A 115343-nucleotide genomic window follows, 5' to 3' on the forward strand; every position below is an offset into this window, starting at 1 on the left:
ACGCCCCCCCCCCCCCCCCCCCCGCCGCCGACCGCGCTCAGCAGTTGCGCAGCTCGGGGGACTGGTTGAGCAGTTGGCCCCGCGTGGACACGAAGCGGCGGTAGCGCTCCCCGTCGACGGCCTCGGGGCGGAACGCGGCGACGCGGTGGCAGTTCTGGAAGGCCAGCCGGACCCCGAAGTGCCGCTCCAGGCCGCCGCGGATCGCGTCGCTGGCCAGTGCGCGGAGCAGCTGTCCCCGGTCGGCGTCGGTCGGCGGGGGGACGACGTTGTCGGCCAGGTCGGCGTCGCCGGCCTCCAGGTCGGCCACCACACGGCTGACGGTGGCCCAGGCGTACGGCAGTGAGTCGCGGACGCAGGCGATGAAGGCGTCGTCGTCGACGGGGCCGCGTTCGGCGGCGTCGAGCAGGGCTGGCGGGACGGTGAGCGACATGGTTCTCCTCCGCTTCCAGGTAATGAATACCGTTGTCATTAACGGTGCGGAGTGAGCACACCACGTCCTTCCAGCGACGTCAACGACGTCCGGGCGCGCCGCGCCGCAACACGCGCGATCGATGGCCGGCGGTCACGCCCGGCGAGGATGGCCCTTGAGGTGGCGGCCCAGCTCGCGGGCGATCTCCCGGTTGGCGTCCCGCTCGGCCAGCGTCTGCCGCTTGTCGTACGTGCGCTTGCCCTTGGCCAGCGCCAGCTCGATCTTGGCCCAGCCGTTGTCGAAGTACATCGACAGCGGCACCAGCGTCACCCCGCCCTCGCGGACCTTCTCCAGGATCCGGTCGATCTCGGCGCGGCGCAGCAGCAGCTTCCGGTTGCGCCGGGGAGCGTGGTTGGTCCACGTGCCGTACGCGTACTCGGCGATGTGCAGGCCGTACAGCATGATCTCGCCGTCGCGCTCGTGGGCGTACGCGTCCACCAGCGATGCCCGCCCCTCGCGCAGCGACTTCACCTCGGTGCCGACCAGCACGATGCCCGCCTCGTACGTGCGCAGCACGGTGTAGTCGTGTCGGGCCTTCTTGTTCGAGGCGATCAGTCGGCGTTCGGGCTGCCTGGACGGGGTCACCCGGCGACGATATCCGGCCGCCGGCTCAGCCGGCCCGCCGCCGGTCCGCGCGCAGCCGCCGTGCCAGGTCCCGCTCGGTTGCCGTGAACGCCTCATCCGACTCGCACGGCAAGTGCGCCACGATCGGCGGCGGCACACTGTCGTACGGAGCCGGCACCACGTCGCGCGGGTCGGTCAACCGGCGGTCCACCGTCGCCTCCGGCCCGGTCGACGTCTCGCGGTCCCCCGGCCGGTGCGGGGCGAAGATCCAGCCGCCGATCGGGTCGGTGTCGCGCCACAGGTTCGTCCACCGCCAGCCGACCCGCTCGCCGATCTCCCGCAGCACCCGGTCATCGACGTACGCGGGGAACAGCCGCGCGTACAACCGCTTCAGCGGCGACCCGTAGGTCAGCAGGGCCACCCGGTCGGTGATGCGTGACGGCAGTTGCAGGACCGTGGCCGCGAGCAGCACCGACCCGTGGCTGTGCCCGGCCAGCAGCACCGACTCGCCCTGCTCGACCAGGTAGGTGATCCGCCGGGTCAGCTCCGGCACAGCCCGCTCGGCGTAGCAGGGCGGGGCGAAGGGATGCGCGGACCGGGGCCAGAAGGTGCCCAGGTCCCACAGCACGCCCACGTACCGGCGGAACTGCGCCGTCCGGTAGGCGAAGATGCCGCCGATCACCAGCCCGAGGATGATCACGGCGATGGCGTAGCTACCCATCCCGATCAGGAAGTTGACCATGTCGGCGGGTATCCCGACGTAGCGCTGGATGACGTCGCCGGGGTAGAGCTGGAGCAGGCCGAGCACGCTGGCGGCCAGGCCGAACGCGGCCAGTACGGCGTAGACGACGGCGAGCGGCTCCAGCCGTTCGGTGAACCGGGCGCGGGCCACCGCACCTTCGACCTGGCGGAGCCGGTCCGACGCCTCCGGCGGCGCGTGCGGGAAGTCGGACGCCACGACCGCCGCCGCGGCGCGCCACCGCCTCCGCCGGGTCAGCACCGTGACCACGCCCCCGACCAGCACCGCGGCCAGCACCGCGATGAAGAACCCGAAGATCGCCCACTTGTATGCCAGGGGCGGGCTGGTCACCAGTCGGTCCGCGGTCGCCCCGTCCCGGTCCAGCAGGTCCGCCACCCGGTAGTCCAGCTCGGCCGAGAACGCCACGGCGAGCCCCGCGGCCACCGTGACGAACACGGGCGCGCCCAGCGCCCGCAGCGGCGAACTGCCCGGCACCCCACCGCGCCGCCAGATCACCACCGCGACGAGGACGGCCAGCAGCGCGGTCTGGCTGGCGAACAGCCAGGCCACGGTCGCCCCGTACCCGGGCAACTCCCTGTCCTGCGGCCAGGGTTTCGGGCTCCTGATGGTGTGCACCACCACCAGGATGGTCAGACCGCAGGCGAGCGTGCGGAGCCTCCGCGTCACGCGGTCCACCCGCGTGTCCCGGCCGGGCCGGTCGAGGGCACGCACCGTGGCGAGCAGGACGAGGCAGGTGAGCAGCACCGCCGCGGTGGCCGCCAGGAGCAGCACCATCTCCCACGAGGGGCCCTGGCTGGCCCGGGCGGCGAGCAGGCTGCCGTCCAGTGTCGCGAACGCGGCAGCGACGTGCACCGAGCGCAGCCGGCCCACCAGCGGCGCGGCGTCCCACTGGGCGACCGCGCTCAACCGGTGCTCCGAGGTCTCCGGCGCCGACGTCCGGAACATCTCGAACGAGCGGCTCGGACGCGCCCCCAGCCACCACACGATGCCGACGGCACCGACGGGCACCAGCGACATCACACCCAGACGCAGGCCCGGCGAGCGCCCGCCGAGCCAGGACAACCAGCTCCGCTCCGCCATGCAGGACGGGTAGCCCATGCACCGCCACGCGATCAGGTCCAGCGCCACCCCGACGATGGAGAGCACGTAGAGCATGGTGAGGGTGAGCGCGAGCACCCGGCACAGCGCGACGATGCTGTGTTTCGAGGCGCGGCTCGCCGGGCGCATCCAGATCGCCACGTTGCAGAGCATGAACGGCAACAGGAACACCAGCGACAGCGTCCGTACGGCCGTTCCGGACGGCAGATCACTCCAGCGGTACGCCTCCAGCGTCACCCCGTCGGTCCCCGTGACGCCCGGGTAGCCCGGCCGCGTGCGGTAGAAACCGCCGTTCTGGTCCCCGGCGACCTGTTGGACGTGCGGCCGGTCCAGCACCTGGTCGGCGCCCGCCCCGGAGACGCCGTGCACCCGCAGCTCCACGACCCGGTCCGACGACGTCGGTCCGGTCGGCGACGCGTCCGCCATGGGCCCCCCGGAGGTGTGCGCGGCAGCCGGCGGTGTCGGTGTGCGGCTGTCCCGCGCGGCGACCCGGCTTACCCACCCCGCGCCCCACCAACCGCGCTTCGGCGCCCGAGCCGTCCCCGCGCGGTGCGGCGCACCCTCGCCAGGTGGTTTCATGGGCGCCATGGCGAACCCGGTGATCCTGACCGTCGACGACGACCCGGTGGTGTCCCGGGCGGTGGCCCGGGACATCCGACGCCGCTACGGCGACCGCTACCGGGTGCTGCGGGCCGCCTCGGGACCGGAGGCGCTCGATGCGCTGCGGGAGGTCAAGCTGCGCGGAGAGCAGGTGGCGCTGCTGCTGGCCGACCACCGGATGCCGGAGATGACCGGCGTCGAGTTCCTGGAAGCCGCGATGGACATCTTCCCGGCCGCCCGCCGGGTGCTGCTCACCGCATACGCGGACACGGACGCCGCGATCGAGGCGATCAACGTGGTCGACCTGGACCACTACCTTCTCAAGCCGTGGCACCCGCCGGAGGAGAAGTTGTATCCGGTGGTGGACGGCCTGCTGGAGGCGTGGGCGGTCACCCCGGACGCGGCGAGCAGCGAGATCCGGGTCGTGGGTCACCGCTGGTCGGCGCCGTCGTTCAAGGTGCGCGACTTCCTGGCCCGCAACCTGGTGCCGTACCGCTGGCTGCTCGCCGACGACCCGGAGGGCGCCCGGCTCCTCGACGCGGCGGGGGCCACCGAGGCGGACGTCCCGCTGGTGGTGACCGCCGAGGGCAAGGCACTGATCGCGCCGAACGAGGCCGAGCTTGCCGGGTTGGCCGGGTTGACGGTGGTGCCGGCGTCCGACTTCTACGACCTGGTGGTGATCGGCGGCGGCCCCGCCGGTCTCGGTTCGGCCGTGTACGGCGCGTCGGAGGGGCTGCGCACCGTGCTGGTCGAGCGGCGGGCGACCGGCGGGCAGGCCGGGCAGAGCAGCCGGATCGAGAACTACCTCGGCTTCCCGGACGGCGTCTCCGGCGCCCAGCTGACCGACCGGGCCCGGCGGCAGGCGGTGAAGTTCGGTGCCGAGCTGCTGAGCGCACGAGAGGTGATCGGCCTGAGCGAGGCAGGCTCTGCCCGGCTGCTGCGCTTCGGTGACGGCACCGAGATCGCCGCGCACACCGTGGTGCTGGCCACCGGGGTCTCCTACCGGGTGCTCGACGCCCCCGGTCTGGCCGAGTTCACCGGCCGGGGAGTGTTCTACGGCTCCACCGCCACCGAGGCGCCCAGTTGCGTCGAGCAGGACGTCTACATCGTCGGCGGGGCCAACTCGGCCGGCCAGGCCGCCGTGCACTTCTCCCGGTACGCCTCCCGGGTGCACCTGCTGATCCGGGGCGCGGACCTGACCAGCTCGATGTCGAGGTACCTGATCGACCAGCTGGAACGCATCGACCGGATCACGGTGCACCCGCACACGGCCGTGGTCGGCGGCGCCGGCCAGGACCACCTGCAACGACTCACCCTCTGCGACACCCGCACCGGGGAGACCCGCTCGGTGGACACCTCCTGGTTGTTCATCTTCATCGGCGCCGAGCCCCGGACCGACTGGCTGGACGGGGTGCTGGTCCGCGACGGGCGCGGCTTCATCGTCACCGGTCCGGACCTGATGACCGGCGGGCGGCGTCCGGCCGGTTGGTCGCTGTCGCGCGACCCGTACCACCTCGAGACCAGCCTGCCCGGGGTGTTCGCCGCCGGGGACGTACGGGCCGAGTCGGTCAAGCGTGTCGCCTCCGCCGTCGGCGAGGGCGCCATGGCCGTGTCGCTCGTGCACCGCTACCTGGAGGCCCAATGAGCACCGAGAACGATCGACTGACGCCCGCGCAGCTGCGCACCCTGTTCCTGTTCGAGGCCCTCGACGACGGGCAGCTCGACTGGCTGGCCGAGCACGGCCGCGTCGAGCAGCGCGCCGGCGGCACCGTCGTGTACGCCGAGGGCGAGGACGCGACCTGCTTCTTCGTGCTGCTGCACGGCGCGGTGGCGTTGAGCCGGCAGGTACGCGGCGACGACGTCGAGATCAGCCGGACCGACCAGCGGGGGGTGTACGGCGGGGCCACCCAGGCGTACCTGGACGACCGTGTGGGGGAGACCTACCGCAACACCCTGCGGGCGCTGACCGACGCGGAGTTCTTCGTGCTGCCGGCGGAGGACTTCGCGCACGCCGTCCGGTCCTGGTTCCCGATGGCCATGCACCTGCTCGAAGGTCTCGTCATCGGCATGCGCAACAGCCAGACCATCGTCGGCGAACGGGAGCGGCTGCTGGCCCTGGGCTCGCTCTCGGCGGGCCTCACCCATGAGCTGAACAACCCGGCCGCGGCGGCGGTGCGGGCCACCTCGGTGCTGCGCGACCGGGTCGCCGGGATGCGGCACAAGCTCGCGATGATCGCCGACGGGCGGCTGGACGGCCGGGCGCTGCACGGGCTGGTCGAGTTGCAGGAGGAGGCGGTGGCCCGGGTCGCCACCGCGCCGAAGCTGACCCCGATGGCCACCGCCGACGCCGAGGACACCCTCACCGACTGGCTGGAGGAGCACGACGTCAGCGGTGCCTGGGACCTGGCGCCCATCCTGGTCGGTGGTGGACTCGACGACGCCTGGCTGGCCCGGGTGAAGGAGGCGGTCGGCCCGGCGGATCTGGAGGCGGCGGTGCGCTGGCTCACCTACACCGTCGACACCGAGCTGCTCATGCGCGAGATCGGCGACGCCGTGACCCGGATCTCGGGGCTGGTCGGCGCCGCCAAGCAGTACTCCCAGCTGGACCGCGCGCCGCACCAGGTGGTGGACGTGCACGACCTGCTCGACGCCACGCTGGTGATGTTCAAGGCGAAGATCCCCGCACAGGTCAAGCTGGTCCGCGAGTACGACCGCAGCCTCCCGGCGGTCCCGGCGTACGCCGCCGAACTGAACCAGGTGTGGACCAACCTGATCGACAACGCGCTGGGCGCGATGGGCGAGGAGGGCGTGCTGACCGTCCGCACCGGGCGCGTCGGTGACCTGCTGGCGGTGGAGATCACCGACACCGGCCCCGGCATCCCGCCCGCGGTGCGTCCCCGCATCTTCGAGCCCTTCTTCACCACCAAGCCGGTGGGTGCGGGCACCGGGCTGGGCCTGGACATCTCGTACCGGATCGTGGTGCACAAGCACCACGGCGACATCCGGGTGGAGACCGAGCCCGGGCGGACCACCTTCCGGGTGCTGCTGCCGGTCACCGACGACCCGCCACCGACTCCCTGACCCGCCCACCGGCGACGCGCCGATTACCTAGAGACATCGACCGGTAGCGCCAAGTAGTCTCGGGCGGCATCCTGACCCCGTCCGGAGGAGGGTCCGTGGAGTCGATGGCCCGCCAGCGCACCGCTCCCGAGACCGACGACCAGCCCGGCGATCCGCCCGCCGGCACCATGCTGCCGGAGCTGGAGGACCGCGACTGGCTGCACCACGCGCAGGAGTTCGCCCACACCAGCTTCCGGGCGGTGGCCCGCCGACTGCCCCGGCTGGTCCGGGAGGCCGTCGGGCTGGCCTGGGCCACCAACCGCCGGGACACCGTCGCCTCCATCGGGCTGAACATCGCCGCCGGGGTGATGACCACGTTCGGCCTGCTCGCCACGACCAGCGTGCTGCGCGAGCTGTTCGCCGCCGGTCCCACCCCGGACCGGGTCCGCTCGGCCCTGCCGGCGCTGATCGTGGCCGCGACGGCGGTGTCGGCGCGCGGCGGCCTCACCATCGCGGCCGGCTGGGCGCAGGCCCGACTGACTCCGCAGATCAACTATCAGGTGGAGCTGCGGCTGTTCGAGGCCACCACGGCGGTGGACCTGGCGGCGTTCGACGACGCCGGCTTCGCCGAGGAGATGGACCGGGCGCGGGACCGGGGGATGGCGGAGGCGGCGTACATCGTCGACCACACCGTCAACCTGGTCACCGGCGTGGTGGGGATGCTCGCCACCGCCGTGGCGGTCACCGTCATCCAACCGCTGCTGCTGCCCTGCCTGCTGCTCGCGGCGATACCCCAGGCGATCACGGCGGTGCGGATGGCCCGCCGGGAGTACCTGGCGATGCTCGCCCGCATCACCCGGCGGCGTCGGATGTGGATGCTCGCCCACCTGATGGCCAACCGGCGCACCGCCGCCGAGGTGCGCGCCTACCAGATGCGCGACTTCCTGCTGGCCGAGTACCGCGGCGTGATGGCCGTCGAGACCCGCGCCCAGTTGCGTCTGGTCCGCTCGCAGACCGGCACCCGCGTCGTGGGCGCCACGGTGGCCGGGGTGGCCACCTTCGGGGTGTACGCGGTCCTCGGCGGCCTGCTGCTGAACGGGATGGTCGCCCTCGCCGCCGCGGCCACCGCCCTGCTCGCCCTGCAGTCCGCGCGGACCAGCCTGGGCGTCGCGGTCATCGCCACCAACTCGCTGTACGAGGACGCCCTCTACTACCAGGACTACCGGGACTTCCTCGAACGCGCCCTGACCCGGGTGCCGCTCGGCGGCGACCAGGTCGTCGAGGGTGTCGACGCGATCGAGGTGGACGAGGTCAGCCTGCGCTACCCGGACACCGACGCGCCGGCGGTGGACGGGGTCAGCCTGACCGTCCGGCGGGGCGAGGTCATCGCGCTGGTCGGGGAGAACGGCTCCGGCAAGACCACGCTGGCCAAGCTCATCGCCGGGCTCTACCGGCCGACCGGCGGGGTGATCCGCTGGGACGGTGTGGACGCCACCGAGCTGGACCCCCGCGCCCTCGGCGCGCAGGTCGCCGTGATGACCCAGGAGTGGTGGAAGTTTCCGTTCACCGCCGGGCAGAACATCCGCGTCGGCCGGCACGACCGCCCGCCGGAGCGACCCGGGCCCAGCGTGCAGGAGGCCGCCCGGGCCGCCGCCGCCCACGACATGATCGTCGGCCTGCCGCACGGCTACGACACCCTGCTGGACCGGGAGTTCAAGGACGGCCACGAGCTGTCCGGCGGGCAGTGGCAGCGCCTCGTCGCCGCCCGCGGCCTCTACCGCGACGCCGCCCTGCTGATCTGCGACGAGCCCTCGGCCGCCCTGGACGCCCGCGCCGAGCACGCGCTGTTCCAGCACCTGCGCCGTCGGCCCGACCGGGCGGTCGTCCTGATCACCCACCGGCTGGCCAACGTCCGGCACGCCGACCGGATCTTCGTCATGGAACGGGGTCGGCTCGTTCAGCACGGCAGCCACGACGAGCTGATGGCGGCCGGTGGCCTCTACCGGGAGTTGTTCGAACTCCAGGCCGCCGGCTACCTCGCCGGCACCGACGACGCCCTGCCCCGCTGACCCCTGCGCGACGCGGCGTGGTGCGGTCAGGCGTGGTGGTCGCGGGTGAGGAAGTCGGCGAGTACCCGGGTGTGGGTCGAGAAGGCCAGCTCGACCGGGTCGGTGAGCACCAGCCACTCGGTGGCCTCCTCGGTCGGCGCCGACGGTGGCAGGTCCTCGACCGGCCGCTCGGGCAGCACCCCGAAGACCATCATCGTGCCGCCCGCCGGGGCGCCGTGCACCGCGAACAGCCGGGCGTCCTCGGCCGCCGCGACGAGCCCTGTCTCCTCCCGTAGCTCACGGACCAGCGCGTCGGACCACTCCTCGCCGTACTCGATGAAGCCGCCGGGCAGCGCGAGCAGCCCGCGGGCGGGCTCGATGTCCCGGCGGACCACCACCACGCCCAGGCCCTCGGCGGTGCGGACCGGCAGCACCGCCACCGCGACGGGCAGCGGATTACGCCAGACCGTCTCGCCGCAGGCCGCGCAGACCCGCGGCCACACGGCGTCCGCCGGGTAGGCGGTGCCGCAGTACGAGCAGTGTGAGTACGCCCCACCGTTCATGCCGCAGCACCTTACCGCCGATCCGGGCGGAAGCGCCGTGATCGGAGATCATCCGGCAGCGATTCTCCCCGGATCGACGCGCCGGGCCCGGCGGTGGCGGGGAGGGGTCAGGCGGCCGGGGTGCCGGTGTAGAAGGCGGTGGTGCGCTCGGCGGCGGCCTTCGCCTCGTCGGCGTCGGTGCCGGCGGCGATGCTCGCCTCGCCCCACAGGTGGCTGCTGCGCTCCATGAACCGACGCCCCTCGTCGGAGGCGCTCCACTCACCGCTCTGCTCCGGCGACACGCCACTGCCGTCGGCGGCCAGGTGCGAGGCGAGACCGAGCAGGCCCAGGTCCCATCCGACGCCGACGGCGCCCGGCCCGAACTGGGCCCACCGGTCCTGGTCGACGTGCGCGATGTGGTCCAGCTCGAAGCGGGTCCGCTCGCTGTCGACGGGGGTGAGTCGCACCTCGATCCAGCTCACCTCGCCGCCGTACTCCCAGGTGGCGGTGAAGCGGTGCGGCGGGTCGCAGCTCTCGACGGTGCCGCCCGCGTTGCCCTCGAGCTGGTACCGGCCGTGCAGCCGCAGGTCGCCGGAGACCGGCAGGAACCAGCGCGGGATGCGCTCGGCGGTGGTGCAGGCATCCCAGAGATCCTCGACCGTCGCGTGGTACGTCTGGCTGAGGGTGGTCACCCGGGCCTCGCCGGCCTCCAGCGTGCGGCTGCCGACGTGGCGCTGGACGGCGTTGATCTGCTCGGTCGCGTCGATCATCGTTCTTACCTCTCCTCGGGTGGGTCGGCGGGCCCGCGCAGCCGACGCTCGCGTCGGCCCCGGGCCAGTTCGGTGGCGAGTGCCGCCAGGGGCGGGGTCCAGAACCGGCGGAAGTGCTCCAGCCAGCCGTCGACCTCGCGCAGCGGGCGCGGGTCGACCGCGTAGAGCCGCCGGGTGCCCTCGGGCCGCACGGTGGCGAAGCCGTTGTCCCGCAGCACCTTCAGGTGCTGGGACACGGCGGGCTGGGAGATGCCGAACTCGTCGCGGATCACCGCGCTGACCGCGCCGGCGGTCTGCTCGCCGTCGGCGAGCAGCTCCAGGATGCGGCGCCGGACCGGATCGCCCAGCACGTCGAAGGCGTGCACGACGACCTTTATATCACCAGCAGCTTATTTAAGCCAACGCTGATAAGCCGAGCAGCTTGTCCAGCCGGATCGGCAGCTCGCGTATCCGTACGCCGGTGGCGTGGTGCACGGCGTTGGCGATCGCCGCGGCGGCGCCCACGATGCCGATCTCACCGATCCCCTTCACGCCGGCCGGGTTCAACTGGGCGTCCTGCTCGTCGATCCAGTGCGCCTCGATCCGCTCCACGTCGGCGCACCCGGTGATGTGGTACGTGGCCAGGTCGTGGTTGACCCAGTCGCCGTACCGCTCGTCGAGGACACCCTCCTCGTGCAGGGCCATCGAGATCCCCATCGTCATGCCGCCGATGAGCTGGCTGCGCGCGGTCGTCGGGTTGACCACCCGCCCGGCGGCGAACACCCCGAGCATCCGGTTCACCCGCACCTCGCCGGTGTCCGCGTCCACGCGGACCTCGACGAACTGCGCCCCGTACGCGTACCGGGGCAGCTCGGCCTGCTCGCGCACCTCGTCGGCGGTGCTCGCCTCGGCGGTCACCTCGCCGTCGGTCGGCACCCCGCCGGGGACGTCCCGCAGCTTCTCGCGCAGAGCCTCACAGACGCGGATCACCGCCCAGCTCCACGAGGCGGTGCCCATCGAGCCGCCCGCCACCCCGGCCGGGGGCAGGTCGCTGTCGCCGATCCGGATCTCCACCCGCTCCGGTGGCACCGCCAGGGCGTCGGCCGCCACCTGCCAGAGGGCTGTCCGCGCGCCGGTGCCGATGTCGGTGGCGTTGATCCGGACCAGGAAGCCACCGTCGCTCCGCGCGGTGGCCGCCGCCGCAGCCGCCCGGGCGCGGGCCGGGTAGCTGGACCCGGCGACCCCGGAGCCGACCAGCCAGCGTCCGTCGCGCCGGCTCCGGGGCGTGGGATCGCGGTCCGCCCAGCCGAACCGCTGGGCGCCCTCCCGCAGGCAGGCCACCAGGTTGCGGCTGCTGAACGGCTGCCCCAGGTCGGGGTCGACCGCCGGGTCGTTGCGGATCCGCAGTTCCACCGGGTCGATGCCGACGGCGGCGGCCAGCTCGTCCATCGCCGACTCCAGGGCGTACGCGCCGGGGCACTCGCCGGGGGCGCGCATCCAGAACGGCGTGGGCACGTCGAGGCGGACCAGCCGGTGGGTGGTGCGCCGGTGCGGTGCGGCGTACATGCTGCGCGTGTAGACGGCCGTCTGCTCGGCGAACTCGTGCAGGGTCGAGGTCTGGCTGATCGCGTCGTGGCAGATCGCGGTGAGCCGCCCGTCGGTGTCGGCGGCGAGCCGGACCCGCTGGATGGTGGGGGTGCGGTAGCCGATCGGGCCGAACAGCTGCTGCCGGGTCAGCGCCAGCCGGACCGGCCGGTCCACCTGCCGGGCCGCCAGCGCGGCCAGCACGACCGCCGCCTTGGCGTACCCCTTGCTGCCGAAGCCACCGCCGACGTGCTCGGTGATCACCCGGACCGCGTCCCGGGGCATCCCGAACAGCTCCGACAGGGTGGCCTGCACCGGCGAGGCGCCCTGGTTGGAGTCGTGCACCACCAGCCGCCCGTCGCGCCACTGGGCGGTCGTGGCGTGCGGCTCCATCGGGTTGTTGTGGTACGCCGGCGTCCGGTACGTGGCGTCCATCCGTACCGGGGCGGCCGCGTACCCGGCGTCGAAGTCGCCCTCGGCGGTGTCCGTCGGGTAGCTGGGGTTGACGTGGTCCGGCCGGTACAGGCCGGGATGATCGGAGGTGAGCACGGTGCTGTGCGGCCCCGCGTCGTAGTCGATCCGGACCAGCCGGGCGCCCTCCCGGGCGGCCTCCACGCTGGTGGCCACGACCACCGCGACGAACTGTCCCCGGTAGTGCACCACGGGCTCCTGCAACAGCCAGAGTTCCCGGTCCGACCCGGGCGCCAGCCGTGCCGCGTTGCCGTGGTGCACCACGGCCAGCACGCCGGGCAGCGCGAGCGCCGGCGCCGCGTCGACCCGGGTGATCCGGCCGCGGACCACCGCGGCCGGCACCGCAAAGCCGTAGCTGACGTCGTCCACCGGGTACTCCACCGCGTACCGGGCCGCGCCGGTGACCTTTTCCCGCCCCTCCAGCCGGGGGTAGGCCCGGCCGACCGCACCGGCGCTCACGACGGCGTCCCCTGGGCCAGTTCGGTGAGCGCCCGCACCGTGATGGCCCGGGTCAGCGGCAGCTTGAAGCCGTTGTGGCGCAACGGGCGTGCCTCGGCCAGCTCGGCGTCGGCGGCCCGGGCCGCCAGCTCCGGGCTGAACGGCCGGCCCCGCAGCTCCTTCTCGGCCCGGTAGGCCCGCCACGGCCGGTGCGCCACCGCCCCGTACGCCAGGCGGACGTCGCGGACCACGTCGCCGTCGAGGTCCAGGACGGCGGCCACCGAGCCGACGGCGAAGGCGAACGAGGCCCGGTCCCGCACCTTGAGGTATGTCGAGCGGCGGGCGGCCGGCAGCGCCGGCAGTCGCACGGCGGTGATCAGCGCGCCCCGCGCCAGGGTGGTCTCCCGCTCCGGATGTTCGCCGGGCGAGCGGTGCAGGGCGGCGAGGGGCACGTCCCGGGCGCCGCCGGCCTCGTGCACCTCCACCACGGCGTCGAGTGCGGCCAGCGCGACGGCGAGGTCCGAGGGGTGGGTGGCCACGCACTGCTCGGACCAGTCCAGTACGGCCAGGTCCCGGTTCTGCCCGTGCCGGGCGGCGCAACCGCTGCCCGGTTCACGCTTGTTGCACGCCTTGCCGGTGTCCTGGAAGTAGACGCAGCGGGTGCGTTGCAGCAGGTTGCCGCCGGTGGTGGCCACGTTGCGCAGCTGTCCGGAGGCGGCGGCGAGCAGGGCGCGCGCCAGCACCGGGTAGTCGCGGCGGACCACCGGGTGGGCGGCGAGGTCGCTGTTGGGGACCGTCGCGCCGATCCGCAGCCCCCCGTCGGGCAGCTCCGCGACGGCGTCCAGCGGCAGCCGGGTCACGTCCACCAGCAGGTCGGGTCGCTGCACCCCGAGCTTCATGAGGTCCACCAGGTTCGTCCCGCCGGCCAGGTACGCCGCCTGCGGCTCGGCGGCCAGCACGGCGACGGCCTCGGCCACGTCGGCCGGCCGGTGGTAGCGGAACGGCCTCACGTCGTCGCCGCCGTCTCGCGTACGGCGGCGACGATGTGCGGGTACGCGGCGCACCGGCACAGGTTGCCCGCCATCCGCTCGCGGATCTCCGCGTCGGTCAGCTCGGCCGGGGTGGTGAGGTCGTCGGTGACCGCACTGGGCCAGCCCTTGGCGACCTCGTCGAGCATGCCGCGGGCGGAGCAGAGCTGGCCGGGGGTGCAGTAGCCGCACTGGAACGCGTCGTGCGCGACGAAGGCGGCCTGGAGGGGTGACAGCTCGTCCGGCCCGGCCAGCCCTTCCACGGTGAGCACGGACCGGCCGTCCAGGGTGACCGCGAAGACGAGGCAGCTCTTCACCCGGCGGCCGTCCAGCAGCACGGTGCAGGAGCCACACTGGCCGTGGTCGCAGCCCTTCTTCGCCCCGATCAGGCCGAGCCGTTCGCGCAGCGTGTCCAGCAGCGTGGTGCGGTTGTCCAGGGTCAGCTCCCGGTGTGTGCCGTTGACCTCGAACGTCACCCGGGACGAGTGTCGCTCGTCGGTGGTCGTCTCGCTCTCCGGTCTGTCCTGCACCGACCCAGAGTAGCTTTACCGGTACAAATACGGGCGAATAACCCATGGAGCTTTGCGCGAGAGGGGACGTCGTGCCTGAGCTGCCGGTCACCGCCGGGCTGCTGCTGGCGGCGGGCGCCGGCCGACGCTACGGCCGGCCCAAGGCGCTGGTCGAGCTGGCCGGGGAGCCGCTGGCGCGGCGCGGGATCCGGCTGCTGCGCGACGGCGGCTGCGCGCCGGTGCACGTGGTGCTCGGCGCTGGCGCGGACGAGCTGCCCGACCTGCCCGGCGCGGTGCCGGTGCGCCACGACGGCTGGCAGGAGGGGCTGGGCTCGTCGTTGCGCCGGGGCCTCGCCTCGCTCCCGGCCGACGTGTCGGCAGCCGTGGTGGCCCTCGTGGACCAGCCGCTGCTCAGCCCGCTCGCGATCCGCCGGGTCCGAGCTGCCCACGCCGGTGGCGCCGTCGTGGCGATCGCGACCTACGCGGGCCGGCCGGGGCATCCGGTGCTGCTGGGCCGCGCGACCTGGCCGCTGCTGGACCGGTACGCCGTCGGCGACCGGGGCGCCCGCGACCTGTTGCGTGCCCGTCCGGATCTGGTGGTGCGGGTGCCGTGCGACGACCTCGGCTCGCCGGTCGACGTGGACACCCCGGCGGACCTGCCGCGGGTCTGAGCGGCCGCGCGGGCGCCGGATCCGGAGGGTCAGCGACCTGCGGCCCGTCGCCGGCGCAGCCCTTCGCTGGTGAACGCGTGGTACATGACCATGACGATGACGCCGATCAGGCCCAGCAGTGGGTTGACGAACCAGCCGAGCAGGCCGCTCAGCCCGTAGAGGACCAGGCCGGTGACCGGCCGCAGCCGCTGCGCCTGCACGTACTCCGGACTGACCCCGCGCCGGAGCAGCACCGGGTGACGGCGCAGGTAGCCGAAGAACACCAACCAGGGGGCCGACATCAGGGCGGCGGCCAGCGCGTACAGGGCGACGGCAGCGCGGCGGTCGGCGGTGTCGCCGTGGGTGAACGCGGACGCCAGCACGGCGGTGGGAAACGGGATGATCACCGCGCCGAAGAGAATGCCGAGGTTGATCCAGCTCAGCGCGAGGGTGGTGCCGCGAATCAGCCGGACCAGCGCGTGGTGGTTGAGCCAGAGCACCCCGATGTAGATGAAGGACACCACGAAGGCCAGGTAGGACGCTCCTTCGTCCAGCAGCCCCGTCAGCAACTCGCCCTCGTGGTACTCCGGCACCCGCAGCTCGATGACCAGCAGCGTGATGACGATGGCGAAGACACCGTCGCTGAACGCGGTCAGCCGGTCGGTGTCGGACATGCGTGGCCCGGTGTCGGGCTGCTCGACCTCGTCGGCTGCTGCGGCCATTGGGGAAGGCTAACCGCCGACGGGACCGGTGGGCGGCGGTTTGTCCCGAATGAGAGGGCGACTGTGGACGGACGTCCGACGGGGCACCCGGGCGCGATAATACTGTGTATTATACCGAGTATGCTAACCCTGGGTGATGGTTCGTGAGCATCCGCCACGCCATGCTGGCGCTGCTCAGCGAGGCACCGAAGTACGGTCTCCAGCTCCGTCAGGAGTTCGAGGCGCGCACCGGTGAGGTCTGGCCACTCAACGTCGGGCAGGTCTACACCACCCTGCAACGCCTGGAGCGCGAGGGACACGTCGAGTCCGACGACGCCGGCCGCGACGGCGCGCAGAAGCGCTACCGGCTCACCGCCGACGGCGAGCGGGAGCTGCACAGCTGGCTGCGTACGCCGCCGCGGGCGGGACCCCCGCCCCGCGACGAGCTGGTGATGAAGGTGCAGGTGGCGATCCGCCTGACACAGGTGGACGTCACCGAGATCCTCCAGGCCCACCGGCGGCGGACCGTCGAGGAGATGCAGCGCTACACCCACCTCAAGGCCGACGCGGCACCGGAGGACATCGGCCTCGGTCTCGTCGTCGACGCCGAGCTGTTCCGGCTGGAGGCGGTCGTCCGCTGGTTGGACGCCGCGGACGCCCGACTGCGCAGTCACCCGACCCGGCCCACGCCCAGCGCACCGGCCGCAGACAGCTCGCCGGCCGCAGACGCCCAGGACGCGCGCCCGACGGGGCGGACCGGGGACCGGGCTGCGGGAGCCCGCCGATGAGCGTCGTGCTGAGCCTGCGGCAGGTGTCCAAGGTGCACGGATCCGGCGCCGCCGCCGTGCACGCCCTGCGCGCGGTCGACCTCGACGTGGTCGCCGGTGAACTGGTGGCGGTGATGGGCCCCAGCGGCTCGGGCAAGAGCACCCTGCTCACCATCGCCGGCACCCTGGAGGAGCCCACCACCGGCCAGGTGACCGTCTGCGGCTCCGACCTCTCCACACTCTCCGCCGACGCCACCGCCCGGCTGCGTCGCCGGTCGCTCGGCTTCGTCTTCCAGGACCTCAACCTGCTGGCCGGCCTCTCCGCCGTCGAGAACGTGGCCCTGCCCCTGGAACTGGACGGCATGTCCGCGCGTCCGGCCCGCGCCGCCGCCCTCCAGGTCCTCGACGAGCTGGGGCTGACCGACCGGGCCGGCCACTACCCCGACGACCTCTCCGGCGGCGAGCGCCAACGGGTCGCCATCGCCCGGGCCGTGGTGGGGGACCGGCAGCTGCTGCTCGCCGACGAGCCCACCGGCGCCCTCGACGCCGCCAACGGCGAAGCCGTCCTGCGGATGCTCCGAGCAGCCTGCAAACGCGGCATCGCCGGAGTGATGGTCACCCACGACGCCCAACTCGCGTCCTGGGCCGATCGGGTGATCTTCATTCGGGACGGGCGGGTCGTCGACCAGACCGCCCCGCCGGCCGGCCCGGACGCCCTGCTCGCCTCGGACCCCACCCCGTGACCCCCGACCCGGACCGCAGCCGGCCCGCCGGCGGCGGCCTCGCAGCCCGCCGCGCCGTGGTCCGCTGGGCCGTACGGCTGTTCCGCCGCGAGTGGCGGCAGCAACTGCTGGCCATCGCGCTGCTCACCGTCGCCGTCAGCGGCGCGACCTTCGGCCTGGCGGCGACCTGGAACCTGGCCGCGTCGAGCGACGCCACCTTCGGCCGCGCCGACCAGCTGCTCCGGATCCCCGGCGACGACCCGGCCGCGCTGGACGGGCGGGTCGCCGCCGCCCGGGCGTGGTTCGGCACGGTCGACGTGATCGGTCACCGGCACGTGTCGGTGCCCGGGCTGTTCGACCCGGTCGACGTCCGTGCGCAGGATCCGGCCGGCGCGTACGGCGGCCCGATGCTCGCCCTGCGGCAGGGCCGCTACCCGACCGGGCCCGCCGAGGTGGCGGTCACCGACGGGGTGGCGCGAGCCCTGCGTGCCGACCTCGGCAGGCCGGTGCGCATCGGCGACACCGACCGCCTGGTCGTCGGCGTGGTGGAGAACCCGGCGGACCTGCACGACGAGTTCGCCCTCACCGACCCGGCGCACGCCGGCCGGCCCCAGTCGGTGACGGTTCTGGTGGCCGGCGACCGCGACAAGATGGAGGCCTTCCGGCAGACGGTCGACGGCCCGCTGGTGCGCGAGGCCCGGCCGACGGCCGAGCGCACCACGCTCACGATCGCCGCGCTGGCGCTGGCCACCGTCGGCCTGCTGCTGGTGTCGCTCGTGGCGGCCGCCGGGTTCGTGGTGCTGGCGCACCGCCGGCTGCGTCAGCTCGGCATGCTGGCGGCCATGGGCGCCACCCGCCGGCACCTGCGGCTGGTGCTGCTGGTCAATGGCGCGGCGGTCGGGGTGGTCGCCGCGCTCGGCGGCACCGCCGTCGGGATCGTCGCCTGGTTGATCACCGCAGGCTTCGTGGAGACCGCCGCCGGGCACCGCATCGGCCGGCTCGACCTGCCCTGGCTCACCATCGGCGCGGGCATGCTGCTGGCCGTGGCCACCGCCACCGCCGCCGCCTGGTGGCCGGCCCGCGCGGTGGCGCGTACCCCGATCGTGAACGCCTTGTCGGCCCGGCCGCCGATTCCGCCGCCGGCGCGGCGGACCGCCGTGGCGGCGGCCGCTCTGCTCGCCGCCGGCCTCACCGCGCTGGTGCTCTCCGACGGATCGAACCCGTTGCTCATCGTCGCGGGCAGTGTCGGCACGGTGCTCGGCGTGCTGCTCGTCAGCCCGCTGACCATCCCGGCGCTGGCGGCGGCCCGGGGTGGCCTGCCGGTGGCCGTCCGGCTCGCCCTGGCCGACCTGGCCCGGTACCGCGTTCGGGCCGGCGCGGCGCTCGCCGCGATCAGTCTGGCTGCCGGCCTCTCGGCGGCGATCGTGGTGGGCTCCTCCGCCGCCGAGTACCGCACGCAGCAGGCGGCCGGTCTGGGCAACCTGGCCGACAGTCAGCTGCTGATCCGGATCGGCCAGCCGGAGCCGGTGATTCCCGAGCGCACGGCGGCCGAACTCGCCGCCCTCCAGGCCCAAACCGACACCATCGCGGCCACCGTCGGCGCGACGACCGTCATCCCGCTGGACATGGCGGTGGTGGCCTCGTACACCGACCTGGGCCGGGAGGGGAGATCGAGCGGCCACCCGGCCGTCGAGATCGGCCCCCCGGCCGCGGCCGGCCGCTCGACGACGTCCCACCCGCTCTACGTGGTCAACCCCGGCCTGCTCCGGCTGAACGGCGCGGCCGGCACGGCGGTCGACGCCGGGACGGACGTCCTCACCACCCGCACCGGTGAGCTGGCGCTGCTGAACATCCCCGCCCGGGGCGTCCGGCCGACCGTGCGCGCCCTGCCCCGCTCCGGCTACACGGGGCTGCCCGACTCGCTCATCACGCCCGCCGCGCTGGACCGGCACGGCTGGCAGCCGGCGCGGGTCGGTTGGTTCCTCGCGGCCGACCACGCCCTCACCGACGCGCAACTGGCCACGGCCCGGGACCTGGCCGCCGCGGCCGGGCTCACCGTCGAGTCGCGCAGGGAGCAGAGTTCGTTGACCGCGCTGCGGACCGGCGCGACCATCGCCGGCGCCCTGCTCGCTCTCGGGGTGTTGGCGACGACCGTCGGCCTCATCCGCGGCGAGGCGGCGGCGGACCTGCGCACGCTGACCGCGACGGGCGCGCCGAGGCGGGTACGTCGGACGCTCACCGCCACCACCGCCGGAGCGCTCGCCCTGCTCGGTGCCGTGCTCGGTGTGGCCGGCGCCTACCTGGCGCTGGCCGGTGCCCTGCACCGGGACCTCGACCCGCTCGGCGCCGTGCCCGTCGCGCACCTCGCCGCGATCACCGCCGGGCTGCCGTTGCTCGCCGCCGGCGCCGGTTGGCTGCTCGCCGGCCGGCCGCCGCCGTCGCTGGCCCGCCGCCTCCTGGACTGAGCACCGGGCGCGGAGTCGGAACTCCCTGGGCGCCGCACGACGCGGCGCCCAGGGTGCCCCGGCCTCGCCGGCCCCCGTTCAGGCCACCGGTGTGGCGGTCCCGGTCGCACCGGCGACGCGCTGGTGGGCGCGGATCAGTTCGGCGTAGCGCAGGCCGCTCGCCTTCACCGTCCGGCGCTGGGTGGCGTAGTCGACGTGCACCAGGCCGAAGCGCTTGTCGTAGCCGTACGCCCACTCGAAGTTGTCCAACAGGGACCAGACGAAGTAGCCGTCCAGCGGCACGCCCCGGGCCACCGCCGACGCGCAGGCCGCCAGGTGCTGCTCCAGGTGGTCGGTGCGCTCCTTGTCCTCGACCGTGCCGTCCGCCGTGACCTCGTCCGGCCAGGCGGAACCGCTCTCCGTGACGATGATCCGGCCCGGCCGGTACTCCTCGTTGACCTCGACGAGCAGCCGCTCCAGTCCCGCCGGGTACATCTCCCAGCCCATGGCCGTCTCCACCGAGCCGGGCACCGGCACCTGTCGGGCGTACGGCGGCGGCCCGGTCGGGTCGTCGGCCACCACCTGGCGGAAGTAGTAGTTCACCCCGAGGAAGTCGGTGGGCGTGGCGATGACCGACAGGTCGTCGCCACGCACCGGCGGCTCGACCCCGTACGTGGCGACCATGTCGGCGGGGTAGCCGCGCCCGTGCACCGGGTCCAGCCACCAGCGGTTGACGTGTCCGTCGGCCCGCCGGGCCGCCGCGACGTCCTCGGGCCGGTCGGTCGCCGGCTCGATCGGGCTGAGGTTGAGCACCAGACCCACCGAGGCCGGTCGGGCGGCGTTGGCGCGGATGGCCTGGGTGGCCAGGCCGTGCCCGAGCAGCACGTGGTGTGAGGCGTGCACCGCGCGGGTCAGGTCCCGCTCGCCCGGGGCCATCCGCCCCTCCAGGTGCCCGATCCAGCACACGCAGAGCGGCTCGTTGACGGTGTTCCAGTCGGCCACCCGGTCGCCGAGGCGGCCGGCGACCACCGCCGCGTAGTCGGCGAACGCCTCGGCGGTGGAGCGCTCCGGCCAGCCGCCCCGGTCCTGCAGCACCTGCGGCAGGTCCCAGTGGTAGAGCGTGACGAACGGTCGGATCCCGTCGGCGAGCAGCGTGTCGACCAGCCGGTCGTAGAAGTCCAACCCGGCGGGGTTGACCCGGCCGACGCCGTCGGGCATCACCCGAGGCCAGGCCACCGAGAACCGGTACGCGTCGACGCCGAGCCGGCGCAGCAGCGCGAAGTCCTCCGGCCACCGGTGGTAGTGGTCGCAGGCCACCGCGCCGGTGTCGCCGTTGTCGACGTTGCCGGGGGTCGCCGAGAAGGTGTCCCAGATGGACGGCGCCCGGCCGTCGACGTCGACGGCCCCCTCGATCTGGTACGCCGCCGTGGCGACACCCCAGAGAAAGTCGGGCGGCAGCTTGGACAGGTCCGGCACGGGTCGGTTCTCCTCTGGGTTCGAATGACTCACTTGACAGCGCCGGCGGTGAGGCCGGCGACGAAGTAGCGCTGCAGGGCAAGGAAGCCGGCGACGACCGGGATGCTGACCACCAGCGAGGCGGCCATCACCTGGTTCCAGTAGACGTTGAACTGGGTGGAGTAGCCCTGCAGGCCGACGGCCAGGGTGCGGCTGCCCTCGTCGGTCATCACCGACGCGAAGAGCACCTCACCCCAGGCGGTCATGAACGCGTACACGGTGACCGCGACCACGCCGGGCACGGCGGCCGGGAGGATGACCCGGAACAGGATGCGCAGCGGGCCGGCCCCGTCGACCTGGGCGGCCTCGTCGAGCCCTCGGGGGATCGAGTCGAAGTAGCCGACCAGCATCCAGATCGAGAACGGCAGCGAGAAGGTGAGGTAGGTGATCACCAGACCGGTACGGCTGGCGTACAGCTCGACGCCGGTGGCGTTGCCCAGGTTGACGTAGATGAGGAACAGCGGCAGCAGGAACAGGATGCCGGGGAACATCTGGGTGGACAGGACCGTCACCGAGAAGACCCCGCGGCCGCGGAACCGGTAGCGACTGACCGCGAACGCGGCGAAGATCGCCACCGCGACCGAGCAGATCGCCGCGATGCTCGACACCACCAGACTGTTCACCAGGTAGCGGGCCAGCGGCACCGTGCTCCACATGTCGACGAACGGTTGCAGGGTGGGCCGGCTGGGCCACCAGGTGAAGCCGTTCTGCACGTCCTGCAGCGGCTTCGCCGCGGAGGTGACCATCACGTAGAGCGGGATGGTCACGAAGAGGGTGAGCAGGGTCAGCACGATGCGCCGGCCCCAGCGCTCACCAGCGGTCTCACGCATGGTCGTCCCTCCGGCGGTTGGTGATCAGCAGGTACGCGGCCGAGACGACCAGCAGGAACAGCAGCAGCGCCACCGACATCGCCGAGCCCGAGCCGAAGTCCCAGGTCTTGAAGGAGCTGCGGTAGATGTGGATGGAGATGAGGTCGGCCTGCTCGGGGGCGGAGCCGCCGAACAACACGTACGGGGTGTTGAAGTCGTTGAAGGTCCAGAGGAACAGCACCAGCAGCAGCACCAGGTTCACCGGCCGCAGCATGGGCAGGGTGACCGAGCGCAGTCGACGCCAGAACCCGGCGCCGTCGATCGCGGCGGCCTCGTACATCTCGCCGGGGACGTTCTGCAGGCCGGCCATCAGGCAGAGGAAGGCGAACGGCCAGTTGCGCCAGACCGACACGACCAGCAGCGACCAGAAGCTGTTGTCACCGATCAGCCAGAACGGCCGGTCGTTCATCAGCCCGAGCTGGTCGACCAGCACGTGGTTGACCAGGCCGGTGTCCCGCTGGAGCAGGAAGCTCCAGGTGATCACGGCGGTGTAGACCGGTAGGGCGTACGGGGTGAGGAAGAGCGCCCGCAGGATCGCCCGACCGCGGAACGGCCGTTGCAGCACGACGGCGGCCGCCATGCCGAGCAGCCAGGCGAACCCGACCGAGAGCAGGCTGTAGACCAGGGTGACCCAGAACGAGTGCAGCAGTTCCTTGCCGGCGGCGCTGTTCAGGTCGAGCGTGGCGCGGTAGTTCTCCAGCCCGACGAAGGGCGCGGTGGACCAGTTGCGGATGTGGAACTGGGTCAGCTCCAGCAGGCTCATCCAGACCCCGACCACCATCGGGATCACGTGGATGGCGAGTTCCAGCACGACGGCCGGTGCGAGCAGCAGGTACGGCAGGAGTGAGCGGCGGGGGCCGCGGGGCCGGCGAGCGGCCTTCCGGGCGGGTGACCCGGCCCGGGGTTCGCGCCGTCCGGCGTCCGGCGCGGTGGTGCTGGTTGCCATCGGGGTCCTCTCGGAGGCGGTGGCCGTGGCCGGGCTCCTCACCCGACCACGGCCACCGATGACGCGTGGGTCAGCGCATCTTCTGCTGCGCGTCGGTCAGCTTCGCCTTCACCGACGCCTCGGTGACGGGCTTTCCGCTCGCCGCGTCGGCGAACAACTCCTTCATCGCGGTGCCGACCAGGGTCTCGAAGGTGCTCTCCTCGGGCACCTGCGGCAGCGGGGCCGCGGTGGTGACCAGGGTCTCCTGGATGGTCTTCTGCTCCGGGGCGCTGAACGCCGGGTCGGAGGCCGCGGTCTTCACCGCCGGCAGCGAGCCGTACGTGCGGTTGAGGATCGTCTGCTCCTCGTCGCTGGTCATGAACTTCACGAAGCTCAGCGCGCCGTCACGGTTCTTGGTGTGCTTGAAGACCGCCATGTTGATCCCGGCGACCATGCTGTTGACCTTCTTGCCGCCGGCCGGCGGGCTGGCCAGGAACGGCACCGGGGCCACCCCGTACGCGTCGGCGGGCATGTTCTGCGTCTTCAGGTTCGACCCGGCGGACTGCCACAGGAGCATGGCGGCCTTGCCGTTGGCGAAGTCGGAGACCGACTGGTTCTGCGCGTACTCGGCGTTGCTCGGGTTGGTGATCTTGTCGGCGGCCATGAAGTCGATGTACCGCTTGATCGCCGAGACGTTCTGCGGGGTGTCGAAGGTCGGCTTGCCGGCCGAGTCGAACCACTCGCCGCCGTACTGCTGGCTGAAGGTGAACGCGTGGTGGGCGTTCTCCGACGGGTTGGCCCCCTCGATCGCCAGGCCCCACTTGCCGCCGGTGCTCAGCTTCTTGCCGTACTCGGCGAGCTGCTCCCACGTGGTCGGCGGGGCGGTGATGCCGGCGTCGGCGAACGACTTCTTGTTGTAGTACAGGCTGTACGCCATGCTGTAGAGCGGCACGGCGGCCGGCGGCTTGCCGGGGGCGCCGGCGGCGGCGAGCGCGGCGGGCACGATCCGGTCCTTGCCGCCGACGGCCTGCAGCGTGGCGTCGTCGAACTCGACCAGCGCGCCGGTCGCCTGCAGCGACGCCGACCAGGTGTTGCCGATGTTCACCACGTCCGGGCCCTTGCCCGACGCGGCGGCGGCGAGCAGCCGGTTGAGCAGGTCCGACCAGGGGACCACCTCGACGTTGACCTTGATGCCGGTCTGCTTCTCGAACTTGTCCAGCTCCGGCTGGAGGATCGTCTTGTCGGCCTCCAGGCTGGCGCCCTGGTTGCTGGCCCAGTAGGTGAGGGTCTTGCTCGATCCGGCGGAGTCGTCGCCGGAGCCGCCGCCGCAGGCGGTCAGCGAGGCGGCAGCCAGTACGGCGGCGGTGAATATCCCGAGGTGTCGTCTCGACACGGTCAGCCCTTCCGGTACGTGGTGGGGGTCCGCCGACCTCCGTCGTCGATAGGGGTGTGGGCGACGGAGGGCCGGCTGCGGACGGGGTTTCGGGGTGCGCCGTCGGTGGTCCGTCGGCGTTTCCCAGGAGTTACATCACGGCTTAATGAATGTCGTCATTAAAGTAGTTGTCCAGTGGGTCGTCAAGCACAGGGCGGTTACAGTCGCTCGAACGACCGACGGGATCGAGGTGCCGAGTGGAGCTGGCGCGAGCCACCAACCGGAGCGTCCGGCTGCGCAACAGGTCCGCCCTGCTGACGAAGCTCTTCCTCGACGCTCCGCTCACCCGCCAGGACCTGGTGCGCAGCACCGGGCTGAGCCAGCCGGCGGTCAGCAACGTGGTTGCCGACCTGATCGACGAGGGGCTGGTCGCCGAGGCGGGCGCCGCCGAGTCCGACGGTGGCCGGCCCAGCATGCTGCTGCGCGTCGCGCCCCGGTTCGCCTTCGTCGTCGGGGTGGACGTGGGCGAGACCCGGGTGCGGGTCGAGCTGTTCGACTTCGCGATGACCCTTCTGGCCAGCGTCGAGTACCCGCTCGACCCGGCCCGTACCGAGCCCGACGTGGTCGCCGGGCACGTGCTGGCCGGCATCGACGCGGTCACCGGCCAGGCCGGGGTGACCCCGGCCGACGTGCTCGGCGTCGGCATCGGCGTCTCCGGCGTGGTCGAACAGGGCGCCCAGGCCGTGGTGCACGCCCAGGCCCTGGGCTGGGACCGGGTGCCGTTGGAGCGCCTCATCGGTGCCGGCACCGACCTGCCGCTGCACATCGACAACGGCGCGAAGACCCTCGGTCAGGCCGAGATGTGGTTCGGCGCCGGCCGGGGCGCCCGGCACGCCGTCTTCGCGCTGGTCGGCTCCGGCGTGGGCGCGTCGGTGGTGACCAACGGCGCCACCTACCGGGGCGCGTCCAGCAGCGCGGGGGAGTGGGGGCACACCACCCTGGTGTACGGGGGCCGGGTCTGCCGGTGCGGCGCGCGCGGCTGCCTCGAGGCGTACGTCGGCGCGGAGGCGATCATCGACCGTTACCGGGAGGCGCGGGAGGGCCGCCCGGTGCCGGGCGAGGACGAGGAGTCCCAGCTCGCCGCCCTGGTGGCCGCAGCCGAAACCTCGGCCACCGCCCGTCGGGTGCTGGACGACACCGCCGGCTACCTCGGCGCCGGGGTGGCGAACCTGATCAACCTGTTCAACCCGGAGCGGGTGGTGCTCGGCGGCTGGGCGGCGATGGCGCTGGGCGACCTGCTGCCCGCCGTCCGGGACGCCGCCGGTCGGCAGGCGCTGCGCCAGCCGTACGAGCAGGCGTCGATCGAGCTGTGCCGGCTCGGGGTGGACGCGGTGGCGTTGGGGGCCGCCACGCTGCCGATCGCCCGGTTCCTCACCGAAGGTGGCGTACGTCGCTGACGGGCAAAACGCCCACAACAAACCTTCGGGATAAATAACAGTGTTATAGATCGATGTCTTGACGCCGTCGCAATCTCGCCGCAACACTCCTACGAGAGCGCTCTCCGCCCCGCGGCGCCGCGTCGGCGGCAATCCTCCAACCGCACCCACGGGCGAGCCCCGACCCCACCCAAGCGTCGTCCGTAACCCCCTATCGACAGGCGATGTCATGACATCTCGTGTTACATCCGCACGCCCGCGTCCCCGGCGTGCCATCCGGCACCTGCTTCTCGGGCTCACCGTGGCCCTGGTCGCGGCTCTGACCCCGACCGGCGCCACGACACCGGCGCAGGCCGCCCCCACCCTGCTCTCGCAGGGCCGCCCGGCCACCGCCTCGTCCACCGAGAACGCCGGCACCCCGGCCGGCGCCGCCGTCGACGGCAACACCGGCACCCGGTGGGCCAGCGCGTTCAGCGACCCCCAGTGGATCCAGGTCGACCTGGGCGCCCGGGCCACCCTGAGCCAGGTGACGCTGCAGTGGGAGGGCGCCTACGCCCGCGCCTTCCAGCTCCAGACCTCCGACGACGGCGCCACCTGGACCTCCATCTACAACACCACCGCCGGCACCGGCGGCACCCAGACCCTCACCGTCACCGGCGCCGGGCGGTACGTGCGGATGTACGGCACCGCCCGCGCCACCGGCTACGGCTACTCGCTCTGGGAGTTCCAGGTCTACGGCGAGATCGGCGGCAGCACGCCCACCTGCGGCAGCACCAACGTCGCGCAGGGCAGCCCGGCGACCGCCTCGTCCAGTCAGGATGCCGGCCTCGCGGCATCCGCGGCGGTCGACGGCAACCCGGGCACCCGGTGGGCCAGCGCCGCCAGCGACCCGCAGTGGCTGCGCGTCGACCTCGGCAGCACGCGCTCGATCTGCCGGGTGGTGCTCACCTGGGAGGCCGCGTACGCCCGGGCCTTCCAGCTCCAGACCTCGGCCGACGGCACCACCTGGACCACCATCTACTCGACCACCACCGGCACCGGCGGCACCCAGACCCTCACCGTCGCCGGCAGTGGCCGGTACCTGCGGATGTACGGCACTGTTCGGGGCACCGCCTACGGCTACTCGCTGTGGGAGCTGGCCGTGAACACGACCGGCGGGACCACCGAGCCGCCGGTCGATCCGACCGACCCGCGCAACCCGAACCTCGGGCCGAACACCTTCGTCTTCGACCCGAGCACCCCCACCTCCACCATCCAGAGTCGACTGAACACGCTGTTCACCCAGCAGGAGACGAACCAGTTCGGCCCGCAGCGCTACGCGGTGCTGTTCAAGCCGGGCACCTACACGGCCGACGTCAACCTCGGCTTCTTCACCCAGGTCGCCGGCCTGGGCATGAGCCCGGACGACGTCAACCTCAACGGCCACGTCCGCGCCGAGGCCTTCTGGTTCGGCGGCAACGCCACCCAGAACTTCTGGCGGGCCGCCGAGAACCTCTCGGTCACCCTGCCCGCCGGGCAGACCGTGGAGCGCTGGGCGGTGTCCCAGGCGGCGCCGTACCGGCGGATGCACCTGCGCGGCGCGCAGAACCAGATCCAGCTGTGGAACGGCGGCGACGGCTGGTCCAGCGGCGGCCTGATGGCCGACACCCGCATCGACGGCCTGGTGGTCTCCGGTTCGCAGCAGCAGTGGTACTCGCGCAACAGCGAGTTCGGCAACGGCTGGACCGGCTCGGTCTGGAACATGGTCTTCCAGGGCGTCAACGGCGCACCGCCACCGCACTTCCCCAACCCGTCGCACACCGTCATCCCGCAGACCCCGCAGGTACGCGAGAAGCCGTTCCTCTACGTGGACGGCACCGGTGAGTACCGGGTCTTCGTGCCGGCGCTGCGCAGCAACTCGACCGGCACGAGCTGGTACAACAAGACCCCGGCCGGCTCCTCGATCTCGCTGTCGCAGTTCTTCGTCGTCCAGCAGGGCACCAGCGCGGCCACCATCAACGCGGCCCTGGCCCAGGGCAAGCACCTGCTCTTCACCCCGGGCGTGCACCGCGTCACCGAGCCGATCCAGGTCAACCGGGCCGACACGGTGGTCCTCGGCCTCGGCCTGGCCACCATCCAGGCCGACAACGGCAGCGTCGGGATGCGGGTGGCCGACGTGGACGGTGTCAAGGTGGCCGGCATCATGTTCGAGGCCGGCACGACCAACTCGCCGGTGCTGATGGAGGTCGGCCCGGCCGGTTCGGCGGCGAGCCACGCCGCGAACCCGACCTCGCTGCACGACGTCTTCTTCCGCATCGGCGGGCCGCACGTCGGCAAGGCCACCAACACGCTGACCGTCAACAGCGACAACGTGATCGGCGACCACATGTGGCTGTGGCGGGCCGACCACGCCGCCCAGGGCGTGCCCACCGGATGGACGCTGAACACCGCCGACACCGGGCTCACGGTCAACGGCGACAACGTCACCATGTACGGCCTCTTCGTCGAGCACTACCAGAAGTACCAGACCATCTGGAACGGCAACGGCGGGCGGACGTACTTCTACCAGAACGAGATGCCGTACGACCCGCCCAACCAGGCGGCCTGGATGAACGGCGCGACCCGCGGGTACGCCGCGTACAAGGTGGCCGACTCGGTCACCAGCCACCAGGCGTTCGGGATGGGCAGCTACTGCTACTTCAACGTGAACCCGGCCGTCGTCGCCGACCGGGCCATCGAGGCGCCCACCAACCCGAACGTGCGGTTCACCAACATGGTCACCGTCTCACTCGGCGGCGTCGGCACCATCAACCGGGTGATCAACAACACCGGCGGCACCGCGAACGCGGCCACCCAGCAGGTGTACCTGACCACCTACCCCTGACCGGGGCGCCCGCGCCGGTCCGGTCGCGCCGTCGACCGGGCCGGGCGGGTCGCACCGTGGGCCGGGCCGGCCGGGTCCCGCCGAAGACCCGGCCGGTCCCGGTCGCGCCGTGCACCGCACCGCACCTCGGCGGACCCGCAACCGTCGGGCATACGACTCCTGGCGCGTCGGCCGCGACGATCACGCAACAGCTGGGCTGGCATCGACGGTCCTATACTGTGCGTACCGGTCGTGGAACCCGTGAGCGGAGGCGGGCGTGCCACTCTTTTTCCTGAGCTACGCCCAAGAGGACAACCGCAACGGTCAGGTGCAGGCGTTCTTCGGCGATCTCAGCGAGGCGGTGGCCGGGCTTGCCGGGGTCCGCTGGCACGAGGCGGGCTTCATCGACGGGCAGATCCTGCTCGGCAGCACCTGGACGGACACGCTGGCCAACGCGCTGTCGACCAGCGCCTGCCTGATCGCGCTGACCTCCCCCCGGTACGTCGTCAGCGACTACTGCGGCCGGGAGTTCCGGGTCTTCGCCGACCGGATCGACGAGCACGAGCGGCAGCACCAGGTCCGTCCGCCGGCCCTGGTGCCGGTGCAGTGGATTCCCTGCGACCGGTTGCCCGAGGCGGTCGGGGCCTTCCAGTACCGCAACTTCCCGACCGGCACGGTCTACGCCCAGGACGGGCTGCTCACCCTCAAACAGCGCCGCCGGCACGAGGACGAGTACAAGGACTTCGTGGACGCGCTGGCCAAGCACATCGTGCAGACCGCCCGCGAGCACACCCTGCACCGGCCGGCACAGCGCCCGACACTGGCCAAGGTGACCAGCGCCTTCGGGCAACCGGCCCGGCCGCAGACGCAGACCGGGCCGGCGGCGGCGGGCGCGGTGCAACGGGCCACCAGCGCGCGGCACGTGCACATCGTGCTGGTCGCCGGCAGCTCCGCCGAGCTGGTCGGCAGCCGCCCCGGGGCCGAGGATCGCTACGGCGCGGTGTCCCGGGACTGGCGTCCGTACCGGCCCGAGCTGGAGGTGCCGATCGGCAGTTGGGCCGGCGCCATCGCCACCACCAAGAGCTACGGCTGGACGGTGGAGGACGCGGAGGACCTGGCGGCGGTGCGGGAGTGGGCGCGGGCGCACAACCAGATCGTCGTGCTGGTGGTCGACGTCTGGTCGGCCGACCTGCCGCGCTACCGGCTCAGTCTGATCGGCTACGACCGGGACGTGGACGCGCCCCGGGCGCCGGTGCTGGTGCCCTGGACGGCCGCGGACGACGCGGCGTCCGGAGGCAACCGCAAGATGTGGGACACGCTGGCCCGGGTGCTTCCGCACCACGTGCTGCACAACACCCGCGAGGTGTGGCGTACCGAGATCCCTACCTCGGCCCGCTTCCAGGAGGAGCTGGAGGACGTGCTGGTGGTCGAGCAGGGTCGGATCTACCGCACGGGCACGGTCTACCAGGAGCCGCCCACGGACGGCACCGGGCAACGCCCGATCCTCGAAGGTCCCTAGGGGAGGCAGGCCATGGCGGTCAACGAGACGGCACGTGGGCAGATCGTCACGTTCTACTCGTACAAGGGTGGCACCGGCCGGACCATGGCCCTGGCCAACGTGGCCTGGATCCTGGCCAGCCAGGGCCTGCAGGTGCTGGTCGTCGACTGGGACCTGGAATCCCCGGGCCTGCACCGCTACTTCCATCCGTTCCTGCGGGACAAGGAACTGCGGGCCACCCCCGGTGTGATCGAGATGATCTGGGATTACTCGATCGCCACCATGCAACGCAACCGCGACGAGGACTCCCAGGAACTCCTCACCGGGCATGCCAAGATCCAGCGCAGGGCGGTCTCGCTGAACTGGGACTTCAGCCACGGCGGCGTGATCGACTTCGTGGCCGCCGGGCAGCAGGACACGGCGTACTCCCGGCTGGTGAGCACCTTCGACTGGGCCAACTTCTACCAGCGGCAGGGCGGCGCGTCGTTCATCGACGCCGTCCGCGCGCAGATGCGCGCCGAGTACGACGTGGTGCTGATCGACAGCCGCACCGGGCTCAGCGACGTGGCCGGCATCTGCACCGTGCAACTGCCCGACCTGGTGGTCAACTGCTTCACCATGTCCACCCAGAGCATCCGCGGCGCGGCGGCGGTGGCCCGCTCCATCCGCAGCCAACGCCCCGACGACCCGCCGCTGCTGCTGCCGGTGCCGATGCGGGTGGAGGACGCCGAGTTGCGCAAGCTGGAGACCGGGCGGGACCTGGTCCGCGCCGAGTTCGCCCCGTTCCTCGACCACCTCTCCGACGCGGCGGCCGCGCGCTACTGGAACACGATCGAGGTGCCCTACCGCGCCTTCTACGCCTACGAGGAGATCCTCGCCGCCTTCGGCGACCGACCCGAGCAGGTTGGCACCCTGCTGTCCGCGTACGAGCAGCTCGCCTCGGTGGTCACCGGCGGGCGGGTCAGCAGCCTGCACCCGATGCCCGAGGAGGACCGGCGTCGCTCGCTGACCGAGTTCGAGCGCAGCCGGCTCACGGCCGAGCAGGCCGTTCTCGTCAGCTACGCCTCCGCCGACCGGCTCTGGGCCGAGTGGATCACCGACCAGTTGGAGGAGGCCGGGCTGCGGGTGGACCGCCGGGCGGTGGACGTGCCGCTGCGCGCCGGCGGGCGAGCCGAGTTCGACCGGGCCGTCGGTGGCGCCAGCCGGGTGCTGGCCGTCCTCACCCGGCACTACGCGGGCACGTCGCTCGCCGCCGAGCTGTGGAAGGGCGCCACCAGCCGCGACCAGCTCGGCGGGGGTGGACTGCTGGTGCCCCTGCGGGTGGACGAGTCGCGGCTGGCCGTGCCGTACACCGACCGCAGCCCCGTGGACCTCACCGACATCGACCCGTCCACGGCCCGGACCAGGCTGCTGGAGGCGGCCGGCGCCCCGGCGGCCGCGGTCGGCGGGCGTCCGGTCGGTCGGTTCCCCGGCCCGTTCCCGGCGGTGTCCAACGTGCGCCAGCACGGCACGCCGTTCGTCGGCCGCGCCGCCCAGCTCGAGGCTCTGCGCGACCGGCTCACCACCTCACCGGACTCGGCGACGCAGGTCGTGCACGGCCTCGGCGGGGTGGGCAAGACCCAACTCGCCGCCGAGTACGCGCTGCGCTTCGGCCGCGACTACGACCTGGTCTGGTGGATCCCGGCGGACAGCGAGGACCGCATCCGCGGCGGCCTGGCCGACCTCGGCCAGGCGATGGGGCTGGGCACCGGCGGCGGCGCCGACGCGGTCCGCCGCGTGCTCGACGCGCTGCGTCGCGGAGGCCCGGACCGGCGCTGGCTGATCATCCTGGACAACGCCAACGAGCCCACCCGCGCCATCCGGACCCTGCTGCCGCAGGGGCCGGGCCACGTGCTGCTCACCACCCGGGACCAGAGCTGGAGCGAGTACGCCACCGCGACCGAGTTGACCGTCTTCGACCGCGCCGAGAGCGTCCAGCTGCTGCGGGACCGGGTCGCCGGTCTCACCGAGGACGAGGCGACCCAGGTGGCCGAGAAGCTCGGCGACCTACCGCTCGCGGTCGAGCAGGGTGCGGCGTACCTGCGGGCCACGGCGATGCAGGTCGAGCGGTACCTCACCTCCCTGGACACCCCGGGGCTGCTGCGGATCCTCGACGGCCGGCAGTCCGCCGGCTACTCCAAGGCCCTCGCCGCCACCTGGCTGGTCACCCTGGCCCAGCTGCGCTCGGAGAAACCGGCGGCGGCCCGGCTGCTGGAGCTCTGTTCGTTCTACGCGCCGGAGCCCATCCCGGTGGCCATGCTCACCGGCGACCGCTTCGCGAGCTTCATGGCGCCGTTCGACCCGACGCTGACCGACCCGATCCTGCAGGGCCTGGTCACCGCCGAGCTGGGACGCTACGGCCTGGCCCAGGTGGACGCGGAGAACAACTCCGTCCGCATCCACCGGCTGGTCCAACTGGTCATCCAGGACCAGCTCGACGATCCGGAGGAGGCCCGCCGGCAGGCCCAACTGCTGCTCGCCGCGGCCAGCCCGCGCGACCCGGACCGGCCGGGCAACTGGCCCCGCTATGCCGAGTTGTGGCCGCACGTACGCCCCAGCGGCCTGCACCTGTCCACGATGGACGAGGCGCGGCAGCTGGTCGTGGACACCGTGCGCTACCTCTACCGGCGCGGCGACTACGACACCAGCCGGGCGCTGGCGCAGGAGTCGCTGGACAGCTGGCGCGACACCGACGACGACGATCCCACCAAGCTGCGGATGCGCTTCCACCTGGCCAACGTGCTGCGGGCGCAGAGCCACTTCGACCGGGCGTACGAGATCGACCGGGACGTCTACGACCGGCAACGGCGGATCTTCGGTGAGGAGCACCTGTACACCCTGATGACCGCCCGCAGTCTGGGCGCGGACCTGCGTGCCCAGGGTCTCTACCACGAGGCCGAGGCGCAGGACCGGCGCACCCTCGAGCTGAGCGTGCGCAGTTTCGGCGACGACAGCGGCCGGACGCTCATCGCGGAGAACAATCTCGCCGTGTCGTTGCGGCTGGTGGGTGACTTCCGCGGCGCCGCCCTGCTGGACCAGCACATCCACGAGCGGCGGCGCGACCGCTTCGGCGAGGAGGACCCGTCCACCCTGGCGTCGGCCAGCAACTACGGGCGCGGTCTGCGGGACACCGGCGAGCTGTGGCGGTCGCACAGCGTGCTGCAACGCACGTACACGATCCAGCAGAAGGTGATCGGCGCGGACCACCCGGAGACGCTGCGGACGGCCAAGGAGCTGGCGCTGACGCTGCGCCAGCTCGGCCGCTTCGCCGACGCGCACCGGCTGATCGAGCGGACCGTGCTCCGCTACCAGCGCACCCTCGGCGCCGAGCACGCCGACACGCTGTCGGCCGAGATGGCGCTGGCCACCACCTGGTCGGCGGTGGGTGACAACCAGACCGCGCTGCGGGTGGCCCGGCGGCTGCGCGACGGCTACAACGAGGTGCTCGGCGAGACGCACGCGATCACCCTGGCCTGCCTGAACAACCTCGGGGTGCTGCTGCGCAAGCAGGGCGACCACGGTCAGGCGCGGGATCTCTCCCAGCGGGTCCGCGACCAGTTGCTGGCGAACCTCGGTGAGCGCCACCCGCACACCCTGCTGGCCACCCTCAACCTGGCCAACGACCTGTTCGCCCTCGGTGACCGGGAAACCGCCCTGCTGCTGGACACCACCGCGTACGTGGAGCTGACCCGGGCACTGGGCGCCGAGCATCCCGACACCCTCTCCGCGTCGGTCAACCTGGCGGTGAGCCGGCTCGCCACCGAGAGCGAGGCCGACGCCGGGCGGGCCCTCTACGACGAGGCGTTCGGGCAGCTGGTGCAGCTCTTCGGCGGCGACAACCCACGGGTGGTCCAGGCTCGCCAGCAGGACCGCTCCAACGCCTACATCGAGCCGGCCCTGCTCTAGGCGGTCACACCCGGGTCGGCGGCGACGGCGACAATGGACAGGTGATGGTTTTCCGTACCGACCGCCTGTCCCTGCGACGTCTGCGCGACGACGATCTCGACGCCCTGGCGACCATGAACGCCGATCCGGAGGTCATGCGCTACATCATGGACGGTTCCGTGCGGGATCGTGAGCAGAGCGCGGCGGGTCTCCGCAAGATGATCCACGACTGGGACGTCCGGGGGTTCGGCCTGTTCGCCGTCGAGCTGCGGGAGACCGGCGAGGTGGCCGGATGGGTCGGTCTCGCGGTGCCCGAGTTCCTTCCGGAGGTCCTGCCGGCCGTCGAGATCGGTTGGCGGCTGGACCAGAGGTTCTGGGGGCACGGGTACGCCGCCGAGGCCGCCGCCGGGGTCCTTCGGTTCGGCTTCGAGGACCGCGGCCTGGATCGGATCATCAGCATCCGGCACGTGGACAACGTCCGGTCCGCGCGGGTCATGGAGAAGCTGGGGATCTCGTACGCGTTCCGCACCGTCGTACCGGAACACCAGCAGCCCGTCGCCGTGCACGAGATCACCCGCGAGCAGTACCTGGCCCGCCGTCGCGGTTGACCGCTGCGGGGCCCGGCTGCGGAGCGGTGTCCAGGCACCACGCCGCCAGCGCCAGCGGGTCGGCGTCCGGCAGCGCCCGGTGGGCCTCGCGAACCAGGTCCGGGCGGGTCACCAGGGAACGGGCCGCGGCCGGGTGCCCGGTCAGCCGGGCGGCGAGCGCCAGCCCCACCCAGGCGTCGGTGTCCCCGTGGTCGTCACGCAGCCGTCGCTGGTATCCGTGCAGCGCACTCTCGGGGTCGCCTGCCGCGTAGGCCCGGTCGGCCGAATCCATCGTGGACGGATCGGTGTCGCCGGCCCGCAGTCGCCCCCGTGCCGCCGCTTCCGGGCCGGTGTCCGCGGCGAGCGCCGGGGCGGCCGGACCGGGCGCGACCGTCGGCGGCGGGCCGTTGCCCGGGCACGGCTCGCCTCGCCGCCACGCCCGCACCGCGCGGTCGACCTCGTCCGGGTGCGGGCGCAGGTTGGTAAGGCCCCAACGCACCGCGCCGCCGTCGGCCACGTCCCGCACCGCCGCCTCGACCCGGGCGTCCACGGGCTCACGCCAGCCGCGCAGCGTGTCCGCCATGCCGGCGGTGAACGTCCGCCCCGCGTCGGTCAGCTCGGTGGCGGCCGCGAGCTGCCGGACCGCCCGCGCGGTCTGCTCCCGCCAGTACGCGAACTCGAAGGCGGCGTCGACGCCCTCGGCCCGGCGGCAGCGCCACACCTCGGCCACCCCCAGGTGCGCGTACGCGCCCTGCAACAGCGCGCCGACCGGCCGTGGGTCGAGCCGCCACGGCGCCCGGTAGCGGGCCGGCCCGCCGGGGTGGTGCAGCGGCACCAGGTCCAGCAGCGCACCGAGCTTCGTGTGTTGCAGCTCGTGCACCAGCAGCAGGGCGAGGGTCTTCGGGTCGGCCGGTACGGAGAGCGCGATGGCGCCCAGCGCGTCCCGGCTGGTCGCGCTCACCGCGTGCCCGGATGGCGGGGGCCGCAGCGGCACCAGCGAGCGCAGCAGCCCGGTCAGCCCGTCGGCGTGCGCCGGTAGGTGCCCGCGCAGCCAGCGCCACGCCTGCCCGGTCAGCCGGGCCAGGTCCGCGGCGTCGGCGTCGGCCAGCCGGGGCGTGGGTGGGTGGTGGTAGCGCTGCCGCCACGGGTCCTGGTCCTCGATGGTCACCTCCACGCCGCTCGCCGGTGTGATCCGCCGTACCGGCAGCCAGCGCGCCGACCCGTGGCCGGCGACGACGCGTACCGTGCCGTGCCCGGCGCTCACCACCGTCGGGCCGGGGGTGAGGCCCACCGCGCCGCCGAGGGTGGGCAGCAGCAGCGTGCCGTCCGGGCAGGGCAGGGTCAGATCGAAGGCGAGCCCGGCGCGGGTCGCGGCGGCGGCGGCGACCGCCGCCAGGTAGCCGGCGTCGGCCGGCCCGGCGATGGCGGCGCGGGCCCAGCCGGTGAGCGGCGGGTGCGCCAGCACCTCGGCGACCGCGAGCGGGTCGGCCCGCTCGGCCCGGGTGAGCAGCTCCAGGCCGTCGCGGACCAGCGGGTCGCCGCCGTACGCCCGGGCGGCGGCGACCGTCAGCAGACGGCGTCGGCCCTGCTGCCCGCCGCGCAGCACGTCGAGGGTGCCGGCGTCGCCGTGCCCGCCGGCCAGCCCGGCGAACTGCGCGTCCGACAGCGGCCCCGGCACCTGCTCACCGTCCCGTCGACACGGCCGCGCCGGCCCGTCCGGCACCCGACGCGCCGGCGGGCGGCGTGACGACGGTGCGGCGCAGCGCGTCCACGTCGGCGGCCACCACCGACTGCACGTGCCGGATCAGCCGGAACAGGTCGGCACAGTAGACCGACGGGTGCGCGAAGCCGGCGCCGTCGCGGAAACGGTGCGCGTACAGGCCACCGCCGCACGCGCCGACCACCGGGCAGGCCCGGCAGGCCGGGGCGAGGGCCGCGATCCCGGTGGGTCGCCCGGCCAGCGACGGGTGGCCCAGCGCCTCGTCGAACGTGTGCCGGAAGACGTCCAGCCCGGTACGCATCACCGACGCCGTGGTCGTCTTGAGGGTGTCGGTGCCCTCGATGGTGCCGTCGGTCTCGATCGTCATGATGTCGGGGTCGGTCGCGCCCAAAGCCTGCGTGCCGCTGCGCCCGCCGAGCAGCAGCGCGATCAGCGACTCGAACAGCCGGATGCCGGTGCGTCGGGGAGTCTCCCCGTACCAGGTGTCGAAGACGGCGATCAGCCAGTCCGCGTACGGGGTGGCCGGGTCACCCGGGTGGCGTCCGGGCGGGGGAGCGGTCCAGTTGCCGTGCGGCAGCAACAGGTCCAGCCGGGGCGGGTCGAACTCCCGCAGGCTCCGGTAGACGACGACCGGGTCGTTGGCCAGGTCGACGGTGCAGAGCAGCCCGGCGTACCGGGCCCGGTGCTCGGGCCGGGCCAGCAGGCGCAGGGCGGCGGCGACCTCGGTGAAGCTGCCCCGCCCGTCGGCGTGCCGGCGGTACCGGTCGTTGGCCGTCCGGTCACCGTCCAGGCTCACGCCGATGTCGATGCCGTGCGTGTGGCACAGGGCGAGCATGGCCTCGTCCAGCAGCACCCCGTTGGTCTGCATCGCGACGTCGAGCGTGGCGCCGGTGGGCATCGCGGCGCGCAGGGTCCGTACCGTCCGGTCGAGCACGGCGGCGCCGGCCAGCAGCGGCTCTCCGCCGTGCAGCACCACCCGGACCCGGTCGGTGCCGTGGCGGGCGACGTGCGCGGCCAGCCGGTCGGCAACCCGGTCCACGGTGGCGGGCGCGATGACCCGGGGCCGGTCCCGCCAGCCCTGGTCGGCGTGCCGGTAGACGTAGCAGTAGTCGCAGGCCAGGTTGCAGCGCGAGTGGACCTTGAGCACGAGCTGGCGTACCCGGGGTGCCGCAGCGGATGGCGCGTCGGGGACAGGCCGGGCCGGGGCGGCCGACGGCGAGGCGTCGGCCGGCACGGTCAGAAGCTCGACTCGAACGCCGACACGTCGCCGGGCCGACCCGGTTCGCCCTCGGCGGCCAACGCACCCAGCACGTGGGCCAGCACGCCGTCACCGGCGCCGGCCAGCAGGTCCGCCAGCGGTACGTCCCCGAGCTGCACCAGAGCGGCGCCCGTGGTGACCGGCGCGGGCGGCTGGGCGTGCTCAGTCACCGTGGAACCTCCGACGGCCACGGACCGGCACCTGCGTCACCGCTGCGCTCACTCCGCCTTTCTACACCATCGCGCCCGACCCGGGACGGCACGACACCGCAGCCGTACCCGCTGGCCACCGCACCGTCACCCGGCGTACCGCCGCCGTCCGGACGCCCGGTGTGGGTCGCGCGGAATCTTCTGCGCGCGGCCTGTCGATCCGGGGGACCGCCGTTCGTGTGGAGGATGAGAGGCCGGTGACGGGCCGGCCGCCCCCGCGAGGAGGAACGATGACGCAGTACCTGCTCAGCATCCACCAGTCCCAGGGCGAGCTGCCCCCGGACCCGGAGTTCCTCGCCGGCGTGATGCGCCAGATCGGCGAGCTGCACGACGAGCTGGTGGCCGCCGGGTCGTGGGTGTTCGGGCAGGGCCTGCACGGCCCGGAGACCGCCACCGTCCTGCGTCCCCGCGACGGCGAGGTGCTCGTCACCGACGGGCCGTTCGTCGAGGGCAAGGAGTACCTGGGCGGCATCACCATCATCGACGTGCCCGACCTGGACGCCGCTTTGGACTGGGGCCGCCGCTACGCGGTGGCCACGACGCTGCCGATCGAGGTGCGCCCCTTCCAGGGTGGAGCCGGGGACTGACCGTGCAGGACGTGGAGGCGGTGTTCCGAGCGGAGTACGGCCGCGCGGTCGCCGTCCTGGTCCGCCTCCTCGGCGACATCGATCTCGCCGAGGAGGCCGTCCAGGATGCCTTCACCGTCGCCGTGCGGCGGTGGCCGCGGACCGGCCCGCCGCCCAGCCCGGCCGGCTGGATCATCACCACGGCTCGGAACCGGGCCGTCGACCGGCTGCGGCGGGAGGCGTCCCGGGCCGACCGGCATGCCGAGGCGGCCCTGCTGTACGCCGCCGACGCACCCACCGAGGAGGGACCGGTGCGTGACGACCGGCTACGCCTGATCTTCACCTGCTGCCACCCGGCCCTCGCCCCGGCCGCCCGGGTCGCGCTCACCCTGCGACTGCTCGGCGGCCTGCGTACCGCCGAGATCGCCCGAGCGTTCCTGGTGCCCGAGGCGACGATGGCGCAGCGGCTGGTACGGGCCAAGTCGAAGATCCGCAACGCCCGGATCCCGTACCGGGTGCCGCGCGACGCCGACCTGCCCGACCGGCTGCACGCCGTGCTCGCGGTGCTGTACCTGATCTTCAACGAGGGTTACACGGCCAGCACCGGCCAGCGGCTGGTCCGCCCGGAGCTGTGCGCCGAGGCGACCCGGTTGGCGCGGCTGCTGGTCGAGCTGATGCCGGACGAGCCGGAGGCACTGGGTCTGCTCGCCCTGATGCTGCTCACCGAATCCCGCCGCGACGCGCGGACCACCGCCGACGGCGACCTGATACCGCTGCCCCGGCAGGACCGGGGCCGGTGGGACGCCGCACTGGTCGCCGAGGGGCAGGCCCTGGTGCGCCGCTGTCTGCGCCGTGACCGACCCGGCCCGTACCAGATCCAGGCCGCGATCGCCGCCGTGCACAGCGCCGCTCCGCGCGCCGCCGACACCGACTGGGGCCAGATCCTCCGGTTGTACGACCAGCTGACGGCGGTCGCTCCCGGACCGGTGGTGGCACTGAACCGCGCGGTCGCCCTCGCCGAGGTGGCCGGACCGGCGGTGGCGTTGACCGAGGTGGACGGCCTCGACCTGGACGGCTACCACGTGCGGCACGTGGTCCGTGCCGATCTGCTGGCCCGACTCGGCCGGGCCGGTGAGGCCGCCGCCGCGTACCGGACGGCCGCCACACTCACGGACAACGCGGCCGAAAAGGCGTTCCTGGCCGGGCGGGCAGCAGCCCTGTCACCGGACTGAGCGCGCGTTTGCCTCCTGCCCGCCCGGGAACCCGAGGCACCTGTCGGCGCGGCGTCGGACGCGGCCGCAGGAACGGATGGAGAAGGCCATGACGAGCCGTGCCACGGCCGCCCGCACCGTGCCCGACCTGGCCGTCCTCACCCTCGGCGTGGAGGAGGAGTTCCTGCTGCTCGACCCGGACAGCGGACGCAACCTGCCGGTGGCCGACCAGGTGCTGGCCGCGCTGCACGGCACCGCGCGGGAGCAGAGCCGGCAGGAGTTCCGGCACAGCATGGTGGAGATGGTCACCCCGGTCTGCGCCGACCTCACCGAATTGCGCGCGCACCTGGTGGCGCTGCGCCGATCCGCCGTCGAGGCCGCCACCGCGGCCGGGGCCCGCCTGGTCGCGGTCGGGGCCACCCCGGTGGCCGAGCCGCACCGGACGGTGCCCGACAGACCGCGCTACCACGCGATGTCGCGCCGGTACGGGCCGGTGGCGCACGACCCGGCGGTCTGCGGGTGTCACGTGCACGTCGGCCTGCCCGACCGCGAACTGGCCGTGCAGGTCTGCAACCACCTGCGGGTGTGGCTGCCGGTGGTGCAGGCGATCACGACGAACTCGCCGCTGCACGACGGGCGGGACACCGGTCACGCCAGCTGGCGGTCGATGCAACTGGAACGCTGGCCCAGCATCGGCCCGACGCCGTACTTCGACTCCGCCGCCGACTACGACCGGACCGTCGACGAGCTGATCGCCGCCGGCATCATGCTGGACGCCGCGATGGTCTACTGGTACGCCCGGCCGTCGTCGGCGTACCCGACCGTAGAGGTGCGGGTGGGCGACGTTTGCGCGGACGTCGACGACTCCGTGCTGGTCGCCGCGCTGGTCCGGGCGCTGGTCGCCACCCTCGCCGACGAGGTGCGCGCCGGCGTGTCCGCCCCGGACACCCGCGACTGCCTGGTCGCCGCCGCGCACTGGCGGGCCGCCCACGACGGCCTCGACGGCGAGCTGATCGACCTGCGCGCCGGCGGCACCCGGCCGGCCTGGGACATGGTCGACGACCTGCTGGCGCTGGTGGCACCGGCCCTGCTGCGGCACGGCGATCTCGGCTACGTGCTGTCGCAGCTCGCCCGGCTTCGCCGCGACGGCACCGGCGCGACCCGGCAGCGTCAGGTGCTGGAGCGCACCGGGGACCTGCGGGCGGTCATCGACGACCTGGCCGCTCGCACCGCCGCCGGCTGACTCTGCCGGTCTGCCCACTCTTTCAGCGGATGTCGTGTTCAGCGGATGTCGTGCGACTGGAGCCAGAGTTCCAGGAGCCCGAGCTGCCACAGCTTGTTGCTGCCGGCGGCCGCCGCGGCCCGGTCCGGCTCGGCGAGCAGCCGCCCTACGTACTCCGGTCGGAACAGCCCTCGCTCGCGCGCCTCCGGTGCCTGCAACGCCTCGGCGACCAGCTCGCGTACGGGCCCGTCCACGTTGCGCAGCGCCGGCACCGGGAAGTAGCCCTTGGGACGGTCGATCACCTCGGCCGGCAGCACCTCCCGGGCGACCTCCTTCAACACGCCCTTGCCGCCCTGGGCCACCTTGTGTTCCGGAGGGCAGTGCGCGGCCAGGGTGACCAGGTCCTGGTCGAGGAACGGGGTACGCACCTCCAGGCCCCACGCCATGCTCATGTTGTCGACCCGCTTGACCGGGTCGTCGGGGAGCATCAGGTGGGTGTCCAGGCGCAGCACCGCGTCCAGTGCGGTCTGGGCCCCGGGGGCGGCGAGGTGCGCGGCGATCAGCTCGCGGCTGGCGTCGTGGTCCAGCGCGTACGTCGGGCCGACGATCTGGCTCAGCTCGTCGTGGTCGCGGTCGAAGAACGCGGCGGCGAACGTCTCGTCCGCGCTGTGCCGGGACGCCTCGGCGAGCGGCTGGTGGTAGCCGTAGCCGGCGAACACCTCGTCGGCGCCCTGCCCGGACTGTGCCACCTTCACGTGCTGGGCCACCTGCTCGCACAGCAGGTGGAAGGCGACCACGTCGTGGCTGCCCATCGGCTCGGCCATCGCCAGCACGGCGCGCCGTACCGCGGGCACCAGGTCGTCGTCGGCCAACCGGATCCGCTGGTGGTCGGTGTCGTACGCGCTGGCCACCAGGTCGGAGTAGTGGAACTCGTCGCCGGACTCGTCGCCCCGGCTGTCGAAACCGATGCTGAACGTCCGGAGGTGCCGCTGGCCGGCCTCGGCGAGCAGCGCCACGATGAGGCTGGAGTCCAGCCCACCGGAGAGCAGCACGCCGACCGGCACGTCGGAGACCAGGCGTCGGCGTACCGCGGTGCGGAGCGCGTCGCCGACGGCCGCCCGCCACTCGGCGGCGTCCATCCCGGCGTCGGCCGGTTCCCGCACGTAGTCCGGACGCCAGTACACCTCCTCCCGGCTGCGCCCGTCCGCCTCGATGACCCGCAGGGTGGCCGGGGGCAGCTTGCGGACGCCCCGCAGCACGGTCCGCGGCGCGGGCACGATGGAGTGCCAGGACAGGTAGTGGTGCAGGGCCACCGGGTCGATGCCGGTGTCCACGTCGCCGGCGCGCAGCAGGGCGGGCAGGGTGGAGGCGAACCGGAGCCGCCCCGGGGTCTCGGCGAGGTACAGCGGCTTGATGCCGAGCCGGTCGCGCGCCAGCACCAGGCGCCGCCGGGTCCGGTCGACCAGCCCGATCGCGAACATGCCGACGAGGTGGTCGACGAAGCGCTCACCCCAGTGCGCGTACGCCACCAGGATCACCTCGGTGTCGCTGGTGGAGTGGAAGTCGTACCCGGCGTTGCGCAGCTCCTCGCGCAGCTCGGGGTAGTTGTAGATGCAGCCGTTGAAGATCAGCGCCAGGCCGAGGTCGTCGCGGACCATCGGCTGGCCGCCCGCGTCGGACAGGTCGATGATCGTCAGCCGGCGATGCCCGAGGGTCACCCAGCCGTCGGTGAACAGCCCTTCGCCGTCCGGGCCGCGCGACCGCATCGCCTCGGTCATCCGGGTGACCGCCGCGGCGTCGGGCTGCCTGCCGTCGAACCGCGCCTCCCCGCTGAGCCCGCACATCAGACGGGGCGGTGGGTCAGGTGGGGCACCAGTGGCACGAGCGTCCTCCCGTCACGTCACCCGGCGCGTGGCGACCGGTCCCGTCGGCCGGACGGGGCCGCTGGCTACCCGGGCGCGGTAGGGGCAAACCAGGCAGGCCGCCGTGAGGAGGCTCGGTCTCCCCGCTCAGCCGCGGAGGGTGCGCAGGATGCGGGCCAGTTGGTCGCGGTCGGCGTCGTCGAGGTGGCCGAAGAACCGGTCCGCCTCGGCCCGTCGGGCCGCCCGGATGGCGGCGCTGACCCGGTTGCCCTCCTCGGTGAGCACGACCAGGGTGGCCCGCCGGTCGGCCGGGTCGGGTCGGCGTTCGACGAGCCCACGGGCCTGTAGGTCGTCGATGACCTCGGTGGCCGACCGGGGTGCGATGCGCAGGTGCTCGGCGATGGCGCCGGGGCGCAGCTCGCCGTGCCGGGCCAGCACCCCGAGCGCCCGGGACTGGCTGGGGGTGACGTCCCACGGCGCCAGCGACTCCCGCGCCTGCCGGCGGAGCCGCCCGGCCACCGCCCAGAACGTCTCCGCCAGGCTCTCGTCGTCGCCGTCCGCCGTGCGCTCCATCACGGGGAATACGGTAGCAGGAGATGCGGTTGTTCCCTCATGATGAGGTAACCTCAGCAACCTCCGACGAGAGGCAGCCCCCTTGGAACCCACCCCCACCGGCCGCGACCGCGGCCACCGCACCGTCACCGCCGACGAGAAGGCGCAGGCCCGAGAGGTGTCGCTGCGCCGCATCGGCCGGCTGTTCACCGCCCACCGGCCCGCGCTGGCCGCCGTGACCGCGATCATCGTGGTCTCCTCGATCATCGCGATGGCCACCCCGTTCCTCCTGCGCGCCGTCATCGACCGGGCACTACCGCAGGGCGACGTGACCCTGCTGGTCTGGCTGGTCCTCGGCATGGTCGCCGTGGCCGCGGTCACCGCCGCCCTCGGCGTCGTCCAGACCTGGATCTCCACCCAGGTCGGGCAGCAGGTCATGCACCGGCTGCGCACCGACGTCTTCAGCCACCTCCAGCGGCAGTCGCTCGGCTTCTTCACCCGGACCCGCACCGGCGAGGTGCAGTCCCGCATCACCAACGACATCGGCGGCATGCAGTCGGTGGTCACGTCCACCGCCACCGCCGTCGCGTCCAACCTCACCACCGTGGTCGCCACGGCGGTCGCGATGGTCGCCCTCTCCTGGCAGCTCTCCCTGGTCTCGCTCGTGGTGCTGCCGCCGGCGATCTGGCTGACCCGCCGCGTCGCCCGGATGCGTCGGGAGATCACCGCCCAACGCCAACGGGAGCTCGCCGACCTCAACGTCACCGTCGAGGAGGGCCTGTCGATCAGCGGCGTGCAACTGGCCAAGACCCTCGGCACCGGGCCCGCGCTCGTCGACCGCTTCACCGCCTCGTCGGCCCGCCTGGTCGACCTGGAGCTGCGCAGCGAGCTGGCCGGCCGCTGGCGGATGGCCTCGATGAGCATCATCTTCGCCGCCGTACCGGCGGTCATCTACCTCGCCGCCGGCCTGCCCGGCACGGCCGGCACCCTGAGCATCGGCACCCTGGTCGCGTTCACCGCCCTCCAGGGCGGCCTGTTCCGACCGCTGATGGGGCTGCTCAACGTGGGCGTCTCGCTGACCGCCTCGCTGGCGCTGTTCGCCCGGATCTTCGAATACCTCGACCTGCCCGTCGACGTGGCCGACCCGGCCGAGCCGGTCCGCCTCGACCCCACCCGGGTGCGCGGTCACCTGCGCCTGGAGGACGTCACCTTCGGCTACCCGGGCAGCGACACCGCCGCACTCGCCGGGATCACCCTCGACGTGCCCGCCGGCACCAGCCTCGCCCTCGTCGGCGAGACCGGCTCCGGCAAGAGCACCCTCGCCGGGTTGGTCAGCCGGCTGCACGACCCGACCGCCGGTCGGGTCACCGTCGACGGGGTCGACCTGCGCGACCTGCGCCTCGCCGACCTGGCCGCGATCGTCGGCGTGGTGAGCCAGGAGACGTACCTGCTGCACACCACCGTCCGGGAGAACCTGCGCTATGCCCGGCCGGACGCGACCGACGCGGAGATCGAGGACGCCGCCCGCGCCGCACAGATCCACGACCTGATCGCCGCCCTTCCCGACGGGTACGACACCATGGTCGGCTCGCGCGGCCACCGGTTCTCCGGCGGCGAGAAGCAGCGCCTGGCCATCGCCCGTACGCTGCTGCGCGACCCGCGCATCCTCGTCCTCGACGAGGCCACCAGCGCGCTGGACACCGAGACCGAACGGGCCGTGCAGCGGGCCTTCGACGTGCTCGCCGAGGGCCGCACCACGATCACCATCGCGCACCGGCTCTCCACCGTCCGCGACGCCGACCAGATCGCCGTGCTCGACCACGGCCGGATCGTCGAGTCCGGCACCCACGACAGCCTCCTGCACCGCAACGGCCGCTACGCCACCCTGGCGGCCTGAGCGCCGAGCTGCGGTTCACAACCGTCTCGAAAGCGTCTCTAAAACCGTCTCATTATTGGTTGTCCAGGTGGCGGTAGACGGTGGCCCGCGAGACGCCCAGAGTGGCGGCGATGGCGTCCACCGAGTGGGTGCCCGCCGCGTGCATCCGCCGGGCCTTCTCGACCTGCTCCCGGCCCAGCGCCCGTGGCCGCCCCGGCGGTCGCCGGCGCTCCGGCGCCCCGGCCACGGCGTCCGGCGCCGACGTGGCCAGCAGCCGGCGTACGCCGTCGAGCATGTCGGCGCGCAGCACCTCGTCGGGCACGTCGGTGAAGAAGACGATCGGGTCGCTGCACGCGGCGACCGCCTGGACGGCCCGGACCCGCTCCCGGCGGCTGGCATCCCGCCCGGCGATGACCTCGTTGGCCCGCATCGCGATCGCCATGAGCCGGTGGTACGTGTCGTTGCGCCCGACCAGCGCGATGTCGTGGAAGAGCATGCCGAGCGGTCGGCGGTGGGCGAGCATGGTGTCCACCCAACCCTCCAGCAGCGTCCACCGGGCCTGCTCCGTCGGCTGCCCCCGCGCGGCGTCGAGCAGCGCCTCCAGGTCGGCCAGCAGCGGCTCGACCAGTGCGGCGAGCAGGTGCTCCTTGGCCGGGAAGTGGTACAGGATCGCGGCCTTGGTCAGCCGCAGCCGCTCGCCGATCTGGCGCAGCGAGGTGCGCTGGTAGCCGTGCTCGGCGAAGAGGTCGAGCGCGGCGCGCAGGATCCGGGTGCGGGTGTCGTCCGCGGGATCGGCGGTCATGCCGGCCAGCGTAGCCCGCCCTGACCGGTGGCAGACCTCACCGTTGATCCGGCTGACCGGCGGTCAGTACAGTGAGGGTGGCCGACGTATCCGATGGCAGGAGGGGCGATGCCCGTCATATCGATCGACAACCTCGTCAAGACGTTCGGCCGCATCCGGGCACTCGACGGGCTCGACCTGCGGGTCGAGGCGGGGGAGGTGCACGGCTTCCTCGGGCCGAACGGTGCCGGCAAGTCCACCGCCATCCGGATCCTGCTCGGGCTGCTCCGCCGCGACTCCGGCGAGGCGCGGGTGTTCGACGCCGACCCCTGGCGCGACGCGGTGCACCTGCACCGCCGGTTGGCGTACGTCCCGGGCGACGTGAGCCTCTGGCCGAACCTCTCCGGCGGGGAGGCGATCGACCTGCTCGGCGAGCTGCGCGGCGGTCTCGACAAGCGTCGCCGGGACGAGCTGCTGGAGCGCTTCGACCTGGACCCGACCCGCAGTTGCCGCACGTACTCCAAGGGCAACCGGCAGAAGGTCGCCATCGTCGCCGCCTTCTCCTCCAACGTGGAGCTGTACCTGCTCGACGAGCCGACCTCCGGCCTCGACCCCCTCATGGAGGCGGTGTTCCAGGACGAGATCCGGCGGATCAAGCAGGCCGGTGCCACGGTGCTGCTCTCCAGCCACGTGCTCGCCGAGGTCGAGGCGCTCTGCGACCGGGTCAGCATCATCCGCGAGGGCCGTACCGTCGAGTCCGGCACCCTCGCCGAGCTGCGCCACCTCACCCGCACGACGGTGATCGTCGAGACGGCCCGACCGGCGAGCGGTCTGGACGGGCTGCCCGGCGTGCACGGCGTGCACGAGGTCGACGGGCGCACCCACCTCGAGGTCGACCCGGCGCACTTCGACGAGCTGCTCGGCCAGCTCATCGGCTTCGGCGTCCGCGCGCTGACCAGCAGCCCACCCACCCTGGAGCAGCTGTTCCTGCGTCACTACGGCGACGAGCCCGTCGCCGCCGACGCGCACCGGCCGGCCGACGCCCCGCGGGCCGGTGCCCGATGACCGCCCTCACCGGCACCCGTCGGCTGGCCCGACTCGTCCTGCGCCGCGACCGGATCCGCCTCGCCATCTGGGTCCTCGGCACACCCCTGCTCGGCTACGCGCTCGCGGGCAGCGTCGCCGGCATCTACCCCGACGAGGCCGCCCGCCAGGGCTACGCCACCACGTCGGCGACCAGCCTGGTCGCCCGGGCCTTCAACGGCCCCATCGCCGGCACCGACCTCGGTGCCGTGGTGGTCGCCGAGACGTACGTGACGCTGGCCCTGATCGTCGCGCTGCTGAGCACCTTCGCGGTGATCCGGCACACCCGGCAGAACGAGGAGACCGGCCGGGCGGAGCTGCTCGGCGCCTCCGTGGTCGGCCGGTACGCGCCGCTCACCGCCGCACTGCTGGTGGTGGTCACGGCCAACGTGGTGGCCGCGGCGCTGCTCACGCTCGCTCTGCTCGGTGCGGGCCTGCCGCTGGCCGGCTCCGTCGCGGCGGCCGGCGCCGTCGGTGGTGTCGGGGTGGCCTTCACCGGCGTCGCCGCGGTCACCGCGCAGCTCTCGGTCACCTCCCGGGGCGCCAACGCGCTCGCCGCCGCCGCCGTCGGGCTCTCCTTCGTGCTGCGGGCCGCCGGCGACGTGTTCGGCGACACCAACGCCGCCAGCACCCGGGTGGAGAGCGCCTGGCCGTCCTGGCTCTCCCCACTCGGCTGGGGCAACCAGGTGCGGGCCTTCGGTGGAGAACGCTGGTGGGTGCTGGCCCTGCCCGTCGTCCTGCTTCTCGGCGGGGTGGCGCTGGCGTACGCCCTCGCGGAGCGACGCGACCAGGGCGCCGGGTTGCTCGCACCTCGACGCGGACCGGCGACCGGCGCCGCTCGGCTGCTCAGCCCCGCCGGGCTGGCCTGGCGGATGCAGCGCGGCACGCTGCTCGGCTGGGCGATCGGGGTGGCCGTGCTCGGCCTGTCGATGGGCGTCGCCGGCGACGAGTTCAACGCCATGATCGACCAGAATCCGGCCGCCGCCGAGGCGATAAACGCGATGGGCGGCGGAACGAACCTGCTCGACGCCTACCTGGCCGCGATGCTCGGGCTCTTCGCCCTGACCATCGGCGCGTACGTCGTGCAGGCCCTGCTGCGGGTACGCGGCGACGAAGCCGACGGCGTGCTGGAGGCGGCACTCGCCACCGCCGTCAGCCGCACCCGGTGGCTCGGCACCCAGGTGCTCGCCGCGGCACTCGGCGCGGTCGCCCTGCTGCTGCTCGCCGGCCTTACCACCGGGCTCGGCTATGGCCTGGTCACCGGCGACCCGCTCGGCCAGGCCATCGAACTGGGCGGGGCCGCACTGCTGCGGCTGCCGGCGCTGCTCGTGGTCGCCGGGGTGGTGACGGCGCTCTTCGGCCTGCTGCCGCGGTGGTCGGTGGTGCTCTCCTGGACGGCGCTGCTGGTCTTCCTGCTCCTGGGGCAGCTCGGCGCGGTGCTGGAGCTGCCCCAGGCCGCCCTCAACATCTCCCCGTACACCCACGTCCCGTCGGTGCCGGCGGTCGACCCGACGGTGCTGCCGCTCCTGGTGCTCGCCGGGGTGGCGGCGGTGTTCCTCGCCGCTGGCCTCGCCGGCTTCCGCCACCGCGACGTCCCTTCGTGAGTTGCCTCTTCACGATCGTTGGCGCCTGAGCGACTCGACACGCCGACCACCACACCGCTCACCCGCCAACGATCAGGTGGGCTAGCAGAACCTCGGCGGCGCTGGGCGTTGTGCACAGGTTGGTGGGTGTCCACAGGGGGCGGCTCGGGGTGGTTGCGAGGGCCGGGTGGGGGCGACACGGTTTGTGGCGTGAATGTGGCGCTTCGGGAGTTGGTCGAGCGTGGCGGAGGGTTGGTGACCCGTGCGGCGGCCGGGCAGGTCGTGCCGTCCTGGACGTTGGAGCAGGCCTGCCGTGGCGGGCACCTCGTGCGGGTGCTGCCCGAGGTGTTCGTGGCGGCGCACCTGGTCGACGGGCGACCCGGCGCCCCGGCCCTGAGCCGACTCGACCCTGCCCTCGGTCAGCGCGCCGCGCTCGCCTGGGCTGATGGATGCGGCGCGCTCAGTCACCTCAGCGCGCTGAGCGCGTGGGGGTTGCACCAGCAGGCGGTCGCCGACCCTGTGCACCTCAGCGTGCCGGCGGACGCCGGCCTGCGCACCCGACCCGGTGTGATCGTGCATCGACGTCGGGGCCTGGCCATCGAACCGCCGCACGTGGTGCTCCGGCGGGGCCTGACGGTCATCCGCCTTGAGCAGGCCCTCGTCGACTCGTGGCCGACGCTGCCACCCAGCGGGCGGCGGGCACCGGTGATCCGGGCGGTCAACGACCGGCTGACCACGCCCGAGCGGCTGGCGGCGGCCCTGGGCAGTGCGCCGAAGCTGATCGACCGAGCAGCGCTCCGAACACTGCTGACCAGGCTCGCCGACGGCTGCCGCAGCCCTCTCGAGATCTGGGGGCACGAGCACGTCTTCACCGGCCCGGGAATGCCGGCGTTCCGCCGGCAGGTCCCGGTACGCGTCGGGCGGCGCACCATGTACCTCGACATGCTCGCCGAGCCGGAGCAGGTCAACATCGAGCTCGACGGGGCCACCACCCACGGCGACCCGCGCCAGCGGGAGATCGACCTGCGCCGGGACGCGCTCCTGGCGACCATCGGGATCCTGGTGGTCCGCTACGCCCACCGCCGCCTGGTTCACGATATCGACGCGGTGCGCCGGGAGACCCTCGCCATCCTGGCGACCCGCAGGGCGGGCGCGACCGCCTGACCGAACGGCTCTTCTGGGGGTTGACGGGTTCCGGCCTCCGCACCGGCCAGCGTAGCGGCTGGCGAGCCTTGCCCCGTGCTGGCAACCTCGGCGGCGTGAGCACCCTTCTGGCCCAGCTTCCGGCGCTTCTCGGCGTACTCGTCGGCACTCTGGGCACGATCCTCGCCACCTCGCTGGCCGACCGGGCCCGGTGGCGGCGCAGCCAGAGCGTCCGCTGGGACGAGCGGCGGCTCGACGCGTACGTCGAGTACGCGCACGCCATCAAGGAGAGTCACGCCGTGGCGCTGCGGATGACGGCCGACCACCGGCCGGGGTCGCACAGCCACCCCATCGGCCGGGAGGACGGGCTGGCCCGGCTGTCGGAGGCGGACGCACGGCGCACCATCGTTTGGGAGAATTTGCTGCTGCTCGGCGACGAGCCCACCGTCGCCGCCGCCGCTCGGTGGCGCGACGCCGTCTGGCAGCTCGAACGCCTCGCCCGCGGGACCGTCGACCCACCGCAGGACATCACCGCCATGCTCACCGTGGTCAACGAGGCCCGCGACGGCTACTACCGGGCGGCCCGGCGCAGCCTCGGTGTCCGGGGCGGATCCGTGGAGCAGTCCGCCGCGTTGCGGCAGGCGCTGGTGGACCGGCCCGCCGTGACGTCCGACCTGTCCCCGTAGTCGACAGGAGCCAAGACCAACTCCTCACCATCAGGTGATCACGACGCGGGGTGCGTGGGCGGGGCGGGGCTGGGGCGGCTCTGCTGGGGTGGGATGGGGGGCGGGTCGGCGGGGGCACGGGGGTGGGAGTGCAGAAGCTCGGTGATCCAGCGGGCTGCTTCCTTCTGCGCGGTGAGCATGTGCTCGCGGGCGTCCGCCAGATCCTGGTCCCCGGTGTCGACGTGTTCGTTGAGGATCGTCGCCCACCGGCGGCTCAACTCCTGGGCGTAGCGGGCCTTTCGGAGCTGCTCGTCGAACTGGTACTCCAGTTTCATCAGCCGGTCGACGTGCGGCCGGTACGTCGGCATGATCCGCTCGTCGAGCCGGACGGTGGCGTCGGGTTGGCAGGTGATGACGATGTCGCCCCGCTCGTAGGTCCACGTGGGGTCGTCGGCGAGCGCCCGCTGCAACGCCAGCTCCAGGTCGGCGGCCCGGTGCGGGGGCAGGTCCCGGGCGGCGTCGGCGGCGATCCGGGTCAGCCGCTGGATCGCGTTCGGCTGGAAGTAGTCCACGTACCAGCTCAACACCTCCGAGCGGAGGCTCGCCGGCGAGGACCAGGCGAATGTGGCGCGGATGTGGAACGAGTACACGTACCCCCGGGCGGGAACCGCGATCAGTCGGGGCGCGTCGCGCTGTTCGACGAGGGGGCCGGACGGCGACGGTGCGGCGCCCAGCCCCACGGGCGCCTCGTCCTGGAGTGACGCGACGAGTCGGTCCCAGGTGCGTGCCCACCACCGCCAGCTGCGCACACTCACGTCGCGGGTGATGGTCAACCCGCGGATGCCGCGGTGCCGCCACCGGTCCGCGGGCCTCGGCCTCCCATCGGGGGCGTCCGTCATGGCACCCCTCCATGGTCACGGATCCGCATTTCACGCTAACAACCCGTGACCGATATGCCCGCCGCCACGCCGTCGCGACTCCCGGCCGCGGGGCCGGCGGGGGAGCGGATCATCCGGGGTTCACCGATCATTGTGGAGCAGTTGGCGCGGCGAGGGCTGTTGCGGGCGATCGGCAACGGTGAGACTGGGTTCGATCCGACACTGACGCGGATCGATGAACCGGATGGTCTGGAGGCAGCCTGTGTCCACCCTCGTGTCCCCGCTGGCCACGCTCGGCGCGATCCGCCGGCGTACCACCACCCTCGCCCTGCTCCTCGCCATGGTCGCCGCCGCGCTGGTCGGCCCGTCCGTGGTGGCACCCACGCTGACCGACTCCGCCTCGGCGGCGGTCTACAGCTCCTGCACGATCAGCCGCTGCGCGGATGCCCGCACCGCCCGCTCCGGGTGGTCCGCGAAGGGCTTCCCGACCAGCCGCGGCTGGCATTCCTGGAGTGGCGGGCTGTCCAACTTCGCCGGCGGCCGGTTCTACAACTACGAGGGTCAACTGCCCGCCAACGCCACCTACTACGAGTACGACGTCTATCCCCGCAGCCAGGGCGCAGCCCGGGACGCGTACCGGATCGTGGTGAACCGCAGCACGGGGGTCACCTGGTTCTCGCCCAACCACTACACCGACTTCTACCGGCTCTGACGGGTTCCGGGGCCGGCCGGGGCACCGGTCGGCCCCGCCGCGAGCCGACCAGGACAGGAGGCACGTGATGGTCGACCAGGACGGTGGTCGGTTGCCCGACTGGCTGACCGTGTGCCGGGACGCCGCACCGGAGGTGCCCGGCGCGTCGGTGCTGGCCGGCGCGGCGAGCCGGACCCGGCCCGCGCTGTTCGCCGCGTTGACCGACGCGCTGGCGCTGCCGGCCCACCTGGGAAGGACCTGGGACGCCCTCGCCGACGTGCTTCGGGACCGCCTGGACGCCGGCCCGCTCACCCTGCTGGTCACCGACGCGGGCCAACTGCTCGCCGACGAGCCGGCCGGCCAGTACGCCCTGCTGCTCACGGTGCTCGGCGACCTCGCCGGCACCGCTCCGCACCCCCTCCGTGTCGTCCTGCACGAAGCCTCGCCCTCCTGAGCGCCGAGGGGCGAATAGCGGGATGACTCCGAGGTATCAAAATGACTCTGGGGTATCGCGCTCTTCAGCAACACGGCCCTGCCGGCGCGAGCGGCGGCCTGTCCGCGTCCGTCGGGGCCGTCACCCCGGCGGGCCGCCGGTCAGTTCCGCTGGGCCGGCTGGTCCAGGATCGCGCTGAACCGCTCCTCGGCCAGGTCGAGCTGACCGAAGATGTGTCGCTTCACCGCCGGCGAGAGCGGCGTGTCGGGGCGGGCGATGAGGTCGCGGAAGAGCGGCACCAGGGGCCGGTACTTCCGGGCCGACGAGACGACCTTCGGCCCGACCGTGTGGATCACCCCGACGCCGTTGTCGGTGAAGTCGGACACCTTGATCACCCGGGCCCAGGGCTCCCGGCCCAGGCTGACCGCCAGGTGCTCGAAGTACTGCGCGTTCCGGTCGCGCTGCGGGTCGTACACCGGGTTGGTGACGGCGGCGACCAGCGTGGCCACCCGCGACCCGAACCGGCTGGCGAGCGCGGCCAGCGCGGCGTCGGTCGGGTCGCCGCCCACGTCGCCGTCGGCCAGCTCGACCGGGTGGTCCTCGACGGCGTCGTGCAGTAGCCCGGCGACGATGACGTCCACGTCGCGCACCTGGTAGTGGTGCATCAGCCGGATGGCCACCCGCAGCAGGTGGTTGAGGTACGGCTCGCGGACCCGCCGGTCGTCGCGGTGCAGGTCGGCGGCCAGGTCGAGCGCGGCGGTCAGCCGGGCCCGGGCGTCGTCGTCGAACTGCTGGACCTCCAACCGGAAGCGTTCCAGCAGGCCCGGCTCGCCGTGGATCTCGGTGATCGCGTGCATCGGCATGCTGCCCAGGTGCGGCGGGAAGTCCATGCGTCACTTATAGCCGATCTTCACCGTGTGGATCGCCCCGTGCGTCACCGACCCGACCGCACGGAACCGGGCCGACGCCCGCGCGGCGTCGGCCCGGTCGGCGCGATGGTCCGGCGTCAGCCGCTGATCCGGCCGGTGCCCGCGCCGGCGGTCACCGTCGCCATGACGCTGCTCGCGGCGTCCACCGTGTACGGGTAGGGGACGGCGGCCACCGGTCAGACGGGCAGCCGGTCGGCGCCGGCGAGCGGCCCGACCAGGAGCGGGACCAGCGGCGCCGGAAGGACCGGGCCGTGGCGCAGGGTGGGAGTCCAGCCCGCGTCGGCGCCCAGGTCGGGATCGTGCGCCGCGTTGTACGCCGCCAGCAGGTCGACCGGGCGCGCCGGCCCGCCGTCCTGACGGACCCAGGTGCCCCGCTCGGTGAGCGCGGTGCCACCCCAGTCGTAGAGCAGGTCGGCCGGCTCGACCGTTGCGTCGAGGGTGAAGAAGTTGTTCTGCGCGTACAGCGCGGACTGCACGCCGACGCCGAGGGCGTACTGGAAGTCGCCGCCGCCGAGCCGGTAGTGGTTGTTGTAGACGTCGACCTGACCGAAGCGCACCCGGGGCAGTCGTTGCAGCACGCTGTCGAAGAGGTTGTGGTGCAGCGTGACCTTCAACCGACCGACGTCCGGGCCGACGGTGTTGGACGAGCCGATCAGCATCAGCTTGTCGCGCCCTGTGAAGCGGTTCCAGGAGGCGGTGACCAGGCTGGCGGTGTGGGTGACGTCCAGCGAGCCGTCGTGCACCTGGTACGGCCGTCCGAAGTGGGTGGGTTGGGCGCTGTCGGGGTTGTCGCCGTCGGTGAAGGTGTTGTGGTCGACCCAGACGTGCTCGCTGCGGCGGACCGAGATCTGGTCGTACTGGCTGTTCCAGTTGCCGGCCTCGCCGTCGGTGGGGGACCAGGCGGGGAAGCAGTCCCGGGCGTCGACGAAGGTCAGGTTACGCACGATGACGTTCGACGCCCGGTCGATCATGAGGGTGAGGCCGGTCAGCCGGGCACCGCGCAGCCCGACAATGGTCGTGTTGGGGCCGACGTTGATCTGGGTCTGTCGGGTCTGGTTGGCCACCGAGCGCACTCGGGCCTCCTCCAGCGGCCCGGTCGGCGCCACGCGACCCCACACCGCCGGGTCGTACGCGGCCAGGTAGGCGTCCAGCCGGTACTGCGGGTCAGCGAGGTCGGCGCAGCTCAGCGTCGTGCCGTCCGGTCCCTCGAAGCCGTCGACGGCACCGTCCACGTAGATCAGCTTCGGGGTGGCGTCGGTCGCGTTGCCGGCGTTGTCACCGCCCAGCGCGGCGACCAGCTCGGCCCGGGTGCGGACCACCCGGGTCCGCTCGGGGGTGGCCGTCGAGCCGCCGGTGGTCCCGGTGCCCTCGGCCGCCCAGCCGTCCCGCTCGGGCAGCACCTGCCGGCCGAGGTGATGGGCCGACCAGGAGAGCCGGTCGCTGTCGGCCGCCGGGTCGGGGCGGGGGGCGGCGCCGGCCGGAGCGGCACCGAGCAGGAGGGCGATGACCGTAGCGCCGGTGAGGATTCTGCGCATCGATTCTTCTCATTCGCTGGTGGTGGTTCGGCAGTCACCAGGAACGGTAGATTCGCAGTTTTATGAGAGTCAATATGTATTGTGTGCAGGAATGTTGCAGTTGTCGGGGTCGACCGGCATTGCCCCGACCGTCGCCGGTCGAGTATCCGGGGATCTGTCCGATGAGGCCCGCAGGAGTCCGGGCGGTGTTTGCACTCCGGTTGCCGTCGCCCCCTATTCCGCCAGCTCGGCGTGGTACGCCGGGGTCGCCCACGGCACCGCCAGCTCGCTCGGCAGCGCCCCCCGATCGGCCGCCCGGCGCAGCAGTTCGACCACGCCCCGCAGGTGCCGTACCCGCTCCCCGCCGTCGCCCACCGCGGCGACCAGGTCGCCGTCGAGCAGCCGGGGCTCCGGTGCGGCCCGCAGCGCGTCCAGCAGGGCAGTGAACGGTGCGGTACGGGCCAGCGGGGCGATCAGCGGCACGCCGGCCGGGTCGGCCCGGTGCGCCAGCAGGTTCTCCAGCAGGCCCCACCGCCCCGGGACCCGGCGGGTCACCACGTCGCCGGGGAGCCGCAGCCGGTCGGTCGGATACTCCAGCACCGCCCGCCCCGCCGTGCCCGTCACCAGCACCTCGCCCGCCACGAACTCCTCGGCGGCCAGGGTGACGGCGGCCAGCACCGGCGGGCCGGCCCGGAACCGGACCCGCAGCACCGCGGTGTCCTCCACCTCGATGGGCCGGACCCGGTAGCGCTCCACGTCGATCGCCACCGGCCAGGGCGGCGCCCCGCCGAGCGCCTCGGCGACCGCGAGGCACTGCATCACGGCGTGCGCGAGCGGGTTGGCCAGCGCGCCGTCCAGCACCGGCCGGCCGTCCAGGGTTCGCCGACCGGCCCAGGGGGACCGGGCGTAGTAGGCGTCCGGTCGTTGCCACGCGGCGACGGTGGCGATGCCGGTGACCGTTCCCAACCGGCCGGCGGCCAGCGCGTCGGTCAACGCGGTCAGCGCCGCCGAACCGAGCGCCTGGAAGCCGACCTGGGCCACCCGGCCGGTGGCCGCCAGCGCCCCGGTCAGTTCCTCGTGCTCGGCCAGCGACAGCACCGGCGGCTTCTCCAGCAGCAGGTCCGCGCCGGCCGCGAGGGCGTCCCGGGCGATCGGCAGGTGCGTGTGCGGCGGGGTGCAGATCACCACCACCTCCGGCCGTGCGGCGGCGAGCATCGCCCGGTGGTCGGTGAACACCCCGACCCCCGGCGGCACCGGCGCCGCCGGGTCGTCCTCCACCGGCCGGACGTCGACCAGGGCGACCAGCCGCAGCCGGCCGTCGGCGTGCAGTGGCGCGATCACCCGCCGGTGCCAGCGGCCGTGCCCGTTCGCCCCGATCACGGCGATCCGCGTCGGCGGCGTGCGCCCGTTCACCGGGCACCGGGCAGCGTCGGCCCGTTCACCGGGCACCGGCCAGTGTCGCCTCGACGCCGTGGCGCTCCAGCGCGGCCAGCCAGGCGGTCACGTCGGCGCGCACCTCGTCGTCCTCGGCCACCTCGGCCGGGACGACCTCGCGCAGTGCGAAGACCGCGTCGACCGCGCCCGCCGGGGTTCGTGTGCCGGCATCCAGCGCGGCCCGGATCGGCCCGGCGAGCGGGTCCTGGAACGGCAGTGCGCGTCCGTCGTCGGCCTGGCCCAGCGCGAAGCGCAACCAGGCGGCCACCACCAGCGCTCCCCAGCGCGCGGACCGGCCGGACGCGCGCAGGTCGGCGATGGTGTGCAGGATCCGCTGCGGCAGCTTCTGCGAGCCGTCCAACGCCACCTGCAGGGTGCGGTGGTGGATCGCCGGGTTGCCGAACCGGGCGAGGACCTGCTCGCCGTAGTCGACCACCCGGACCCCGTCCGGCGGGGTGAAGCTGGCCGCCACGTCCTCGGCGATCAGCCGGCGCAGCACGTCGGCCAGGTGCGGGATCTCCAGCGCGTCGGCGATCGTCTCCCGCCCGGCCAGCGCGCCCAGGTACGCCACGGCCGAGTGCACGCCGTTGAGGGTGCGCAGCTTCAACCGCTCCCAGGGGCCGGCGTCGTCGGTGAGAACCGCCCCGGCATGCTCCCAGCCCGGCCGGCCGCCGGGGAAGTCGTCCTCGATCACCCACTGCGCGTACGGCTCGGCGGACACCGCGGCCAGGTCGGTCACGCCCAGCGCCCGGCGCGCCGCCTCGATGGTCTCCACGGTGCTGGCCGGCACGATCCGGTCCACCATGGTGCCGGGGCAGGTGACGTTGCCGGCCACCCAGTCGGCCAGCCCGGCGGGAACCCCGGCGGCCCGACCGACCGCCTGGTCGACCAGGCCGCGTAGCCGCAGGCCGTTGGCCGGCAGGTTGTCGCAGCTGACCAGCGCCACCGGCCCGGCGTCGGCGGCGGCCCGGGCGGCGAGCCCGCGCAGCAGCAGCCCCGGCACGGTGGTCGGAGGCCGTCCGCCGGCCAGGTCGGCGGCGAGCGCCGGGTCGGGGCGCAACCGGCCGGTCACCGGGTCGAGCTGGTACGCCTTCTCCGTGACGGTCAGGGTCACCACCCGCACCGCCGGGTCGGCGAGCAGCGCCACCACGGCGTCCGGGTCGCTGGGGGCGTGTCGTACCCCGGTGAGCGCGCCCACCACCCGGGTGGCGCTGGCGGTGGCGGACAGGGTGCTGACGCTGAACAGGTTGTCCTGCGCGACGAGCGCCTCGACCAGGGTGGTGCTGCGGGGGGCGACCGCCACGATGCCCCAGTCGCCGCCCGCCGCGCCGATCGCCGCTTCGGTGTAGACGGCCTGGTGCGCCCGGTGGAACGCGCCGAGCCCGAGGTGCACGACGCCGGTCGGCACGGCGCCCGGCCGGACCAGCGGCCGGGCCTCGGCGGGCAGCCGGCGCAGCATGCCCAGGCCGAGCCGGGAGGCGCCGACGGTCACCGCCACGCCGGGCCGTCCGGGAAGCGGAACTCGGCGATCGACGCGGGCTTCATGGTGGCGCTGTAGCCGGGCCGCTCGGGCAGCAGGTAGCGGCCACTCCGTGTGCGTACCGGGTCGACGAAGTGTTCGTGCAGGTGGTCGACGTACTCGACCATCCGCCCGTCCAGGCCGGTGCCGACGCGCAGGTAGTCGAAGATCGCGAGGTGCTGGACGTACTCGCAGAGGCCGACGCCGCCGGCGTGTGGGCAGACCGGCACCCCGAACTTCGCGGCCAGCAGCAGCTCCGCGAGGACCTCGTTGACGCCGCCCACCCGGCACGCGTCGATCTGCATCACGCCGATCGCCTCGGCCTGGAGCAGCTGCTTGAAGATCACCCGGTTGGCGGCCACCTCACCGGTCGCCACCCGGCACCGGCCATCGGTCAGCTCGGCGACCGCGCGGGCGATCCGGGCGTGCCCGAGGATGTCGTCGGCGTGCGTCGGCTCCTCGATCCAGTACGGGTCCACCTCGGCGAGCGCCGTCATCGCCGTGATCGCCTCGTCGACGTCCCAGACCTGGTTGGCGTCCATCATGAGCAGTGCGTCCGGGCCGATCTCGGCCCGGATGATCCGGGCCCGGCGCAGGTCGTCGGCGAGGGGGCCGCCGACCTTCATCTTCATCGCCCTCCACCCGTCGTCGTACGCCTGCCGGGTCAGCGCCCGCACCTTGTCGTCGGGGTAGCCGAGCCAGCCGACCGAGGTGGTGTACGAGGGAAAACCGATCTCCTTGAGATCCGCGAGCCTGCCATCCCCTCCGATCAATCCCTTGTCGAGGATGGCGGCCGCCTCGTCGGGGGTGAGCGCGTCGGTGATGTGCCGGAAGTCGACGCTGGCGACGAGTTCGTCGGTGGGCATGTCGGTGAGGAACCGCCACATCGGCTTGCCGGCCAGCGTCGCCCGCAGGTCCCACACCGCGTTGACCAGGGCGCCGGTCGCCATGTGGATGACGCCCTTCTCCGGGCCCAGCCAGCGCAGTTGCACGTCGGCGCTGAGCGAGCGCCAGAACGCCACCGGTTCGGCGGCGATCTCCTCGACCGTGCGTCCCCGCACGTGGTGGGCCAGCGCCTGCACCGCCGCGCAGGTGATCTCGTTGCCCCGGCCGTTGGTGAAGGTGAACCCGGCGCCGGTCGGCCCGGCGTCGGTGCCCAGCTCCACGTAGGTCGCCGAGTAGTCGCCCCGGTTGATCGCGTCGGAGCCGTCGCCCCGGGCGGCGGTCGGGAACCGCACGTCGTGCACCTCGACGGAGGTGATGGTCACGCTCACTGGTCACGCCCTCCGAAGTTGAAGACCCGTTTGGGCAGCCGGTACGCGAGGTCGACGATGGTCTCGGCGGCCTCGTCCATCGGCAGCCGGTGCTCGGCGACCAGCCGCGCCAGGAAGCCGGCGTCCACCCTCCGCGCCACGTCGTGCCGGACCGGGATGGAGCAGAACGCCCGGGTGTCGTCGACGAACCCGGTGGTGTTGTAGAACCCGGCGGTCTCGGTGACCGTCTCGCGGAACCGGCGCAGCACCTCGGGGGAGTCCAGGAACCACCAGGGCGCACCGAGCAGCAGCGCGGCGTAGCCGCCGGCCAGCGGCGCAAGCTCCCGGGTGAAGGTGTCCTCGTCGAGGGTGTAGAGCACCACCCGCAGCCGGGGGTCGTTGCCGTAGCGCTCCAGCAGCGGGGCGAGCGCGTGCACGTACTCGGTGGCCTGGGGGACGTCGCCGCCGACGTCCCGGCCGTGCCGGGCGTGCAGCCAGCGGTTGTGGTTGCGCACCGCGCCGGGGTGCAGCTGCATGACCAGGCCGTCGTCGAGGGACATCCGGGCGAACTCCACCAGCATGTGCGCCCGGAAGGCCTCTGCGTCGGCCGCGTCGGCCTCGCCGCGCCGGCCCCGGTCGTACAGCCGCGCGGCCTCCTGCGGGGCGAGGTCCAGCGTGCGCGCGGTGGGGTGACCGTGGTCGGAGGATGTCGCGCCGGCGGCGATGAACGCCTCCCGGCGGGTCCGCAGCGCGACCAGGTAGCCGGCGTACGTGCCGGTGTCCGCGCCGGCGAGCTCGCCGAGACGGTCCACGTTGGTCGACCAGCCCTCGAACTCCATGTCCACCACGTCGTCGGGGCGGAAGGTGGTGACCACCCGCCCGCCGGGCCCTCCCCAGCCGTCGGCGGCGAGCTTGGCGTGCTGATCGAGGTCGTCCAGGGGAGACTCGGTGGTGGCGAGGACCTCGATGCCGAACCGCTCGAACAGCGCCCGGGGCCGGAAGTCCGGCTCGGCGAGCCGGGCGGCCAGCTCGTCGTAGAGGGCGTCGGCGGTGGCCGGGCTCAGCGGGGTGTGCACTCCGAACACGGTGCGGAAGGTCTGCTCCAGCCAGAGCCGCGACGGGGTGCCGCGGAACAGGTGCCAGTGCGCGGCGAAACGCCGCCAGATCACCCGGCCGTCGGTCTCCACCGGGCTGCCGTCGCGGGTGGGCACGCCCAGGTCCGCAGGGGGTACGCCCTGGCTGAGCAGCATCCGGGTCAGGTAGTGGTCGGGCACGATGAGCAGCTGCGCCGGGTCCGGGAACGGCTGGTCCTCGGCGAGCAGGGCCGGGTCGACGTGCCCGTGCGGCGAGATGATGGGTTGCTCCGCCGCGAGGGCGTACAGCTCCCGGGCCAGAGCGCGCTGGCCGGGCTCGGGTGGCAGGAGCAGGTCGGTGTGGTCGAACGTCGGCACGGGGATGGGCTCCTCGTCTCCTGTGTCAGCGGGGGGTGAGCAGGTCGGCGACCCGGACCGGGTGACCGGTCTCGAAGGAGCGGTTGGCGGCCAGGCCGGTGAGCAGGGCCAGGGCGCCGTCGTCGGCGGTGGCGGCGCGGTCCAGCGGGTCGGGGTGACCACCGAAGAGCACCCCGGTCATCCGGGCGTCCGCGCCGCCGTGCCCCTGCCGGGTGCGGCCCTCGACCGGGATCTGCCGGGGTGGCGCCCAGAACGGTCGGAGGGTGAGCGTCGCGCCGCCGCCCTCGGCGGGTGCCTCGGTGCCGTGCAGCGCGGCGCCCTTGACCGCGCCGGCGGTGCCCCGATCGACGAAGTCGTTCTCGGTGACCTCCAACTCCAGCCGGCCCCGACTGCCGTTGACCATCACCCGGTAGCCCTCCCAGGGGGAGTACGCGGTGAGGTGGTAGGTCATGGTGGCGCCGGTGGAGTAGCGGGCGAGGACCGCCATGTCGTCCTCGATGCTCACCCCGGGGGCGAACACGTTGCGGTCGCGCTGGTAGCCGTCCTCGGCCTCGGCGTCGAGGTACAGCTCGCGCAGCCGGGGGTGGGCGTCCAGCCGCAGCGCGAACGGGTCGTCGGCGGCGGCGGGGGAGCCGTACGCCCGGTCGTAGTCGCGGGCGTAGCCGTGCCGGCGGCCGTCCTCGCCGTAGAAGAACAGCCGCCCGGCGGCGTACACCTCGACGGGGGTGGCGGCCAGCCACCAGTTGACCAGGTCGAAGTGGTGGCTGGCCTTGTGCACCATCAACCCGCCGGAGGTGGCCTTGTCCCGGTGCCAGCGGCGGAAGTAGTCGGCGCCGTGTCGCACGTCGAGCAGCCACTCGAAGTGCACCGACCCGATCTCACCGACCGCGCCGTCGGCGAGCAGCCGGCGGACCTGCTCGTGCAGCGGGTTGTACCGGTAGTTGAAGGCGACCGTCACCCGCCCGCCGGTCTCCCTCACCGCGTCCAGGATCCGCCGGCAGCGCGGAGCGTCCACGGTCATCGGCTTCTCGGTGACGACCTCGCGGCCGGCGCGCAGGGCGGCCACCACGTACTCGTCGTGGGTGACGTCCACGCTGGTCACCAGGACGACGTCGACCCGCTCCTTGTCCAGCATGGCCAGGAATTCGCCGGCCGGGTACGTGGGCACCGGGCGGTGCCCCAGCTCGGTCAGCCAGCGGTTGTGCGCGTCCATCCGGGCCTGGTTGACGTCGGCGAAGGCGACCAGCTCGGTGGAGTCGGCGTGGTCGAGCACCAGGGCCCGGACGAACATCTCCGCCCGCGCGCCGGTGCCCACGACGGCGTACCGGACCCGGCCGTCGGCTCTCGGTGACATTGGGTCGCCTCCCCCCGGTGATCCTGCAAAGGTTTGCAGTGAAGTAATCACGCTCTATCCGATGGCGTCAACGAGAGCGGCGCAATCGGCGGTAAATGTCAGTGTTTGCGGGCCAGGAAGTGACCATTGGGAGCGCTGGCGCAACAGAACCGTAATCGTCCACCGTTGACACTGGCGCAACCGTTTGCATTAATGGGCCACACCCACGTGACCGCCGCCACATCGGACGAAGGGGCCGCCGTGCCAGTCACCATCCGGGACGTCGCCCGTGCCTCCGGGGTGCACATCTCCACCGTGTCCCGCACCTTCTCCGCTCCGCACCTGGTCAACCCGGAGACCCGGGTCCGGGTGCTGGCGTGCGCGGAGGATCTGGGCTACCGGCCGAACCGGGCCGCCCGGGCACTGATCACCGGGCGGACGCACAACATCGGGCTGATCATCGCGGACATCGCGAACCCGTTCTTCCCGCCGCTGATCAAGGCGGCGGAGAGCCAGGCCCGGCACCGCGACTACCACGTCTTCGTGGCCGACACCAACGAGGACCCGACCGCCGAGGAGGAGCTGGTCCACGCGTTGGCCAAGCAGGTCGACGGGGTGCTGCTGTGCAGCCCGCGCATGAGCAACAGCCTGATCGAGCAGCTCAGCCGCGAGGTGCCGCTGGTGGTGGTGAACCGCCAGGTGACCGGCCTGCCCTGCGTGCTGATGGACGTCGGGCAGGGAGCGCGGGCGGCGATCGAGCACCTCATCGGCCTGGGCCACGACCGCATCGCGCTCCTGGGCGGGCCGCGCAGCTCGTGGACCAACCGGGAGATGCGCCGGGCCGCCGCGACGGCCGCCCGGGCCGGCGGCGCCGAGCTGACGCTGCTCGGCCCCAACGCGCCCACCGAGACCGGTGGTTCCGCCATCGCCGAGCAGGTGCGGCGCAGCGGCGTGTCGGCCGTGCTCGCCTACAACGACCTGATGGCGATCGGCCTCATCGAAGGGCTGGACTCGCTCGGGGTCCGGGTGCCGCAGGAGGTGAGCGTCGTCGGGGTCGACGACATCGCCCTGAGCCGGCTCACCCGCCCCAAACTGACGACGGTGGCCACACCCACCGCGGCCGCCGGCCGGACGGCCGTCGACATGTTGCTGCAACAGGACACCGAGTCACCGCGCGGTGCGCGGGGGCTCGGTGTCGGCACGGCGCTCGGCGTCCGTCGTACCACCGCACAGGTAATGCTCCAGACCGACCTGGTCATCCGCGACTCGACCGGCCCGGGCCCGCAGGCCCGACCGGCACGTCCCCTGGCCGCGCCGCTGGGCCCGGACCCGCATTGCCCTGCGGGCCCGGGCACCCCGACCGCGGCCACCGGTGACGCCGTCGCCTCCTAATGCCGAGGAGTGAGCGCACATGCACCCCGCAACGCCCCCCACCACTGACACGCCCGCCGGGCGCACTCACCGTACCGCGCTGCCCCGGCGGCGGCTGCTGCGCGGCCTGCTCGCCGTGACGGTCGCCGCCCCGCTGATGTTCGGTGCCGCCGCCTGCGGAGACGACGACGGCGGCGCCGCCGACCCGAACGCCCCGGTCAAGCTCTCCATCTTCTGGTGGGGCGGCGACGCCCGGGCCAAGCTGACCGAGGACGCCCTGGCCCTCTACACCAGGAAGCACCCGAACGTGACGTTCGAGAAGACCTGGCAGGCCAACCAGGGCTACTTCGACAAGCTGGCCACCCTCACCGCTGGCGGCAACCCGCCGGACCTGTTCCAGATCGACGACAACTACCTGGCCGAGTACGCGGCCCGCAACAGCACGCTCGACCTCACCTCGTACCAGAAGTCCGGGAAGCTGGACACCTCCAAGTTCCCCGAGAGCCTCTGGCAGTACGGCGTGGTCGACGGCAAGCTCGCCGGCCTGGCCGCCGGGGAGAACACCCAGGGCCTCGTCTACAACAAGACGCTGCTGACCAAGCACAACCTGCCCGAGCCCACCACCGGAATGTCGTGGGAGCAGCACATCGCCTGGGCCGAGCAGGTCACCGCCAGGACCAAGGTGCCCGGCACCCAGGACCCGAGCGCCGACTACAAGGCGTTCTGGGTCTGGCTGCGCCAGCAGGGCAAGGACCTCTACAAGGGCAACGAGCTGGGCTTCACCGCCGAGGACGTGACCAGGTGGTTCGAGCTGTGGAAGGGCGCCCGGGACCGCAAGGCCACGCCGACCCCCGACGTCATCCACGAGGGCAACGCCACCGACATCACCAAGCAGTTGGTGGTCACCGGCAAGGCGGCGACCTCCTGGGTCTGGGCCAACCAGATGCCCGACCTGAAGAAGAACACCAAGGACGAGCTGGGCGTCATCGCGTACCCCGGTGACCCGAGCGCGCAGTGGGCGCGGGCCTCGATGTACTGGTCGGTGTTCAAGGGCAGCAAGAACAGGGACATCGCGGTCGACGTGATCAACTTCCTGAACAACGACCAGGAGGCGGTCAAGCTGCTCGGCACCGACCGCGGTCTGCCGTCCAATCTGGACCTGCGTCGTGTGGTCAGCGACGACACCACCGACCCGGCCATGAAGCAGTCCATCGCCGTCGAGGCGGAGCTGACCCAGAAGTTCGGCAAGTCGCCGCAGGTGCCGATCAAGGGGCACAGCAAGGTCAAGTCCGAGCTGATCAAGGCCGCCGAGAACGCCCAGTACGGCCGGGCCACCCCCGCCCAGGCCGCCGCCCAGTTCATCGAGGCGTGCAAGTCCGCCATCGCCTGAGCGCCCCACCAGGCGAGGAGAGGAGCTGTTCGTGGCGTTGACCACGGCGCCCGACCCGACCCGACCTGATCCCGGATCCGTCCGGGTCCGCGCCGAGCGGCGTGGGCCCGGACGCTTCCGGCACAGCGAGGGTCTGGCGGGGTACGTCTTCCTGTCGCCGTGGCTCATCGGCCTGATGGGCGTCACGGCGGTCCCCATGCTGCTGTCGCTGTACCTGAGCTTCACCAACTACGACATCCTCACCCCCTTCTCCGAGGTGGAGTGGATGGGGCTGGCCAACTACGAGCGGATGTTCACCGCCGACCCGTCGTACTGGCACGCGGTGCGGGTGACCCTGACCTTCGCGCTGATCGCCGTGCCGCTGAAGCTGGCCGCGGCGCTCGGTGTGGCGCTGCTGCTCAACCGCGCCTGGCGCGGCGTCGGGCTGTTCCGTGGGCTGTTCTACCTGCCGTCGCTGCTCGGCGGCAGCGTCGCGTTGGCCATCGTCTGGGTGAACATGTTCAACCGCGACGGCGCGTTCAACTCGCTGCTCAGCCTCTTCGGCATCCAGGGCAAACCGTGGGTCAACGACCCGGACTGGGCCCTCGAAACGTTGATGGTGCTGGCCATCTGGCAGTTCGGCGCGCCGATGGTGATCTTCCTGGCTGGGCTCAAGCAGGTGCCCACCGAGCTGTACGAGGCCGCGTCGGTCGACGGCGCCGGTCGGTTCCGCCAGTTCCGCAACGTCACCCTGCCGATGCTCTCTCCGGTGATCTTCTTCAACCTGGTGCTGGAGACCATCAACGGCTTCCAGGGCTTCACCGCGGCGTTCGTGCTCAGCAACGGCACCGGCGGCCCGGTCGACTCCACCCTGATGTACACGCTCAACCTCTACATCACCGGCTTCACCGAACTCGACATGGGCTACGCCTCGGCGATGGCCTGGGTGTTCCTGCTCGCCATCGCGGTGATCACCGCGGTCTTCTTCAGCACCGGACGGTTCTGGGTGCACTACTCCGACGGGGAGGACCGGTGATGGTGACGGCGACCCCGACGGCCGACGCGCCGACCGGAACGACGCCGACCACCCGTCGTCGGCCCGGCGGCCGGCCGGTGCTGCGGCTGCTCATCCTGGTGGCGATCGTCGCGGTGGTGCTCTACCCACTGTTCTGGATGGTCGGGACCTCGATGAAGTCCCAGGAGGAGATCGTCAACAACCTCGGGCTGCTGCCCGAGCGGTTCACCCCGGGCAACTACACCGCCGGGTGGTCCAACTTCGACGTCAGCTTCGGCCGGTTCTTCCTCAACAGCGCGATGGTCAGCCTGCTCACCGTCGTCGGCAACGGGCTCTCCTGCCTGCTGGCCGCGTACGCCTTCGCGCGGCTGCGGTTCCGGCTGCGCGGCGTGTGGTTCGCCGTCATGATCGGCACGCTGCTGCTGCCCCAACACGTCCTGATCGTGCCGCAGTACATCCTGTTCCGGACGTTGGGACTGGTCGGCGGCGACTGGCCCTACCTGCCACTGCTCATCCCGCAGTTCCTGGCCACCGAGGCGTTCTTCGTCTTCCTCATGGTGCAGTTCATGCGCGGTGTCCCGCGCGAGCTGGACGAGGCGGCCCGGATCGACGGCGCCGGCCCGTACGGCATATTCCGGCACATCATCCTGCCGCTGAGCCGCCCCGCGCTGGTCACCACGGCGATCTTCTCCTTCATCTGGACCTGGAACGACTTCTTCCGGCAGTTGGTCTTCCTGTCCCAACTGGAGGACTACACCGTGCCGGTCGCGCTGACCCTGTTCATCGACTCCACCAGCCAGAGCGCGGTCGGGCCGATGTTCGCCATGTCGGTGCTGTCGCTGCTACCGGTCTTCCTGTTCTTCGTCGCGTTCCAGCGGATGCTCGTCGAGGGGATCAACACCAGTGGCATCAAGGGCTGAGCGGCAGGACACCGGCGGACGGCGGGACTGGCGCGACGTCGCCCGGGACGCCGCCGACCTGGCGCTGCTCGGCATCCTTCTGGTGCTGGCGGCGGTCCCGCTGGTCACCGCGGCCGCGGCGGTCGGCACCGCCAGCGCGGCGGTGCACGACTGGACGCGTACCGGCGGTTGGCCGTCGGCAGGGGCCACCCTGCGCCGGTTCGGCCGCTCGGTGCTGCCCGGCGTGCCGGTCAGCCTGCTCGCGGTCGCCGTGGCCGGGCTGCTCGCCGCCGACCTGGCGGCCCTGGCCACCGGCCGGGTGCCGGGCGGCCCGCCCGCGCTGCTGGTGACCGCACTGGTCACGGCCGGTCTGGTCGGGTGGGCCGGGCTGGTCGTCGTCGAGGTGGGCGGGAACGGGGGCGGGCGGTGGCGGGCCGGTGCCCGATCGGCCGCCCGCGCCTGCCTCGACGCGCCCACCCGCTGGGCCGCGCTCACCGGGGTGACCGTGGTGGCCGGCCTGCTCGCCGCCCTGGTCACCCCCGTGGCGCTGCCGATCCTCGCCGGCTACACGCTGGCCGCCCTGCACGCCGTCGCCGGTCGCCGGCCGGTCGGCGCCCACCCCGAGCTGCCGTGAGCCCCGACCGGGCCGGCACCACCCGGCTGGAGCCGGCGCGGTTGCTGGTCGACGGCACGGAGGTCGCCCGGTACGTCCTCGACCCGGCGCTGGACGCGCGGCACGGACCCCGGCCCTACCTGCACCCGGTACGCACCCTGGGCGGCACGGTCGTCACCGACGCCCTGCCCGCCGACCACGTGTGGCACCTCGGCGCCTCCCTCGCCGTGCAGGACGTGAACGGCGCCAACCTGTGGGGCGGACGCACCTATGTCCGCGACGTCGGCTACACCTGGCGCGACGACCACGGCGTCATCGCGCACACCGGTGAGGTCGAGCGGACCCCGGGCCGGTACGCGCACGACCTCCAGTGGCGCGACCGGGCCGGTGCCGTGCTGCTGACCGAGCGACGACGGCTCGCCACGTCGGCGGTGGCACCGGACACCTGGCGGCTCGACCTGCACTCCGCCCTCACCGCCCCGGCCGACCGGGCGGTGCACCTGGGCAGCCCGGCCACCAACGGCCGCCCCGGCGGCGCCGGCTACGGCGGGTTCTTCTGGCGGGCGGTCGCCGACGGTGAACCGGCGGTGTTCACCGCCGACGACGCCGGGGAGGACGCGGTCAACGGCAGCGCGTCGCCGTGGCTGGCGCTGGCCGGCGTCGGGCCGGGCGGCGGGGCGTACACCCTGGTCGTCACCGGTCTCGGACGCGGCGACCGGTGGTTCGTGCGGACCGCGATGTACCCGGGGGTCTGCGTGGCGTTCGCCTTCGACCGGCCGGCCGTGGTGCCGGCCGGCGAGACCCGGCACGGCCGGTACCGGGTGTGGGTCGTGGACGGGACACTCGACCGGGACCGGGCCGCGGCCCTGGTGGCGTCAGTGCCGTGAACGGGCGTGGTCAGCGGGAACGTCACGCCGGCGTCCTGTCCACGCCGTCAGGGTCACAGACAATCCACCGGGTCGTTGCCGATACCGGAAAGGTCAACGGGTGGGCAGTGCGGCGGTCACCCGGATCGACTTGACGATGGCGGGGATCGAGCCGATCAGCAGGACCAGACCCCAGATGATGGCGACGACCGCGAAGACCAGCGCCCCGACGTCGTCGAGGATGCTCACCACGACGACCGGCACGAGCCGGTGCAGGAACTCCAGCACGACGGTGCAGAGCAGGGTCGTGAGCGCCAGCAGCACCAGGCCCTTGTTCTGCAGGAAGCGCGGCTGTGCGAGCAGCAACAGCACCACCCAGACCAGCTTCAACAGCAGCACCAGCCCGAGCAGCACGCTCGCCTCGCCTACCGGGAAGAACCCCCACAGCGCCAGGTACGCCAGGGTGCCGAACGGCGCGGCCAGGAAGAGCGACACCATGATGGTCAGCTCGACGAGAGCGACGATCAGCAGCACCAGCGACGCCAGGATGAGCAGGATCGAGAAGATCAGCGTCGCCAGCCCCTGGATCCGGCCCTGGACCCGGTCGGGCAGCACCAGGCTCAGGCAGAACAGGCCGGTCGTCCAGAGCGCCACCACGTCGATCAGCGCCAGGTAGCTCGTACCCCGCCCGGAGGGCTCGCTGACCGCGCCGACGTCCACGTCCACGCCGAGGTCCACGGCGCCGGCCCGCAGCGCGCCGGTGGCGTCGCCGCCGCCGGTGAGCAGTGACGAACCGACCTCGACCAGGAACACCAGCGTCACCGCGACCAGCGCGAGCAGCAGGAAGGGCTTGCGCAATTCACCCATGTCGGGTCTCCTCGCGGTCGGGCCGGGACGGCGCGCGGCAGGTGCCGCCGCCCGGGTGGGTCAGTCGGCGGCGACGGTGACCGTGCACCCGGCACCTCCCGGGCAGCTCAGCAGGACGGTGGCGGCCCGGTCGACGGCGATCCGGGCGACCGCCGTCGTTCCGTCACCCGGCTCGACCTCGGCGTGGACGGTGAGGTCGGCGTCCCGGGGCGCCGGGGCGGTCACCTCGAAGGCACGAGGACTGCGCAGCACCACCGTCTTGAGCCCGCCGGGGTCGGCCACCCGCAGTTCGCAGTCGCCGAGGAAGCTGAGGACGTCCCCGCTGCGGTCGCAGTCGGCGCGGACGGTCGCCGGGTCGACCGTGCCGCTCCCGCCGGCCAGGCGGCCCAGCCGCTCGACCACCCCCGGCGGCTCGTCCGCGCGGCCCCGCTCGCCGCTCCCGACGCCGACGGCCAGCGCGAAGAACGCCACCAGCAGCACCGCCAGCGTCACCAGCACCACCTTCTGCCGACCGTTCATCGGTGCGCGACCGCCCCGGTGACCTCGGTGAACCGGATCTGGTCGACCCCGGCGAAGTACCGTTCGACACCCTGCGTCTTACCCACCGCGATCAGCGTGAGCGTGTGCCTGCCGGCTCCGAGGCGGACGGTGCCGACGTCGGCGAAGTCACCCAGCACCACCTTCGGCGTGAAGCCGAGGAAGGTGTCGCCGACCTGCGTACCGTCGATCTGCCAGATCGTGTTGGCGTAGTCGAACGAGGTGGTGCGCGTCGTGGAGAAGCGCCAGACGGCGTCGCTGGGCAGGTCGACGGTGAGGCTCACCCGGTCGCCGGGCGCCAGGCCCTGGAAGAACAGCTGCCGATCACCCGACCAGGTCACGGCGCAGCAGTTTCCCTGCGGCACCACCGTCGCCGCCTTCCCGGCCGGCGACTCCACCCTGGCACCGTCGAGCAGGCTCTCCGCCTCCAGCGTCACGACCCGCGGCGCACCGGGCGGCGGGGCACCGTCGGGACGGGTCAGCAGGTAGCCGACCACCCCGCCGACCAGCAGCACCAGCGCCGCGGCGGCCGCGATCCACGGCCAGGGCGGCCGCTTCGGCGGAGCCACCGCGCGGACCTCGTACGTCACCCGCCCGCTGGAGCGGGAACTCTCCTCCGGCGCCGTGTTCGCCGAGTACGCGAAGCCGGTCATGTCGTACCGGCGGGGCGCGGTGCCCGGCGGCACGGCGAGGCGGACGAGGAAGGAGACCGAGCCCTGCCCGGGCACGACCCGCTGCGGCTCGGCGACGGTGAACCAGGCCCGTTGGCTGCCCTCGCCGGGTGCCACGTCGAAGACCACGGTGTCCGGCGCGAGCCCCGGGTTGGACACGGTGAAGGTGAGCTCGCCGACGTTGCCGGCGTCCAGGGTGAACTGCTGGGCTGCGGCGACGACGGCCCATTCGGTGGTCATGACGGCTCCTCTGCGGACGGTCCGGCGGGTGGCACGGGGGATGGCGGCGAGACAGGGTGGTGCGGCACCGACGCCCGGCCGATCGCCGGCCCCGCCACAGCGGGCGGCGGCGGTTCGGCGGGCGGCGGCGGTTCGGCGGGATCGTCGGCGGTGAGGACGAGCTCGGCGGTCACCGCCGCAGGCTTCTCCGCCTCGACGATGCGGGTGATCACGGCGAGCAGGTGCGCGGCGGCCGGCGGCACCCGCACCACGAGATGGAAGGGCTGCGCGTCGGGTTCGTCGATCGTGAAGCCCGTCAACCCGGTGGCCAGCTCGAGGGCTCTGCGCATGCCGTACGGGGTGCCGCGCCAGCGGGCCAGCAACGCCCCGTTGGCCACGAGGTCGCGCAGCCGGCCCACCGGCAGCGGTAGCGGGGCGTCCGGGCGGGGCGAGGCCACCACGTGGTCCATCGCCACCCAGCGGGTCAACCGCGCGACCATCGGGTCCGGCGCCCGGTACGGGTCGAACAGGGCATCGACCTCGGCGAGGATCGCCTCGTCCGGGGCGTGCAACCCCTCCATCACCTCCAGCAGCGCCCAGAGCACGCTGCCCGGGACGCAGGCCCGCTGGTAGGCGGCGGGCAGCAGCCGTTCAATCGCCGAGCGTCGCATCCTGCCGCACCACCTCGATGTCGTGCTCGCCGGAGCAGAGCAGCCAGGTGTCCGGGACGGTCACCACGTCGGCGGTGGCCTGGTTGGCGCTGGCGGTCCAGTCCACCGCGGCGGCGCTGCGGTACACACCGCGCTCGCCGCCGGCCAGGATCAGCCGCTCCGCCGCCTGGTTGTCCGCGCCGGCCGTGATGGCGCCGGTGGCGTGGCCGCTCACGGCGATGGCGTCCACCGGCACGAACCGGGTCCGGTCGCGCAGCGGCAACCCGCAGTTGACCATCACCGGTTGCCACTGCGGCTGCGCGGCCAGGGTGTCCAGCCGCAACACCCCGCCGCTCTGGGTGGCCGCGACCGCCAGCGGGCCGGCGAACGCCAGGTCCCGGCAGGTCCCGCCGATCCAACCGCCCTGCACCGACTGCCACTGCACGTCGGACTCGAACAGCCGGGTGCGGTGGCAGCCCTGGCCGGGCTTCTTCGGATCGGGCTCACCCGCACCGCTCCACAGCAGCGTCGCCGGGCCGTCGTACTGCACCGCGAGCACCCGGTTGTCCACGTTGGAGAGACCGACGTGGGCGAAGCTGCCCGGCCGGCCGCCGGCGGTCGACAGGTACACCCCGAAGCCGGCCTGCGCGGCCACCGCGACGCCGGGCGCACCGCGCTCGGAGACGAACGCCCGCACCGCGTAGAACCCCCGGTCGGCGTCCGACGGGTCGACCAGGATCTGCAACGGCACCGCGCCGGGCAGCAGCGACACTTCGTACAGGCCGGTGTCGGTGGCCACCAGCAACGCGCCCGCGCCGTCGCGGTCCAGCCAGGCCACGTCGGAGATCCGGGAATCCAGGTCGGTCAGCAACGACCACGTCTCGCCCAGGTCCGTGCTCAGGTGGACCCGGGAGCCGCCGGAGGCGCGCAGCGTCACCACGGCCACCGACCCGGGACGCGGCACGATGCCCGGCCGCACCGGCGCCGGCGCGGGCGCCACCCGCAGCACCGTCTCGCCGTCGAACCGGCCGGTCGGCTCCCAGCCCGCACCGGCGTTGCTGGAGCGGAACAGCACCGCGCCCCGCCCGGCGTACCAGGTGCGGGGCTGGTACTGGTCGACGGCGAGGGCGCGTACCTCGGCGTCGGGTGCCTCGTCCACCACGAACCGGACCGACTCGACGTAGCGCACGCCCGGCTCGGCGTGCTCCAGCAGGCGGTACACGTTCGACGCCCGCAGCGGCTCGCCGAACGGCCAGCCGGTCGGGTTGAGCGCCGTGGGCAGCGGGCTCAACGTCTGGTGCAGGCGGTCGTGGATGCGCCGGCGGACGGCGTCCACGTCCTCCTCCCGCCGGACCACGACCCGCGCCCGCACCGAGACCGCCTTGAACCGGGCCCAGGTCGCCCGGGACCGGATGCCGACCATCCGGCGCTGTTCGAGATCCGCCTCCACCCGGCGGCGCGCCTCGGGCACCTCGTGTTCGCGCAGCACCGCCACCGGCAGCCGGCCACCCGGACGGGCCGGCGGCGGCACGTACGGCACCAGCACCACCTCGACCTCGCCCGGCCGGGCGAAGCTGTACACGGCGGCGCGGGTGAACGCCCGTGCGCGCGCCACCGCGCCGGAGCTGGTGGCCAGCACCTCGAAGTCCCGGGCGGTGACGGCCCGCTGCTGGGCGAAGAACTCGTACGGACCGCGCAGCTGCACCGACTCCAGCGCCTCCATCTCCCGCCCGCCGGCCGCCGGCGCGGGGTTGTCGACCCGTACCCCGGGAAGCGGGTCCCGCAGGCTGGTCAGCGTGCCCGCGGCGACGTTGCCGGTCGGCCCGCCGCCGGCCCGGTACCAGAGCCGGATCTGCCGGCCGGCCGGCGGCACCGCCGCCACGGTCACCGGCGAGTGCGCCGGGTCGCCCGGTGCGGGGTCCGCCGACGCGGGCTCACCGGCGGCGGCCGGCCCGGCGGGGGGCCGCAGGTCGAGGGCGGGCGCGAAGGTGACGGTGCCCGAGCAACGGTCCACCAGGTACGCCTTGGCCTGCGGGCCGAGCCCGGCGAAGCTGTCCACCGGTCGCCAGATCTCGAACGTGCGACCGTCGTGCTCGCGGGCCGCCGCGCCCAGCTCGACCGTGCCGGCGGGCACCTCCACGCCGAGCAGCAGGTCCAGCGCTTCGGCGGTGTGCGCGAGCGGGGCGCGGGCCGCCCGCAGCACCTGGCCCGGCTGGCTGGTGCCGGTGCCGAGCAGCTCCGCCTCGACCGGCTCGCAGTGGTGCATCCGCACGGTCACCGACGCCTCGCCGGCGGGCAGCACCGACGGCTCGGTGGTGACGAACAGGACCGGCCGGGGGTCGGCGCCCCGGGCCGCCGCGACCCGCAGGCCGGCCGGGATCCGCACCGCGCCCCGGTCGGTGCCGCTGCGCGTGAACCGGACGTCCGCCCAGGCCGCGGTCGGTGCGTGCCGGGCCACCCCGAGGAGGTTGAGAAACGAGACGTACGCCTTCTCCGGCAGCTGGTTCAGCCGGTAGATCATGACCTCGGTGAGGTGCGCGAACGCCTCCACCAGCGCCATGCCCGGATCGTGCGCCGACAGGTCGGTCCACGCCGGGCAGGACTGCCGGATCCGTTCCCGGGCCTCGGTGACCAGGTCGAGGAACGCGCGGTCGTCCAGGTGCGGCACGGGCAGCGTCATGACGGTCCTCCCTGCGCCGGTTCGTCGATCGGGAGCAGGTCCACGGAGAAGACCAGCTGCCCGGGCGTCAGGCTGGCCCGGACCCGGTAGTCCAACCGGATCACCAGCCGCCACGCGTCGTCCGCGTCCGGCCCGGCGTCCACGTCGATCACCTCGACCCGGGGCTCCCAGCGAGCGATGGCCTGCCGGACGTAGTGGATGGCCAACCCGGCGGTGGTGTCGTCGTTGGGCGCGAAGACCAGCCGGTGCAGCCGGGAGCCGTACCCGGGTCGCATCAACCGCTCGCCGGGCGTGGTCGACAACAGCAGGAACAGCGCCTGGCGTACGCTCTCGTCGCCCTCGGTCATCGCCAGGCCGCCCGCCGCGGTGAGCGCCAACCCGCCGGACCGGCCCGCGTCGAAGCCGGCGCCGACGAAACGGAACGCCCTCACCGGTCCGCCTCCAGGAACCCCTGGCGCGGGTCGCGCACCGTGTGGTGGACCAGCCCGGGCGGCGTGCCGTTGGTGAACCCGTCCAGGTGGGAGAGCACCACCCGATGTCCGTCGACCCGCAGCCAGTCGCTGTAGCCGACCCGGACGGCCAGCGTCCTCGTACACGGCTTGATGGTCGGGCCGTAGTTCGGACAGGCGATGATCTTCCGTCCCTCCGGGTCGTCGTCGACCAGCACCGGCAGCCCGGTGACGGTCACCCACCGCTGTGAGGGTTGGTTCTCGACCCGGCCGTCGTGGTCGCAGGTGATCACCGAGTTGCGGTGGATCCAGCGCATCAGCCGCCTCCTTCGTGGTGTGCGCGGGCGAGCGCACGCGCGCGCTCCGCCGCGGTGGTCGGGTCCTCGGTCGCCTCGGCGTGCAGGAAGTCCACGCTGCGGGCGCGGACCACCATGGCCCGACCGGGCGCGGAGATCACCAGGTCGGTCGCCGCGTGCAGGGTGGCGAGGTCGGGGGTGAGTTCCAGCCAACTGCCGCCCTCGGTGGCCAGTCGCAGGCTGCGCTGGACGTCGTCGACGACGATCGACTGCCCGCCGGCGGTGCGCAGCGTCCAGCGGCGGGCCCGGCCGTCGTCGATGCCCGCGTCGTACGGCTCGACGGCACCGAACAGCGAGCCGAGCACGATGCCCGAGGCCGGCTCGCCGCCGGGCAGCACCACCAGCACGGTGTCGTCCGGATCGGGGAGCGCCACCAGGCCCTTGCCGCGCCCGGCACCCGGGCAGAGCACGGCGAGCCAACCGGCGTCCAGGTCCCCGTACGCCGGCAGCGTCAACCGGACCCGGCCCAGCCCGTCCGGGTCGGCGACGTCGGTCACGGTGCCGAGGGTGACGACCGCGCCGGCCGAACCGCCCGGTCCGCTCGACGGGGGCGGTGGCACGGTGGAGAACCGGGTCAGGTGCCCGTTGCCGTCGACCGTGTGCACCACCTCCGTCAGCACGTACGCCCCGGCCACCGGGTCGGGCACGCCGGTCAGGTCGATGCGCCGGCCGGGCCGCAGCGCCGGATCGCCCTCGGCCACCCCCTCGGCCGTCACCAGGGCGGCGGCCCGGGTGTCGAGCCGGGCCTGCGCCAGCGCCGCCAGCTCGTCGTCGCTGCGGCCGGGCTGGTCGACGGCGGTGCGGACCCCGTCGGCGCCCACGTCGGCCGGATCCGGCCGGTCGCCGGGTGGCCGGCCGCAGCGCGCCTCGTCGGCGCGCTGACTGATCGGTTCGGCCCGCTGCGGATGCCAGCCCAGGGCGGCGCTCGCGCCACTGGCCTGGTCCAGGTTGGTGGCGAGCCGCAGGGTGTGCACGCCCGCGCCGAGGACCAGTGGGACCGGTTCGCCGTACCCGGCGAGGGTGATGAGGCGTACGCCCTCGCCGTCGGCGACCACGTGCAGCCCGGCCCGGCCCGTCACCTCCCGCAGCAGCTCCAGGTCGCTGTGCCGGTGCTGGAGCAGCCGCTCCAGCCGCGGCCCGTCGGCCTCCGCCGTCACCGGAAGCCCGACCTCCCCGCACAGCTCCCCGGCCAGCTCGGCGGCGGTCACCGAGGTGAAGACCCGCAGCCCCTGTCGCTTGCGCAGCCGGTGCAGCGCGTCGTACGCCCGCAGCCGCAGCACCGCCGCGCCGTCGGCGGCGTACTCGACCTCCACGCAGGTCACCTCTCCGGTGAACAGCGCGTCGGGATGATCGGCGAGCCGTAGGTCGAGCGCCGTGCCGGGACGCACCGCGGGGTCGAACGCTCCGCCCCCGGCGGTGGTGGCGAGCACCAGCTCGGCCTGGGTGGGCTGGTCGAGCCGCGCGGCCACCCGCAGCGAGCGCACCCGCTGGCGGGCCGCGCCGGCCAGCTCGACGCCGTCGAGGAGGACGGTCAGCGCCCGGGGCGCGATGCTCGTCACGGCGCACCACCCGGGTCGGTGCCGGTGGGTGCGGTGGCGGTCGTCGTCGCGGTCGCCGCGGCCCAGGCCGCCGGGGCGGCGGCGATGGACGCGCCCACGAACGACGCGCCGGCACCCACCGCGCCGATGACCGACCGGGCTGCCCCGGCCAGCGCCGACCCACCGCCCGCCATGCCGCCGGCCGAGGTGCTCCCGGGCGGCGGAACGGCCAGCGTGGTGCCGGCCGGCACCGCCAGCGGGTCGGTGATCCGGTTGTGCTCGGCCAGCAACCGCCAGCGCAGCGGTGAGCCCAGCGCGTCGTTGGCCAGCAGGTCGAAGCGCACCCCCGACCGGCCCGGCTCCGCGGCGCCGTCACCGGCGGCGACCACCGCACTGCCCGGGGCGGCCGTCGGCGTGCTCGCCGCCGCCAACTCCTCGGCGAAACCGGCCTCCGCCTGGTCGGCGGTCTCGGCCGCCCGGACCAGCTTCAACCGCAGCCACGAGCGGCGCGGCGAGCCGGTGCCGGTGAACGCGTCGAACCGCTCCGCCACCGCGACGATCACGCCCGGCACGTTCCAGGTCTTGCCCCAGACGAGGCGGACCAGCGGCGGGCGCAGCCAGCCGTGCTCGGCGGTGGAGTTCTCCGCCAGCATCCACAGTGGGCGGGTGAGCACCCGCACGTCGCTCGGGCGGACCTGCGCCTCCACGAGGTCCACGTCGAAGAGCAGATCGAGGACGAGCTCCGTCCGGCCGCCACCGGTGAAGACCAGGGGGTCGTCGGCCAGTCCGGACCCGGTGAGCTGCCCGCCGGCGGCGCCCCGCTGGCGTACCCCGGCGAGCCGGGTCACCTGCACCGTCTCCGGGTTGAGCAGGCAGTCCACCCGCTCCCCGGAGGAGTCGATGAGGAAGGCGACGCGTTCCATCAGCCGCCCGCCTGTTCCCGGTCCAGCCGTCCGTGCTGAGCCGCGTCCAGCGCCTCACCGGGCACCGTCCACAACGGCTGGTCGTCCGGTAGCTCCGGCCACAGGCCACGGGCCGTAGCCGACCATCCACCGACCGAGCCGTCCGGCAGGGCCGGCCAGGGAGCGCGGTCGGCCGCGCGCGCCACATCGACCGGGCCTCCGCCCGTCGTGCGCGCCGCAGCCGCCAGGCCCGTCCACCCGGCTGGCCCTCCGCCCTCGCCCGGGTCCTGGCCGCGCCGTCCACGATCCGCCACCGAAGCCCTGTCCCAGCTCCCGCCCCGGCCGTCGTCGAACCCGCCCCGTTCGCCCGTGGCGCCGAGCTCGCCGCGTTCACCGTGAGCGCTCAGCCCGCCGCGACCGCCGCCAGGGCCGAGCCCGGCCCGTTCGCCGCCACCGTTGAACCTGCTCCGGTCACCGCCGGTCCCGAACCCGCCCCGCCCGACCCCGAAACCGCCCTCGTCCGCCTCGAACCCACCCGGCCCCGCAGCCGTCCCGGTTCGTCCGACCGTGGCCCGGCCCCTGTCCCACTCGTCCGGTCCGCCGGTGTGCCCGGTTGCAGATCGTGGTGGGGAGATGCGCCTGGAGTGGGCGAGACCTTCCACGGTCCGACCAGTGTGTCCGGCACGGTGGTGAATGGAGTCGGTGCCCGGTGGTGAGGGGAGTGGGCCGGGGACCGCCGGGCGGATGATCGGCCGGGATGGCACAGCGGTGTCGCTCGACGGTCCGCGCACCGCCGGTCCGATCCCTCCGCCCTCGGGGCCGGAAGCGGCTGGCCCCGCCGGTCGGCCCCCTCGCGGCGACGTGCCCGATCCCGCCGACGCGGTCGACCCGGCCCGTGCACCAGGCTCGGTCGTGGAGTCGAACCCGCGGCGGAGGCGCAGCCGGGCCGGCGGCGTCCCGCCAGCGGCGGGGCCAGCCGCCGCGCCGAACTCCAGCCCTGCGCCAACGGTGCGGGAGGCACCGACCGCGCCCCTGTCGCCTCGGCCGACAGAGGCGGTGGCACCGAGCGAGCCGTTCCTCCCGTGCGCGGACTCGTCGGTTCGACCAGACGCCCTGGTCGTACCGCCCGAGAGCCCGGTGTCGGCAGGACCGCCGGACGCGCGGCCAGGATCGCCGGTCACGTCGTAATCGGGGGATCCTCCGAGGGAGTCGACGGTGGACGGGAAATCCTGCTCGCCCGGTCCCTGACCGGCCCCGCTGCCGGCGGCGCCGCTCGACGCCCGACCGTCCGGGGGGACGTCGAGGTCCAGGTCCTGCAGCAGGCCGGGGGCGTGCGCGGCGACGAGGTCCAGCCAGTGCTGCGGCGGTTCGCCGAAGCGGCGCGGCGCGGCGCTGTCCACGTCGGACGGCGGGCGCGCCGGGCGTTGCCCGGCTGCGCCGGTGGGCTCGACCCGCCCGGCGAGGCGCTGGACCGCGCCGGCCGCCGAGCGCAGCCGGCCGGCCAGCCAGCTACGCGGGTGTCGGCGCGGTGGCACCGCCGGACTCCAACTCCAGACCCTCGTAGCGCAGGGTCAGCGACGCGATGGCGATCTCGTGGCTGAGGGTGTTGAGGTGCGCTCCGCGCCACCGGGTGGGCCAGGCGTCGATCAGGTTCCAGCGCAGCACCTCGGCGGTTCCGACGGAGTCGAGCAGCACCACCGAGACGTTGCGGCGGTTGAGTGTGCCCTGGGCGGTGGCGTTCACCCAGTCCCACAGCTCCCGGGACGCGGTGAGCCCGAAGTGCAGCGTCACCGGCTCGTACTCGGCCTGGCCGGGCACCATCCGCATCCGGCCCAGGCCGTGCTCCCGGTACGGCTGGCCGGGGATGTTCACCTCCAGCCCGCTCATCTCGGTGAAGTGGCCGTTGGTGACCCCGTTGATGAGGAGCCTGAAGTTGTACGCCCGGTACGGGTCGACGGGAGCGCCCGGCTGCGGGGTGGCTGTGGTGGGCATGTCAGCCTCCGATCGTCTCGGTCTCGGTGCCGCCGGCCCACTGGCTCAGCTTGAACACGACGAACTCGGCGGGCTTGACCACGGCGATGCCGATGTGGGCGATCACCATGCCCGCGTCGCGGACCTCCGGCGGGTTGGTCTCCTCGTCGCACTTGACGAAGAACGCCTCCTCCGGGCTTCGCCCGAGCAGCGCGCCGTCGCGCCACACCCGGGTGAGAAACGCCCCGATGTCGCGCCGGATCGAGCGCCACAGGGTGAAGTCGTTGGGCTCGAAGACCATCCACCGGGTGCCGTTGGCGATGGCCTGCTCGATGGCGATGCTGAGCCGCCGGACGTTGAGGTAGCGCCATTCGCTGGCTTCGGCGGCGAGCGTACGGGCACCCCAGACGCGGATGCCCTCGCCGGCGAAGTAGCGGATCACGTTGACGCCCTTGGGGTTGAGCACGTCGTGCTCGGGTCGGGTGACCAGGTAGCCAAGGTCGACGGCGCCGCGGACCGGTTCGTTGGCCGGTGCCTTGTGCACGCCGCGCAGGGCGTCGGTGCGGGCCCAGATGCCGGCGAGGTGTCCGCTCGGCGGGGTGAGTTCCAACTCGCCGCTGATCGGGTCGCGGACGCGTAGCCACGGGTAGTAGAAGGCGCCGAACTCGGACTGTCGGGGCCGGTACGCCGACCCCTCGGTGCCGCCCGAGCCGCCGGGACCGCCCGAACCCGAGCTGGCCGAGCCGCCGCCCGCCCCCTCGGCGGGCTTCGGGGGCTTGCCGGAGGACGGCGTGGCGACCCGGGTCAGCGCGGAGATGTCGTCGATGTCGGGGGCGGGGTCGCAGATCGCGACCATGGTGCGGGTCCGTTCGGCCATGCTCAGCAGCGCGTCGTGGGCGACCACGTCGTGGAAGCCGGGCGCGGCGATGATCGAGATCTCGTCGATGGCCTCCAGCAGTTGCAGGCCGCCGCGCCGCTGCCCGGTGCCGCTGATCGCGCCGCCCTCGCCGACGTTGACGACCCAGCAACGCGCGCCGCCGTTGTCCAGGAAGCCGAAGACCGCCCGCGCCAGCGGGGTGCTCTCGACCTGCTCCCCGTCGGCGAAGAGCCGGAGGAACTCGGTCCAGTTGTTGACCGGTACCGCCCTGCCCAGGTGGGCGGAGCGGTCCGGGGCGACGCCCACGAACGCGGCGATGCTGGTGCTCGCCGGTCCGATCGGTCGGGCGCCGCTGGGGACCTCCTCGACGTAGATGCCGGGGGAGAAGTAGCTGGGCATCGGTCCTCCTGTGCGGGTGGGCGTCAGTGGGTCGGTGGCGCGCAGACGATGACGATGTCGGGTTCGGCGGGGTCGACCTCGGCGGTGAGCACGAGCCCACGGCCGGTCAGCCGGAGTCGGACCGGGCCGGGTTGCGCGGGGTCGTGCGGGACTCCGACGATCAGGAACCGGCCGTCGGGGTCGGTGCGGGTGGCCGACGCGGTGCCGGGCAGTTCGACCCGCATCGCGGCCAGTGGTTGGTCCTCGGGGCCGACCACCCGGCCGACGAGCGTGCGTAGTTCCAGTTGCCGCAGCCGTAGCGGCCGCAGGACCGGCGGCGCGGCCGGGGTCGGGTGGTCCACCTGCGCCGGCACGTCGATGAGCAACGCGGGGCGCGGGGCGGTGCCGAACGCCGTCCACAGCGTGGTGTCGCCGGCCTCCAGCACCACCGGGTAGCTGCCGTCGCTGGTCGCGGCGGTGAGCACCCGGTCCAGCCCGGACAACCCGGCCGGCCCGGACGCGCAGAGCAGGTAGCGGACGGTGAACCGGTACGGTTCGCGGACCGCGCCGCTGGAGCGGGTCTGCCGTGCTGGGCGCAGGTCCATGGGCCAGAGGGTGAGCCCGGCCGCGTCGTCGTCGGTGCGGGGCGGACCGATCGGGACGGGTTCCCCCGCCGCGCCGGCCAACCAGGTGGCCAACTCGGTCGTGGCGGTCTCGATCGGTCCGCGCCCGTCGGTGCTCATCGCGGCGGCGTCCCCTGGATCCGGTACGCGATGGCCTCGTTCCACACGTGCGGGTAGACGCCGATCTCGAAGTAGCGGGTGAACCGGTTGATGGGCGCGTTGGTGTGGTCGTGGTAGAGCAGCCAGATCGGTGCGATGGTGAACAGCACGTAGTTCGCCAGCACCAGCGGGATGTAGAGCGGGCCGAGCAGCCGGCCCTGGAAGATGTGGACGTCCTCGTGCCGCTGGATGCCGGAGCTGGAGCCGGCGCAGACGGTGCCGATGGTGGTGGCGTAGCGGGGTGAGACTCCCTCCACCACGCTGACCCGGCCGCTGCCCTGTGAGGTGGGCCGGTCCAGCGAGTGCCCGAAGATCAGGTGGACGGCCAGGTAGATGGCCCCGACGACCGTGTTCAGCAGGCTCCACGTGTGGTCGACGACGAAGAGGAGGACGCCGCGGGTGTCCGGCGCGTACACCCCGGCGGAGGCCACCGCCCAGCCGAAGACCGCGCCGACGAGCAGGCCCACGACGGCGCCGATCAGCAACCCGACCGGGCCGCCGGCCAGGAGGCCGAGGGTGGCACCGAAGGCGACCTGGACGGCCGCGCTGATGATTCCGAAGATCATGATGTCACTCCTCAGACCCAGGACCGGAAGATGCGGGGCTCGCGGCCTTGCGCGAGCTGGGTCGGCGACGCCTGGGTCGCCTGCCGGTTGCCGGGCGGGAACTGGTTGACACCGAGCGCGGCGGAGAAGATCACCAGCGCGTTGAAGAACGCGATGATCCACTTCTCGCCGCCGGCGTCGTCGGCGAACGCGGCCGTCACGTAGGACAGCAGCAGCGCGATGCCGATGGCGATCCACTTGCGGATCTTGTCGCCGCTGGGGCCGATCAGCCCGCCGATGACGTTGGTGGCCAGCAGGGTGGCTGCGCTCGCGCCGGCGAGGCTGCCCAGAGCTGCCCAGGTGAAGAGATCGTTCACGGCGATCCCCCTTTTCTCCGATGGTGCGACCGGGATGTGGTGGTGGTGAGGTCCGGTGCTCCCGGGGGAGCACCGGCGCCGGTCGCCGTCGTGGCGGGGCGGCCGGGGCCGGGCGTGGCCGGCAGGGCCGGCCACCGGATGGATCAGCCGGGCCCGGGCGCGCCGGCGGGCGGGCCCGGCGGGGTCGGGCTCGGCGCGGCCGGCGCCGCCGGGCGGCGTCGACGCAGCAGGAGTACGCCGACAGCGGCGAGGATCAGCAGGAGGAGCAGCCCGCCGACGACCAGCAGCCAGGGGAACCCGCCTTCGTCGGCGGCGGCGGCGGCCGGCGAGGCCGACGGTCGGGGCGGCGCCTCGGCGACGGCCCGCAACTCGGTCGGCTTGTCCTGGTTGGAGTCCACCTTCCAGGTGACCGACCGGCCGTTGACGGTGCCGTTGGTGTCGATCACCCGACCCGGAAATGTCACCGAGATCTCGAACGACATCAGCTTGAGGAACGCCTGTTGCTGTTGCGGATTCTGCTGATCCATTTTCCCGCCGTATTTCGACGGGTCCAGCGGCAACGTGAAGCGGTAGAAATCGCCGTCGCGGACCAGTTTGACGCTCTCACTGTCGAAGCTCGCCAGGGGCGCCCTGCGATAACTGATCTGGGTGCCGAAGAGTTTGGCGTCCTCGTAGCTGGACTCCTCACCGGCAGGCAGCGCGGGAATGTTCTGCCGCAACTCCGCGAAGGCCGCCGGGATGTTCTTGTTCCGCGAGCTGAGCAGGGACTTCTGGGCGGTCAGCAGGAGCTGCCCGTCGACCGTGTCATCGGCGTTGACGGTGAGCCCCATGTTGAGCTGCATGCAGCCGCTCAGAACGGCGAGAAGGAGAACGCACACCGCGACGCGGAGTGCCTTACCGCGGTTGACTCTCCTGTTCATGGGCTCAGTGTGTGTGATCGCTATCACCACGAGCAGTCAGCGATCGGTCACAAGGCAGTCGCCGATCTTACCGGTGCGCTGTCATGTTCGGCCGAGGCCGATGAGCCCGCAATTGACTACTCTGGAGTTTTGCAGTCCTAAAGGGGCGACAGCTGCCGTCAAGGCTGTGGCAAAGGTCGTGATCGCGTGCGTGCTCCTGGTGGATCCCGACGGGCGACTGCTCCTGCAACCGCGCGACGGCAACCGATCCGGTCAGCCCGCCGGAGGCTGCCAGTCGGCGTAGCGGGCCATGCCCCGCAACGTGGCCCGGGCGGGGGTGAGCCGTAGCGCGGTGTTGCGCATCGCCACGGCGAGCGGGTTGCGCAGCTGTTGGCCGTACCGCCCGGCGCGCCAGGAGGCCCGGGCGACGGCCTGGCTGCGGGGGCGACGCTGCTGGTCGTATGCCGCCAGGGCGGCCGGCAGCCCCTCGGCGCCGGCGGCGCAGACCGCGCCGAGCACCACCGCGTCCTCGATGGCCTGGCCGGCGCCCTGCCCGAGGTTGGGCGTCATCGGGTGGGCGGCGTCGCCGAGCAGCGCCACGCGCCCCCGCACGTACGAGGGGAGCGGGGTGGCCAGGTGGTGGATGTCGTTGCGCAGCACGACACCGGGTGGGGTCGCCGCCAGCAGTTCCGGGATGGGGGCGTGCCAGTCGCCGAAGCGGTCCCGGACGGCCGCCAGCTCGTCCGGGGCGTGGCCGCCCGGCGGGGCCGTGATCGCCGCGTACCAGTAGAGCGTGCCGGCGCCGAGCGGCACCATGCCGAATTCGGCCGCCGGACCCCAGGTGACCGCCGCCGGGACCGGGTGTTCGAACGCGATGGCGGCCCGCCAGGCGGTCGAACCCGCGTACACCGGGGTGGGGATCTGCGGCCAGAGCTGGGCGCGCAGCCGGCTGCGCAGGCCGTCGGCGGCGACCACGAGGTCGGCGGCGAGCGTCTGCTGGCCGGCAGGCCCGCGGTAGTGCACCTCGGCGCGGTCCGGGCCGCTGTCGACGTGCTCCACCTCGGCGCTCGTCCGCAACGACGAGGCCGGCAGAGCCTCGCGCAGGATGCGGTGCAGGGTGGTCCGGTGGACGCCGAGCGCCGAGGTGCCCAGCTGTCGGATCATCTCGGCGGCGTCCATCCGGGACAGCCACCGCCCGTGCCGGTCACGGAGCCCGCCGGGTGCCTCGGCGTGCTCGCCGCGGCGCACGGCCGGGCCGAGACCCAGGGCGTCCAGCGCGCGTAGCGCGTTCGCCATCAGGGTCAGGCCGGCGCCGATCTCGCGCGGCTCGTGGGCGCGCTCCAGCACGGTGACCCGCCATCCCCGACGGTGCAGCGCGAGCGCCGCGCTCAACCCGCCGATCCCGGCGCCGACCACCACCGCGTGCGACTCGTTCACGTCAACCACCCTTCTACACCTGGACGACCGGGAGCTGACCCCGGGGTCAGTCGGCCGGCGCGCCGATCCGGTGCTGGGTCGGGGTGATGCCACGGACCCGGCGGAACGCCGTGCTCAACGCGTACGGGCTGGCGTAGCCGACCCGGCGGGCCACCGCGCCCAGCGTGGCGTCCGGCTCGCGCAGCAGGTCGGCCGCCAGCGCGAGCCTCCACCCGGTCAGGTACGCCATCGGCGGCTCGCCGACCAGCTCGGTGAAGCGGCGCGCCAGGACCGCCCGGGAGACGCCCACCTCGGCGGCGAGCGCGGCGACCGTCCACGGCCGGGCCGGGTCGTTCTGCACCAGCCGAAGCGCCGGACCGACCACCGGATCACCGGCTGCCCGGTACCAGCCCGGCGCCGCGTCGGGGCGGCCGAACCAGGTGCGCAATGCCCCGATGAGCACCAGGTCCAGCAGCCGGTCCAGCACCGCAGCCTGGCCGGGCGCGTCGCGGGTCACCTCCTGGGCGAGCAGCGCGACCAGCGGGCTGCGCCACTCCTGGGCCGGGACCACCAGCAGTGGCGGCAACGCGGTGAGCAGCCGACGGCTCACCTCGCCGGGCAACTGGTACGTGCCGGTCAGCAACACCGTCGACCCGTACGGGCCGGTGCCCCAGGTGCGCACGCCCAGCGCCATCGACTCGGCCAGCGGCTCGCCGCGCAGGGTGGTGCAGCGCTGCCCCGGGTGGATGACCACCTGGGCCGGGGTGGCCGGGTCGTCCGCGACGAGGTAGCCGTCCGGCCCGCGCAGCACCGCCACGTCGCCGGGCCGCAGCGTCGCCGGGGCCGCCTCGTCCGGTACGAGCCAGGCGGTGCCGCTGACCAGCGCCACGACGGTGAGCGGCGCGCGGTCCTCGATCCGCAGCGCGTACGGCGGGTCGAGCACCGAGCGGAGCAGGAAGGCGCCCCGGGCGCGGGGACCGTCGAGCAGCCCGGTGAGCGGGTCCATCGCGCGATGGTAGACGATCGCGAGGGGCGCTCCGGGTGCCGCGAGCGGATCAACGGGCGGCCGGCGCGCTGAGCGGGGGAGGTGGGCGATGGTGCGGGTCAGCGGCCTGCGGGTGGCCGGTGGGCGGCTTCGGCAGGGCTGGCGGCCGGTGCTGGAGGCGACGGTCGCGGCGACCGTGGCCTGGCTGCTGGCCACCCGGTTGCTCGGGCATCCGCAGCCCTTCTTCGCCCCGGCAGCCGCGCTGATCGTTCTCGGTCAGGCCCGGGGGCAGCGGATCCGGCGGGCCGTCGAGGTCGTCCTCGGGGTTGCCGCCGGTGTGCTGGTCGCGGACCTCGTCGTGCAGGCGCTGGGCCCGGGCAGCACCTGGACGGTGTTCACGGTCATCCTGCTCACCGTGCTGCTCGCGGTCGCCTTCGGTGCCACCGGCGTGACGCTGGTGCAGGCCGCGGTGTCCGCGCTCTACCTGGTGGTGGTCGCACCACCGGACGGATCGCTGGTGCCTTTCCGCTTCGTCGACGCGCTCGTCGGCGGCGTGGTCGCGCTCGCCGTCAGCCTGCTGGTGGACGCTCGGCGCCCGCTGGCCCCGCTGGTCGCGGAGGTGCGGCGCACCTTCGACGAGCTGGCCGGGCTGCTGGGCGGAATCGCCGACGCGCTGGACCACTCGGACGAGGCCGCCGCGGTGGCCGCGCTGGGCCGGGCGCGGGGCATGGACGCCCGGGTCGACGGGCTGCGCGACGGGGTGCTGGCCGCCGGCGAGGCGCTGCGGCTCAACGTGCGTCGACGGCGGCACATCGGTCGGCTGCGGTCGGTGGACGAGTCGATCCGGCAGACCGACTACGTGGTCCGTAACGTCCGGGTGCTCGCCCGTGCCGGGGTCACACTCAGCCGGCTGCACGCCCCGGTGCCGCCCGAGCTGGGTGCCGCCGTGCGGTCGCTGGCCGAGGCGGTCCGGGAGGCCGGCGCGGCCCTCGCCGCCGACCTCGACGGGCAGGAGGAGGCCGCCGACCGGCACGCCGCCCGGGCGGAGAAGTCGGCGCTGGCCGCCGTGCACACCGCCGGGCAGCTCTTCGGATCGACGCAGACCCTCCCACTCGCCATGATCATCGGTCAGGTCCGGGCAACGGCCATCGACCTGCTGCGCGGCCTCAGCCCCGACGACGACGTCACCGTCCTCGCCCGCGTCGACGAAGCCCTCGGCCTCCCCGCGATCTGACCCGTACCGCCGTCAGGACGGTCGGCGCGCCATGGTCAACCAGGCGGTGGCCGACTCGCGGACGGAGGTGGGGACCTCGTGTCCGTCGGGGAACTCCTCGTAGGTGACGTCGTAGCCGAGGCTGTGCAGGTGCGGGACGAGCCGCCGGCTGCACATGTCGATCGGCAGGACCCGGTCGTCCACCCCGTGCGAGACGTAGATCCGCGGCCGGCCGTGGGTGGCCGGCGGCGCGGCGAAGCCGGGGGAGAAGGCCACCACCGCGTCGACGAGGTCGCCGTTGGCGAGGCCCAGCGAGAGCGCGTACGAGGCGCCGTCGGAGAACCCGCCGAGGGTCACGTCGCGCACCGGGTACCCGTCGAAGACGGTCGCCAGCAGCCCGTCGATGCGCCGCACGTCCGCGCCGAAGCCGCCGGCGATCAGGTCCCAACTGCTCGCCGACGCATGCGGGGCCACCAGGAGCAGGTGCTGCGCGTCCGCGACCGGCAGCAGCAGGTCCAGGCCCTGCCGCGCGGAGCCGCCCGCCCCGTGCAGCAGCACCACCAGGCGGTACGCGGCGCCGTCGGCGGCCGGCTCCGGGGCGTACGCCATCGCCACCAGCGCGCCGTCGGCGCCGGTCATCGGCACCAACCCGGTCGGCGCGGACGCCACCGGCGGATGGACGCGGGCGCTCAACCGGCCGTGCCGGGAGTCGTCCGCCGGCTGTCGGTCCTGCGGCGCGGGGTCGGACACGGGTCACCGCTCCTCGCTGTCGGCGGGGTGTGCGCCGCGGTTACCCGGCTCGCCACGGCTTAACCGCCGGCGGTCGCCGGTGCGGGGTCAGGCGCTGTCCCTGGCCACCAGGGCGGACGGGAAGAGGGTCTGCGGCGCGGTCGGCCGCCCGTCCAGCACGGCGGTGGCCGCCGCGACGGCGATCCGGCCCACCGGGTGGCTCGCGGTGGTCAGCGCCGGGGCGGTCATGCCGGCCAGCGGGATGTCGTCGAAACCGGCCACCGCGACGTCGCCGGGCACCCGGACCCCGGAGTCGCGCAGCGCCGCGATCACCCCGAGCGCGGTCTCGTCGCTGATCGCGTAGATGGCGTCGACGTCGGGCCAGCGCCGCAACGCCTCGCCGCCCGCGGCGCGGCCGCTCGCCGCCGTGAAGTCCCCGGGCAGCACCCGCTCCGGCAGACCGGCCTGGCGCATCAACCGGCGGTACGCCGCCACCGGGCGCTGGGAGCACGGCAGCCACCGGGGGCCGGTCACCATGGCGATCCGGCGGCGGCCCGTGGCGTACAGGTGGCGCAGCACCTCGCTGGCGCCGGTGTCGTTGTCGACGTCGAACGACGGCACGGTGGCCGAGCCGATGCCGATCGACGCGACCCGGCCCCGCAGCGACCGCGGTACGGCGTCCAGCAGGTCCGTGGTGGTGTTGACCAGCACCACGCCGCACACGCTGCCGTCCCGGGCGAGCTGGTCGAGGCTGCTCGGCTGGCCCAGCGGCAGCCAGTGCAGCGCCACGCCGATGCCGGCCGGCGCGCAGACCTGGGCCGCCGAGCCGACCACCCGGTGGACGTACGGGTCGTCCAGCACCGCCGCGCTGGTCCCCGCGACCGCCACCACCAGCCGTACGCCCCCGCCGCCGCGGACCAGCGCCCGGGCGGCCGGGTTGGGCACGTAGCCGAGCTGGTCGACGGCCGCGCCGACCCGTTCCCGGGCCGCCGGCGAGGCGAACCCGGTCCCGGCGATCACCCGCGAGGCCGTCGACCGGGACACCCCGGCGACGCGCGCGACGTCCTCCAGAGTGGCCGGTCGCTGTGTCGCTGCCGTCATGGTCCCCTCCTCGGGTCACCGTCCGGGCGGACGAACCCCTGCCGGGAATCATCCCCCGGCCGCAGCGTCGACGGTAAGGGGCGGTGGCCGGTTGTGGTGGTAGCGCTCTCAGGTGTGCGATCGTCGCAGGAGATCACCCCGAGAAAGAGGACCTGCCCTCGTGAGCGCCCCTACCAGCCCGCCCCTCTCCCCGGACACCGTGCCCACGCCGCCACGAATCGTGCGGCTCGCCCGCAACGGCGTCGCCGTCACCTTCACCCTCAACGGGCTGGCGGTGGGCAGCTGGTTCTCCCGGGTGCCGGCGGTCCGCGAGGCGTTGGACCTCTCCGCCGGCCGGCTCGGGCTGCTGCTGCTGGCGATGAGTGTCGGCGCGCTGCTCGCGATGCCCACCTCCGGTCTGCTCGCCCAGCGCCTCGGCGCCGCCCGTACCGTCACGCTGGCCACGGTGCTCGTCGCGGTCGGCCTGACCGTGGCCGGGCTGGGCGCCACGGTGGCCGGCTCGGCCGTCGTCGTCGCGGTGGGGCTGATCGCCTTCGGATACGGCTCCGGCGCCTGCGACGTCGCGATGAACGTCGAGGCGGCGGCGGTGGAACGGCGGTTGGGGCGTACCGTCATGCCCCGCTTCCACGCGGCGTGGAGCCTCGGGTCGGTGGCCGGCGCGGCGCTCGGCGCGGGGGCGGCCCGCTTCGACGTGCCCGTCGGCGCGCACCTCGCCGGGGTGGCGGTGGTGGTGCTGACCGGCACCGCGCTCAGTGCCCGGGCGTTCCTGCCCCGGCCGGTCGTCGACGCGGCCGACCGACCGACCGACGCCAGCCCGGCGGCTGGCCGCCGGGCGCAGCTCGCCGCGTGGCGGGAGCCACGCACCCTCCTGATCGGGCTGTTCGTGCTGGTGATGGCGTTCACCGAGGGAAGTGCCAACGACTGGCTGGCGGTCGCCTTCGTCGACGGCAGGGACCTGAGCGAGGCGGCGGGCGCGGCGGTCTTCGGCGTCTTCGTCGTCGGCATGACCCTCGGGCGCACCGCCGGCACCATCGCGCTGGACCGGTGGGGCCGGGTGCCGGTGCTCACCGGCACGATCCTGCTCGCCGTGGTCGGCGCGGGTATGGCCGTGCTGGCCGGCTCGGGGTCGGTGGCCATCGTCGGCGTCGCTCTCTGGGGGCTCGGCGCGTCGCTGGGCTTCCCGGTCGGGATGAGCGCGGCGGCCGACGAGGAGGCGCACGCGCCGGTCCGGGTCAGCGTGGTCGCGGTGATCGGCTACACCGCGTTCCTGGCGGGGCCGCCGTTGCTGGGGCTGCTCGGCGACCGGGTCGGCACGCTCCGCGCGCTGCTGGTGGTGCCGCTGCTGCTGGTGCCGACGCTGGCGCTGGTGTCGGTGCTGCGCCCGCCGCGTGCCGTCGAACCGACCCCTTCGACACACAAAATCTAACCCGGACGGCCGCCGGGCGGTATCGGGTGCGCGACCGACTGCGCCGCGCACCCCGCACTGGCTAGGGTCGCCCGATGCCAACCGACAAGATCACCGCCGCCGCGGCGGGCAGCTGGACCCTGGGCGACCGCACGGTGCACCGGATGGGCTTCGGGTCCATGCGGATCACCGCCAATCCCGACCGCGAGCCGGCGATCGCCCTGCTGCGCCGCGCCGTGGAGCTGGGCGTCAACCACATCGACACGGCCGCCTTCTACGTCTCGCCGGGCGGGACACTGCGGGTGGGTACCGGGCCGGCCCGATACGCCACCGAGCTGATCCGGGCGGCGCTCGCCCCGTACCCGGAGGATCTGGTGATCGCCACGAAGGTCGGCTTCGGGTACGACCCGGAGACCGGCTTCAGCGAGGCGCTCACCCCGGCGCAGCTGCGGGACCAGGTCGAGGAGAACCTGCGCCGGCTCGGCCGTGACCAGCTGGACGTGGTGAACCTGCGGCTCGGTCGGGGACCCGGCCCGGTGCCACTGGCCGAGCGGTTCGGTGCCCTGGCCGAGCTGCGCGCCGCCGGGCTGATCCGGCACCTCGGGCTCTCGAACGTCCGGCCCGAGCAGTTGGCCGAGGTGGCGGACATCGCGCCGGTGGTCTGCGTGCAGAACAACTACGGGGTGGACGCCTACCGCGAGCAGGACCCGTTCGTCCGGGCCTGCGGCGAGCGGGGCATCGCCTACGTGCCCTTCTTCGCGGTGGCCGGCACCGGCCGGGAGGCGGGCGCGAGCGCCGAGCAGAGCGAGGCCGTCGAGGCCGTCGCGCGGGCCCACGGCGTCACCCCGCACCAGGTACGCCTGGCCTGGACCCTGCACCAGGGCCCGCACGTGCTGGCCATCCCCGGCACCGCCAACCCGGAACACCTCACGGCGAACATCGCCGCCGCCTCCCTGAACCTGACCCCCGAAGATCTGACCCTCCTGAACTGACGCCCCCACCTCACAACCGCCCCGGTGATCATGGAGTTAGCGTCCTCGATGCCGGCGTGTCGCGTCGCCAACTTCATGATCAACGGGGCTTTGGGGGTCAGGCGCGGAGCCAGACTCGGAGCGGTCCGAGCGGGACGAAGCCGGCCCTGAGGGCCGGGGCGAGGTCTGGGCCGGACTCGTAGCCGAGCAGTGGCAGGTGGGGCAGGGTGGTGAGCACTGCGTGCCAGATGTCGTCGGGGTCGCCGGTGCGGGCGAACAGGTTCGACACCCCGTACGGGCCGTCGCCGCTGACCACCGCGCCGCCGACGATCGCGCCCCGGTCGTCGTAGCGGGCCAGCACCCGGACCCGGGGGTCGGCCAGCAGCGCCGGTCGGAACAGGTCCCCGCCGCCGTGCGCCGTCGCCCAGGCGGCCAGCCGTTCCGGTGTCGTGACGCGGTCCAGCGTAGCGCCGCCCGGTGGGTCCGCTGACGGCCGGTGGATCCACTGCGCGTCGAAGAGCACCCGGAAGCCGTGCCCGGACAGGTCGAGGTCGGCGAAGCTGTCCTTCACCGACGCACCGGACCCGGCGTCGATCCGGGCCAGCAGCGCCCCGGCGTCGACGCCGGGGCGCAGCGTGACCGCGTCCGGGTACCAGGGTGGGGAGCGACGGGGGACCGACCAGGCGTCGGCGTCGGTCCGGCCGGTCACCCCGTGGGTGCCGCAGACGACGTCGCACCAGTCGGCGTTGTTGCGGGCCGCCGCCCCCCGCACCTCCTCGGACACGCCACGCAGCCTAGGACCTCAGGAACTGGTGAGGATGACCAGTTGCTGCGTCGCCCGGGTCATGGCGACGTAGCGGTCGACCGCTCCTTCGACGCCCTCGCCGAACGCCTCCGGATCGACGAGGACGACCAGGTCGAACTCGAGCCCCTTCGACAGCTCCGGGGTCAGCGACCGGACGCGGGACGTCGCCTCGAAGGTGGGATCGCCGATGACGCAGGCGATGCCGTCGGCGTGCGCGGCGAGCCACGCGTCGAGGATCGCGCCCAGGTCCGACGCGCATCCGCGTACGACGGGGACGCCGCTGGCGCGGATCGAGGTCGGCACGTTGGCGTCCGGGAGCACGGCCCGGATGACCGGCTCGGCCTCCGCCATGACCTCCTCAGGCGTGCGGTAGTTGATGCTCAGGGAGGCCAGGGTGACCCGGTCCAGCCCGATCCGTTCGAGTCGTTCCTGCCACGACTCGGTGAACCCGTGCCGGGCCTGGGCCCGGTCCCCGACGATGGTGAAGCTGCGGGACGGGCAGCGTAGCAGCAGCATCTGCCACTCGGCGTCGGTCAGTTCCTGAGCCTCGTCCACGACGATGTGCGCGAACGGGCCGGCGAGCTGGTCCGGCTCGGTGCTGGGCAGCGCGGCCTCGTCGACCAGGGCATCCTGGAGATCCAGTTGGCGCAGGCTCGACAGCACACCTTCACCGTCGTCGTAGGTGTGGGCCTCGATCAGGTCGTCGATGACCGTGGCCATGCGCGCGCGTTCGACGGCGACGGTGGCGTCGTGCCGACGCTGACGCCCCGACGCCTCCCGGTCGCCGAGCCGCTGCCGTGCCGCGTCCAGCAGCGGCAGGTCGGACACGGTCCAGGCCCGGGCATCGTCGCGCTGTAGCTTCCGGACCTCGTCCGCGCTGAGCCAGGGCGCGCACCTGCGCAGGTAGGCGGGTACCGACCACAGGTCTCCGACGAGGTCGGCCGCGTCGAGCAGCGGCCAGGCACGGTTGAAGGCCGCGCGCAGCTCCCCGTTCCGCTCCAGCGCCCCGCGGACCAGGTCGTCCGGCTCGTCGCCGTCGTACTTGTTGATCAGGATCGTGAGCAGTTCCTCCCAGATCTCGTCACGCGCCTCGTTGTGCGGGGTGCCGGGCCCCGGCGCCTCGAACGCCTCGGCCCAGTCGTCGGCGCTCAGCCACAGGTCCGACTCGTCGGTCGCGACCGTCATCCCCTTGGCCGGCGGCTCCTCGTAGAACCGGACGGCCGCCTCGACCACCCTCACCACATCCGCGGACGACTTGAGCCGGGCCACGTCGGGGTCGGTCTCGATCGTCGCCGCGGCGCCCTCCGCGACGAGGTCCCGCAGGGTGCAGATCTGCACCTCCTCCTCGCCGAGGCTGGGCAGGACGTCGGCGACGTAGGACAGGTAGGGCTGGTGCGGGCCGACGAACAGCACCCCGCCCCGCCGGTGACCGAGACGAGGATCGGCGTAGAGGAGGTAGGCGGTGCGGTGCAGGGCGACGACGGTCTTGCCCGTGCCCGGACCGCCGTCGACGACGAGCGCACCGCTGGATCCGGCGCGGATGATGGCGTCCTGGTCGGCCTGGATCGTGCTGAGCACGTCGCGCATCCGGTTCGACCGGCTGCTGCCCAGGCTGGCGATGAAGGCGGACTGGTCGTCGAGCGCGGCGTGCCCCTCCAGGCCGTCCGCGGCGAAGACCTCGTCCCAGTAGTCGCTGATCCGGCCGAGGGTCCAGCGGTACCGGCGGCGGCTGGCCAGACCCATCGGGTTGGCATGGGTCGCCCCGAAGAACGGCTCAGCCGCGGGGGAGCGCCAGTCGAGCAACAGCCGCCGGCCCTCGCTGTCCGTGAGGCCCTGGCGTCCGACGTACACGGGCTCGGGATCGTCGACGCTCACCATGCGTCCGAGGCACAGGTCCAGACCGAAGCGACGCAGTCGGCGCAGGCGCGCGGTCAGCCGGCGGACCTCCTGGTCCCGGTCCACCGCCTGCCGGCCCTTGCCGCTGGGCGCCTTGCGGGCGGTGTCCAGACGGTCGGACAGGTCGGCGTACGTCTGCTCCAGGCTCTCCGCGATGGCCGCGAAGTGCTGCTCGTCGCGGGCGATCAGCGCCGCGTCGGCCTTGGGGGAGAGGTGGTCGGGAAGGGCGAACACGCTGGTGGGCGCGGGGTTCAAGGGCACTCCCAATTCGGCAGAATCTGGCCTCGGCCGGCAATTCTGCGGCACAACTGGGGTCTTGCGGCAAGGCCCCCAGTGCGATATATGTTGAGAGTGGAAGGGAGGGGTTCCTCCCTTTTTGCATGGTCCGCTCGGCGGGCGCCTCCCCGCGAGGGCCTCGGCACCTGCCCGCGTCGGTCAGGGCAGCCGGTCGGCGTACACCAGATCGATCGTGTCGGTGCGGCCGGCCCAGCGGAGTTCGAGGTGCCAGCAACCCGCCCGCGGCATGTCGATGATCGATGGCCCGGGGCCGCCGGCGACCTCCCTGCTCACCCTGGCGCCGGTGCCGTCCAGCGTCGCGGTGATCACCAGGCTGGCCGGCGACGTGCTCGCGGCGGACGACGTCGCGGGGCGGGACACCCAGAGGATCTTGTTGTTCGACCCGTCCTGCCGGACCTGCGCCAGCGGGTGGGCGAACAGCACCGCCACGATGTCGCCGTTGGCGCCGAAGACGTGCGGGACGCGTGCGTCCCCGCTGAAGCCGGCGTCCGCCCAGTCGGGTAGGGGGCCCGTCTCGACCCGGGAACCGCAGCCTGTCGCCGGGCTCGCCGTCGTCGTGGTGGTCGGAGCACCGGCCGGCGTGGCCGACTGGCCGGTGCCCGTGCACCCCGCCGTCAGCAGGACGACCGACCCCAGCATGAACCTGCCCCAGGAACCCATCTCGCCCCTTCCGGAACCCGCGCTTCTGCGTCTCACCATCAGGACACCGGCCGGGACCGCCAGGTTCCCTGTCCCGCTAGTCGAGCGACCCGGCGATCGCGATCGCTTCGAGCTTGGTGAGGTCGCCCTCAAGCCGGTAGCTCACGCCGCCCTCCTGCCAGATCAGGGTCGAGGCGGCGAGCCGGGCCGTCTCCCGGCGAACCTCTCCCGAACGGTCCACGTAGGCCAGGACGTGTGGACCGCCGACCCAGATGGCGAAGTCGCCGTCGACCTGGGTCCACTCCGCTCCGGGCCGGACCGTCTGCTTGTGGAAGGCCAGGTCGAGGTGGCCGTCGAACGCGTCGATGCGCAAGGCACCCGCGTCGTAGAGCAACGTCGCCACCCGGCAGGCGCCCGTGCCGTCGGGATCGGCTACCAACACCTGCTCGGGTGGGCCGAGCTTCGCCGGGAGGCGGATCGGGAAACGCACCGCGCGTTGCGCCTCGTCCAGCGCGGCGGCCCGCTGCGAGGGCAGCGGAGACGGAGTGCCGACGGGCAGTTCGGGTGCGGACGACGTGACAACGGTGACTCCGGCGAAGCGCAGCAACCCCGCCATGGCGTCGGCGAGCGCGGCCCGCCCCGGCGGCAGCACCGCCACCAGCAGCGCGACGAGCGCCGCGGCGACACAGGCGCCCCACCGGCGTCGCCGGGGCGCGGGCGCGGTCAGCTGTGCACGTACGCGGGCGGTCACGTCGGGTGGGTCGGGCGTCTCCAGCCAGGTCGAGAGATCGCGCAGCTCCCTTTCCAGGTCACCCATGCCGGACCTCCTCCCGGTCGAGCAGACCGCGGAGCTTCGCCAGCGCCCGGGACGTCCGCGACTTGACCGTGCCCCGGGGCCACCCCAACGTCGCCACCGTCTCCTCCTCGCTGAGATCGAGGAAGAACCGGCAGACGATCACCTCACGATCCCGCTCCGGCAGTTGGCGCAGGGCCTCCACCAGCCGCGCGCGGCGCTCTCCGGCGAGGACCGCCCCGACCGCGCCGTCCTCGGCGACCTCCGACGCAGGGTTCGCCGCCGCAGCCCGCAGGGCGAGACCGTCCCGCCGGCTGCGGGACCGGTGCAGGTTGCGGGTCTCGTTGGCGACGATCGCCAGCAGCCAGGACCGGAAGGACGAATCACCCCGGTAGCGGGACAGGCTGCGGTAACCCTTCACAAACGCCTCCTGGGTGACGTCCTCGGAATCCGAGCCCGCGCCGAGCAGCACCGCCGTCCGGTACGCGGACGCGGTGTGCCGGGCGACCAGGAGGTCGTACGCCTCCAGGTCACCTGCCCGAGCGCGGCTGACGAGCACGTCGTCGTCCAGGGGGACCTCCGGTTGCATCACACTCATGACACCGCCCCGGCGCAACGGGTTCCACCCGCGGCCCGGCCAGCTCACTCCCACCCGGCGTGCAGCGTATTGCCAGGAATCGGTGGTGCACTGGTGGGAGCGTCGAGGAGAGGGGTGGGGCATGGGCTGGTTCAGTCGACGGGCACGGGGCACCGAGGCGACCCCGACGAAGCTGGACCGGGAGGCGACCCGGGACGACCTCGCGGCGCTGGAGGCGTTCATCGCCAGCCGGCAGGGGGTGGAGTTCTACCTGGAGCCGGAGACCACCGCCACGGACACGACGGTGGTGGCGATCGCCCACGACGGCGAGTGGATCCGCCGCCGGACCGGCACACCGCGCGCGGCGGGCGCCATCGCCCGCAAGCACGCGGTGCCGCTGTACGAGGCGGCCCGCACCGGCTACCCGGAGCGGATGCGGGTGTGGAACCGGGCGCACCCGGAGCGCCACGCGCGCTGAGCGTCGCCCGTCACACTTTCCGCGCTCGTCGGCGGGCGTCACGACCAACAGGTGGCTCGCCTCCGGTCTGTCCGGCGCGCCAGCGTGCCAGCCGGCCGACGAGGTGACCGAACCGCGGGCGATGACGGCGGTCGACGTCGCGGATAGATGGCGTCCGCTGGTCCGGCCGCCTCGCCGGGCCCGGTCGAACGGACGGTCACCCGCCGTCTGGCCAGGCAGTCCCGGTCCCGCCCGTCCTTTGCTCTGCTTCAGCGGACGCAACAGTGCGGGCGTTTTTCGTTGCGTGGGTTGAAGCAGAGCAAAGGACGAGGACATCGACCCGGAGGTCCGCCCGCCGGCGTCTCCGGCGCCCACACATCAGCGGACCTCGATCGCCGTCACCCGCCGTTGTGCGGGGCGGGGTGCCGTTGACCGGCGGCGGACGGGTGTGGCAGCATTCGCGGCCTGACGGCAGTGAAGGAAGTCGGTGTGATTCCGACGCGGTCCCGCCACTGTCACCGGGGAGTGATCCCCCCTCGTGCGTCACGGCCGTGTGTCTGCGGTTGGAAGGCCGGGGGAGAGCGTCGATCCGGAAGCCAGGATACTTCGGCCGTCGGGACGTACCCCAGGGCGTGGACACCCGAGGAGGACCCGATGACGCACGGCGTCTCTTTCACCGACGAGCACGGTCATGACCCGCACGGCGGGCGCTCCGCCGTGCCCGCACCCGGCCGCGCCGGCGTGCGCCAGGCCGGCCGTGCGCACGGCCGCGCCGGTCACCGGCACCGCTGAGTCGCGCACCCGGCGATGACCGGCTCCCGACGCCCACGTCGGTGACCCGCTCGCCGGGCCGTCGTACCGGCTGACGCCGCACCACCCCCGCTTCGTCCAGGTCGCCCCGGTGGCGGCCGGGGCGTCACTCTCCGGAGCCTTCCGTGCGCATCCTGCTGCTCTCCACCGCCGACACCGACCTGCTGGCCGCCCGGGCCAGCGGCGCCGGCTACCGGCTGGCCAACCCCGCACGCGTCGCCGCCGACGAGGTGCCCGCCCTGCTCGACGGGGTCGACCTCGCCGTCGTACGCCTGCTCGGGGGTCGGCAGGCGTGGCCGGACGGCCTCGCCGCGGTGCTCGCGAGCGGCCTGCCGACGGTCGTGCTCGGCGGCGAGGCGGTGCCCGACGCGGAGTTGATGGCCGTCTCCACCGTGCCGTCCGGAGTGGCCACCCAGGCGCTGGCGTACCTGGTCGAGGGCGGCCCGGACAACCTGGGCCAGCTGGCCCGGTTCCTCTCCGACACGGTGCTGCTCACCGGCGAGGGCTTCGCCCCGCCCGCGCCCACCCCGGCGTACGGGGTGCACGGCGACCACCCGGTCGACCCGGACCGGCCCACCGTGGGCATCGTCTTCTACCGGGCGCACGCGCTGGCCGGCAACACCGGCTTCGTCGACGTGCTGGCCGACGCGGTACGGGCGGCCGGCGGCAACCCGCTGCCCATCTTCTGTGGCTCCCTGCGCGGGCTGACCGCCGGTGCCGGCCCGCTCGGCCTCTTCGCCCGCTGCGACGCGCTGCTGGTCACCGTGCTCGCTGCCGGCGGCGCGGTCGCCGCGGACGCCTCCGGTGGCGGCGACGAGGACGCCTGGGACGTCGGCGCCCTGGCCGCCCTGGACGTGCCGGTCATCCAGGCGCTCTGCCTGGCCAGCACCCGCGAGCAGTGGGCCGGCAGCGACGCCGGACTGTCCCCCCTGGACGCGGCGATGCAGGTGGCCATTCCCGAGTTCGACGGCCGGATCGTCACCGTGCCGTTCTCGTTCAAGCGGATCGACGCCGACGGGCTCTCGGTGTACGCCGCCGACGCCGAGCGGGCCGCCCGGGTGGCCGGCATCGCGGTGCGCCACGCCCGGCTGCGCTACGTGCCGAACGCCGACAAGCGGGTCGCCGTCGTGCTCAGCTCGTACCCCACCAAGCACTCCCGGGTCGGCAACGCCGTCGGGCTGGACACCCCGGTCTCGGCGGTCCGGCTGCTCGCGGCGCTCTCCGACGCCGGCTACCACCTCGGCGACGCACCGCTGCCCGACGACGGCGACGCACTCATCCACGCGCTGATCGCCGCCGGCGGTCACGACGTGGAGTGGCTCACCCCGGAGCAGTTGGCCGCCGCCGAGGCCCGGGTGCCCGGGCAGACGTACCGGCGCTGGTTCGAGGGCATCCCGGCCGAGCTGCGGGAGCGGATGCGGGAACACTGGGGTGAGCCTCCCGGCGAGCTGTACACCGACGGCGGGGACATCGTGCTCGCCGGGCTGCGCTTCGGCAACGTGGTGCTGCTGATCCAGCCGCCGCGCGGCTTCGGGGAGAACCCGATCGCCATCTACCACGACCCGGACCTGCCGCCCAGCCACCACTACCTGGCGGCGTACCGCTGGCTGGCCGCGCCGGTCGCCGACGGAGGCTTCGGCGCGGACGCCGTCGTGCACCTGGGCAAGCACGGCACCCTGGAATGGTTGCCCGGCAAGGGCCTGGGCCTCGCCGCCGACTGCGCGCCGGACGCGGTCCTCGGCGACCTGCCGCTGGTGTACCCGTTCATCGTCAACGACCCCGGCGAGGGCACCCAGGCCAAGCGGCGGGCGCACGCCGTCGTGATCGACCACCTGGTGCCGCCGATGGCCCGCGCCGAGACCTACGGCGACCTGGCCAAGCTGGAACAACTGCTCGACGAGTACGCCACCGTACAGGCGCTCGACCCGGCCAAGGTGCCGACCGTGCGGGCGCAGATCTGGGACCTGGTACGCGCCGCCGAGCTGCACCACGACCTGCACGCCGAGGCCATGCCGGACGCCGACGACTTCGACGACTTCGTGCTGCACCTCGACGGCTACCTCTGCGAGGTCAAGGACGTGCAGATCCGCGACGGGCTGCACATCCTCGCCGCCGCGCCGACCGGCGAACCCCGGGTCAACCTGGTGCTCGCCGTACTGCGCGCCCCGCAGATCTGGGGAGGCGCCCGCGCCCTGCCCGGCCTGCGGCAGGCGCTCGCCGCCGCGTACGCCCTCGACGAGCAGGAACTGCTCGCGTCACCGGGACAGCGGCTGGCGCTGCCGACGGCGCTGACCGACGTCGTGGACGGGCCGGCTGCCACCGCCGCCGACGCCGTCGACCTGATCGAGGCACTCGCCCGGCGGCTGGTCATCGGGATGGAAACCCTCGGCTGGACCGCCACCGCCGCCGACGCGGTCGTCGAGGAGGTGACCGGCCGAGCCATCCCGGAGGCCGCCGCCGTGCTGCGCTTCGCCGCCACCGAACTGGTGCCCCGGCTGGACCGGACCACCGACGAGCTGACCAACACCCTCGGTGCGCTCGACGGCCGGTTCGTGCCGCCCGGCCCGTCCGGCTCACCCACCCGCGGCCTGGTCAACGTGCTGCCCACCGGGCGCAACTTCTACTCCGTCGACCCCAAGGCCATCCCCAGCCGCAACGCCTGGGACGTCGGCGTCGCCCTCGCCGACTCGCTGCTGGCCCGGCACCTCGCCGACACCGGGGCGTACCCCCGCTCGGTCGGGCTGACCGTGTGGGGCACCAGCGCGATGCGCACCCAGGGCGACGACATCGCCGAGGTGCTCGCGCTGCTGGGTTGCCGGCCGGTCTGGGACGACCGGTCGCGGCGGGTCACCGGCATCGAGGTGGTGCCGACCGCCGAGCTGGGCCGGCCCCGCGTCGACGTCACCGTGCGCATCTCCGGCTTCTTCCGCGACGCCTTCCCGCACGTGGTGGCGCTGCTCGACGACGCCGTCCGGCGCGTCGCCGCCCTCGACGAGCCGGACGCCGAGAACTACGTCCGGGCGCACGTCACCGCCGACCTCGCCGAGCACGGCGACGAGCGGCGGGCCACCGCCCGGATCTTCGGCTCCAAGCCGGGGGCGTACGGCGCCGGGCTGCTGCCCCTGATCGACGCCCGGACCTGGCGCAGCGACGCCGACCTGGCCGAGGTGTACGCGGTCTGGGGCGGCTACGCCTACGGCCGTGGCCTCGACGGGCGGGAGGCGCGCGCGGACATGGAACGCTCGTTCGCCCGGATCGCGGTCGCGGTGAAGAACCAGGACACCCGCGAGCACGACATCGTCGACTCCGACGACTACTTCCAGTACCACGGCGGGATGGTGGCGATGGTCCGCCACCTCACCGGTACGTCGCCGCAGGCGTACGTGGGTGACTCGGCGATGCCGCACGACGTGCGTACCCGCACGCTGGGCGAGGAGACCCGGCGGGTGTTCCGGGCCCGGGTGGTCAACCCGAAGTGGATCGCCGCGATGCGCCGGCACGGCTACAAGGGCGCGTTCGAGCTGGCGGCCACCGTGGACTACCTGTTCGGCTACGACGCCACCGCCGGGGTCGTCGACGACTGGATGTACGAGCACCTGGCCGCCGCGTACCTCTTCGACGAGACCACCCGGGAGTTCCTGGAGCGGTCCAACCCGTGGGCGCTGCGCGGCATCACCGAGCGGCTGCTGGAGGCCGCCGACCGGGGGCTGTGGGCCAAACCCGAGCCGGCCACGCTCGACCGTCTCCGCGACACGTACCTGGCCAGTGAGGGTGACCTGGAGGAGCGCGCATGACCACCTACCCGTTCAGCGCCGTGCTCGGCATGGCCGACATGCGGCTGGCCCTGCTGCTCAACGCGGTCTCCCCGGCGGTCGGCGGGGTGCTGGTCCGGGGTGAGAAGGGGACCGCCAAGTCGACCGCGGTACGCGCCCTGGCCGCGCTGCTGCCTCCCGTACCCCGGGTCGTGGGTTGCCGGTTCGGTTGTGACCCGGCCGAGCCCGACCCGGCCTGTCCGGACGGCCCGCACCCGGCCGACGCCTCGGCCGAGACCCGCCCGGCACGCCTGGTGGAGCTGCCGGTCGGCGCCGCCGAGGACCGGGTGGTCGGTTCCCTCGACCTGGAGAAGGCCCTCGGCGAGGGGGTGCGCGCCTTCGAACCGGGCCTGCTGGCCGCCGCGCACCGGGGCGTGCTCTACGTCGACGAGGTCAACCTGCTGCACGACCACCTGGTCGACCTGCTGCTGGACGCGGCGGCGATGGGCCGAAGCCACGTCGAGCGGGAGGGCGTCTCGGTCAGCCACGCCGCCCGGTTCCTGCTGGTCGGCACCATGAACCCGGAGGAGGGGGAGCTGCGCCCGCAGTTGCTCGACCGGTTCGGGCTCACCGTCGAGGTCGGCGCCAGCCGCGACCCGGCGATCCGGGTCGAGGTGGTCCGCCGCCGGCTCGCCGCCGACGCCGACCCGGCCGGTTTCGCCGCCCGCTGGGCCGGCGCCGACGCCGAGATCGCGGGCCAGGTGGCCGCCGCCCGTCGCCGGCTTCCCGGGGTACGGCTGCCCGATGCCGCCCTGCGCCAGATCGCCGAGGTGTGCGCGGCGTTCGACGTGGACGGGATGCGCGCCGACATCGTCACGGCGCGTACCGCGCTGGCGCACGCCGCCTGGCACGGCCGGGACCGGGTCACCATCGACGACGTCCGGGTGGCCGCGCGGCTGGCCCTGCCGCACCGCCGTCGCCGCGACCCGTTCGACACACCGGGCCTGGACGAGAAGCGCCTCGACGAGGCGTTGCAGCGGGCCCAGGACGCGCACCCCGACGACCCGGACGACGGCGGCCCGACCGATCGTGGCCCGGACGACGGCGGCCCGACCGACCGTGGCCCGGACGGCGGCGGTCCAGGGGGCACCGACGGCCCGGGCGGCGGCGAGGGACGCGACACGGACGAGAGCGGCCCCGACGGGAGCGGCGCGGAGGGCGACCGGCATCGGACCGACCCCGGATCGGGTCGGGCCGGGCAGTCGGCCGTCGGCGACACGGGTCCGCAGGGACAGGCCGATCCGGGCGGTGGGTGGCCGCAGCGCGGGGGCGACGACGACGGCTGGGGCGGACCCGATCAGGACGGCGGCCCGCGCGGCGACGGCGGCGACGGCACGGCCAGCGGGTCGGCCGACGGCTATCCGAGTCGCGGCGGGGCGCACGCCACGGCGGGCGGTCAGCCGGTGGCCGTACCCCGGGGTGGGTTGACGGCCCGCCTGCTCACCGCCCCCGGCGTCGGTGACGGGGTGCCCGGCCGGCGCTCGCGTGCCCGCACCGGGCGGGGCCGCACCACCGGGTCCCGGGTACCGGCGGGCCGGGTCGGCGCGCTGCACCTGCCCGCGACGGTCCGCGCCGCCGCCCCGCACCAGGCGGCCCGGGGCCGCCTGATGGGCCCGCTGCGGTTGCGCCCGGACGACGTACGCGAGGCCGTCCGCGAGGGCCGTGAGGGCAACCTGGTGCTGTTCGTGGTGGACGCGAGCGGCTCGATGGGTGCCCGGCAGCGGATGACCACCGTCAAGGACGCGGTGCTCGCCCTGCTCACGGACGCGTACCAGCGGCGGGACAAGGTCGCGGTGATCGCCTTCCGGGGCGCCGGCGCGCGGACGCTGCTGCCGGCGACCTCGTCGGTGCTGGCCGCGTCGACCCGGCTGGCCGAGCTGCCCACCGGTGGGCGTACGCCCCTGGCCGAGGGGCTGCTCGCCGCCGCCGACCTGCTGCGGGTGGAGCGCCTCCGTGACCCGAAACGGCGCCCCCTGGTCCTCATCGTCACCGACGGCCGAGCCACCGCCGGCATCCGCCCGCTCGACCGGGCGGCCGGAGCCGCGGCGGTCCTCGCCGCGACGGGCGCCCCCTGCGTCGTCGTCGACTGCGAAACGGGACCCGTCCGCCTGAACCTGGCCCGCCGCCTGGCAACCCAGCTGAGCGCCCCCCACACCCTCCTGGCCGCCCTGACCCACCCCCAACCCCGCGATCGTGCACATCCTGTCGCGGCATAACGGACGAAGCGCACACATGACGGACAGAAACTGCAAGATCGCGGGAGTGCCCGCGGGATGGGGGACGTGCTGATGCCGCAGGGGAAGCCGAGCATTGTGCCCGTCGACGGGTTGACCACCCGGCAGCGACGGCACCGGCCGTTGTTGATGGTCCACACCGGGCAGATGAAGGGGAAGTCCACCGCTGCCTTCGGGTTGGCGCTGCGGGCGTGGACCGCCGGCCTGCCGGTCGGGGTGTTCCAGTTCGTCAAGAGCGCCAAGTGGCGGGTGGGCGAGGAGAACGCCTTCCGGGCGCTCGGCGAGGTGCACGAGCGCACCGGCCAGGGCGCACCGGTGGCCTGGCACAAGATGGGCGAGGGCTGGTCCTGGATCCAGCGCGGCGCCGACGCCGACCACGCCGCCGACGCCCTGGAGGGCTGGCGGCAGATCCAGCGGGACCTGGCCGCCGAGCGCTACGGGCTGTACGTGCTGGACGAGTTCACCTACCCGATGAAGTGGGGCTGGGTGGACGTCGACGAGGTGGTGGCCACCCTGGCCGACCGTCCCGGTTTCCAGCACGTGGTGATCACCGGCCGGGACGCCGACCCGAGACTGGTGGCCGCCGCCGACCTGGTGGCCGAGCTGACCAAGGTCAAGCACCCGATGGACGCCGGCCAGAAGGGCCAGAAGGGCATCGAGTGGTGAGCGACGTCGAGCCGTGGGCGCTGCCCCGGGTGGTGGTCGCCGCACCGGCCAGCGGTCACGGCAAGACCACCGTGGCCACCGGTCTGCTCGCCGCGCTGCGCCGCCGGGGCCTGACGGTCAGCCCGCACAAGGTCGGGCCGGACTACATCGACCCCGGCTACCACGCCCTCGCCGCCGGCCGGCCCGGCCGCAACCTCGACCCGTTCCTGGTCGGCGCGCGGCGGATCGCCCCGCTGCTGCGCCACGGCGCCACCGTCCCGACGCCCGCCGACGTGGCCGTGGTGGAGGGCGTGATGGGTCTGCACGACGGCGCCGTCGGTCGCCGCGACTACGCCTCCACCGCGCACGTGGCCCGGCTGATCGAGGCACCTGTGCTGCTGGTGCTGGACACCACCGCGCAGGGCCGCTCGGCCGCCGCGCTGACGCTGGGCATGGCCGCCTTCGACCCGGCCGTACGGATCGGCGGGGTGATCCTCAACCGGGTCGGCTCGCCCCGGCACGAGACGCTGCTGCGCGACGCGCTGGCCGAGGTGGGCGTACCGGTGCTCGGCGCGGTCACCCGGGCCGCCGAGGTGGCCGCACCGGCCCGGCACCTGGGACTGGTTCCGGTCGCCGAGCGGGCGCCCGAGTCCCTGGCGATCGTGACGGCCCTGGCCGAGCTGGTCGAGTCCACCGTGGACCTCGACGCCGTGCTCGACCTGGCCCGGACCGCCCCGCCGCTGACCGCCCCGGCGTGGAGCCCCGTCGCCGCCGTCGACGGACCGGCCGGCGCGGAGCGGCCACGCGTCGCGCTCGCCGGTGGTCCGGCCTTCACCTTCTCGTACGCGGAGACCGCCGAACTGCTCACCGCGTCCGGCGCGGACGTCGTCACCGTCGACCCGCTGCGCGATCCGGCGCTGCCCGCCGGCACCCGCGCGGTGGTCGTCGGCGGCGGCTTCCCCGAGGCGTACGCGGAGGCGCTGGCCGGCAACACCGCGCTCCGCGCCGAGCTGGCCGCCTTCGACGGGCCGATCGTGGCCGAGTGCGCCGGGCTGCTCTACCTCGGGCGGTCCCTGGACGGGGTGCCCATGTGCGGCCGGCTGGACCTGACCGCCCGGATGACCGGCCGGCTCACCCTCGGCTACCGGGAGGCGGTGGCCGTCACCGACTCCCCGGTGAACCGGGCCGGCGAGCCGGTACGCGGCCACGAGTTCCACCGCACCACCACCGACCCGGGGCACGGCGACCGGCCGGCGTGGCGTTGGGGCGGCGCGGAGCACGGCTTCGTCGCCGGCCGGGTGCACGCCTCCTACCTGCACACCCACTGGGCCGGGCACCCCGGCGCCGCCCGCCGACTGGTGGAGGCGTGCCGATGAGCGCCGACGGCGGTGTCGACGCCCGGGCCGTGGACGCCACGCTGACCGGGGTCGGTGTCGGGCCGGGTGACCCGGAACTGCTGACCGTCAGGGCGGTACGGGTGCTGCGCGCGGCCGACCTGGTCTTCGTACCCGTGATGGCGGACCGGCCTGGGTCCGACGCCGCGGCCGGGCGGGCCGAGCGCACCGTGCGGGAGTACGTGGCGGCGGACCGGCTGCGCCGGCTGCCGTTCGCCCTGGACGACCGGGGTGGGGTGACGGCCCGCCGGGCGGCGGCCTGGGACGACGCCGCGCGAGCCGTCGTCGAGGCGATCGACACCGGCGCGCGGTCGTTGGCCTTCGCCACCATCGGCGACCCGAACGTCTACTCCACCTTCGGCTACCTGGCGCAGAGCGTCCGGGACCTGCGCCCGGCGGTGCGGGTGGCCACCGTCCCCGGTGTCACCGCGTTGCAGGAGTTGGCCGCGCGCAGCGGCACCCCGCTCTGCGAGGGACGCGAACCGCTGACCCTGCTGCCGGCCACCGCCGGACTGGCGCTCTTCGCCGACGCGTTGGCCGGGCCGGGCACCGTGGCCGTCTACAAGGGCTGGCGGCGGCACCCGGAGCTGCTCGCCGAGCTGCGCCGACAGGGCCGGCTCGCCGACGCCGTGCTCGGGCGCAGCGTGGGGCTGCCCGGCGAACGCATCGGCCCGGTCGACGACACCGACCACGACCTGCCGTACCTGTCGACGCTGCTGGTCCCGGCCCGCCGCGAGCACCGAGGAGGAAAACTGTGACCAGCGACGGCAAGGTGTGGTTCGTCGGCGCGGGCCCCGGGGCGGCGGATCTGCTGACCCTGCGGGCCGCCCGGGTGATCGCCGAGGCGGACATCGTGGTCTGGGCCGCCAGCCTGGTGCACGCCGACGTGCTCGCCCACGCCCGCGCCGGCGCCGAGATCGTCGACTCCTCGCAGCTGCCGATCGAGGGCGTGCTTCCGCTCTACCGGCGCGCCGCCGAGCAGGGGCTGACCGTGGCCCGGATCCACTCCGGAGACCCGGCGCTGTGGGGCGCGGTGCAGGAGCAGCTGGACCTGTGCCGGGCGCTCGACCTGGCCGTCGAGATCGTGCCCGGAGTGTCCTCGTTCACCGCCGTCGCGGCGATCGTCGGACGGGAGCTGACCGTGCCCGAGGTGGCCCAGTCGGTCATCCTCACCCGCCTCGAAGGCGGCAAGACGCCGATGCCGCCCGGTGAGCGGGTCCGCGACTTCGCCCGGCACGGCACCACCATGGCGCTGTTCCTCTCCGCCGCCCGCTCCGGGCAGGTGCAGGCCGAACTGCTGGCCGGTGGCTACCCGGAGGACACCCCGGCCGTGGTGGCGTACCAGGCGACCTGGCCCGACGAGCTGGTGGTGCGCTGCACGGTCGGCACCCTGGAGGCGACGGTCAAGCAGCACCGGCTCTGGAAGCACACGCTCTTCCTGGTCGGGCCGGCCCTCGCTGCCGAGGGCACCCGCTCGCACCTGTACCACCCCGGGCACTTCCACACCTTCCGTCGGGCCGAGCCGGCCGCCCGCGCCGAACTTCGCCGCCAGGCGGGTGCCCGTGCCGGGGAGACAGCCGCGCCGGGGCACACACCATGACGTACGCCGAGCCGCCGCTGCGCGAGCCGGACCTGCCGCGTACCGCGAAGGTCCGGCCCACCGCGCTGCGCACCGGCTGGACCACCGGCGCCTGCGCGACAGCGGCGGCCAAGGCCGCGGTCACCGCGCTGGTCACCGGCGCCACCCAGCAGGAGGTGGAGATCGGGCTGCCCGCCGGGCGGCGGGTGCGTTTCCCGGTCGAACGCTGCGAGGTGACCGGCAGCCCACCGGTCCGCGCCGAAGCGGTGGTGGTCAAGGACGCCGGGGACGACCCCGACGTCACCCACGGCGCCGAGCTGACCGCCACCGTCGACTGGACCGATGTCCCCGGCCTGCGGCTGGCCGGCGGTGCCGGCGTCGGCACGGTCACCAAGCCCGGTCTCGGGCTCGCGGTCGGCGGCCCGGCGATCAACGACACCCCACGTCGGATGATCAGCGAGGCGGTGGCCGAGGTGGTCGACCTCAGCGAGGTCGGCGTCCGCGTGGTGATCAGCGTGCCCCGGGGCGAGATCATGGCCCGCAAGACCACCAACCGGCGGCTCGGCATCCTCGGCGGCATCTCCATCCTCGGCACCACCGGGATCGTCCGGCCCTTCTCCACCGCCTCCTGGCGGGCCAGCGTCGTACAGGCCGTGCACGTGATGGCCGCCCAGGGCGAGCGGACCGTGGTGCTCTGCACCGGCGGGCGCACCGAACGGGCCGCCCGCGCGCTGCTGCCCGAGCTGCCCGAGGTCTGCTTCGTCGAGGTCGGCGACTTCACCGGCGCCGCCGTGACCGCCGCCGTGGGCGACGCGATGACGGGGGTGGCCTTCGTCGGCATGGCCGGCAAGCTCGCGAAGCTCGCCGCCGGCATCCTCATGACCCACTACACCCGCTCCAGGGTGGACCTCTCCCTGCTCGGCGCGGTGACCGCCGAGGCCGGTGGCGACCCGTCGCTGGTCGCCGCCGTGACCGAGGCGAACACCGGCCGGCACGCGTACGAGCTGTGGGAGGCCGCCGGACTGCTCGCCCCGGCCGGCGACCTGCTCTGCCACCGGGTCCGCCAGGTGCTGCGGCGCTTCGCGGGGCCGACGGTCACCGTGGACGTGGCGATGGTCGACTTCGCCGGCGCGCGGGTGGTCGCCTCGTCGGGTCGGTGGAACCCGTGACCCCGGTGGAACCCGTGACCCCGGTGACCGTGGTCGGCCTGGACGCCGCAGGCGCCCCGCCGCATCCCGCGCTCGCGCCGGCGCTGGCCGCCGCCGGTCTGGTGGTCGGGGCCGCCCGGCACCTGGCCGCGGTGCCCGTACCGCCCGGCGCGGCCACCGTCGCCCTCGGGCCGCTGGATCCCGCCGTACGGCGGCTGGCCGCCGCCGTCGGCGACGGTGTGCCGGCCGTGGTGCTGGCCAGCGGAGATCCGGGCCTGTTCGGCATCGTGCGACGGCTGCGCGCGGCCGGGCTGCCGCTGCGGGTCGTTCCCGCGGTGTCCAGCGTGGCCGCCGCGTTCGCCCGTGCCGGGCTGCCCTGGGACGGCGCCGCCGTGGTCACCGCGCACGGCCGTGACCCGCGACCGGCGCTGAACGCCTGCCGGGCGCTGCCACTGGTCGCCGTGCTTACCGCGCCCGGCGCCGGCGCCGCCGAGCTGGCCGCCGGGCTGGCCGGCTGGTCCCGCCGCCTGGTCGTCGCCGAGCACCTGGGCACCGACGCCGAACGGGTCAGCGAGGTGACCCCCGAGCAGGCTGCCGCCAGGACCTGGGGCGACCCGCACGTGCTGCTCAGCATCGCCGCACCCGACCCGGCCGACCCCGTCGCGCCCGCCGGGATGCGGGCCGACAACCAGCCTGCCGCCGCGCCGGTCGGCGGCTGGGCACTGCCGGAGAGCCGCTACGCCCACCGCGACTCGATGATCACCAAGTCGGAGGTACGCGCCCTCGTCGTCGCCCGGCTGCGCCCCCGGCTGGGCCGCCTGGTCTGGGACATCGGCGCGGGCAGCGGCTCGGTGGGCATCGAGTGCGCCCTGCTCGGGGCTGCCGTCCTCGCCGTCGAGCAGGACCCGGAAGGTGCCGCGACGATCCGGGCCAACGCCGCCGCGCACGCCGTCGACGTCCGGCTGGTCGTCGGGCGGGCCCCGGCGGCGCTGGCCGGTCTGCCCGAGCCGGACGCGGTCTTCGTCGGCGGCGGTGGCGGGGACGTCCTCGCCGCCGTGGTGGCCGGTCGACCCGAACGGGTGGTGCTCACCCTGGCCGCCCTGGACCGGGTCGCGCCGGCCGTCGGGCTGCTGCGCGCCGCCGGCTACACCGTCGAGGGCAGTCAACTCTCCGCCGCCCGCCTCGCCGACCTGCCCGGCGGGTCGATCCGCCTCGCGGCCACCAACCCGGTGGTCGTCCTCACCGGGGAGCGCCCGTGCACAACCTGACCTCGCACACCCGGATCGGGCTGGTCGCGACCACCGCCGCCGGTCGGCGGCACGCCCACACCGTCGCCGCCGCCTGGCCACACGCCCGGCTGGTCGAGGGGGACAGCGTCGCCGACGCGCTGCGAGACGCCTGGGGGCGGTGCGACGCCGTGGTCGCCTTCCTGGCCACCGGCGCGGTGGTACGGATCCTCGCCCCGCTGCTCGGCGACAAGCGCACCGACCCGGCCGTGGTGGTCGTCGACGAGGCGGCCCGGCACGCCGTGGCGCTGCTGGGCGGGCACGCCGGCGGTGGCAACGACCTCGCCGAAGAGATCGGGGCTCTCCTGGACGCCCGACCGGTGGTCACCACCGCCACCGACGCGGTCGACCTGCCGGGGCTGGACACCCTCGGCTGGCCGGTGGAGGGCGCGGTCGCCGCGGTGTCCCGCGCCATCCTGGACGGTGAACACGTCCGGCTGATCGCCGACGCCGAGTGGCCGCTGCCCGCCCTGCCACCGAACGTCCGTCCGCGGACCGCCGACGAGGGCGGCGACGCTCCGGAGGACGGGTACCGGCTGCTGGTCACCGACCGGGTCGTGCCGCTGGACGGGCGGACGGCGGTGCTGCGACCCCCGTCACTGGTCGCCGGCGTCGGTGCCAGTCGGGGCGTACCCGCCGTCGAGGTGGCGGAGCTGCTGCACCGGGTGCTGGCGCGGGCCGGCCTCAGCCCGGCCAGCCTGCGCTGCCTGGCCAGCGCCGACGTCAAGGCCGACGAGGCGGGCATCCTCAGCACCGCCGACGCGTGCCGCGTACCCCTGGTGACCTGGACGGCGGCGGAGCTGGCGGCGGTCGACGTGCCGCACCCCAGCGAGGTGGTCCGTGCCGCGGTCGGCACGCCGAGCGTGGCGGAGGCCGCCGCCCTGCTCGGCCATGCCGGCCGGCTGGGCGACGCCGCCCTGCTCGTGCCGAAGACAGCGTCGGCGATGGCCACCGTGGCGGTGGCGAGGCACGCGCCGCGCGGCCGGCTGGCCGTCGTCGGGCTCGGCCCGGGCGCTGCCGACCTGCGCACCCCCCGCGCGGTGGCCGAGCTGCGCCGCGCCGCCGTGGTCGTCGGCCTCAACCAGTACCTCGACCAGGTCCGCGACCTGCTCCGACCGGGCACCCGGGTGCTCTCCAGCGGGCTGGGCGCGGAGGAGGCACGGGCCCGCGCCGCCGTCGCCGAGGCCGCCGCCGGGAGGGCGGTCGCGCTGGTCGGGTCCGGCGACGCCGGGGTGTACGCGATGGCCAGCCCCGCCCTGGAGTACGCCGACGAGCGCATCGACGTGGTCGGCGTCCCCGGGGTGACCGCGGCGCTGGCCGCCGGCGCGCTGCTCGGCGCCCCGCTCGGCCACGACCACGCCTACGTGAGCCTGTCGGACCTGCACACCCCGTGGGAGGTCATCGAGCGGCGGGTGACCGCCGCCGCGGAGGGCGACTTCGTGACGCTGTTCTACAACCCGCGCAGCCGCAACCGGGACTGGCAGCTCGGCGCGGCCCTGACGATCCTCGCCGAGCACCGGCCGGCGGACACCCCGGTCGGCGTGGTGCGCAACGCCAGCCGCCCCGACGAACGCGTACACCTCGCCACGCTGGCCACCGTCGACCCGGCCGTGGTCGACATGTACAGCGTCGTGGTCGTCGGCAGCAGCGACACCCGGCTGGTCGCCGGCCGCATGGTCACGCCCCGGGGGTACCGGTGGCGATCGTGACCATCGGCGCCTGCCAGGGCTGCGGCGCCTGCCTGCTCACCTGCCCCACCCACGCGATCCGTCCGGTGGCCGGCGGTCTGACGGTCCGCGCCGACCGCTGCACCGGCTGCCTGGAGTGCCTGGAGATCTGCCCGGTGGACGCGATCCGCGTCGCCGACCCCGACGAACGTGGAGGAGTCCGATGAGTTCGACCGCCGTCAGCACCGCACCCCCGGCCGGCCGCTGGAGCCGTGCCGAGCGGGCCCGCCTCGGCGGCATCGTGCTCGCCGTCGCCGTGCTGCACATCGCCGGCTGGAGCCTGTACCTGTACTGGAACCACCAGCCCGTGGCGGCCGGCGGGCTGGCCGGAGCCGGCGCCCTCGCGTACGTGCTCGGGGTCCGGCACGCCTTCGACGCCGACCACATCGCCGCCATCGACGACACCACCCGGCTGATGCTGCTGCGCGGCCGGCGGCCGGTGGGCGTCGGGTTCTTCTTCGCCCTCGGGCACAGCGCCGTGGTGCTGCTGCTCGCCCTGATCGTCGGGCTGGCCTCGGCCAACCTCACCGGCCCCGGGCTGGAGCAGGCCCGCGAACTGGGAGCCACCATCGCGATCGTCACCGCCACCCTCTTCCTGGCGCTGGTGGCCGCGCTCAACGCGGTGGTCCTCGGCGGGTTGGCCCGGCTGTGGCGACGGCTGCGCCACGGTGACCTCGACGAGCGGGAACTGGACCTGCAACTGCTCAACCGAGGGCTGATGCGGCGCGTGCTGGGTTCCCGGGCCCGGTCGCTGGTGCGTTCCTCCTGGCACATGGCGCCGGTCGGGTTCCTCTTCGGCCTCGGCCTGGAGACGGCCAGCGAGGTGACCCTGCTGGCGCTGTCGGCCAGCACCGCCGCCTCGGGCGGGCTGCCGGTGCTGGCCCTGCTGACGCTGCCACTGCTCTTCGCCGCCGGCATGTCCGCCATGGACACCGCGGACAGCCTGCTGATGAGCCGCGCCTACTCGTGGGCGTACCGGCAGCCGGCCCGGCGGCTCTACTACAACCTGGCCACCACGGCGATGACGGTGCTGGTCGGCGCGGTGGTGGCCAGCGTCTACCTGGCCGGCCTGCTGGTCGACCACCTGGGGGTGACCGCGCTGGCCGGGTACGCGGCCGTCGCCGACCACTTCGAGCAGCTCGGCTACGTGGTGGTGGGGCTCTTCGTCGCCTCCTGGGTGGGTGCGGTCGCGCTGTGGAAGGTGCGCGGCTACGACCACCGCTACGGCGGGGCGCAGCCCGCCGGCCCGAACTCCGTCGGTGTGGGGGAGCAGCAGTGAACCGGGTCGTGCACCCCATCGAGGCCGAGTCGTACCGCATCCTGCGCGACCGTGTCGACCTGTCCCACCTGCCGCCGCTGAGCCGGGCGGTGACCGAGCGGGTGGTGCACGCCAGCGCCGACCTGGCGTACGTCGACGAGCTGGTCTGCGACGAGGCGGCCCTGGAGTCCGGGCTGGCCGCGCTGCGCGCCGGAGCGCCGGTGGTCACCGACGTGGCCATGGTCGCCGCCGGCATCACCCGGGCCGGCCGGGAGCTGGTCTGCCCGGTCGCCGAACCGGCCGCCGCCGAACTGGGCCGGGCGGCCGGGATCACCCGGTCGGCGGCGGCGGTACGGATCGCACTGGACCGGGTCGGCCCGGGCGCGGTCTGGGTGGTCGGCTGCGCGCCGACGGCGCTGGTCGAACTGCTCACCCTGGACGCCGCGCCCGCGCTGGTCGTCGGCCTGCCGGTCGGCTTCGTGGGCGCGGCCGAGTCGAAGGCGGCGCTGCGGGCCAGCGGCCTGCCCGCAGTGTCCAACGTGGGGGAGAAGGGCGGTTCGGCGGTTGCCGCCGCCGCCCTCAACGCCCTGCTCTACGTCGAGGAGATGTCATGACCGGTCTGGTCATCGTCGGGCACGGTACGCGCAGCGCGACCGGGGTCGACCAGTTCGCCGCGCTGGTCGAGCGGGTCCGCCGACGCGGTGTCGTCGGTGACGTGGAGGGCGGCTTCATCGAGCTGTCCCGGCCGCCGCTGACCGACGCGGTGACCGCGCTGGTCGAGCGGGGGCACCGGTCTCTGGTGGCGCTGCCGCTGGTCCTCACCGCGGCCGGCCACGGCAAGGGCGACATCCCCGCCGCCATGGGACGCGAGCAGGAGCGCCACCCCGGGCTGAGCTACCGCTACGGCCGTCCGCTCGGGCCGCACCCACTGCTGCACGACGCCCTCGAACAGCGCATCGACGCGGCGCTGGCCGGCGCCGACCGGGCCGGCACCTGGGTCGCGCTGATCGGCCGGGGCTCCACCGACCCGGACGCCAACGCCGAGGTGGCCAAGGTGGCCCGGCTGCTCTGGGAGGGGCGCGGCTACGCCGGCGTCGAGCCGGGGTTCATCTCCCTGGCCGAGCCGTCGGTGCCGCAGGTGCTCGACCGGCTGCGTCGGCTCGGCGCGCGGCGGATCGTGGTCGCGCCGTACTTCCTGTTCGCCGGGGTGCTGCCGGACCGGATCGTCGCCCGGTCGGCGGAGTTCGCCGCCGCCCACCCCGAGCTGGACGTGCGGGTCGCCGGCCTGATCGGCGACTGCGACGCGCTGGCCGACCTGGTGTTGGAGCGCTACGCCGAGGCGCTGGGCGGCGACATCCGGATGAACTGCGACACCTGCGCGTACCGGGTGCTGATGCCCGGCTTCGCCGACAAGGTGGGGCGTCCGCAGCGCCCGCACGACCACCCCGACGACCCGGTCGGCGGCCACCACCATCACCACGGGCACGGCCACGAGCACCACGGGCACGGCTCGGTGGCCGTGGTCGGCGGCGGACCGGGGCCCGACGACCTGATCACGGTACGCGGCCGGGCGCTGCTCGACGCCGCCGACGTGGTGGTCGTCGACCGCCTGGCCCCACAGGGGTTGCTCGCCGGACTGCGCCCCGACGTGCTGGTGGTCGACGCCGCCAAGGTGCCCCGTGGCCCGTCCGTGGCCCAGGAGGCGATCAACGCGGCCCTGGTGTCGCACGCTCGCGCCGGCCGGCGGGTGGTCCGGCTCAAGGGCGGCGACCCGTACGTCTTCGGACGCGGGCACGAGGAGGTGCTGGCCTGCCGGGCGGCCGGCGTACCGGTGACCGTGGTCCCCGGAGTGAGCAGCGCGTTGGCCGCGCCGGCGCTGGCCGGCGTGCCGGTGACCCACCGGGGTGTGGCGCACGACGTCACCGTGGTCTCGGGGCACCTGCCGCCGGGGCACCCCGACTCGCTGGTCGACTGGGCGGCGCTGGCGCGGGCCCGGGGCACCGTCGTGCTGCTGATGGCCGTGGACACCATCGCGAAGATCGCGGCTGTGCTGGTCGAGCACGGCCGTGCCCCGCAGACTCCGGTGCTCGCCGTGCAGGACGCCGGGCAGCCCGACCAGCGGTCGGTGCCCGCCCGGTTGGACGAGATCGGCGCGGTCGCCGCCCGGGAGGACATCCGTCCGCCCGCCGTCTTCGTCCTCGGCCCGGTGGTCACGCTCGGGACCACCGGGCCCACGGACTGACGACTACTCGCTGCGGGCGGTCTCCGGTCCGGTGATGCGTTCCAACAGCGGCAGCGTGGAGGCGATGACGCCGAGGCAGGTGGCCAACCCGACGACGACGATCACGTAGAAGCCCGGCTGCGGCGCGACGAGCGTGTAGTCCATCTGCGCCCGCAGGAACAGATGGGCGGCGAGGAGGCCCATGCCGATGGCGACGGCGGCGACGGCGAGCATCGGTACGGCGCTCTCCAGCGCCACCACCCGGCGCAGGACCCGCACCGGCGCGCCGCTGAGGCGCAGCAGGCTGAAGGGGCGCCGGCGTTCGGTGAGGCCGCCGATGACGCTGACCGCGAGGCTGCACCCGCCGAGCGCCAGGCTGGCGACGGTGATGACGTTCGCCAGTTGTTCCCAGCCGCGCAGGGTGTTGGCGAAAGCCGACTCGAAGTCGCCGGGCACGTTCGGCGCCACCCGGAAGGCCGGAAGCGCGGTCTCGAGGACGGTGCGTGAGCGTTCGACGGCGGCGGCGGAACCGTCCGTGCCGACGACGATCGACAGCACCGGCAGCCTCTGCAGGTCGCCGGGTGGGACGGAGGCCGTCGGCCAGACCCTCGTGGACGACGCCGTTTCCCGGAAGGGGATGAAGCCCATCGCCACCTCGGCGACGCTCGCGCCGTCGGCGCACCGGCCGTAGGCGCTCGGGAGTTCGGTGCACGCGACCAGGCCGGGCTCGCTGGCGCTCATCATGTCCGGGTTTTCGCGCACCGCCGCCGCGAACCGCACGCCGGTGGTGGAGCGCAGTTCGGTGAACAGCGCGTCGGGTACCGAGGGTGACTTCTCGCCGAAGTCCATGGACAGGGTTCTCGCCTCGGTCGAGCCGATCGGCGCCGGGCCGCGGTTGGCGACGATCGTGGTGATCACGCCGACGGCAACGCTCGTGACGAAGAGCGCGAGCATGATGCCGCTGATCGCCCGGAAGCCGGCCTTCGGGTTGTCGGCGAGACGGCGCGCGGCGATGAGGGTGGCGGGGCGACTGGCGTACCGGGCCAGGACCCGGGCGCCCACCATCGTCAGCCACGGGCCGGCGAGGACCAGGCCGGCCATGATGAGCAGCAGGGCGGGTAGGAACACCGCGGTCTGGCCGTCGGAGGTCTCGGGCCGGTAGCCGATGGCGTAGAACAGCATGGCGACACCGAGCAGGATCGGGATCAGCCGGTACGCCCGCGGTGCGCGGGGGGTGACCCGCCGGGTGACACCCAGCGGAGAGATCCGTACGCGGCGCAGCGAGACCTGGGCCGCCACCGCCGCACCGGCCGGAACGCCGAGCGCCACGAGCAGGACGTCCAGCACGCCCAGTGACATGTCGCTGGGAAAGAACGGCATGCCGGTGAACGGGATGCCCGCCATCGGGCCGCGCAGGGCGTGGAAGAGGCCGAAGCCGAGGGCGGTGCCGACGACGGCCGCGGCGGTCGCCTCCGCCGCCGCGACCACCGATATCTGCTTCGGTGTCGCGCCGACCAGGCGCATGGCGGCGAAGCGCTGCTCCCGGCGGGCCGCGCTGAGCCGGGTGGCGGTGCCGATGAAGATCAACACCGGAAACAGCAGGCCGCCGGCGATGACGCCGAGGATGAGGTTAACCGCGGTCTCGGGCAGCGCGGGGGTGTCGCCGACGCTGGTGAGCTGCTGGGCGAGGGGCAGCCTGGCGACCTCGTCGGGGGTGCCGCCCATGATGACGAGCAGGGTGTCCGGTGAGGTCAGTGCGGCCGGGCCGACGGTGCC

The 115343-nt window shown here is 73.8% G+C and carries 100 protein-coding genes and 1 riboswitch (1 of these 101 running past the window's edge); of the genes, 46 read left to right on the forward strand and 54 right to left on the reverse strand.

Features of this window, described 5'->3' with window-relative positions; all coding sequences use genetic code 11:
- Window positions 1–37: 37 nt before the first annotated feature.
- The 3 genes from ACTWLT_RS12060 to ACTWLT_RS12070 form a co-directional block, all read right to left on the reverse strand.
- Complete coding sequence (locus ACTWLT_RS12060; RefSeq protein ID WP_252415481.1) at window positions 38–430, reverse strand: SCO5389 family protein; 393 nt, start codon at window positions 428–430, stop codon at window positions 38–40.
- A gap of 132 nt (window positions 431–562) precedes the next feature.
- The gene (gene smpB, locus ACTWLT_RS12065) at window positions 563–1054 is read right to left on the reverse strand and encodes an SsrA-binding protein SmpB (protein ID WP_445318443.1); all 492 of its coding nucleotides are present in this window, start codon (window positions 1052–1054) and stop codon (window positions 563–565) included.
- A gap of 25 nt (window positions 1055–1079) precedes the next feature.
- Window positions 1080–3317, reverse strand: a complete 2238-nt coding sequence (locus tag ACTWLT_RS12070; RefSeq protein WP_445318444.1) for a hypothetical protein — start codon at window positions 3315–3317, stop codon at window positions 1080–1082.
- A gap of 151 nt (window positions 3318–3468) precedes the next feature.
- Here ACTWLT_RS12070 and ACTWLT_RS12075 point away from each other — a divergent pair, with 151 nt between their 5' ends.
- From ACTWLT_RS12075 to ACTWLT_RS12085, 3 genes are all read left to right on the forward strand, one after another.
- Window positions 3469–5136, forward strand: a complete 1668-nt coding sequence (locus ACTWLT_RS12075; protein WP_445318445.1) for an NAD(P)/FAD-dependent oxidoreductase — start codon at window positions 3469–3471, stop codon at window positions 5134–5136.
- Window positions 5133–6572, forward strand: coding sequence for an ATP-binding protein (locus ACTWLT_RS12080; RefSeq protein ID WP_445318446.1), 1440 nt, complete (start codon window positions 5133–5135; stop codon window positions 6570–6572). Before ACTWLT_RS12075 ends, ACTWLT_RS12080 begins: the two co-directional genes overlap by 4 nt.
- A gap of 104 nt (window positions 6573–6676) precedes the next feature.
- Window positions 6677–8620: an ABC transporter ATP-binding protein gene (locus ACTWLT_RS12085; RefSeq protein ID WP_445318638.1), complete on the forward strand. Its 1944-nt coding sequence runs from the start codon at window positions 6677–6679 to the stop codon at window positions 8618–8620.
- A 26-nt stretch (window positions 8621–8646) separates the two neighbouring features.
- On the opposite strand, the gene ACTWLT_RS12090 is transcribed toward ACTWLT_RS12085, so the two are convergent.
- The 6 genes from ACTWLT_RS12090 to ACTWLT_RS12115 all read right to left on the reverse strand — a co-directional run bounded on the left by ACTWLT_RS12090 (window position 8647) and on the right by ACTWLT_RS12115 (window position 13887).
- Window positions 8647–9162 (reverse strand): NUDIX domain-containing protein, encoded by a 516-nt coding sequence (locus ACTWLT_RS12090; RefSeq protein ID WP_445318447.1) that lies wholly within the window; start codon window positions 9160–9162, stop codon window positions 8647–8649.
- A gap of 107 nt (window positions 9163–9269) precedes the next feature.
- Window positions 9270–9911 carry an SRPBCC family protein gene (locus tag ACTWLT_RS12095; protein WP_445318448.1) on the reverse strand — a complete coding sequence of 214 codons (642 nt, stop codon included), beginning with the start codon at window positions 9909–9911 and terminating at the stop codon, window positions 9270–9272.
- A 5-nt stretch (window positions 9912–9916) separates the two neighbouring features.
- Window positions 9917–10276 carry an ArsR/SmtB family transcription factor gene (locus tag ACTWLT_RS12100; RefSeq protein ID WP_445318449.1) on the reverse strand — a complete coding sequence of 120 codons (360 nt, stop codon included), beginning with the start codon at window positions 10274–10276 and terminating at the stop codon, window positions 9917–9919.
- Between the two features lie 28 nt (window positions 10277–10304).
- Window positions 10305–12404: a xanthine dehydrogenase family protein molybdopterin-binding subunit gene (locus ACTWLT_RS12105; protein ID WP_445318450.1), complete on the reverse strand. Its 2100-nt coding sequence runs from the start codon at window positions 12402–12404 to the stop codon at window positions 10305–10307.
- Window positions 12401–13393, reverse strand: a complete 993-nt coding sequence (locus ACTWLT_RS12110; RefSeq protein WP_445318451.1) for an FAD binding domain-containing protein — start codon at window positions 13391–13393, stop codon at window positions 12401–12403. Before ACTWLT_RS12110 ends, ACTWLT_RS12105 begins: the two co-directional genes overlap by 4 nt.
- Window positions 13390–13887 (reverse strand): 2Fe-2S iron-sulfur cluster-binding protein, encoded by a 498-nt coding sequence (locus ACTWLT_RS12115; protein ID WP_510182481.1) that lies wholly within the window; start codon window positions 13885–13887, stop codon window positions 13390–13392. Before ACTWLT_RS12115 ends, ACTWLT_RS12110 begins: the two co-directional genes overlap by 4 nt.
- Window positions 13888–14012: 125 nt before the next feature.
- On the opposite strand from ACTWLT_RS12115, the gene ACTWLT_RS12120 reads away from it, so the two are divergent.
- On the forward strand, window positions 14013–14591 hold the full coding sequence (locus ACTWLT_RS12120; protein ID WP_445318453.1) for a nucleotidyltransferase family protein: 579 nt from the start codon (window positions 14013–14015) through the stop codon (window positions 14589–14591).
- 29 nt (window positions 14592–14620) lie between these two features.
- On the opposite strand, the gene ACTWLT_RS12125 is transcribed toward ACTWLT_RS12120, so the two are convergent.
- Window positions 14621–15292 (reverse strand): TMEM175 family protein, encoded by a 672-nt coding sequence (locus ACTWLT_RS12125; RefSeq protein WP_445318454.1) that lies wholly within the window; start codon window positions 15290–15292, stop codon window positions 14621–14623.
- Between the two features lie 143 nt (window positions 15293–15435).
- Here ACTWLT_RS12125 and ACTWLT_RS12130 point away from each other — a divergent pair, with 143 nt between their 5' ends.
- The 3 genes from ACTWLT_RS12130 to ACTWLT_RS12140 are packed head-to-tail and all read left to right on the forward strand — an operon-like array spanning window position 15436 to window position 19225.
- The gene (locus ACTWLT_RS12130; RefSeq protein ID WP_445318455.1) at window positions 15436–16059 is read left to right on the forward strand and encodes a PadR family transcriptional regulator; all 624 of its coding nucleotides are present in this window, start codon (window positions 15436–15438) and stop codon (window positions 16057–16059) included.
- A complete protein-coding gene (locus ACTWLT_RS12135; protein WP_445318456.1) occupies window positions 16056–16781 on the forward strand; it encodes an ABC transporter ATP-binding protein in 726 nt (241 codons plus the stop codon). The genes ACTWLT_RS12130 and ACTWLT_RS12135 overlap by 4 nt, the downstream gene beginning before the upstream one ends.
- The gene (locus ACTWLT_RS12140) at window positions 16778–19225 is read left to right on the forward strand and encodes an FtsX-like permease family protein (protein ID WP_445318457.1); all 2448 of its coding nucleotides are present in this window, start codon (window positions 16778–16780) and stop codon (window positions 19223–19225) included. Before ACTWLT_RS12135 ends, ACTWLT_RS12140 begins: the two co-directional genes overlap by 4 nt.
- 78 nt (window positions 19226–19303) lie before the next feature.
- Here ACTWLT_RS12140 and ACTWLT_RS12145 read toward each other — a convergent pair whose 3' ends face one another.
- From ACTWLT_RS12145 to ACTWLT_RS12160, 4 genes are all read right to left on the reverse strand, one after another.
- Window positions 19304–20680, reverse strand: coding sequence for a GH1 family beta-glucosidase (locus ACTWLT_RS12145; RefSeq protein ID WP_445318458.1), 1377 nt, complete (start codon window positions 20678–20680; stop codon window positions 19304–19306).
- Window positions 20681–20709: 29 nt separating this feature from the next.
- Window positions 20710–21549, reverse strand: coding sequence for a carbohydrate ABC transporter permease (locus ACTWLT_RS12150; RefSeq protein WP_445318459.1), 840 nt, complete (start codon window positions 21547–21549; stop codon window positions 20710–20712).
- Window positions 21542–22534 (reverse strand): carbohydrate ABC transporter permease, encoded by a 993-nt coding sequence (locus tag ACTWLT_RS12155; RefSeq protein WP_445318460.1) that lies wholly within the window; start codon window positions 22532–22534, stop codon window positions 21542–21544. The genes ACTWLT_RS12150 and ACTWLT_RS12155 overlap by 8 nt, the downstream gene beginning before the upstream one ends.
- Before the next feature lie 70 nt (window positions 22535–22604).
- Complete coding sequence (locus ACTWLT_RS12160) at window positions 22605–23906, reverse strand: ABC transporter substrate-binding protein (RefSeq protein WP_445318461.1); 1302 nt, start codon at window positions 23904–23906, stop codon at window positions 22605–22607.
- 236 nt (window positions 23907–24142) lie between these two features.
- On the opposite strand from ACTWLT_RS12160, the gene ACTWLT_RS12165 reads away from it, so the two are divergent.
- From ACTWLT_RS12165 to ACTWLT_RS12185, 5 genes are all read left to right on the forward strand, one after another.
- A complete protein-coding gene (locus ACTWLT_RS12165; protein WP_445318462.1) occupies window positions 24143–25342 on the forward strand; it encodes an ROK family transcriptional regulator in 1200 nt (399 codons plus the stop codon).
- Window positions 25343–25550: 208 nt separating this feature from the next.
- On the forward strand, window positions 25551–28184 hold the full coding sequence (locus ACTWLT_RS12170) for a pectate lyase-like domain-containing protein (RefSeq protein WP_445318463.1): 2634 nt from the start codon (window positions 25551–25553) through the stop codon (window positions 28182–28184).
- A gap of 256 nt (window positions 28185–28440) precedes the next feature.
- Window positions 28441–29682: a TIR-like protein FxsC gene (locus ACTWLT_RS12175; RefSeq protein WP_445318464.1), complete on the forward strand. Its 1242-nt coding sequence runs from the start codon at window positions 28441–28443 to the stop codon at window positions 29680–29682.
- Between the two features lie 12 nt (window positions 29683–29694).
- Window positions 29695–33606: an FxSxx-COOH system tetratricopeptide repeat protein gene (gene fxsT / locus ACTWLT_RS12180; RefSeq protein WP_252415503.1), complete on the forward strand. Its 3912-nt coding sequence runs from the start codon at window positions 29695–29697 to the stop codon at window positions 33604–33606.
- Window positions 33607–33650: 44 nt separating this feature from the next.
- Complete coding sequence (locus tag ACTWLT_RS12185) at window positions 33651–34193, forward strand: GNAT family N-acetyltransferase (RefSeq protein ID WP_445318465.1); 543 nt, start codon at window positions 33651–33653, stop codon at window positions 34191–34193.
- On the opposite strand, the gene ACTWLT_RS12190 is transcribed toward ACTWLT_RS12185, so the two are convergent.
- From ACTWLT_RS12190 to fxsA, 3 genes are read right to left on the reverse strand one after another with little or no spacing between them, the layout of a single operon-like run.
- Entirely contained in the window at window positions 34156–35850 is a 1695-nt protein-coding gene (locus ACTWLT_RS12190) for an aKG-HExxH-type peptide beta-hydroxylase (RefSeq protein ID WP_445318466.1), read from the reverse strand. The genes ACTWLT_RS12185 and ACTWLT_RS12190 overlap by 38 nt on opposite strands.
- Before the next feature lie 4 nt (window positions 35851–35854).
- Window positions 35855–37126, reverse strand: a complete 1272-nt coding sequence (locus ACTWLT_RS12195; protein ID WP_445318467.1) for an FxsB family cyclophane-forming radical SAM/SPASM peptide maturase — start codon at window positions 37124–37126, stop codon at window positions 35855–35857.
- Between the two features lie 2 nt (window positions 37127–37128).
- Window positions 37129–37320 (reverse strand): FxSxx-COOH cyclophane-containing RiPP peptide, encoded by a 192-nt coding sequence (gene fxsA / locus ACTWLT_RS12200; RefSeq protein WP_445318468.1) that lies wholly within the window; start codon window positions 37318–37320, stop codon window positions 37129–37131.
- A gap of 269 nt (window positions 37321–37589) precedes the next feature.
- Here fxsA and ACTWLT_RS12205 point away from each other — a divergent pair, with 269 nt between their 5' ends.
- The 3 genes from ACTWLT_RS12205 to ACTWLT_RS12215 all read left to right on the forward strand — a co-directional run bounded on the left by ACTWLT_RS12205 (window position 37590) and on the right by ACTWLT_RS12215 (window position 40379).
- Window positions 37590–37946: a YciI family protein gene (locus ACTWLT_RS12205; RefSeq protein ID WP_445318469.1), complete on the forward strand. Its 357-nt coding sequence runs from the start codon at window positions 37590–37592 to the stop codon at window positions 37944–37946.
- A 2-nt stretch (window positions 37947–37948) separates the two neighbouring features.
- Entirely contained in the window at window positions 37949–39157 is a 1209-nt protein-coding gene (locus ACTWLT_RS12210) for an RNA polymerase sigma factor (protein WP_445318470.1), read from the forward strand.
- 88 nt (window positions 39158–39245) lie between these two features.
- Window positions 39246–40379: a carboxylate-amine ligase gene (locus tag ACTWLT_RS12215; RefSeq protein WP_445318471.1), complete on the forward strand. Its 1134-nt coding sequence runs from the start codon at window positions 39246–39248 to the stop codon at window positions 40377–40379.
- A gap of 38 nt (window positions 40380–40417) precedes the next feature.
- Here the strand turns inward: ACTWLT_RS12215 and ACTWLT_RS12220 are convergent, their stop codons facing one another.
- Complete coding sequence (locus tag ACTWLT_RS12220; RefSeq protein ID WP_445318472.1) at window positions 40418–42202, reverse strand: N-acetylglutaminylglutamine amidotransferase; 1785 nt, start codon at window positions 42200–42202, stop codon at window positions 40418–40420.
- A gap of 165 nt (window positions 42203–42367) precedes the next feature.
- A complete protein-coding gene (locus ACTWLT_RS12225) occupies window positions 42368–42793 on the reverse strand; it encodes a MarR family winged helix-turn-helix transcriptional regulator (RefSeq protein ID WP_445318639.1) in 426 nt (141 codons plus the stop codon).
- Between the two features lie 82 nt (window positions 42794–42875).
- Here ACTWLT_RS12225 and ACTWLT_RS12230 point away from each other — a divergent pair, with 82 nt between their 5' ends.
- Complete coding sequence (locus tag ACTWLT_RS12230) at window positions 42876–44669, forward strand: ABC transporter ATP-binding protein (RefSeq protein WP_445318473.1); 1794 nt, start codon at window positions 42876–42878, stop codon at window positions 44667–44669.
- Window positions 44670–44721: 52 nt separating this feature from the next.
- On the opposite strand, the gene ACTWLT_RS12235 is transcribed toward ACTWLT_RS12230, so the two are convergent.
- Window positions 44722–45450: a TetR family transcriptional regulator gene (locus ACTWLT_RS12235; protein WP_445318474.1), complete on the reverse strand. Its 729-nt coding sequence runs from the start codon at window positions 45448–45450 to the stop codon at window positions 44722–44724.
- 108 nt (window positions 45451–45558) lie between these two features.
- On the opposite strand from ACTWLT_RS12235, the gene ACTWLT_RS12240 reads away from it, so the two are divergent.
- The 4 genes from ACTWLT_RS12240 to ACTWLT_RS12255 all read left to right on the forward strand — a co-directional run bounded on the left by ACTWLT_RS12240 (window position 45559) and on the right by ACTWLT_RS12255 (window position 49924).
- The gene (locus tag ACTWLT_RS12240) at window positions 45559–46494 is read left to right on the forward strand and encodes an ABC transporter ATP-binding protein (protein WP_445318475.1); all 936 of its coding nucleotides are present in this window, start codon (window positions 45559–45561) and stop codon (window positions 46492–46494) included.
- Window positions 46491–48116, forward strand: coding sequence for an ABC transporter permease (locus tag ACTWLT_RS12245; protein WP_445318476.1), 1626 nt, complete (start codon window positions 46491–46493; stop codon window positions 48114–48116). The genes ACTWLT_RS12240 and ACTWLT_RS12245 overlap by 4 nt, the downstream gene beginning before the upstream one ends.
- A gap of 189 nt (window positions 48117–48305) precedes the next feature.
- Window positions 48306–49259: an endonuclease domain-containing protein gene (locus tag ACTWLT_RS12250; protein WP_445318477.1), complete on the forward strand. Its 954-nt coding sequence runs from the start codon at window positions 48306–48308 to the stop codon at window positions 49257–49259.
- 95 nt (window positions 49260–49354) lie between these two features.
- Window positions 49355–49924, forward strand: a complete 570-nt coding sequence (locus ACTWLT_RS12255; protein WP_445318478.1) for a hypothetical protein — start codon at window positions 49355–49357, stop codon at window positions 49922–49924.
- 38 nt (window positions 49925–49962) lie between these two features.
- Here ACTWLT_RS12255 and ACTWLT_RS12260 read toward each other — a convergent pair whose 3' ends face one another.
- Window positions 49963–50802 carry a hypothetical protein gene (locus tag ACTWLT_RS12260; protein ID WP_445318479.1) on the reverse strand — a complete coding sequence of 280 codons (840 nt, stop codon included), beginning with the start codon at window positions 50800–50802 and terminating at the stop codon, window positions 49963–49965.
- A 241-nt stretch (window positions 50803–51043) separates the two neighbouring features.
- On the opposite strand from ACTWLT_RS12260, the gene ACTWLT_RS12265 reads away from it, so the two are divergent.
- Both ACTWLT_RS12265 and ACTWLT_RS12270 read left to right on the forward strand, forming a co-directional pair.
- Window positions 51044–51493 (forward strand): ribonuclease domain-containing protein, encoded by a 450-nt coding sequence (locus ACTWLT_RS12265; RefSeq protein ID WP_445318480.1) that lies wholly within the window; start codon window positions 51044–51046, stop codon window positions 51491–51493.
- Between the two features lie 67 nt (window positions 51494–51560).
- On the forward strand, window positions 51561–51926 hold the full coding sequence (locus ACTWLT_RS12270; protein WP_445318481.1) for a barstar family protein: 366 nt from the start codon (window positions 51561–51563) through the stop codon (window positions 51924–51926).
- Window positions 51927–52066: 140 nt separating this feature from the next.
- Here the strand turns inward: ACTWLT_RS12270 and ACTWLT_RS12275 are convergent, their stop codons facing one another.
- The 7 genes from ACTWLT_RS12275 to ACTWLT_RS12305 form a co-directional block, all read right to left on the reverse strand.
- Entirely contained in the window at window positions 52067–52795 is a 729-nt protein-coding gene (locus ACTWLT_RS12275; protein ID WP_252415536.1) for an HD domain-containing protein, read from the reverse strand.
- Between the two features lie 215 nt (window positions 52796–53010).
- Entirely contained in the window at window positions 53011–54369 is a 1359-nt protein-coding gene (locus ACTWLT_RS12280) for a pectate lyase family protein (RefSeq protein WP_445318482.1), read from the reverse strand.
- Between the two features lie 213 nt (window positions 54370–54582).
- Entirely contained in the window at window positions 54583–55761 is a 1179-nt protein-coding gene (locus ACTWLT_RS12285; RefSeq protein ID WP_445318483.1) for a Gfo/Idh/MocA family protein, read from the reverse strand.
- Window positions 55762–55786: 25 nt separating this feature from the next.
- Complete coding sequence (locus tag ACTWLT_RS12290) at window positions 55787–57280, reverse strand: mannitol dehydrogenase family protein (RefSeq protein WP_445318484.1); 1494 nt, start codon at window positions 57278–57280, stop codon at window positions 55787–55789.
- Window positions 57271–58575 carry an enolase C-terminal domain-like protein gene (locus ACTWLT_RS12295; RefSeq protein ID WP_445318485.1) on the reverse strand — a complete coding sequence of 435 codons (1305 nt, stop codon included), beginning with the start codon at window positions 58573–58575 and terminating at the stop codon, window positions 57271–57273. The genes ACTWLT_RS12290 and ACTWLT_RS12295 overlap by 10 nt, the downstream gene beginning before the upstream one ends.
- Entirely contained in the window at window positions 58572–60005 is a 1434-nt protein-coding gene (gene uxaC, locus ACTWLT_RS12300; protein WP_445318486.1) for a glucuronate isomerase, read from the reverse strand. The genes ACTWLT_RS12295 and uxaC overlap by 4 nt, the downstream gene beginning before the upstream one ends.
- A gap of 25 nt (window positions 60006–60030) precedes the next feature.
- Window positions 60031–61359 carry a Gfo/Idh/MocA family protein gene (locus ACTWLT_RS12305; RefSeq protein WP_445318487.1) on the reverse strand — a complete coding sequence of 443 codons (1329 nt, stop codon included), beginning with the start codon at window positions 61357–61359 and terminating at the stop codon, window positions 60031–60033.
- 240 nt (window positions 61360–61599) lie between these two features.
- Here ACTWLT_RS12305 and ACTWLT_RS12310 point away from each other — a divergent pair, with 240 nt between their 5' ends.
- Genes ACTWLT_RS12310 through ACTWLT_RS12335 form a run of 6 tightly spaced genes read left to right on the forward strand, consistent with a single transcriptional unit; the run spans window position 61600 to window position 67492 of the window.
- Window positions 61600–62730: a LacI family DNA-binding transcriptional regulator gene (locus ACTWLT_RS12310; protein WP_445318488.1), complete on the forward strand. Its 1131-nt coding sequence runs from the start codon at window positions 61600–61602 to the stop codon at window positions 62728–62730.
- 19 nt (window positions 62731–62749) lie between these two features.
- Entirely contained in the window at window positions 62750–64099 is a 1350-nt protein-coding gene (locus ACTWLT_RS12315) for an ABC transporter substrate-binding protein (protein WP_445318489.1), read from the forward strand.
- Between the two features lie 31 nt (window positions 64100–64130).
- Entirely contained in the window at window positions 64131–65114 is a 984-nt protein-coding gene (locus tag ACTWLT_RS12320) for a carbohydrate ABC transporter permease (RefSeq protein ID WP_445318490.1), read from the forward strand.
- On the forward strand, window positions 65114–66013 hold the full coding sequence (locus ACTWLT_RS12325; RefSeq protein WP_445318491.1) for a carbohydrate ABC transporter permease: 900 nt from the start codon (window positions 65114–65116) through the stop codon (window positions 66011–66013). The genes ACTWLT_RS12320 and ACTWLT_RS12325 overlap by 1 nt, the downstream gene beginning before the upstream one ends.
- The gene (locus ACTWLT_RS12330) at window positions 65997–66626 is read left to right on the forward strand and encodes a hypothetical protein (RefSeq protein ID WP_445318492.1); all 630 of its coding nucleotides are present in this window, start codon (window positions 65997–65999) and stop codon (window positions 66624–66626) included. Before ACTWLT_RS12325 ends, ACTWLT_RS12330 begins: the two co-directional genes overlap by 17 nt.
- The gene (locus ACTWLT_RS12335; protein WP_445318493.1) at window positions 66623–67492 is read left to right on the forward strand and encodes a DUF6807 domain-containing protein; all 870 of its coding nucleotides are present in this window, start codon (window positions 66623–66625) and stop codon (window positions 67490–67492) included. Before ACTWLT_RS12330 ends, ACTWLT_RS12335 begins: the two co-directional genes overlap by 4 nt.
- A 93-nt stretch (window positions 67493–67585) precedes the next feature.
- Here the strand turns inward: ACTWLT_RS12335 and ACTWLT_RS12340 are convergent, their stop codons facing one another.
- The 18 genes from ACTWLT_RS12340 to ACTWLT_RS12425 all read right to left on the reverse strand — a co-directional run bounded on the left by ACTWLT_RS12340 (window position 67586) and on the right by ACTWLT_RS12425 (window position 84591).
- Window positions 67586–68338, reverse strand: a complete 753-nt coding sequence (locus ACTWLT_RS12340) for a hypothetical protein (protein ID WP_445318494.1) — start codon at window positions 68336–68338, stop codon at window positions 67586–67588.
- Between the two features lie 60 nt (window positions 68339–68398).
- A complete protein-coding gene (locus tag ACTWLT_RS12345; protein ID WP_445318495.1) occupies window positions 68399–68857 on the reverse strand; it encodes a hypothetical protein in 459 nt (152 codons plus the stop codon).
- Window positions 68854–69786: a carbohydrate-binding protein gene (locus tag ACTWLT_RS12350; RefSeq protein WP_445318496.1), complete on the reverse strand. Its 933-nt coding sequence runs from the start codon at window positions 69784–69786 to the stop codon at window positions 68854–68856. The genes ACTWLT_RS12345 and ACTWLT_RS12350 overlap by 4 nt, the downstream gene beginning before the upstream one ends.
- Window positions 69783–70436 (reverse strand): phage tail protein, encoded by a 654-nt coding sequence (locus ACTWLT_RS12355; protein WP_445318497.1) that lies wholly within the window; start codon window positions 70434–70436, stop codon window positions 69783–69785. Before ACTWLT_RS12355 ends, ACTWLT_RS12350 begins: the two co-directional genes overlap by 4 nt.
- Window positions 70417–73095, reverse strand: coding sequence for a putative baseplate assembly protein (locus tag ACTWLT_RS12360; RefSeq protein WP_445318498.1), 2679 nt, complete (start codon window positions 73093–73095; stop codon window positions 70417–70419). Before ACTWLT_RS12360 ends, ACTWLT_RS12355 begins: the two co-directional genes overlap by 20 nt.
- On the reverse strand, window positions 73092–73526 hold the full coding sequence (locus ACTWLT_RS12365; protein WP_445318499.1) for a GPW/gp25 family protein: 435 nt from the start codon (window positions 73524–73526) through the stop codon (window positions 73092–73094). Before ACTWLT_RS12365 ends, ACTWLT_RS12360 begins: the two co-directional genes overlap by 4 nt.
- A complete protein-coding gene (locus ACTWLT_RS12370; RefSeq protein WP_252415555.1) occupies window positions 73523–73861 on the reverse strand; it encodes a hypothetical protein in 339 nt (112 codons plus the stop codon). Before ACTWLT_RS12370 ends, ACTWLT_RS12365 begins: the two co-directional genes overlap by 4 nt.
- Complete coding sequence (locus ACTWLT_RS12375) at window positions 73861–75459, reverse strand: contractile injection system protein, VgrG/Pvc8 family (RefSeq protein WP_445318500.1); 1599 nt, start codon at window positions 75457–75459, stop codon at window positions 73861–73863. Before ACTWLT_RS12375 ends, ACTWLT_RS12370 begins: the two co-directional genes overlap by 1 nt.
- Window positions 75456–76361 carry a CIS tube protein gene (locus ACTWLT_RS12380; RefSeq protein WP_445318501.1) on the reverse strand — a complete coding sequence of 302 codons (906 nt, stop codon included), beginning with the start codon at window positions 76359–76361 and terminating at the stop codon, window positions 75456–75458. The genes ACTWLT_RS12375 and ACTWLT_RS12380 overlap by 4 nt, the downstream gene beginning before the upstream one ends.
- Window positions 76361–76546: a hypothetical protein gene (locus tag ACTWLT_RS12385; RefSeq protein WP_445318502.1), complete on the reverse strand. Its 186-nt coding sequence runs from the start codon at window positions 76544–76546 to the stop codon at window positions 76361–76363. The genes ACTWLT_RS12380 and ACTWLT_RS12385 overlap by 1 nt, the downstream gene beginning before the upstream one ends.
- A gap of 1303 nt (window positions 76547–77849) precedes the next feature.
- Window positions 77850–78332 (reverse strand): phage tail protein, encoded by a 483-nt coding sequence (locus tag ACTWLT_RS12390; RefSeq protein WP_252415558.1) that lies wholly within the window; start codon window positions 78330–78332, stop codon window positions 77850–77852.
- 1 nt (window position 78333) lies between these two features.
- Window positions 78334–79587 (reverse strand): phage tail sheath family protein, encoded by a 1254-nt coding sequence (locus ACTWLT_RS12395; protein ID WP_445318503.1) that lies wholly within the window; start codon window positions 79585–79587, stop codon window positions 78334–78336.
- A gap of 23 nt (window positions 79588–79610) precedes the next feature.
- Window positions 79611–80309 (reverse strand): carboxypeptidase-like regulatory domain-containing protein, encoded by a 699-nt coding sequence (locus ACTWLT_RS12400; protein WP_445318504.1) that lies wholly within the window; start codon window positions 80307–80309, stop codon window positions 79611–79613.
- Window positions 80306–80914: a glycine zipper family protein gene (locus tag ACTWLT_RS12405; RefSeq protein ID WP_445318505.1), complete on the reverse strand. Its 609-nt coding sequence runs from the start codon at window positions 80912–80914 to the stop codon at window positions 80306–80308. The genes ACTWLT_RS12400 and ACTWLT_RS12405 overlap by 4 nt, the downstream gene beginning before the upstream one ends.
- A gap of 11 nt (window positions 80915–80925) precedes the next feature.
- Complete coding sequence (locus ACTWLT_RS12410; RefSeq protein ID WP_252415562.1) at window positions 80926–81270, reverse strand: hypothetical protein; 345 nt, start codon at window positions 81268–81270, stop codon at window positions 80926–80928.
- 143 nt (window positions 81271–81413) lie between these two features.
- Window positions 81414–82190 carry an LppM family (lipo)protein gene (locus ACTWLT_RS12415; protein WP_445318506.1) on the reverse strand — a complete coding sequence of 259 codons (777 nt, stop codon included), beginning with the start codon at window positions 82188–82190 and terminating at the stop codon, window positions 81414–81416.
- A gap of 252 nt (window positions 82191–82442) precedes the next feature.
- Window positions 82443–83606, reverse strand: a complete 1164-nt coding sequence (locus ACTWLT_RS12420; protein WP_445318507.1) for an FAD-dependent oxidoreductase — start codon at window positions 83604–83606, stop codon at window positions 82443–82445.
- Between the two features lie 46 nt (window positions 83607–83652).
- Window positions 83653–84591 carry an AraC family transcriptional regulator gene (locus ACTWLT_RS12425; protein WP_445318508.1) on the reverse strand — a complete coding sequence of 313 codons (939 nt, stop codon included), beginning with the start codon at window positions 84589–84591 and terminating at the stop codon, window positions 83653–83655.
- Window positions 84592–84679: 88 nt separating this feature from the next.
- Here ACTWLT_RS12425 and ACTWLT_RS12430 point away from each other — a divergent pair, with 88 nt between their 5' ends.
- Window positions 84680–85804 carry an FUSC family protein gene (locus ACTWLT_RS12430; RefSeq protein ID WP_445318509.1) on the forward strand — a complete coding sequence of 375 codons (1125 nt, stop codon included), beginning with the start codon at window positions 84680–84682 and terminating at the stop codon, window positions 85802–85804.
- A gap of 12 nt (window positions 85805–85816) precedes the next feature.
- On the opposite strand, the gene ACTWLT_RS12435 is transcribed toward ACTWLT_RS12430, so the two are convergent.
- Together ACTWLT_RS12435 and ACTWLT_RS12440 are read right to left on the reverse strand one after the other, a co-directional pair.
- Window positions 85817–86533 (reverse strand): alpha/beta hydrolase, encoded by a 717-nt coding sequence (locus ACTWLT_RS12435; RefSeq protein WP_445318510.1) that lies wholly within the window; start codon window positions 86531–86533, stop codon window positions 85817–85819.
- An 87-nt stretch (window positions 86534–86620) separates the two neighbouring features.
- Window positions 86621–87613: a LacI family DNA-binding transcriptional regulator gene (locus ACTWLT_RS12440; RefSeq protein ID WP_252415568.1), complete on the reverse strand. Its 993-nt coding sequence runs from the start codon at window positions 87611–87613 to the stop codon at window positions 86621–86623.
- 160 nt (window positions 87614–87773) lie between these two features.
- On the opposite strand from ACTWLT_RS12440, the gene ACTWLT_RS12445 reads away from it, so the two are divergent.
- Together ACTWLT_RS12445 and ACTWLT_RS12450 are read left to right on the forward strand one after the other, a co-directional pair.
- Window positions 87774–89039 (forward strand): MFS transporter, encoded by a 1266-nt coding sequence (locus tag ACTWLT_RS12445; RefSeq protein ID WP_445318511.1) that lies wholly within the window; start codon window positions 87774–87776, stop codon window positions 89037–89039.
- 74 nt (window positions 89040–89113) lie between these two features.
- Complete coding sequence (locus ACTWLT_RS12450) at window positions 89114–90010, forward strand: aldo/keto reductase (RefSeq protein WP_445318512.1); 897 nt, start codon at window positions 89114–89116, stop codon at window positions 90008–90010.
- Window positions 90011–90107: 97 nt separating this feature from the next.
- On the opposite strand, the gene ACTWLT_RS12455 is transcribed toward ACTWLT_RS12450, so the two are convergent.
- From ACTWLT_RS12455 to ACTWLT_RS12475, 5 genes are all read right to left on the reverse strand, one after another.
- A complete protein-coding gene (locus ACTWLT_RS12455) occupies window positions 90108–90773 on the reverse strand; it encodes a hypothetical protein (RefSeq protein WP_445318513.1) in 666 nt (221 codons plus the stop codon).
- A gap of 18 nt (window positions 90774–90791) precedes the next feature.
- Entirely contained in the window at window positions 90792–92945 is a 2154-nt protein-coding gene (helR, locus tag ACTWLT_RS12460; RefSeq protein WP_445318514.1) for an RNA polymerase recycling motor ATPase HelR, read from the reverse strand.
- Between the two features lie 180 nt (window positions 92946–93125).
- On the reverse strand, window positions 93126–93626 hold the full coding sequence (locus ACTWLT_RS12465) for a hypothetical protein (protein ID WP_445318515.1): 501 nt from the start codon (window positions 93624–93626) through the stop codon (window positions 93126–93128).
- A 97-nt stretch (window positions 93627–93723) separates the two neighbouring features.
- The gene (locus tag ACTWLT_RS12470) at window positions 93724–94443 is read right to left on the reverse strand and encodes a hypothetical protein (RefSeq protein WP_445318516.1); all 720 of its coding nucleotides are present in this window, start codon (window positions 94441–94443) and stop codon (window positions 93724–93726) included.
- Window positions 94436–95017 carry an RNA polymerase sigma factor gene (locus ACTWLT_RS12475; protein WP_445318517.1) on the reverse strand — a complete coding sequence of 194 codons (582 nt, stop codon included), beginning with the start codon at window positions 95015–95017 and terminating at the stop codon, window positions 94436–94438. The genes ACTWLT_RS12470 and ACTWLT_RS12475 overlap by 8 nt, the downstream gene beginning before the upstream one ends.
- Window positions 95018–95138: 121 nt before the next feature.
- On the opposite strand from ACTWLT_RS12475, the gene ACTWLT_RS12480 reads away from it, so the two are divergent.
- The 15 genes from ACTWLT_RS12480 to cobA all read left to right on the forward strand — a co-directional run bounded on the left by ACTWLT_RS12480 (window position 95139) and on the right by cobA (window position 113588).
- The gene (locus ACTWLT_RS12480) at window positions 95139–95474 is read left to right on the forward strand and encodes a hypothetical protein (RefSeq protein WP_252415575.1); all 336 of its coding nucleotides are present in this window, start codon (window positions 95139–95141) and stop codon (window positions 95472–95474) included.
- A 431-nt stretch (window positions 95475–95905) separates the two neighbouring features.
- Window positions 95906–96082: riboswitch (cobalamin riboswitch) on the forward strand.
- Window positions 96083–96107: 25 nt separating this feature from the next.
- Complete coding sequence (locus tag ACTWLT_RS12485) at window positions 96108–96245, forward strand: hypothetical protein (protein ID WP_445318518.1); 138 nt, start codon at window positions 96108–96110, stop codon at window positions 96243–96245.
- A 143-nt stretch (window positions 96246–96388) separates the two neighbouring features.
- Window positions 96389–100057, forward strand: a complete 3669-nt coding sequence (gene cobN, locus ACTWLT_RS12490; RefSeq protein ID WP_445318519.1) for a cobaltochelatase subunit CobN — start codon at window positions 96389–96391, stop codon at window positions 100055–100057.
- Window positions 100054–102291, forward strand: a complete 2238-nt coding sequence (locus ACTWLT_RS12495; RefSeq protein WP_445318520.1) for a magnesium chelatase subunit D family protein — start codon at window positions 100054–100056, stop codon at window positions 102289–102291. Before cobN ends, ACTWLT_RS12495 begins: the two co-directional genes overlap by 4 nt.
- A 72-nt stretch (window positions 102292–102363) precedes the next feature.
- Window positions 102364–102975 (forward strand): cob(I)yrinic acid a,c-diamide adenosyltransferase, encoded by a 612-nt coding sequence (gene cobO, locus ACTWLT_RS12500; protein WP_445318640.1) that lies wholly within the window; start codon window positions 102364–102366, stop codon window positions 102973–102975.
- Window positions 102972–104330 (forward strand): cobyrinic acid a,c-diamide synthase CobB, encoded by a 1359-nt coding sequence (locus ACTWLT_RS12505; protein WP_445318521.1) that lies wholly within the window; start codon window positions 102972–102974, stop codon window positions 104328–104330. The genes cobO and ACTWLT_RS12505 overlap by 4 nt, the downstream gene beginning before the upstream one ends.
- Window positions 104331–104359: 29 nt before the next feature.
- A complete protein-coding gene (gene cobI / locus ACTWLT_RS12510) occupies window positions 104360–105106 on the forward strand; it encodes a precorrin-2 C(20)-methyltransferase (RefSeq protein WP_445318641.1) in 747 nt (248 codons plus the stop codon).
- Window positions 105103–105948 (forward strand): precorrin-4 C(11)-methyltransferase, encoded by an 846-nt coding sequence (gene cobM / locus ACTWLT_RS12515; protein ID WP_445318522.1) that lies wholly within the window; start codon window positions 105103–105105, stop codon window positions 105946–105948. The genes cobI and cobM overlap by 4 nt, the downstream gene beginning before the upstream one ends.
- A complete protein-coding gene (locus tag ACTWLT_RS12520) occupies window positions 105945–107096 on the forward strand; it encodes a cobalt-precorrin-5B (C(1))-methyltransferase (RefSeq protein WP_445318523.1) in 1152 nt (383 codons plus the stop codon). Before cobM ends, ACTWLT_RS12520 begins: the two co-directional genes overlap by 4 nt.
- Complete coding sequence (cbiE, locus tag ACTWLT_RS12525) at window positions 107084–108343, forward strand: precorrin-6y C5,15-methyltransferase (decarboxylating) subunit CbiE (RefSeq protein ID WP_445318524.1); 1260 nt, start codon at window positions 107084–107086, stop codon at window positions 108341–108343. Before ACTWLT_RS12520 ends, cbiE begins: the two co-directional genes overlap by 13 nt.
- Complete coding sequence (gene cobJ, locus ACTWLT_RS12530) at window positions 108331–110070, forward strand: precorrin-3B C(17)-methyltransferase (RefSeq protein ID WP_445318525.1); 1740 nt, start codon at window positions 108331–108333, stop codon at window positions 110068–110070. The genes cbiE and cobJ overlap by 13 nt, the downstream gene beginning before the upstream one ends.
- Complete coding sequence (locus ACTWLT_RS12535; protein WP_328416320.1) at window positions 110058–110255, forward strand: DUF362 domain-containing protein; 198 nt, start codon at window positions 110058–110060, stop codon at window positions 110253–110255. The genes cobJ and ACTWLT_RS12535 overlap by 13 nt, the downstream gene beginning before the upstream one ends.
- Complete coding sequence (locus tag ACTWLT_RS12540; protein WP_445318526.1) at window positions 110252–111367, forward strand: HoxN/HupN/NixA family nickel/cobalt transporter; 1116 nt, start codon at window positions 110252–110254, stop codon at window positions 111365–111367. Before ACTWLT_RS12535 ends, ACTWLT_RS12540 begins: the two co-directional genes overlap by 4 nt.
- Window positions 111364–111960, forward strand: coding sequence for a precorrin-8X methylmutase (locus ACTWLT_RS12545; protein WP_445318527.1), 597 nt, complete (start codon window positions 111364–111366; stop codon window positions 111958–111960). The genes ACTWLT_RS12540 and ACTWLT_RS12545 overlap by 4 nt, the downstream gene beginning before the upstream one ends.
- Window positions 111957–113588 (forward strand): uroporphyrinogen-III C-methyltransferase, encoded by a 1632-nt coding sequence (cobA, locus tag ACTWLT_RS12550; protein ID WP_445318528.1) that lies wholly within the window; start codon window positions 111957–111959, stop codon window positions 113586–113588. The genes ACTWLT_RS12545 and cobA overlap by 4 nt, the downstream gene beginning before the upstream one ends.
- 3 nt (window positions 113589–113591) lie before the next feature.
- On the opposite strand, the gene ACTWLT_RS12555 is transcribed toward cobA, so the two are convergent.
- Window positions 113592–115343: the 3' portion of an ABC transporter permease gene (locus tag ACTWLT_RS12555; protein WP_445318529.1), read on the reverse strand. 405 nt of this gene lie beyond the right edge of the window; 1752 of the gene's 2157 nt are visible here — the last part of the coding sequence; its start codon lies off the right edge, out of view — the gene reads right to left on this strand; the stop codon is at window positions 113592–113594.

The organism is Micromonospora yongxingensis (assembly GCF_052601155.1).

Coding starts and splice junctions, on each gene's coding strand:
- ACTWLT_RS12060 (WP_252415481.1), bottom strand. CDS start 430: ATGTCGCTCACCGTCCCGCCAGCCCTGCTCGACGCCGCCGAACGCGGC.
- ACTWLT_RS12070 (WP_445318444.1), bottom strand. CDS start 3,317: ATGGCGGACGCGTCGCCGACCGGACCGACGTCGTCGGACCGGGTCGTG.
- ACTWLT_RS12075 (WP_445318445.1), top strand. CDS start 3,469: ATGGGCGCCATGGCGAACCCGGTGATCCTGACCGTCGACGACGACCCG.
- ACTWLT_RS12080 (WP_445318446.1), top strand. CDS start 5,133: ATGAGCACCGAGAACGATCGACTGACGCCCGCGCAGCTGCGCACCCTG.
- ACTWLT_RS12085 (WP_445318638.1), top strand. CDS start 6,677: ATGGCCCGCCAGCGCACCGCTCCCGAGACCGACGACCAGCCCGGCGAT.
- ACTWLT_RS12090 (WP_445318447.1), bottom strand. CDS start 9,162: ATGAACGGTGGGGCGTACTCACACTGCTCGTACTGCGGCACCGCCTAC.
- ACTWLT_RS12095 (WP_445318448.1), bottom strand. CDS start 9,911: ATGATCGACGCGACCGAGCAGATCAACGCCGTCCAGCGCCACGTCGGC.
- ACTWLT_RS12125 (WP_445318454.1), bottom strand. CDS start 15,292: ATGGCCGCAGCAGCCGACGAGGTCGAGCAGCCCGACACCGGGCCACGC.
- ACTWLT_RS12135 (WP_445318456.1), top strand. CDS start 16,056: ATGAGCGTCGTGCTGAGCCTGCGGCAGGTGTCCAAGGTGCACGGATCC.
- ACTWLT_RS12150 (WP_445318459.1), bottom strand. CDS start 21,549: ATGCGTGAGACCGCTGGTGAGCGCTGGGGCCGGCGCATCGTGCTGACC.
- ACTWLT_RS12155 (WP_445318460.1), bottom strand. CDS start 22,534: ATGGCAACCAGCACCACCGCGCCGGACGCCGGACGGCGCGAACCCCGG.
- ACTWLT_RS12170 (WP_445318463.1), top strand. CDS start 25,551: ATGACATCTCGTGTTACATCCGCACGCCCGCGTCCCCGGCGTGCCATC.
- fxsT (WP_252415503.1), top strand. CDS start 29,695: ATGGCGGTCAACGAGACGGCACGTGGGCAGATCGTCACGTTCTACTCG.
- ACTWLT_RS12185 (WP_445318465.1), top strand. CDS start 33,651: ATGGTTTTCCGTACCGACCGCCTGTCCCTGCGACGTCTGCGCGACGAC.
- ACTWLT_RS12205 (WP_445318469.1), top strand. CDS start 37,590: ATGACGCAGTACCTGCTCAGCATCCACCAGTCCCAGGGCGAGCTGCCC.
- ACTWLT_RS12215 (WP_445318471.1), top strand. CDS start 39,246: ATGACGAGCCGTGCCACGGCCGCCCGCACCGTGCCCGACCTGGCCGTC.
- ACTWLT_RS12220 (WP_445318472.1), bottom strand. CDS start 42,202: ATGTGCGGGCTCAGCGGGGAGGCGCGGTTCGACGGCAGGCAGCCCGAC.
- ACTWLT_RS12225 (WP_445318639.1), bottom strand. CDS start 42,793: ATGGAGCGCACGGCGGACGGCGACGACGAGAGCCTGGCGGAGACGTTC.
- ACTWLT_RS12235 (WP_445318474.1), bottom strand. CDS start 45,450: ATGACCGCCGATCCCGCGGACGACACCCGCACCCGGATCCTGCGCGCC.
- ACTWLT_RS12240 (WP_445318475.1), top strand. CDS start 45,559: ATGCCCGTCATATCGATCGACAACCTCGTCAAGACGTTCGGCCGCATC.
- ACTWLT_RS12245 (WP_445318476.1), top strand. CDS start 46,491: ATGACCGCCCTCACCGGCACCCGTCGGCTGGCCCGACTCGTCCTGCGC.
- ACTWLT_RS12260 (WP_445318479.1), bottom strand. CDS start 50,802: ATGACGGACGCCCCCGATGGGAGGCCGAGGCCCGCGGACCGGTGGCGG.
- ACTWLT_RS12270 (WP_445318481.1), top strand. CDS start 51,561: ATGGTCGACCAGGACGGTGGTCGGTTGCCCGACTGGCTGACCGTGTGC.
- ACTWLT_RS12275 (WP_252415536.1), bottom strand. CDS start 52,795: ATGGACTTCCCGCCGCACCTGGGCAGCATGCCGATGCACGCGATCACC.
- ACTWLT_RS12280 (WP_445318482.1), bottom strand. CDS start 54,369: ATGCGCAGAATCCTCACCGGCGCTACGGTCATCGCCCTCCTGCTCGGT.
- ACTWLT_RS12305 (WP_445318487.1), bottom strand. CDS start 61,359: ATGTCACCGAGAGCCGACGGCCGGGTCCGGTACGCCGTCGTGGGCACC.
- ACTWLT_RS12315 (WP_445318489.1), top strand. CDS start 62,750: ATGCACCCCGCAACGCCCCCCACCACTGACACGCCCGCCGGGCGCACT.
- ACTWLT_RS12325 (WP_445318491.1), top strand. CDS start 65,114: ATGGTGACGGCGACCCCGACGGCCGACGCGCCGACCGGAACGACGCCG.
- ACTWLT_RS12340 (WP_445318494.1), bottom strand. CDS start 68,338: ATGGGTGAATTGCGCAAGCCCTTCCTGCTGCTCGCGCTGGTCGCGGTG.
- ACTWLT_RS12345 (WP_445318495.1), bottom strand. CDS start 68,857: ATGAACGGTCGGCAGAAGGTGGTGCTGGTGACGCTGGCGGTGCTGCTG.
- ACTWLT_RS12350 (WP_445318496.1), bottom strand. CDS start 69,786: ATGACCACCGAATGGGCCGTCGTCGCCGCAGCCCAGCAGTTCACCCTG.
- ACTWLT_RS12355 (WP_445318497.1), bottom strand. CDS start 70,436: ATGCGACGCTCGGCGATTGAACGGCTGCTGCCCGCCGCCTACCAGCGG.
- ACTWLT_RS12360 (WP_445318498.1), bottom strand. CDS start 73,095: ATGACGCTGCCCGTGCCGCACCTGGACGACCGCGCGTTCCTCGACCTG.
- ACTWLT_RS12370 (WP_252415555.1), bottom strand. CDS start 73,861: ATGCGCTGGATCCACCGCAACTCGGTGATCACCTGCGACCACGACGGC.
- ACTWLT_RS12380 (WP_445318501.1), bottom strand. CDS start 76,361: ATGGAACGCGTCGCCTTCCTCATCGACTCCTCCGGGGAGCGGGTGGAC.
- ACTWLT_RS12390 (WP_252415558.1), bottom strand. CDS start 78,332: ATGCCCACCACAGCCACCCCGCAGCCGGGCGCTCCCGTCGACCCGTAC.
- ACTWLT_RS12395 (WP_445318503.1), bottom strand. CDS start 79,587: ATGCCCAGCTACTTCTCCCCCGGCATCTACGTCGAGGAGGTCCCCAGC.
- ACTWLT_RS12400 (WP_445318504.1), bottom strand. CDS start 80,309: ATGAGCACCGACGGGCGCGGACCGATCGAGACCGCCACGACCGAGTTG.
- ACTWLT_RS12405 (WP_445318505.1), bottom strand. CDS start 80,914: ATGATCTTCGGAATCATCAGCGCGGCCGTCCAGGTCGCCTTCGGTGCC.
- ACTWLT_RS12415 (WP_445318506.1), bottom strand. CDS start 82,190: ATGAACAGGAGAGTCAACCGCGGTAAGGCACTCCGCGTCGCGGTGTGC.
- ACTWLT_RS12425 (WP_445318508.1), bottom strand. CDS start 84,591: ATGGACCCGCTCACCGGGCTGCTCGACGGTCCCCGCGCCCGGGGCGCC.
- ACTWLT_RS12430 (WP_445318509.1), top strand. CDS start 84,680: ATGGTGCGGGTCAGCGGCCTGCGGGTGGCCGGTGGGCGGCTTCGGCAG.
- ACTWLT_RS12440 (WP_252415568.1), bottom strand. CDS start 87,613: ATGACGGCAGCGACACAGCGACCGGCCACTCTGGAGGACGTCGCGCGC.
- ACTWLT_RS12450 (WP_445318512.1), top strand. CDS start 89,114: ATGCCAACCGACAAGATCACCGCCGCCGCGGCGGGCAGCTGGACCCTG.
- ACTWLT_RS12465 (WP_445318515.1), bottom strand. CDS start 93,626: ATGCTGGGGTCGGTCGTCCTGCTGACGGCGGGGTGCACGGGCACCGGC.
- ACTWLT_RS12470 (WP_445318516.1), bottom strand. CDS start 94,443: ATGGGTGACCTGGAAAGGGAGCTGCGCGATCTCTCGACCTGGCTGGAG.
- ACTWLT_RS12475 (WP_445318517.1), bottom strand. CDS start 95,017: ATGAGTGTGATGCAACCGGAGGTCCCCCTGGACGACGACGTGCTCGTC.
- ACTWLT_RS12480 (WP_252415575.1), top strand. CDS start 95,139: ATGGGCTGGTTCAGTCGACGGGCACGGGGCACCGAGGCGACCCCGACG.
- ACTWLT_RS12485 (WP_445318518.1), top strand. CDS start 96,108: ATGACGCACGGCGTCTCTTTCACCGACGAGCACGGTCATGACCCGCAC.
- ACTWLT_RS12495 (WP_445318520.1), top strand. CDS start 100,054: ATGACCACCTACCCGTTCAGCGCCGTGCTCGGCATGGCCGACATGCGG.
- cobO (WP_445318640.1), top strand. CDS start 102,364: ATGCCGCAGGGGAAGCCGAGCATTGTGCCCGTCGACGGGTTGACCACC.
- ACTWLT_RS12520 (WP_445318523.1), top strand. CDS start 105,945: ATGACGTACGCCGAGCCGCCGCTGCGCGAGCCGGACCTGCCGCGTACC.
- ACTWLT_RS12540 (WP_445318526.1), top strand. CDS start 110,252: ATGAGTTCGACCGCCGTCAGCACCGCACCCCCGGCCGGCCGCTGGAGC.
- cobA (WP_445318528.1), top strand. CDS start 111,957: ATGACCGGTCTGGTCATCGTCGGGCACGGTACGCGCAGCGCGACCGGG.